Source organism: Paracoccus xiamenensis (genome assembly GCF_011308835.1).
GTDB classification, from domain to species: domain Bacteria; phylum Pseudomonadota; class Alphaproteobacteria; order Rhodobacterales; family Rhodobacteraceae; genus Paracoccus; species Paracoccus xiamenensis.
Map to the genome: position 1 here is coordinate 1 of NZ_JAAOHY010000008.1, position 115,343 is coordinate 115,343.

Below are 115,343 nucleotides of genomic sequence, written 5' to 3' on the forward strand. Positions count from 1 at the left end.
GCTGTAAATCCTCACGCCCTCCCTGCTGACGCAGAAAGGCAATAGGTGGACGACTTTTACGCCGCCCGCAGCAGCACCATGCCGCCGCTAACGTGGACTAATTTCGCACCGCCGTTCTCACATGACGCTCATAAAATATTTGACAATTAACCCGCAGAAGTTCGCATTTGTTTGTAAACCTATCGAAAAGTACAGGGCGCGATTGTGCGGGGCCTGTTCAACCTGCCGATGCAACGAATCAGTTCACGTAATTTCCTCTCGCCAGAGAAAATTCGTCCGATGATCGTTGTGAAATTTCTCAGGAATGCTTGACGCTAGGTCAAGTTGCGGCGGCAAAATCTCAGATAGAGTTTAACCTATTTTATACGCCTCTGTTTAGTTTCTGGTGGCCGCATTGGCATATTGTTTAGTGCTTATGCTGATTTGTTTAGTGTCGTGGTTAACATGTAAAATTTAATGAACTTTTTAGCAATTGCTGCACGTCAGCCTCCCGGCTCATAGTTCTCTTGTAGTTGCCTGGGGAGTGTTTTTGTTGTGCCACCTCATCAAACCGGACGATCGTCAATCAGCAAAGTCGTGCATACGCCCCGCGATGCTCAGCTAGAGATTGCACTGGAATATTCGAACGGATGGCCGAGCGAGCGATACGCAGCCCTGAGCATTGATGGCGTTGCCTTGACCGAACTCGAGTTTCCGTCAACCGGCGACTGGGATCGCACCGAGATACTGCCCGTCACCCTGCAACTTGCCGCCGGCTCTCATGAGGTGATCGTAAGGGGCCAGAACGGTGCCGGCCCGGATATCCATGACATCTATGTCCGCGAAACAGACGCGTCTGTCGGTACGGGCGGACAGGCCGGCGATGGTGCGGTCGACAGCGCAACCCTTGTGGCGACAGCCGTTCTGGTGGCGGCGGCCCTGCCGGTCGAAGCGGAGGCAGATGAAGGCGGCGATGCCGCGCCAACCGATTATGACCTTGACCTGGGAGCCCTTTCCGATGGCAAGGCCGGGTCTGAGGTAGTTGATCGATCCAATCCTGCGCAGTCTGATGCGAAGGTCGGGGCTGCGGTCGACTTGCCGCTTCCTGCGGCGGGCGATCAGCACGATGCCCTGCAGGCTGACAGCAAAGGCCAACAACCTGTCCGTGCCGGGTTTCCGGTGCCTGACGTTCTGGTGACGGCGTCGGAAGGCTCGCGCCTCGCGCCGGTTCCCGAGTTCCCCCAAAGCGCGGATCCGGCAAGCCGGATCGATCAGACACGCGATGCGAACGATCTTCCCGAGGTTTCCGACCCCGACCAGCCTGGAACGGGCGGGCCGGTCGATATTCTTCCCGATACCGTCAGCGACCCGGTCGCCGACGACAACAACGACAGATCTTTGCCAGACGACAGCAATGTCGGCACCAACCCTGGCACGCCGCAGAATGTGAGCGAAACTGATGTGGAGGCGGAGAACAGCGCCTCTGACCCATCAGCAAAGACCAATGCTTCAGGCGCAGCCCCCCGCGCGAACGCCTCTGGCACCCCGCCCTCCATCGTCAATGACGACATCACCACGAGATCACCGGCTCCAGCGGCGGCACCAGTTGCCGCCGCACCGGCAATTAACGAGGACATCATGGCACTTCCCATCGTTTTTCAGGATACCCAGTTCGCGATCATCGGTGCCGACAGCACGCTTCGCAATCCGAGCAATCCCGAGCCGACGGCAGACGGATCGGCCAACTTCGATGCAAACGGGCTGCGCGTCGGCTTTTCGGGCGAGGGCTACCTTGATCTTGGCGGACCCGCCGGTCAGAAATTCAGCGTGGTGATCCCCGCGGCCGATGTTGCCGGGCCGGGCACCTATACGCTGGTGGTGAAATACGCCAATGGCGGCAGCGGTACGAATGCTGCGCGTCCTCTGGCAATCTACAACGGCGGCACGCAGGTCGGCGCCATTGCGAACACGAACACCGGCAGCTTCTCGGTCTGGGAAACGCAGACGATCGATATCGTACTGAGCGAAACCAACGCCGATGGCGACTATGTGCTGACCTTTGAACAGACCGAGTTGCAGGGGCCGAATATCGACGGGGTGGCCCTTGTAGAACAGGGGGGGAATTACAGCTTCCTGGCGCCGGAATTCGCCGCTGCGCAGACGCTTCAGATCGTTGAAGGGCAGACGGTGGTGGATCTGGTCACCGCGACCGATGCCGATGGCCAGCAGGTCGCCTATGCGATCACCGGCGGCGCGGATGCGGCGTTGTTCACGATCAATGACACGACTGGCGAGCTCAGCTTCCTGACGGCGCCCACCTATACCGGCAACGCGGCCGACGACAGCTATGACGTCGAGATCACCGCGACGGACGAGGCTGGCGACAGCACCGTGCAGGCCTTTACGGTCAGCGTATCGGACTATTTCGAGCCCATCTATGTGCAGGCCGAAACGGGGACGATCTCGCGCCCGGATGGCGGCACCCCGGTCAGCAAGATGATGACCCAGACCAACGGCAATGATGAGGGGCCGAGTGCGGTCGACGCGTTCGGGCTGCGTCCGAATTACAGCGGTGAGGGCTATCTGGACTTCGGCAGCACCGGCGAGATGGTCAGCTATGACATCGTTTCGCCGACTGCGGGCACCTATCAGCTGCACATCCGTTATGCTTCTTCGACGGTGCGCAATGCGCAGGTCATGGTTGACGGCGCGGTTGTTGCCACGATTGCGTTTCCGGTGACGGCAGGCGGCACCCAGACCGATCCGTTCAACAACTGGAAAGTGCTGACGACTGAAATCACACTGGCTGCGGGGCAGAACGACGTCGCCCTGTATCTGAATTCCGGCAATGGGCCGAATATCGATGCCCTGGCGATCACGGGAATAGGCGACACGCCTGATTTCGCGCCGCGCTTTGACGTGCCCGGCCAGTTCGCAATGGACGAAAACGAAACTGCGATCGGTTCCGTCGCCGCGTCTGATGTCGTGTCAGACACCACCACCGGCCAGACGCCGGACCCGGTCAGCTATTCCATCACCGGCGGCGCCGATCAGGGGTTGCTGAGCATCGATCCTTCGACCGGTGCGCTCAGCCTGAATGCAGCCGCGGACTATGAAAGCAAAAGCAGCTATGCCGTCGAGGTGACCGCCACAGATGGCGGCGGCAACCAGACGACGCAGGCGGTCACGGTAACCGTGAACGACGTTGATGAAGCGCCAAGCGCGCCTGCCTATACCGGGCCAGACAGTTTTGCTGATGACGTCGCAGCGGGCGCTGTCATCGGTAGCGTGTCGGCTGTCGATCCCGAAGGCGCGGCGGTCACTTATACGCTCAGCGATGCGCGGTTCGAGGTCGCCAATGGCGATATCGTGGTCGCGGCAGGTGCCGTCTTCGACGCGGGAGAGGCGATCGACCTGACCGTGACTGCATCGGATGGCAGCCTGACCTCCTCCAGCAGCTTTGCCCTGAATGTCACCGGCTCAGCCCCCGTCGATCAGCCCCCAAGCGTGCCGGTTTATGATGGTCCGACCACGATTTCGGGAAGCGTTCCGCCGGGCGAGCCGCTTGGCACCGTGACCTCGACAGATCCCGAAGGTCAGACCGTTACCTTCACCGTCAGCGACAGCCGTTTCGAAATCGTTGACGGCCAGTTGTTCCTGGTCAGCGGCGCGGTATTCGATCCCGATGAAACAGTTGACCTGACCATCACCGCGTCGGATGGGACCCTGACATCCTCGGCGCCCCTGTCGCTCACGGTCACGCCGGTCGTGGTTCCGCCGACCGGATCGACCTTGGACCTGGTCTTCACCCCGGGCAATGTGGTCGGCTATTCCGGGTCTCAGGACGGCGGCAACAATTTTGCCGTCACCAATTCCGGCGCCACCCTGGAACTGAATGACAACCACTGGAAGCGCGCCTATCTGGGCACCGATTACACCATCACGGCGGATACCCAGATCGCCGTTGACGTGATGATCGGCCCGAACACGCCCGAGATCGTGGCTGTCGGCTTTGACCTGAATGATAACGGATTGGACACCGGCGGCAGTGTCTATGCTCTGGACGGTACGGATTCGCATAGCCGGATGATCGATCTCAAGGGCACCGGCATACCGCAACCGGACGGTTCGACGCGCTATTTCATCGATCTTGGCGCACATGCCGGCAAGGTGATCGACTCGCTCGTCTTCGTTTCCGACGATGACAGTCCCGTGCGCGGCGGCCTTGGCACGGCCAGCTTCAGCAATGTGCAACTGATCGAGGCTGGTGCCGCAACCGGCAACGAAGCGCCCTATGTCGTGGGCGGGGGCATCACCGATCTGAACATACAGGAGGGCGCCAATATCGAGGTCGACCTGCCATTCGTCGACCCCGAGGGCGAGCCGCTGAGCTACAGCGTTACCATCACCGACGGCACCGGCGCGGATGTCACCGACCAGTTCCCGGATATCAGCTTCAGCGGCAATGTGATGCTGGGCACGCTGCCCGGCCTGCCGGGAAGCTACACCGTTACCGTCACCGCCGATGATGGCGCGGCGACAAATGCGACGGTCAGCGACAGCTTCACCCTGAGCATCAGCAATGTGAATGATGCGCCGACGGTCGCGAGTGTCGCGCTTGAACCCTATGTCTACGAGGCAGGCGAGCAGGTCGAGGCGATCGATATCTCGCTCTTCGCCGAATATTTCTCTGACCCGGATGGCGACACGCTGACGCTGAGCGTCGATCCCGCGACCCTGCCGGACGGGCTCAGCTATGACCCCGTGACGCAGCTCATCACCGGCGCACCGACCGAGGGCGGCATCTTCTCGGTGCAGGTCATCGCGACCGATGCGGGGGGGCTGACCGCGTCGCTGGCGCTTGATTTCGAAATCGACGCGCCGCAGATCGGTGACACCTTCACCATCGAGGCCGAAGACTTCACCGGCCTGCCCGATGCCGTGGGCTTCTATGCCGCCGCGGCGACAAGCGCCTCGGGCAGCCAGCTGATCAAGACCAATGCCAACCAGTCGGCCAGCATCACGACCGATCTGGGTGCGGGCGGCGTTCCGGCCGGATATTACACCGTCTCGGTCACGATCTATGACGAGACCGATGGCACCGCCACCTTCTCGATCGATGTCGGCGGTGTTTCGGTCGCAGACGATGCCAGCTTCGACGATGCAGGGACGTGGCTGAATGGCGACGGGACGACGGGCCGTGGCAATGCCGGACAGGCCGGGAACCGCAAGACGATCACCTTCGACAAGGTTGTTTATGTCGAGGCGGGCACTCTGCTGACCCTGACAGGCCTGGCGGATGAAGAGCATCTGCGCTTTGACAACATCACGCTGACACTTGCCGAGCCGACGGATGTACCGCCTTCCGCGCCGGTTCTGGACAACGCCTCGGTCGCGGAAAACACGCTCGCCGGCGTGATCGGCACGCTGAGCGCCGTTGATCCCGATGGCGGCACGGTCACCTTCTCGACCGATGATGCGCGCTTTGTCATCGAAGGCGATCAGCTGCGTCTGGCCGATAACGTATCGCTTGACCATGAAGCCGCAGATGTCGTCTCGGTCGAGGTGACGGCGACCGACAGCGACGGCAACGCGACCGCAGCGACGCTGCAAATCGCCGTCGAGGACGTGAACGAAGCGCCCGTGCTAGATGCGGCTGCTGCCATCGCGGATGTCACGCTGGCCGAAGGCGAAGGCGGCAATATCGATGTCGCCGGCGGGCTTGGTGCAACCGATCCCGAAGGCGACACGCTGACTTATGTCGCGCAGCTTGTCGGCGGCGAACCGCTGCCTGCGGGTCTGACGCTGGTCGGTGGTGAGCTGATCGTGGACCCGGCGCTTGCACAGGGTTCCTACGCGGTTGAGGTCTTCGCCTCTGACGGCACGCTGGACTCGGATTCCGTCCAGTTCACCGTCAATGTCGGACAGCCGGCCCCCTTCCAGCCCTTCGTGTTGCAGGCCGAGGACGCGGCGATCACCTTGTCCACGAACCCTGACGGGGATGCGACCGAAACAGTGGTGCGCGATCCTGACAACCCGGAAACCGGCGGCTTCCAGGGCTTGCGCCCCGATTTCAACGGCACCGGCTATATCGACTATGGCGACGATCCGGGCGACACGCTGACCTTCACGATCGACGTGCCTGCCGATGGCGACTATGTCATCAACGTCCGCTATGCCTCGCAGAACTTCGGCGGCGGCGAACGCTCGCTGGATATTGCGGTGAATGGCGCTGCGGCGACCACCACGGTCTTCCCGAACACCGGCACCACGCAGAGCGGGCCGACGGAAGGCTTCAACAACTGGGGTATCCTGAGCCTGCCTGTCACGCTGACTGCGGGCAGCAACACCCTGTCCTTCACCATACCGGCAGGCGCTGCCTCCGGTCCCAATATCGACCAGATCGAGGTGACGTCGGCCAGCACTGCGGACACGTCGGCAGACGAGGATGGTATTCCGCTGTTCCTCAGCGGCCCGGATGCGGATCTGACCCCGACGCAGGCGGCCTCCATCAACTTTAACCTGGCGGGGATCGACCTCGATATCGTCAAGACCGAGATCAGCTTTGACGGTGGCGCCACCCGTGTCGTGGTCCTGCCCGATGCGGATGGCGACTTCACGGCCGATGGTTCGGCCCTTGCACCGGGAAGCTATACGGTCACGACCTATGTGACCGACGAAGTCGGGAACGAGGCTTCTGCGACGATGACCATCGTTGTCGCGACGCCTGTCGTGGATGACTTCACCATCCAGGCCGAAGATGCGACGCAAGTTACGGTGGATGATACCGGGCTGCCGACGAACGCAGATTTCACCCGCGTCGTGGATGCGGCCAATCCCGATGCCTTCGGCAACTTCCGCGCCGGTGCCGTCGGTGACGCCTATGTCGATTTCGGCACGAACCCCGGCGATGCGATTGTCGTCAATGTCGATGCACCGGCAGCGGGCAGCTATACCGTCACCATCCGTTATGCGAATGGCGGCGCGGGCAACCGTCCGCTTGACGTGTCGGTCAATGGTGGCGCCGCGGAATCGGTGGATTTCGTGCCGGGACCGCTCGTCGCCGGCGAGGGCTGGGAAAGCTGGGTGACCCAGACGATCCAGCTGGATCTTGTGCAGGGCAGCAACCAGATCCGTCTGGAACTGCCGGCCGGCGCGACAAACGGCCCGAATATCGACGAGCTGAGCTTTGCCTTTGACGGCGGCACGGTCGTTCCGCCCTTCACGGTCACGATCGAGGGCGAGACCTTCGACGTTGAAGACCTTGAGCCCACCGGCGGCGTGACCGATACCGTGTACCGGACCGACGACAACCCCGAGCCGAACGCCAATGCCGGCAATTCCGGTCCCGGGCTGGAATTCGACGCAGACGGGCTTCGTCCGGGCTATGAGGGCGAAGGCTATCTCGACATGGGCGGCGAAGCTGGCGACAGTGCCAACTTCACTGTCGATGTGCCGGACCAGGGCACCTATCAGCTGACCGTGCGTTATGCCAATGGCGGCAATGCTGACCGCCCGATGACGTTGAGCATCAATGGCACGGAACAGACGGTCTCCTTCCCGCAAAGCACTGCTCCGACCGGGGCAGAGGCATGGGCCGACTGGCAAGAGGTTACAATCGACGTTCCGCTGAACGCCGGGGCAAACGTGATCTCGCTGACAAATATCGGCAATGCGGGGCCGAATATCGACAATGTCACGGTCAGCCGGGGCAATCCGACCGGGCCGGTGCGCGATACCGTCTATTTCGAGGAGATCATCAAGATCAACTTCGAACCTGCCCCGTCGCAGACCCAGCAGGGCCTGCCTGCCGGTTACCAGACCCCGGCCGGGTTCGAAGCGGATACCGGTGCGGCTTACGGCGATCGCGGCAATGGCTTTACCTATGGCTGGGTCACCGAAGACAGCGTTGCCGACGGCACCGCAAACGGCACGACGCCTGCGGCGCAGCCAGCCAATGCGCATTGGTACAAGGACATGGTTCCCGGCGCGACGGACGAGCAGAAAACCTACGCCCATTTCGAATATCCGGGCGCAGGTGCCAGCGGTTCACGCGCATGGGAAATGGCGCTGGAAAACGGCACCTATCAGGTCACGCTGAACGTCGGCGATACGGCGGGCGCTTTCGACAGCACATATGCGATCAATGTCGAAGGTCAGAGCGTGATGCCCAACTGGGTGCCCGCCAATCCCATCGACGGATCGACAGATGACGGCGAGGGCTTCCGCTCGACCCGTGTGACGGCCATTGTGCAGGTCACGGACGGCAAGCTGACCATCGACTCGATCGGCGGCGTCAATACCGAAATCCAGTCGCTTGAGGTTGAACGAATCCCGGATCTGACGCCGGATGACAATCGGACAGCGGATCTGGATTATTCCTACTTCGTTGATCCGGTTGCGGCCAATCTGGACGGTCAGACCTCTATCGCGATTGGTGCTGACGGCGAATTGCCGACCGGTATCGACCCGACCTCTCAGCTTGTTGTCGGCATCAACCTTCAGGCACCGGGCAACCGGGGGCCAAACGTTACCTATGTCGACTATGTCAAGCTGGTCGAGACGCTGACCGGCGAGGAAGTCGCGATCAACGTCCAGATCTCTGGTGGTGCGGATTCGGTGACGATCCGTCCGCTGACCACCCTGAAGGAAAACACCAGCTATACGCTGAAGGTCGAGGACGTGCTGGACCTTGGCAGTGTCGACGATCCGACGGCACCGCTGCGCCAGATGCAGGACCTGAGCACAACCTTCGTCACCGGCCTTGCACCCGTGGATGTGCCGCGCGAAGTCGCTTTTGCTACGACCACGCAGCTGAACGGTTTCGCAGACAACGCCTTCGGCTATACCTCGATCGAGTTCGGCCCTGACGGCAAGCTTTATATCGCCACCATCACCGGCGAGATCCATCGCTGGGACGTCAATGCCGATGGCTCCATCGACAAGGCATCGCAGGAAACCCTGTCGCTCGACTATCTGGATGCGGGTGCCCTGGGGCGGCGCGGGATCATCGGCATGGTGTTCGATCCCAACGATCCCAACACGATCTGGATCAGTGACAACGCACCGATCCCGCGTGAATCCAAAGCGTTCGACACGCCGGAATTCTCTGGCCGTGTCAGCAAGATCACCCTTGGCAGCAACGGCGAATTCGAAACTGCAACGGCCGAAACCTTCGCCTTCGGCCTGCCACGCTCTGGCGGTGACCACGTGACCAACAGTCTTGAGTTCCGCGCGAACCCCGACTTTGGGGAACCCGGCGAACCGGAATACCTGCTGTATCTGTCGCAGGGCTCTAACTCGGCCGCGGGCAGCCCGGATAACAACTGGGGTAACCGGCCGGAACGCCTGCTGAACGCTTCAATTCTGGAAATCGACATCACCAAGACCGCCCCGGCGGGAGGTCACGATATCCGGACCGAACCGATTGAGCTGACCGATGTGCCTACCACCTCTTTCCCGGCCAGCGAGTTCAACGCCGACGGCACCTATCCGGGGATGTACAACCCCTATGACGCCGATGCCGTGGTCAAGATTTTCGCGACCGGTGTTCGGAACGCCTATGATCTTCTCTGGCACTCGAACGGCAATCTGTACGTGCCGACAAACGGAACGGCTTCGGGCGGCAAGACGCCTGTGGATCCCAACCAGCCCGGTCTGGACACCACGGTCAGCAACTCTCCGAAACAGCCGGACTTCCTGTTTACTGTCGAGGAGGGGGGCTATTACGGCCACCCTGTGGCGCTGCGCGGCGAATATGTGCTGAATGGCGGCAACCCGACGGCCGGCCAAGACCCGTTCCAGGTCGATGCGAATGATGACACCAACAGCGCCACCGATGGCTATCAGGTCGGTGTGCAGCCTGATCCGAACTGGGATCTGGATGGCGTCTATAACCTGGACTTCAACCGCTCGCCGAACGGTGTCACGGAATACACGGGCAACGCATTCGGGTCCAACCTGAAAGGCGCGGTGATCTTCGCGCAATTCTCGGTCGGCGATAACGTCCGTTACGTCACCGTGGATGCGGATGGGAATATCACCGGCGATGACGTGCTGCGCCGCCCGGATGGCTCGGTCATCGACGACTATATCGATCCGCTCGACATCATCGAGAACCCGGTGACCGGACAGCTGTACCTGATGACGCTGAACCGCGGCACGGGCGCCAGCCAGCTGATCCTGCTGACCCCGGCACCCGGTGGCCCCTCGCAAGACATCACCGCCGACGAAAATGGCGATCTTGCGCTTGTCGCCTTCGATGTCAGCGACCCGGCCGCTGCGATCTTCCAGGTCAACGGCCTTGACGATGACATCACCGCGCTGCGCGTGTCCTTCAACGGCGCGCCGGCAACGACGGTGACGCTGGACAGCAACAACCAGTTCACCATTGATCTGGGCGCACTGTCCGGCAATGTCACCGCCGTTCTGGAAGTGACCGATGATGCGCTGAACTCTGCCAGCGCCAGTGTCGTCTTCGAACCCGGTGAGGAGCCGACCCAGCTGATCTCGCTGGTGACGATCCAGGCCGAGGACAAGACGCCGGGTGACGGGACCAGCGTTGCCGTTCCGACCTCGCCCAATGCCGGGATCGAGATCCGCGACGCCTCCAACCCGGAACCGGGGACGACCGGGCTGGTCAACGGCCTGCGTCCGGGTGCCTTCGGGATCGACGGAAATACCGACAACACCGATGGCACGCCGGGCGGTTACGCCGATTTCGGTTCGACGAATGAGGACTTCCTGTCCTTCACCTTCGACGTCCCGGCGCAGAACGCAGGCGATGCGGTGCTTCAGTTCCGCTATGCCAATGGCGGCACCGCTGACCGTCCGCTTCAGGTCGAGGTCAACGGCAACATCGTCACGGTCGCGGCTTTCGCGCCAACGACTGCGGCGACCACTGATGAAAGCTGGGCGAACTGGCAGATCGTGGAAATCCCGGCGGCGCTTGTTGCTGGCCAGAACACGGTCACACTGCGTTCGGTCAACAACACGGGTCCGAATATCGACCAGCTTGAAATCCTGGTGCCGACCAACCCGACCACGCCGGTCGGCGACGGGATCGAGGACGTCAACGGCGTCACCTATGTGATGTACGAGGCCGAGAATGCCGCGCTGAACGGCCCGGTGATCCTGACCGAGGACCGCACGCAGTCGGGCAACTTCGTCGACTTTGACGGCACGGGCGATCAGACGATCACCTGGACCGTTACGGTGACCGAGGCCGGCGAATACGGGCTGGATATCATCTATGCCCTGTCTTCGGCCAAGCAGCCGCGGCCGATGGCGCTGACGATCAACGGCACGGTGGTCGATACGCTGCCCTTCGCGCCGAATTCGAACGCGGCGGAAACCCAGTGGGGGCCGCAGCAGACCACGGTTTCGCTTGTTGCTGGCGTCAACACCATCACGGTGACGGCACCGGCGGCGAATGGTCCGAATGTCGACTATCTGCGCGTCTCGCAAGCGCCGCTTGTCCCGTTCGAGCCGGTCCCGGCCGATATCGACGGCTCTGGCCGGATCGAGCTGGAGGCGACGGATGGTTCGGCCAATACGGTCAGCGGAAGCGAGGCGGTGTTCTACTTCACCGTCGCCGCCGATGGCGTCTATCAGCTGGATACGGCCAGCAATGCGGGTGCGCCGAACGGTCGGGGGCTGACATGGTTCCTGAACGGCGAGGAAATCGAGGGGACGCCATTCCCCGGTGCCGGTGGTGCCGAGGAATCCATCTTCACGACGCTTCAGGCCGGCACCGTCTATGAGCTGCGCATCGTCTCGGATGCGCCGGGTGCAAACGCGCTTGATTATCTGGATGTCTCGGCGGCCGGCGGCAACGCCAATGCCGATATCGAGGTGGTCAGCAGCGATCCGACCTATTTCGACAACCGCCTGCACTTCTCCTATATCGAGAACCCGGTGCAGTCGGGCGAAACCCGCGACTATAAAGACAGCGGGGTGGTCCGGATCAGCAATAGCGGCACCGAGGATCTGACCATCGACTCGGCGGATCTCAGCGGACCGTTCACCATCACCTCTCCGGCGACGCTGGACGGGCTGACCCTGGCGCCGGGCGCGTTCGTGGATGTCACGATCAACTTCGACCGTGCCGCATATACGCCCCCGACCAGCAATCTGGACGGCACTTCGACCGTGTTCCAGGGCCGGTTGCGGCTGAACACCAATGACGCGGACGATCCCTTCATCGACGTGGATCTGGCCGGCTTCTGGCAGAACGTGCCCGAAGGCGGGATGGAGCCCAATGTCAACGAGGTCTGGCAGGTCTTCGGCTTCGGCAACCGGATCGAAGGGCTGACGCTGTTCGGCGGTGGCGAGAACAGCTCGCTCAGCACCAATGACGTGTTCGCCAAGACCGACGAGACCGAGGTTCTGTCGCCTTACTGGAAACTGGCCGATGGCGTCACCCAGGCGAAGGTCACACAGATCGCGGCCTTCCACGGTCCGGGCGGCGCGACACTGAGCATCCATAACCCCGGCAACAAGGGCCAGCAGGTCACCTTCTGGAACCATGACGGGGCGGATAACCAGCGGCTTCTGCCGAACTCCGGCGGCCCGACCAGCTATGCCACCGAAGACTTCGGCAACGGCAATATTCCGGGCAACTGGGTCGGCAATGGCGTCTTCGGGATCTCGGTCGCGGGTCTGTCCACCGACCCGACGCTGAACCCGACCGGCGGCGTGACCGTTCCGGGCGCGCAGCAGGGCCACACGGTCAAGATGTTCCAGGCGCTGGACGCCGACGGCAACGTGATCCCGAATGTCTATCTGGGGGTCATGGACTACACCGGCATCAACTACGATTATAACGACAACATGTTCGTGATCGAGGGTGTCGAGCCGGTCGGCTTCGGTCAGAGCATCGAGGTCTCGGGTCTGGACGATGCGGCGGCGGATGACCGGCTTGTCTTCACCAATATCGACAACCCGGCAGCCGCGGCGCAGGAGTTCCGCAACGAGACCACCTTCACCCTCAGCAATGACGGCTTCGCGGCCTTGACGATTGAAAGTATCGCGATCAGCGATCCCGCCAATTTCCAGATCGTCGGGACCGTGCCGGGCACCATCCCGGCAGGTGGCAGCGCCACGGTGACGGTGCAGTATACCGGCACCCATCCGGGCAACACCGCCGGGGCGGTGATCCAGAACGCCACGCTGACGGTGACATCGAACGATGTGACCAACCCGCAGACGGTGATCCAGCTTGCCGGCATCGCGCAGGAGTTTTCTGAAAACAACTCTGAACCGACTGTGGCGCAGATCGTCGAGGCCTTCGGCTATGGCACCGACATGGCGCAGTCCGAACTGGCCGGCGGCGGCATTGTCGAGACAATCGGCGACGAAGTGCTGATGCCCTATCTGGAGAAGCTCGATCCGTCGAAGAATGTCGAGGTGATCCAGCTTGCCGCCTTCCTGAACTACAACAACGTCGCGCGGCTGGGGGTGCATTCGCTGCAATCCTCGGACACGACCGAGCTGTTTGCCCAGGACGATCAGCAGGCGCAGACCATCCTGCCCGACGGTCTGGTGCCGGGCACCGGTGACACCGGCGGTGTGGCGCGGGCCACCATTACCGGCAATAACCCGTTCGGGTTGTTTGTCTCGGTTGATGGGCGTCCGACCTATGCCTCCTGGACGGACCCGGAAGCCAACCGGATCGACCCCGATTTCGGCCAGCTTGTCGGGGACGATCAGGGCCACCTGATCCGCTTCTTCCAGGCGCTTGATGCGGACGGCAATGTGATCGAAGGGACCTATATCGCGATCCAGGATTATCCAGGCGCGGGGAACTACGATTACAACGACCACATGTTCGTCATCAAAAACGTCAAGCCGCATCAGCTTACGGCGGCCGAGGACGCGGATGGGGACGGCGTGAACGACGCGCTTCAGACGGATCAGGACGCGGACGGCACGGTCGCCTTCTTCGATCCGAATGACGGCGGCACCACGCCCAATCCGGGCACCAAGGGCGACTATCTGTTCGGCGTCAACTTCGGCGGCGGTGCCATCGCGCTTGATCCGGTGCTGAATGTGGCTCTGGTCGGACAGAACGACTCTCGGGTCACGCTGTCGGGTGCGGTCAATCCGGGTGCTGGGACCGATAATCCCAACAACCCGAACGGTGCGGGTGCCACGGCGGGTTCCGCCTTCAAGACCTATGAAGACGGCACCAACTGGAACGCCGCGATCGAGGTTCCGAATGGCACCTATATCGTGACGCTCTGGACGCAGGAGACCTATTTCAACGCGCCCGGCCAGCGTCAGTTCGACGCCACCGTCAACGGCCAGCAGGTGATCACCAACCTGGATCCCTTCGCCGAGGCAGGTGCAGATACGCCCATCGCCTATGAGGTCGAGGTGACGGTCACCAACGGCACGATCAATATCGGCATGATCGCCGATATCAACAACGCGCCGCTGAATGCCGTTACCATCCACGAAGCCGATGATGGCACCGGTCCGGTCAATCCGGGCGGCGGCTATGTTCTTGGGGTCAATTTCGGTGGCGGAGCCATCGCGCTTGATCCGGTGATCGGAGAGGCGCTTGTCGGCCAGAACGACCCGCGCGTCACCATCTCGGGTTCGGTCAACCCGGCTCAGGGTTCTGACTATGCGACCGACCCGAACGGGGCGAATGCCACGGCCGGTTCCGCCTTCAAGACCTATGAGGACGGATCGAACTGGACCGCCTCGATCGAGATCCCGAACGGGACCTATGTGGTCACGCTCTGGACGCAGGAAACCTATTGGAACAGCGCCGGGCAGCGTCAGTTTGATGCCACCGTCAACGGCCAGCAGGTGATCAGCAATCTCGATCCATTCGCCCAGGCTGGTCCCGACACCCCGATCTCTTTCGACGCCGTGGTGACGGTGACCAATGGCAAGATCGATATCGGCATGGTCGCGGATATCGACAACGCGGCGCTGAATGCGGTGACCATCCACGAATACACCTCGCAGGTGGCCGAGCCGGGTCAGACCCCGGTCAACGGTCTGGCCTTCCAGGTCGGGGATGACGCGATCAGCATCGACGCCTCGGACTATGACGATGGGGGGCAGGGCATCGCTTACAACGATGCGCCTGGTCTGCAGGGCGGCACCACCAACGGCCGCCCCGGCAGCAGCGTCGAACAGACCGCATCGGGCGATATCGGATGGGTCGCGAATGGCGAATGGCTGGAATACACGATCAATGTGGCCGAAGACGGGCTGTATGATGTCAGCTTCCTGTCAGCCTTCGGTGGCAGCCAGACGAACCGCGCAATCGAGGCCAGCTTCCGCAAGGGTGGGCAGGTCTATGAAAGCACGGGCAGTGTGGATGTCGATCCGACCGGCGGCTGGACCACCTTCCAGGAAACCGGTTCGGCTCAGGTCCAGCTTGAGGCCGGGTTGCAGGTGATGCGGGTGACCTTCTCGGGTGGTTCGCAGGATCTGTCTGCGATCAACCTGACGCCGGCGGATGCTGTTCCGGTCGCACAATTTGCGAGTGCGATGGCGGCACCGCTTGCGCGGAGCGCCTCACCGGCTGCAATGGCCAGTGCTGCCTGGGACGACATCAGCGATGACGCGGGGCAAACCCTCTCGGGTGGACCGGATGATCTGGATCAGGACGATGCAATCCTGCCAAGCCAGCTGGGCAACCTGTTCGGTTCTGACCTGATGTCGTGACGCATAAAGGCCGCGCCGGTTTCGGCGCGGCCACCATCTTTGCAGGACGAATGTTGTGAAAGAGTCTCAAGCCACCACTGTCAGCGGTTCGATCGGCGTCTACCGTGGCGCCTTTACCGCTATTTTTGTCATTAGTGCCTTCGTCAACCTGCTGATGCTGACCGGGCCGATCTTCATGTTGCAGGTCTATGACCGCGTTCTGGCCAGCAACAGCGTGCCAACCCTTCTGGCTTTGGCCGGCATTGCCCTTGTTCTTTACTTCGCCAGCGGGCTTCTGGATATTCTGCGCCTTCGTGCACTGACCCGGATCGCCATGCGGGTCTATACAAGGCTGTCCGGCCCTGCCTTCCGCGCGAATATGCGCATGCCGCTGGTGGCGGGTCGCCGCGCCGCTGGCGTCAGCCCCTATCGCGATGTCGAGGCGATCAGGCGGTTCCTTGGCTCTCCGGGTCCGGCGGCCATCTGCGATCTGCCTTTCATGCCGGCCTATTTCCTGATCATCTTCGCCTTCCACCCATGGCTCGGCATGCTGGCTGTGGTGGGCGGCGTCGTCATCGCCTGCCTTGTCGTTGCGAACGAATTCCTTTCGCGGAAGCCGTCAAAGCGGCTTTCGGAAAGCTCTGGCCTGCAATCGACGCTGATTTCGGCGACGCGGCGCAACGCCGATGTCATCACGGCGATGGGCATGGGTGACAGCCTGTCGGCACGCTATTCCGGCGCGGTAGAGCAGCATTTCCAGCGTCAACAGGCCGTGTCGGATCACAGCAACCTGTTTTCATCGGTCATCAAGATGCTGCGCCTGATGCTGCAATCCGCGATGCTTGGCCTTGGCGCATATCTGGTCATCCAGCAGGAAGTAACCGCCGGTGTGATGATCGCCGCCTCGATCATCATGGCCCGGGCGCTGTCGCCGATCGAACAGGCCGTGTCGCACTGGCCCAGCTTTGTCGCCTCTCGCCAGGCCGCCGGGCGCCTGAACGACACCTTCAAAGCATGTGCCGCAGCCGAGGACACGGCCGGGTTGCCGGTGCCCAAGGCAAGCCTAAAGGTCGAAGGTCTTGCGACCTCGGCACCGGGCGAGCAGGATCTTCTGCTGCAAGATGTCAATTTCACCCTGGAGGCTGGGGACGGTCTTGGTGTGATCGGTCCCTCGGGGTCGGGCAAATCCAGCCTCGCCCGCGCGCTTGTCGGCATCTGGCCGTCCCTCGCCGGATCCGTTCGTCTGGATGGTGCGACGCTGGATCAGTGGAGCCAGACCGAAAGGGGCCATTTCATAGGCTATCTGCCGCAGGATGTAGAATTGTTCGAAGGCACTGTGGCCGAAAATATCTGCCGTTTCGCGGCCGAGCCGAGTATCGAAAGCATCCTGCAAGCGGCCGAAGCCGCAAGCATCCACCACATGATTGCCGGCCTGCCCGAAGGCTACCAGACACAGATCGGCGAGGCTGGAACGCTTCTATCCGCCGGTCAGCGCCAGCGTCTCGGTCTGGCGCGCGCGCTTTATGGCAACCCCTTCCTTCTGGTGCTGGATGAGCCGAATTCGAACCTCGATACGGTGGGCGAACGCGCCCTGACCGATGCGATGAAGGCGGCGCGCGCCCGTGGCGGCATCGTGATCGTGATCGCCCACAGGCCAAGCGCATTGGCCGCAGTCAACAAGACCCTGATGATCCAGAACGGCACGCAGGTTCAGTTTGGAAACCGCGATGAGATGCTGCGCAAGGTCGTCCCGGCGCAGCGTACGGCCGCGAATCAAAGGAGCATGATCGATGCGGTATGAAAAGATTGACCGGTCGCTTGGGGCCTCTCTGCGCCGTCAGCTGTTGCTCGGCTTTGCCGTGATCGTCATTCTGATTGGAGGCGGCGGAAGCGTCGCGGCGCTGACCGAAATCAGCGGCGCCGTCGTCGGAATGGGCAAGCTGATCGTCGAAGGTCGTCCGAAAAACGTGCAACATCTGGACGGCGGCACGATCCGCGAGATTTTTGTGCGTGAGGGCGAAACGGTCGAGGCCGGTCAGGTGCTGTTCCGTCTTGACCCGACGGTGGTCGAGGCCAATCTGCAGATGGTGAACAGTCAGATCGACGCGCTGCTCGCGCAGGAAGCGAGGCTGACGGCGGAAATACTCGATCTGGATGTCATCGAATTCCCGGACGAGCTTGCCGAAAGCGATGATCCGCGCCGCGTCGTGCTTGTGCGCGGGCAGAAGGAGCTGAAGGATGCGCGCGCCGATGCCCGCGCAGGTCAGCGCCGTCAGCTGACCGCACAGATCTCTCAGTTGAACGACAAGATCAAGGCACATGAGGCGCAGCGTGTGGCGACGGAACGGGCTGTCGTTCTGGCCGATGAAGAACTCAATAGCAAAAAATCCCTCAACGAACGCGGGCTGACAAGCGCGAATGAGTTGCGGGCAGCGGAACGGCTGAGAAGCGATCTCGACGCCGAAATCGCCACGCTGGATGCGCAGCTTTCCGAAACGCGGGAAGAAATCCTTCGCCGCGAGTTGGAGCGCACGCAGATCGATGAGCGGTTCCGTGAAGAGATCCTGACAATGCTGGACGAGAAGCGCACCGAGCTGGCGCGATTGACGCAAGAAAAGGTGGCAGCCGAAGACAGGATGACGCGGCTGGCCATTACCGCGCCGATTGGCGGGCAGCTGCACGAGCTTGCGATCCACACATTGGGTCAGGTGATCTCACCCGGCGAGCGTTTGGTCACCGTGGTCGCGGGGAATGACCGGCTTGTCGTCGAAACCAGATTGCCGCCGCAGGACGTGGATCAGGTCTATGGCGGGCAGACGGCGCGTCTGCGCTTTCCCGGCCTTGATCAGCGCAAGACACCGCAGCTGATCGGTTCGGTGATCGACGTGTCGCCCGATGCCAGCACGGATGAGCAGACCGGCAGCAGCTACTTCCTCGCCCGGTTGTCCGTCGACGCAGAGGAGCTCGCGCGGATCCAACATTCCGAGCTTCGGCCCGGCATGCCTGTCGAGGTTTTCATCGAGACGCAGCCACGCACGATCCTGTCATATCTGGTCAAGCCGATGGTCGATCAGATTCAGCACGCGTTCCGCGAGGGCTGACCGGACGTCCATCGTTCCGTCGCGAATATTGTGCTGCAAGGGGATAATGGGGCTATTCGGTGCGCCATGGCAGCGTGCCGCTTGGCAGTCGGCGGCCAAGGCGGTCTGCCAGGGTCACCAGCATCCCCACCAGCAGCAGCGACATGACCGAAAGCGCGGCTGCGCCGGTCGAATTGCCCTCGTATTGCATCGAGAAGATCTGCACGCCGACGGTTTCATTTCCCGCCGACCACAGCAGCGCCGACAGCGTCAGCTCGTTGATTGCGGTCATGAAGATCAGCATTCCGCCCGCAATCGCCGAAGGTGCGAGCGCAGGGGCCGCCACGAACGCGATGCGGCGCAGAAGGCCCGCGCTGGCAATGCGCGCCGCCTCGTCCAGCGATGGGTCCGATGCGGCGATGCTGGCCTCGACCGGGCGCAGGGCCATGGGCAGGAACCGGCCCAGATAGGCGATCAGAAGGATCAATCCCGTTCCATAGATCGAAACGCCGATCACCGGCAGCGGTCGCAGATAGACAAGGATGATCGCCAGCGCCAGCACCGTTCCGGGCACCACGAAAGCCGCCTCGGCCAGCAGGCTCAACAATCTGGCGGGGCGATTTTTCGCGGTGATGGCCAACCAGCCCAGCAGGATGCTGATCGCGGCGCAGATCGCGGCAGCCAGCCCGGCGAGCGTAAAGGAGTTGGCAAAGGCGCGTCTGACGGCGGGGTTTGCAAATGCTTCCGTGAAGTTCTTGAGGCTGGCGGTGTCCAGCCCGAACCTGACCCCAAGCGCGGGGACCAGCGAGGTCGTCACAAGCGCGATGATCGGCAGGATTGCCAGCCAGATCAGGGCCAGCCACAGCACAGCCAGGATCGGCCACTTGCCGCGCCCCGGCGCGAACCCGCGAAACACCGCGCCTGCCGGCAGCGGCACCGCCAGCCTGCGCAGCAATATCTGCCGCAGCAGCAGTGCGGCGGCGGCCAGCAGCACCAGCACCAATGCCATCGCGGACACACGCCCGATGACATCCGGCCCAAAGCCGTTCAGCCGTTGATAGATCAGCGTTGTCAGCACCGGAAACCTGCCCGGAATGCCAAGAAGCGCGGGGATGCCGAAATTCCCGATGGCGGCCGCGAAGGCCAGAACCGAACCCGCCGCAGCAGCAGGCAGCGCCAGCGGCAGGACGATCCGCCGCGCGATGCGCGATGGACTGGCACCGGCGATGCGTGCGGCCTCGACCAGATCGGCGGGGATCGAGGACAGGCTTGCGCGGACGGCGATAAAGACAAGCGGCATATGCTCCAGCCCCATCAACCAGGCGATGCCGCTACCGGAATAAAGGGGGTTGGGCGTGCCGGGCGCGGGCGCCAGACCAAGCGGGGTCAATACGGTTGAGCCGCTTCCCATCAGCTCGATCCAGGCCAATGCCATGATCTGCGACGGAATCAGCAGCGGCGAAAGCGCCAGAAAGCTGATCAGCGCGCGGCCGGGCAGACGCATCAGGCCCGTCGCCAGCGCCAGCGCGGTGCCGAGCAAAGCCGACACCGCGACCGAGCCGCTTGCCACGGCCAGCGTATTCCAGAAAGCCCGCTGAAAGGCCCGCCCGGAAAGCGCTTCCCGCATCAGGCCGAAAATCTGACCTTCCTCGCCCGGGGCGAAGGACAGGGCGAACAGCCGGATCAGCGGCCAGACGCCCGTCACGAGGATATAGACAGCAAGAAGAGCGACGATCAGGTGAACGCCGCCCTTGCCGTGGGTTCGCCCCGCCTTATCAGCCACCAAAAAGGTCAGCGAACTGCTCTTTGTTGGTCTGATCGTCGGCGATCAGCTGCGCGGCATCCAACGACAGGATGTTCAGGCCGTTCATCGCCGGATAGCCTTCGGGTGCGGCGACGCCTTCGGTGATCGGGAAATAGCCTTGTTCGACCGACTGGGTCTGCGCCGCTTGCGACAGCTGCCAGTCGATGAAGGCCTTGGCGGCTTCCTCGTTATCGGTGCCCTTGACGATGGCGATGGGCTGGGTGATCGCGCTGACGCCCTGTTCCGGCCAGACGAAATCGACCGGAGAGCCGTCAGCCTTGGCATTCATCGCCATGTATTCGATGATGATGCCATAGGCCTTTTCGCCCCGTGCGACGGCCTCGATCACGGTGCCGTTGCCTTGCCCGGCGACGGCGCCGTTCTCGGCCAGTTCCTCATAAAAGCCCCAGCCGAATTCAGGCTGCTGCGCCATGGTGCCGACGTGGATGACAGCGGCACCGGAATAAAGCGGGCTCGGCATGATCAGCGACGAGGCGACTTCGGGGGCGCGCAGGTCGTTCCATGAGGTCGGCGCGGTCTCGACCATTTCGGTGTTATAGACGATGCCGGTGGTAATCAGCTTGGTGCCGAAGAACGCCTTGTCCGCGTCGATGACATCGGCGGGGATGCCTTCGACCGGCGCGTCGGCATAGGGCAGCAGCCGGTCATCCTGCTTCAGTTGGGTCATGGCGACCGCATCAGCGATCAGCAGCACATCGGCGGGGGTCGATCCTGCCGTAAACTCTGCCTGCAGCTTCGACATCAGCTCGGTCGTGCCGGTGCGGAACACCTCGACCTCGACCTCGGGATAGTCCTTGTTGAAGGCCTCGACCACGGTGGCCATCTGTTCCTGCGGCTGCGAGGTATAGACGGTAAGCGTGCCCGACGGGGCCGCGAATGCCGGTGCGATCATACCGGCAGAGACAAGGCTGAGAGCAGTTGCGATACGCATTTTGTTCTTTCCTGAATTTGATTCCGGCCCTGACTAGCGACCGGGTTTGAAATATTCGTGACAGTTCCATTGCGTGCCGTGCATGAGCGGTTCCCACAGGCGGATTGCAGCATTCTCCATCCGGTGATGGGGGCCGGGTGCCAGACGGTCATGCAGCACGCGATCGGTGCCGGAATGGGCGACGATCAATGTTGGCACGGCAAGATCAATCCCGGCAAAGGCGGCGAATGTCCGCGCCTGAAACGCCTGTGGCGATTCACCGCCGGGCGGGGTTTCGTCCCGGCGCAGGGCGGTGCGGGGCAGGCCTTCCCACGCGCCCCAGTTCCGCTCTGCCAGCCCGTCCAGCACCGTGACGGGAAGCTGCAGGGCTTCGGCGGCGGCTTCTGCGGTCTGGCGCGCGCGCAACAGCGGCGATGAGATGATCTGCGCAAGCGCGGTGCCCCGCAGGAAATCTGCTGCCTGCCGGGCCTGTTCATGGCCGGTCTGGTTCAGCGGCAGATCGGTGCTGCCGATGATGAGTTCCTGGGCGTTCGACTCGGTCTGGCCGTGGCGCAGAAACAGGAACGCACCTGCGGGGATGGTTACCATGTGATGCTCCGATCGGTTGCCCATCGCGTTTCCGGGAAGGCGTCGGGCAGATCCTGCCGTGCCTTGGGCGTCGCAAAGGCCGGTATGACCAGCCGGGCCCTTGTCTGCGTCAACAGTTGCCCCAGCGTCGCGCGATCAGGATGGACATTCCAGCGAAAACGCCTTGCGCGGCCGTCCTGAACCCATGATGCGGCGGGCGAGCCGTGCGACAGATGGCCGGTGAATATGATGGGCACCCCTGCCGCCAGCGCACGCGGCCCCAGTTCCTGCGACAGTCCGCTGCCGCAATTCGCGCCGGCAGCGATCATGATGCCGTCCAGCGGGCCGTCAGGGCGCAGGCTGCGCGCTTCCTGCAACAGCCGGCGAAGCCGCGCCGCGCCCCCTTCCGCCAGCCAACCGGGAAAGCCGGTCAGGGTCTCGGCCACGCCCCGGATCTGGTCGCAGATCGCGACGGACAGCCCCCGGTCAAGGCATGCAAGCGCGATTTCCAGCCCACGGCCAGCGGGTGGCGCTGGCAACAGGCAAGGCCCAGTACCGGCCTTCGCCAGCAGCGCAGTCGTTTGCGCGTGAACATCGTCCTTCTCGACCCCGTAGGAACAATCGAGAACGGCAATCTCTGCCGGCGGCAATGGCCCGACCGGCAGCAGCCCCAGACCTTCGGCATAGTCGCCGCTATAGACCAGTCCCGACGTGCCGCCGACGCGCATCCAGACCGCGCCGGGCGCATGGCCCGCAGGACCGGTTTCGACTTCGACACCGGCGATCTGACCCCGCAGGGGCAGGTCACGCGCAGCGCGCAAGGCGGCGATTTCGCTCAGCGCGCGCGTCGGGGCCGTCGCATATACGGGCGGCCCGCCGATCCGCCCCAGCCAGTCGAGCGCGCCTGTATGATCGGCATGACAATGAGAGATCAGCACCGCATCAACCGGCCCGATCCCGTCCAGATCGGGCCTGCGCCCGGCATCCGGGCCACGACCCATGTCGAGAAGCAGCCGCGCGCCGTCAATTTCCAGCAGAAAGCAGGCGGGCCCCTTCGCGTCGAAGCCGCCCAAGGCCGTCAGGCGCTTCATGCTGGGACGCCGCGCCTTACCTCGGCCGGGGCAGCGATGGGCGTTTCCGGCACCCCGTCGCGCGGCAGCACCCAGCCGCCGCGAAGCGCGATGCGAAGCTTCTCGCCCTGCCGCGCGGGGCCGGGCAGCCGCAGGGGCAGCGCGTCCGCTTCCGGAAGCGCATCCAGCAGGACATCGGCAAGGTAATAGCCGTCTTCGAAGCGGACCGCGCTGATGGTGCCGGCGATTCCTTCCGTCGACGGGCTCAGGTCGCGGGGGTGCAGGCACAGCCAGCCCGGACCATGTGCGACCTGACCCGGCACGGCGATGGTTCTGTCGCCGATGCGGATGCGGCAGGTTCTATCGGCAAGGCGTTCCTGAACGGTGACCGGCAAGGTCCGGCCATTGCCGACGAAGCGGGCGACCATCGGCGTTGCGGGCCGGTCGAACAGATCCATCGGCGTCGCCATCTGTTCGATCCGGCCGCGATCCATGACGCCCACCTGATCGGCGACGGCCATAGCCTCGTTCTGGTCATGGGTCACGAAGACCATGGTGCAGCCGGTCGCGGCATGGATGCGCCGGAACTCGGCCAGCATCGACTGGCGCAGATGGGCGTCCAGATTGGCCAGCGGTTCGTCAAGCAGCAGGATCCGGGGCCGTGCCGCCAGGCTGCGGGCAAGGGCGACGCGCTGCCGCTGCCCGCCGGAAAGCTCGTGAGGTTTGCGGTCGAACATGTCACCCAGGCCGACCATACGCAGCGCATCCAGAACGCGCGCCTCTCGTTCGACCCTCGGCAGGCGATTGAGGCCGAAGCCAATATTGCCCGCCACGCTCATATGCGGCCAAAGCGCGTAGGACTGGAACACCATCCCGAGCGCGCGCTGTTCAGGTTCGACAAAGCGACCCGGCGCGGCGACAACCTGCCCGCCTAGCGCGATCTCGCCCTCATCGGGACGTTCCAGCCCGGCAATCAGGCGCAGCAAGGTTGTCTTCCCGCAGCCCGACGGGCCAAGAAGCGCCAGAAAGCGCCCCGATTCCAGCGTCGTCGAAACATTGTCGACGGCAGGGGTATTGCCGAACCGTCGTGAAACACGCTTGAAACTGATCTCTGCCATGGCGCTGCGATAAGCCGAAATTGCGACGGATTTGTAAAGGCGCCTTTCTGCCGGTCAGTCGCCGATCCTTGCGGCAAGTTCGCGATGGAGGTCGTCATAGGCTTTCGCGACAGTCCCGCATAACGCCGTTGTCGGCAACTGTTTCGCGGTCAACTTAGCCGGTGGCGGAACAGCCATGCCGCCAATGGAAGCGTCACCGCCGCCACCGCCAGCAGCGGGATGAAATCGAATGACACCTCGCGCAGTGTCGCGCCCTCCAGATAGACGCGGCGGACGAGGTCAATCCCGAAGCGCAGCGGATTGGCGTAAGTGGCCCATTGCAGGATCTCGGGCATGTTCTGTACCGGGGTCAACAGACCTGAAAGCAGCATCAGCGGCATGATGACGATGAATGTGTACAGCATCGCCTGCTGCATTGTCAGCGCAATGGCCGAGATCGACAGGCCAAGCCCGACCGCCGCCGTGGTGAACGTGACCAGGCCCAGATACATCAGCCAGACTTGCCCGTTCATCGGGATGCCGAACCAGTATCGGATGATCAGAAAAATGATGGTCGATTGCAGCAACCCGACAAGGATCGACGGCAGTGCCTTGCCGATCAGGATTTGCGTCGGTGTCAGCGGTGTGACCAGAAGCTGATCGAATGTGCCTTGTTCACGCTCCCGCGCCACCGAAAGCGCCGCCAGCATCAGCGTTTGCAGCATGGAAAGCGATGCGATCAGCGCGGGCATCAGGTTCCAGCGGGATTCGAAATTGGGGTTGAACCATGCCCGCCTGACAATGGTCAGCGGCGTGGTCGCCCCCTGATCGGCGTTATATCCCGCAACAATGGACGACACATAGGCAGAGGCCAGCCCCGCCGTCGACGAATTGCGTCCATCCAGAATGACCTGCACCGGCGCCTCGGCACCCCCGGCCAGCTTTGCCGCGAAATCGGGCTGAAATTGCAGCACCAGCAGCGCGTCGCCGCTTTCGATCTGGCCCGCGATCTGACTGGTGTTTTCCAGTGTCGCGATGCGGTGGAAGACTCCTGTGCCCTCCAGCCGGGCGACGATCTCGGTCGAGGCCGCGCTGCGGCTTTGATCCAGCACCGCAAAGGGCGCGTGGGTCAGGTCATAGGTTGCGCCATAGCCGAACAGCAGCGCCTGCATCAGCGCGGGCGCAAACAGCAAGGTGCGGCTTGACGGATCCTTCAGGATCGCCAGCAATTCCTTGCGGATGAGGGCCAGCAGTTGAGAAAGAAACAGCATCGCCTAGTCCAGCTTTTTCGCCAATGTGCGATGCGTGGCCCAGATTAGCAGCGCCGCATAAAGCGACAGGATGACAAGGCCGCGCAGGACCGTCGGCCAATAATTCCCGGCAAGGAACAGGGTCTTGATCACCGACATGAAATGCGTTGCCGGCAGCGCCTGCGAGATGACCTGAACCACCGCCGGAACATTGCGCAGATCGAAGACAAAGCCCGACAGCATCATCGCCGGCATGAAGCTGAGCAGCAGCGCCATCTGACTGGCCGCGAACTGGTTTCGCGTGGTGCCCGAAATCCAAAGCCCCAACCCAAGCGAGACCAGTAGATACAGCATCGAAGACAGGATCACGAGCCAGAGAGACCCGCGCATCGGCACCTCGAACAGATATCTTGCGGCCAGCAGGCACATGATCAGGTCAATCGCGCCGATGATCAGATAGGGCGCCAGTTTCGACAGCACCAGTTCCAGCGGGCGCACCGGGGTTACGAACAGCGATTCCAGCGTCCCGCGCTCCCATTCCCGCGCGATCAGAAGCGAGGTCAGGAAGGCGCCGATCAGCGTCATCACCAGCACGATCAAGCCGGGGACCAGAAACCAGGTGCTGTTGTTCGCCTCGTTGAACCATGTCCGCGCGATCACGGTCACGCCGCTGCCGGTGAAGCGTGTATCCTGCCGGTCGGCAAGGTGCTGCAGCGCATTGGTGATCGCGCCGGTGGCATAACCCTCGATCGTCTGGGCGGTGTTGGAATCGACACCGTTCAGGATCAGTTGCAGCGTGCCGCGCCCCTGCGCCAGATTGGCGGTGAATTCCGCGGGCACGCGCAGAATGGCGTCGGCATCGCCCGCGCGGATCATCGCCTCGGCTTCGGGCATGGAATGCAGCCAGATCGGGCTGAGGTAATCGGTCCCCGCAAGCCCCGCCACGGCGTTCAGCGTGATGGGCGAGCTGTCCTCCAGCACCACAGCAATGCGGGCATCGGTGACGTCGAAGGACAGGCCGTAACCGAACAACAGGATCAGCACCAGGGGCAGCAGAAGGCCCACGACCAGATTGCTGCGGTCGCGCAGCATCTGGCGGGTTTCCTTGCGCGTCAGCGCAACCAACCGAGAGGCAAAGCCCGATCCGCTCATGCCGCCACCTGCCGCGATCTGCTGTTTTCGCGATGCTGTTCCACGACCGCGATAAAGGCGTCATTCATGGTCTGCCCGGCACCGTCGCCGGCGCGCGCACGAACCTGCTTCGGGGTGCCGATGATCAGCATTTCACCGGCATCCTGAATGGCGATACGGTCGCAATATTCGGCCTCTTCCATGAAATGGGTGGTGATGATGATGGTCACGCCGGTGCCGGCAAGCGCGGTGATCGTGCGCCAGAAGGCGCGCCGCGCCAGCGGGTCGATGCCGCTGGTCGGTTCGTCCAGAAACAGGATCTCCGGCTGGTGTAGCAGCCCCGTCGCCATTGCCAGCCGCTGCTTGAAACCGGCCGGCAGCTGGCCGCTTTGCGCCGCAGGGTCAAGGTCGAACTGCGCGACAACCTCGTTTATCCGGGCCTTCAGGGCGCGCCCCCGCAGCCCATAGGCACCCCCGAAGAATTCCAGATTCTTGCGGATCGACAGATTGCCATAAAGCGCGAATTTCTGCGCGACATAGCCGATCCGGGCACGGGCCTGTGCGCGGGCGGTGCGCAGATCGCGGCCCGCGACCTCCAGATGCCCGCTGGTGGCCGGCAGCAAGCCGCAAAGCATGCGGAACGTAGTCGTCTTGCCAGCGCCATTCGGACCCAGAAGCCCGAAGATCTCGCCGCGCGCAACGTCGAAAGAGGTGCTGGCGACGGCGGTGAAATCCCCGAATGTCCGCACCAGATCGCGCACGACAATCACCGGTTTGTCGTCGGTGGCGGGGCGTTGGGTGTTGGCTGCCTCAGGCGCGGGGCCTGCTGGGGCGTCCTTGTCCTGTGCGCGCAACAGCATCATGAAGGCGTCTTCAAGTTCTTCGGTTCGAGCTTCGGTTTCGATCCCGTCCAGCAGTTGGCGCAGATCGGCATCACCTGCGTCCGGCTGCTTGATAAAGCGGACATTGCCCGCCTGCGGCATGGCGTCGATCACCAGATCGCGGGCGTCGATCAGCCGGGCCTGCAATTCACGCGCGGGCACGCCGGGCGGGGGCAGGGCGGTGAAGGTCAGCTCCTTGGCGCGCGCCGTCAGTTCGGCTGGCGAGCCATCGGCCAGAAGCCGCCCCTTATCCATGACAAAGACCTGCGCGCAACGCTCTGCCTCGTCCATATAGGCGGTGCTGACGATCACGCTGAGACCTTCATCATCGACAAGCTGCTGGACGATCTTCCACAGGTCCCGGCGCGACAATGGATCGACCCCGACGCTGGGTTCATCCAGCAGCAGCAGATCAGGTGAACGGACCAAAGTGCAGGCCAGCCCCAGCTTCTGCTTCATACCGCCCGAAAGCTTGCCAGCCGGACGTTCGGTGAAGCGCGCCATATCGGTCATTTCCAGCATGCGCCCGAAACGTTCCTGCCGCTGATCCATCGGCACACCATGCAGATCGGCATAAAGATCCAGATTTTCCTGAACGCTCAGATCCTCATACAAGCCAAAGCGTTGCGGCATATAGCTGATCCTGTCCTGTACCGATTGCGGATCCTGCGCCACGTCGATACCAAGCACCGAAAGCCTGCCCGATTGCGGTTTGAGAAGGCCCGCGAACATCCGCATCAGCGTCGTCTTGCCAGCACCATCCGGGCCGACAAGGGCGGTCAGCTCGCCCTCGCGCACGCGCATCGACAGGCCATCCACCGCCACGACCTCGCCGACATCCGCATCGTCGAATGTCCTGCGCAGATCCTCGGCGGTCACGGTGAATCCGGTCATGCCTCTGCCCCGGTCTCCAGCCGGACCGTCACCGGCTGGCCAAGGCGCAGCACATCGGCCTGATCGGCGACGATCACATGCACCTCATAGACAAGGCTGGTGCGCAACTCTTCTGTCTGCACACTTTTCGGCGTGAACTCCGCAACCGAGGAGATATAGCCGACCTTGCCCGCGACCGGCTGGTCGGGATGGCTGTCGGCAAGAACCTCGGCCTGCATGCCGGGGCTGATCCGGCCCAGATCGGGCTCGCTGACGTAAACGCGCACCCATTTCGGCTGCGTCAGCGCCAGCGAAAAGACCGGCGTGCTGGCGCTGACCATGTCGCCCGGCTCGCGCAGCCGCGAGCGGACAACGGCGTGATCGGGTGCGATCAGCTCGCCTTGCGTGATCTGGTGGCGCAGCAGTTCAAGCTGCGCTTCCGCCGCGCGCAGCTGCGCCTCTGCCCCGGCGATATCTTCGGCGCGAAAGCCTGCCTCGATCAGATCCAGCGCCGCACGCGCCTGCGCGACGGCTGCCGCCGTTGCCGCTGCCTGCGCCTGTGCTTGTTCCAGACTTTGTTGGCTGGCCGCCCCGCTGCGCGACGAACGAAGCTGGGCAATCCGCGCCAGATCCTGCTGGGCCAGTTCATCCGTTGCCTCGGCGGAATCAAGTTGGGCCTGTGCCTGCGCGATCTCTTCGGGCCGGGAACCGTTCTGCAGCTTCAACAGCGCCTGCCGCTGTGCTTCGACCGTTGCCTGCTGGGCGTCGGCCTGCAATTGCAGGCTGCGCGTATCCAGCAGCCCGACGACCTGGCCCTTTTCTACCTGATCGCCTTCTTCCAGCCGCAATTCGCTGATGCGCCCGGTGCCTTCAAACGCAAGCGCGACCTGCCGGATATCGACATTTCCGTAAAGCGTCAGATCGCCACCTTCGGCGCTGCTGCGCTGGCTCCACCAATACCAGCCTCCGGCTACTGCGGCGAGGATGACGATAACGGGGATCAGCTTTTTCATCGCGTAATCTCTTGGCTGAGGGGCGGGGGAGTGATTCTGCGGCTTGACCAGTAATCTAAAAATGATTTAATTTAAATCGTGATTAAAGTCTAGATGGCAGTTCGGGGAAGCGTGATGGCAGCCGAAACTCAGCGCCCGGCACGTAACAGGCGGATCGGCCGGTTGCTTGCGATGGTCGCTGACCTCGACCGATCCGCCGGTATTTGGTGGCGGTCGTGGCATGATGAGCTATGAAGAATACGCCTTGCGCGCCGACGCCGCGACCGGGGCAGGGCGATACCGTCATCCTGTTCGTCCACGGCTATAACAACAGCTATCAGGAGGCCGTCTTCCGGTTGGCGAGCCTGACGGCTGAAGCCGCACAATCGGCCGAGACGGCGGCAGGTCCGCTGCGCAATGTTCGTCAGAAAGGCGCTTTTGTCCTGGACGGCGCTGGCAGGTTGCTGACTGCCGTTGCGCAATGACGCGTATGCGACCACGCTGTCGCGCAAGTTCGTCGGGGCACCCGGGGCCGGGCGCGACCGCATTGAAAAGGACCGTATGGGCAAGATGACCAAAGCAACCCGCGCCGATGGCGAGGCGACCCGCAAGCGCATTCTGGAAGCCGCAGGCGAATTGATCGCCACGAAAGGACTTGCCGGGGCGCCGAGCAAGTTGATCGCGGCGACGGCAGGGGCAGACATGGCCTCTATCAACTATCATTTCGGCAATCGCGACGGGCTGTATCAGGCCGTTCTGGTCGAGGCGCATCGCCGCATCATCGACAGGGCCGATATCGAGCGGATCGCGACTTCGGACGCCCCCGCCAGCGACAAGCTGAAATCACTGATTACGTTCTTCATCGCCAGCGGATCAGGCAGTGATCGCTGGCCGGTGATCGTGTTGTTCAGGGAATTGCTCGCCCCCGGCCCGCATATCAAGGTGCTGCGCGATGTCGAGGTCCTGCCCAAGCTGCTGATGGTCCTGCCCATCCTCAGCGAGATCACCTCGATCCCAGAAAATGACCCGAAGCTCTGGGCCTGCCTTCCATGTATCGGGGCTCCGTGCCTCGCATTGTTGCTGGTCGGTCGAAATACGCCTTTCAGCGAGGTGCTTTTCGACCAGTCACAACAGGCAATTGTGGATCATCTGTACAGCTTTGCCCTGGGCGGGCTGGAAGCGGTCGGCGAAGGATATCGCAAAGGCCAATCACGATCCGAGTGACTGCTGGGTTTTGGTCGGTGACGGGCTTGCAGCGCTGCGCCCTGACAGGTCGAGTCCCTACGTTGCTATTTGGCGCATTAGCTCGATGTGCCGCAATGGGCGTGCGCCCGATTGTCGCAATTATAACGCGATATGTTGACCATCGCTCAACCAAAAATACAATATATAGGCGAAGTGGCCCTTTGGTGGTCGAGGCGATCCAATAACAAATAGGTGGCCAGTATGCACATTTTTGTAGGGCTGACACAGCCCCTGCAGCCATATCGATCGATAAATCGAGGAGTGATTGTCAATGCAAACTGAGCCCGAAGGCATTGCAACAACTGGCCCGGCCCTGACCGGCGCGCATGACATTGCCGTCAACGTTGCATCCTCGATCAACGAATATCTCGACCGTGCGGACTGGCGCGTTAACGCAAATGCCAATCAGGGCTATTCGCTGGGTGGGCTGATCCTGAACGTCTCGGGCAAGGTGGTGGCCAATTACTGGTTGTCGCATGTCTATTCGCCTGAAATCGGGACCGCACACCGAGAAGGCGACCTGCACATCCACGATCTTGATATGCTGGCTGGCTACTGCGCCGGCTGGTCACTGCGCACGCTTTTGATCGAGGGCCTGAACGGCGTGCCGGGCAAGGTCGAATCCGGTCCGCCCAAGCGCCTGTCAAGCGCGGTCGGCCAGATCGTCAACTTTCTTGGCACGCTTCAGAATGAATGGGCCGGTGCGCAGGCGTTTTCGTCGTTCGACACCTATATGGCACCGTTCATACGCAAGGATAACCTCGGCTATGACGAGGTGCGGCAGGCAATCCAGGAATTGATATTCAATCTCAACGTGCCGTCACGCTGGGGTACGCAAACACCATTCACCAACCTGACATTCGACTGGGTCTGCCCAGAAGATCTGCGTGATCAGGTCCCGATTATCGGCGGGCGCGAGATGGATTTCCGCTATGGCGATCTTCAGGTCGAGATGGACATGATCAACCGCGCCTATATCGAGGTGATGATGCGCGGCGATGAAAAGGGGCGGGTCTTCACCTTTCCGATCCCGACCTACAATATCACGCCAGATTTCCCGTGGGAGAGCGAAAACGCCGAGCGCCTGTTCGAAATGACGGCGCGATATGGTCTGCCCTATTTTCAGAATTTCCTGAATTCGGATCTGAAGCCAAATATGGTGCGCTCGATGTGCTGCAGGCTTCAGCTTGACCTGACCGAGCTGCTGAAACGCGGCAACGGGTTGTTTGGCAGCGCAGAACAGACCGGCTCGATTGGCGTCGTTACCGTCAACTGCGCCCGCCTTGGCTATCTGCACAAGGGCGATGCGGGCGCGCTTTTCCGCAGGCTTGACGAATTGCTTGAACTTGGCCGCGACAGCCTTGAGGTCAAGCGGACAGTTATCCAGGAACTGATGGATAACGGCCTGTTTCCCTATACCAAGCGGTATCTCGGTACATTGCGCAATCATTTCTCGACGCTTGGGGTCAATGGCGTCAACGAGATGATCCGTAACTTCACCGATGACGCCCACGACATCACCACCGAATGGGGCCACGCCTTTGCCATGCGGTTTCTTGATCATGTGCGGACGCGCATGACCGAGTTTCAGGAAGAGACAGGCCACCTTTACAATCTGGAGGCCACGCCGGCCGAAGGCACGACCTATCGCTTCGCCAAGGAAGACCGAAAGCGGTTTGCAGATATTCTGCAGGCCGGAACCGATCACGAGCCTTACTACACCAATTCCAGCCAGCTTCCGGTCGGCTTCACCGACGATCCGTTCGAGGCGCTGGAACGGCAGGAAGGGCTTCAGCGCAAATACACCGGCGGTACGGTGCTGCATCTTTACATGGGCACACGCCTGTCCTCGACCGAGGCCTGCCGCAAGCTGGTGCGCCGCGCGCTGGGAAATTTCGGACTGCCATATATCACCATCACGCCGACATTCTCGGTGTGCCCAAAGCACGGATACATCGCGGGGGAGCACGAGTTTTGCCCCCGATGTGACGAAGACCTCATCATGAAAAAGCGGCAGGCTGCCGCGCATTGAAGAAAGGCAAGAACATGTACGACATCAGGCCGACAACAGCGGGTGAAACGGTTGTTCTCAGCGATGAGGAACGCCAGCCCTGCGAGATCTGGACTCGGGTGATGGGCTATCATCGCCCTGTCTCATCCTTCAATCGCGGCAAGAAGGGAGAGTTCCACGAGCGGACCTATTTCAGCGAGAAGCAGGCGCAGCTTGACTGATATCCGCATCGGCGGCCTGGAACGCCTGTCTACCTGCGACTGGCCGGGCGAACTGGTCGCCACCGTCTTTCTTCAGGGCTGCCCATGGGACTGCCCCTATTGCCACAATCCACATCTCATCCCTGTTAAGGCCGATACGGCACTGGATTGGCACGAGGTGCTTGGCTTCCTCCGCTCGCGACGGGGCCTGCTGGATGGCGTTGTATTTTCCGGCGGAGAGCCGACATTGCAGCGCGGCTTGCCCAAAGCGATGAAGGCAGTGCGGGATCTGGGATTCAGGGTCGGCCTGCATAGTGGCGGTCCCTATCCGGCCCGCTTTGCATCGGCGCTGCCGTATTGCGATTGGGTCGGTTTCGATATCAAGGCGCCGTTCGCCCAATATGCCCATGTCACCGCAGCCAAGGGCAGCGGGGACAAGGCGCGTGAAAGCCTGAAGATGCTGCTTGCCAGCGGCGTCGCATATCAGGTGCGCACAACGGTCGATCCGGCATTGCTCGACCATGCGGCGGTGGCGCGGATCGGCGCGGAACTCACGGCCCTCGGTGTCACGCGGCATACCCTGCAGGAATGCCGGCAGGCAGGCACCCGGTTGACGGGCAGATCAGCCAGCCTGCCCAACAATACAATCACGGCAAAGATCGCTTCGGCCGTGTCGAGGCCAGTTTTGAAAGGACATTTCCATGAAGGGTAAAGCCTCATCGGTTGCCCAGCCGATTGCCGGAGCGGATGGCAATCGCGTGGATCTGCAACATGGCCGGACACCCGGCAATCACGAAAACCCCATGGCCGGATCGGCCGGTTGGGCATCGCGTCTGCCAGGTCACCGGGGGCTTGCCCGCATCGCCTGCACGATGGTGCAGCCGCTTCTGACCCGGACAGTTCGCAAGATTGCGCGAAACCACACATCGCTGTTCGCACGGCTCGGCCCATACCGCGAGGCGGATTTTCTGATCGATCCGGTCGAGCTTCCATTTGCGCTGCATCTGCGCCCCGACCCGGACAACCTGACCTTTTGCGCGGTTCCGCGCGATGCGGCACCGCCGGTGACGGCAACTATCCAAGGCCCCTTCATGCTGTTGCTGCAATTGATCGATGCCGATGAAGACGGCGATGCCGCCTTCTTCTCGCGCGCGCTGACAATTACCGGGGATACCGAAGCGGTGGTGCGTCTGCGTAACGCACTTGATGATGTGGACGGCTCGATCGCCGAGGAAACCGCCGGACTGTTCGGCCGCCCGGGTCAAGCGATCCTGAAACGGCTGCGGCGCAGCTATCATACTGAAAATACGGGAATCTGACGAAGATGAGCCTTGCCGAACTGATCTGCCCTGCGGGAACGCCCGCCGCCTTGCGGACCGCTGTCGATGCCGGTGCCGACGCCGTCTATTGCGGCGTTCAGGATGCGACCAACGCACGCAACTTTCCCGGTCTGAACTTCACTGTCGAGGAATTGACCGAAGCCGTTGCCTATGCCCATACCCACGGCACCAAGGTGTTGCTGGCACTTAACACCTATCCGCCCGCTGGCAAGGTGGACCTGTGGCGCCAGGCCGCTGATACCGGGGCGCGGATCGGGGTTGATGCCTTCATCGTCGCGGATATGGGCGTGGCCGATTACATTGCCCGCACCCACCCGCAGGTTCGGCTGCATCTGTCGGTGCAGGCGGCGGCGTCCAGCCCCGAGGCCATCCGCTATTACTGCGAGAATTTCGGCGTGAAACGCGTGGTCCTGCCCCGCATCCTGACGATCCCCGAGATCCGCGAGATCCGCAAGGAAATCCCCTGTGAGATCGAAACCTTCATCTTCGGCAATCATGGCCTGATGGTCGAAGGGCGTTGCAGCCTGACCAACTATCTGACCGGCCAGTCTACCAATATGGACGGGGTCTGCTCGCCCGCGTCCGACGTGGAATATATCCGCGACGAAGCCACCGGCGAAATGTCAAGCTGCCTTGGCGGTTTCACCATTGACCGTTTCGGGCCGCAGGAAATGGCGGGCTATCCGACGATCTGCAAGGGCCGCTATACCGCGCCGCACCGTCCAGAAGGTTACTATGCCTTTGAAGAACCGGTCAGCCTGAATCTCTCGCGTCTGTTGCCTGAACTGATCGGGGCCGGTGTGCATGCCTTCAAGATCGAGGGGCGGCAGCGATCCAAATCCTATGTCCGCAATGTGGTCAGGGCGTTCCGCCAGGCGGTGGACGATATCCGCGCAGGCCGCGAGGCGAATATCGCCGATCTGGTCGCCCTGACAGAGGGCCAAAAGCAAACCATGGGCGCTTTTGAAACGAAGAAATGGCGGTGAGGAAATGACAATGAAACTGACACTTGGGCCGCTCGCCTATCACTGGAACACGGAAGAGCGGCGCGACTTCTACGCTCGGATTGCCGATGAGGCCCCGGTGGATGAGGTCTATCTTGGCGAGGTGATCTGTTCCAAACGCGCCCCCTTTTTCGAGCGGGAGATCCCTGCAACGATGGAGCGGCTGGAGCGTGCCGGCAAGCGGGTCATCCTGTCCTCTCTGGCAGAGGTCATGCTCAAGCGTGAACGCGAGGCGACAGCCGGCCTTGCCGAAATGGACGCGCCGGAAATCGAAATCAATAATGCCGCGGGCCTCTATGCCCGGCAGGGCAGGCCCCACCGGATCGGCCCGTTCATGAATGCCTATAACGAGGCGACGATCGCCTGGATGGCCAGTCAGGGCGCGACGCATATCTGTTTGCCGACCGAATTGCCCGCCGAAGCGGTGGCCGTGGCAGCGCAGGCCGCCCGCAATCTTGGGCTGACGGTAGAGATGCAGGTTTTCGGCAGGGCATCACTGGCGGTTTCCGCCCGCTGCTACCACGCCCGTTCGCACGGACGCACCAAGGATAACTGCCTGTTCATCTGCGAGCAGGACCCCGACGGCATGCCGCTACGCACCCGAGACGACAAGCCCATCCTGCGTATCAACGGCATCCAGACCCAGTCGGAAAGCTACATGGATCTTCTGACGGAAAGTCCCCGCTTGGGCGCCATGGGGGTAAGCCATCTGCGCCTGATGCCGCAGGCAGTGGATATGGTCGGTGTGGCGCGGGCATTCCATGACGTGATCAGCGGCGTTCTGGACACGGCGGAAGCTGAAGACCGCCTTCGCGGGCTTTGCGGCGCCACCTCGTTCAGTAACGGATTCTGGTACGGAACGGCCGGATACCGCCGAATTGCCAGGGCGGCCGAGGCGTGAAGTGCATGATTTATAAGCGCGACGCTTGTCCGAGACGGCTTTTGCGTCCCGCCGTGCACGTGGCGCTTGGCTTGAACCAAAGCCAGAACATGCGGGCCTTCCGCTAAGGATCTGGGGGGCCTTGGTCGATATCATCAGGCGACCGTCACCTCGTCCAGAAAATCCATGTCCAGAGTCACACCGATGCCCGCCCCATTGGCCGGGACCGGCATAATTCCATTCGCGGTTTCAAGCGGTTCGCAGATGATGTCGCGTTCGAAATAACGTGACGAAGACGAGGTGTCGCCTGGGCGCTTGAACTGTTCCAGGGTGGAAAGGTGGATGTTATGCGCGCGGCCGATGCCGGCTTCCAGCATTCCGCCGCACCAGACCGGCACGTCATGGGCCAGGCAGATGTCATGGATGCGCCGCGCGTTCACATGCCCGCCGACCCGACCAACCTTGATGTTGATGACCCGGCCGGCGTCGATGGCAAGCGCCTTGCGGCACAGCTCGGGCGTGCGGATGCATTCGTCAAGGCAGATCGCTGTCCGCATCTGCGACTGCAACCGCGCGTGATCGTGCAGATCATCCCAGGCCAGCGGCTGTTCGACATAATCCAGCGCAAAGTCATCCATGCGACGCAGCAACGGCAGATCGGCCAGCGTATAGGCACAGTTGGCATCGACGGTCAGGTGGATATCGGGAAAGCGGTCGCGCACCGCCTGCAGCAGCCGTAGATCATGGCCCGGCATCACCTTCAGCTTGATCCGGCGATAGCCCTGCTGGACGTGCTGCTCGACATCGCGCAGGGTCTCTGACATCTCCTTGATGCCAAGCGAGACGCCCACGGCGACCTCGTCCCGGATACCGCCAAGCGCGCGCGACAGCGGCAGGCCCTGCGATTTCGCCCACAGATCCCAGAAAGCCATCTCGACGCAGGCCTTTGCCATCTCGTGGCCGCGCCAGTGCCGGGTCGACGCCTCGATTTCCTGCGGAGAGCCGAAGCTGTGGCCCACCATCTGCGGCAGGAAGACGTCACGCATCATCATCATCGAGGAAACGGTGGTCTCGGGCAGATAGTCGGGAAGGGTATCGCTGACGCCCTCGGCATAGCCTTCCAGCCCGTCGCTGCGCAGGATCAGCAGCGGAAACCGCTTGCAGGTCATCACCCCGGAAGAGATGCGGAACGGCTGGCGCAGCTTCAGTTCGACCAGGCGCAATTCGGCGCTGTCGATGCGAAGTTTCGGGCGGATCGGGGGCGGTAAGGCGGCCATGGCTGGGGTCCGGGCATGAAAGAGTGGTCGCCCTTTGGGGCGCGCAGGGTAGATGGTCGGAAAGGGAAGATGCCGCATCCCAAGGATGCGGCGTGAAGCGTTCGTTACTTCCAGCTCATGTCATAGAAGCGCACGAATTCGTCCGGGGTCGGGGTAAAGTTCAGCTCCTCGGACATGACGTAGTTCGATGTATAGGTCCACAGCGGCACCCAATAGGCCTGATCGGCGATCTGGCGCAGCGCGGCGGTATACAGAACCTTGCGCTTGTCGGGGTCGATGGTGGTGTCGGCCTGTTTCAGCGTCGCGGACAGCGCGGGATCCTGCACATCGTCGATATCAGAGCCGTCAAAGAATTTCGACGTGGACGCCGAAACATCCGCGACCGAGCCCGAGCCCCAGGTGACAAAGCCCATCGGGATTTCACCCTTCAACTGCTTGTCGGCAAGCGCGGCATATTTCAGCATTTGCAGATCGACGGTGATGCCGACATTGGCCAGCATCTGCGCCATGGCCTCGGCCGCGGGCTTGTCGCGGTAGAAATACATGGTCGTCCCGAACCCGTCGGGGTAGCCGGCTTCGGCCAGCAGCGCCTTGGCCTTTTCGGGATCGAAGTCATAGACGGTCACATCCTGCTCGCATCCGAATTGCAGTGGATTGCAGATCGAGTTGATGATTTCCGAGGTCGGCGCGAAAAAGGCGTCACGGATCGCCTTGCGGTCGATGGCGTGGTTGATCGCCTGACGCACCCGCAGGTCTTTCAGCGGTGTCTCGGCATCCGAACGGCCTGACACGTCCATCGAAACATAGCCAAAGCGGATCGTCTGCCCCTGTTCGATGGCAAAGCCGCCGCGTGCCGCCAGCTTCTGCGTCAGATCCTCGGGCACCTGCCAGATGAAGTCGATGGTTCCCGACATCATCTCGGCCAGCTGCGTGTTCACGTCGGGAATGCTGCGCACTTCGACGGTCTTGATCTGCGCCTTCTGGCGCGGGCCGCCTTCGTGATAGCCGTCAAAGGCCGTCAGGGTATAGCCGCTGCCAGTGTCGATCTTTTCCACCTTATAGGGGCCGGTGCCGACGGGATTTTGCGAAAAGCCCTGATCGCCCACCTCTTGGTAATACTGATCCGGGAAAATCTGGATCGCACTTTCAAGGAAATCCAGGGCGGCGGGGAAGGGTGCCTTCAGATGGACCCGAACCGTCATCGCATCGATCTTTTCCGCGTTCTTGATCCAGTTGACGGTATTGGGCATGGCCACCGCCACCGTCGGGTCCGAAAAGTGGTTCAGCGTGAACACCACGTCATCTGCGTCGAACGCCTCGCCATTGTGGAAGGTGACGTTCGGCCGCAGCTTGAATTCCAGCGTTAGATCGTCAATCCATTCAAAGCTTTCCGCCAGATTGCCCACCCATTCCCGGGTCTCTGGATCGCGTTCGACCAGCGTGTCCCAGACCGCATAGCCGAAGATCGTGCTTTCGCGGGCCGAGCTGAAATAGACATTGGCGTTGTCCAGATCCTTGGAAAAGGCGATGCGCAGGGTGTCATCGGCCTTGTCGGCCAGCACGAGGCCCGGCGCGCTCAGCGTGGTCGCGCAGGCGAGGGCGGCCAGCAGTGGAAAATGCCGTAGGTTTTTCATGGTTCGCTCCATCGTGAAGACAGGGATGAAAAGGCTCAGGCTTGGGTTCAGGTCCTTCCGGGCAGGTCGCGACCGGTCGAGATATCGGCGAAAATTCCCGCCATGCAGCGCAGCGCGTCCCGGCACAGCGGTGCCAGAACATGTTCGTTCGGCGCGTGTTGCGAGCAGCCGCGATAGGAATGCGGCACCCAGACGGTTGGCAGGCCGAGGGTGTCGGCAAAGCAGTCATTCGGCAGCGATCCGGCAAGGTTCGGCAGCACATGCGGGGCCTGCCCGCTGGTTTGGGTCAGTGAGCGGGCGACGAAGCGCGCCCAAGGGTGGTCCGGGTCAAGGCGGGTGGCGGCGAAGAAATCGTCCTTGCGGCTGATCACCTGCACCGCGCCAAAGCCGTGGCGGTCCAGATGGCGGCGCAGGGCGGGCAGAATATCCTCGGCATTGGTGCCCACGACAAAGCGAAGCTGGCAGGTCGCCCGCGCCTTGCCCGAGATGGCGTTGACCGGCGCATCGGGCACGCCCGAGGTCATCGCCAGGATGGCGAAGCTGTTCCAGCCATAGGCGCGCTCGGTCGGGGTCAGGCTTTCCTCGCCCCAATCCTGATCAATCGTCGGGCCGTCCGTCATCTCGATCGGCAGGCCGTCCAGTGCGGCGCGTACGCCATTGGTCAGGCTGGTCGGGCGCCATTCGGGGATGCGGATCTGCCCGCGTTGGTCGGTGATCGACGCCAGTGCATGGGCGAGGATCATCGCCGGATCGGCCAGCAATCCGCCCCAGTTCCCGGAATGATGCGCGCCCTCGCGCTTCTCGACGACCAAGTCGAAGGTTGCGGCCCCGCGAGAGCCCATGAACATGGTCGCGTGGACCGCCTGCAGGCGCGGCCCGTCCGAGGCGATCAGCACATCGGCTCGCAGTTGGTCCTTCTGCTGCTCGCAAAAGCGCTTCAGTCCCGGAGAGCCGTTCTCCTCCGACATTTCCAGCAGGATCGTGGCGTTAAAGCCCAGGCTTCCCTTGACCGCGATCAATGCCTCAAGCGCGGCGATGTTGATGAGATGCTGGACCTTGTTGTCAGCGCTGCCGCGTCCATACCAGCGGTCGCCCTCTTCGGTCAGGACAAAGGGCTGAAGCCCCTCGCGCCACTGATCGGCCTGACCGTGGATCACATCGCCATGGCCATAGACCAGCACCGTCGGCAGGGCTGCATCCTCGATGCGGCGGGCGACCAGCAAAGGGCCGCCGGTAGGGCCGGGGTTTTCGTGCAGGCTGACCGTGAAACCGGCGGCTTCAAGGCGGGGTGTCATCAGGCGGGCCAGATAGTCCTGCAGTTCTGGCCGGCGGGCGGGAACCTGGCTTTCGGTCGGGCAGGCGATCAATTCGGCCAGTTCGGCCTTCATCCGGCCCTGATCGAAATAGGCCTCGACATTGGCAATGACATCTTCACGCAAGGACATGGGACACCTCGTCTTCGGTGATGGCGTCGCCCCAGGGCGACATGATCTCGGTGCAGCCGGAATTCACCTCGCCCTCGCGCAGCACGCCGGCTGGGCAGGCGAAAGCGAAAGGCCAGGTGGTCCGGCGGGCGGTGATGACCGGGGCAACGTCTTCGACTGCCGCGATCACCTCGGGCGGCAGCTTGTCATCGGCGACGATCACCTCGGCCATGGACATGTCCAGCCGGGGCTGATGGAAGGCGGCCTCGATATCCATGCCCGCGTCCAGCATGAACGAGGACAGCTGCGCCACAGCCGAGACGATCTTGCGCCCGCCCGAGGCACCGACGGCAAAGCGCCGGTCACCATCCTCGCCGATTGCCGGGCAGACATTCATCAGGCATTGCCGCCCCGGGCGCAGCGAATTCGGCCGCCCCTGCACCGGATCGAACCACATGATGCCATTGTTCAGCAGCAGCCCGGTCGAGGGCGAGATCACCTTGGCGCCGAAGATCGACAGCAGCGTCTGCGTCATCGCCACCATGTTCCCCTGCCGGTCCACGACCGAGAAATGGGTGGTGCAACCGGGTGCCGTCGGCACCTCACCATCGTCGCCCATCGTGTTCAGTCGTTGCTGATAGGCCTGGCGCAAGGCACGGGCATAGGCCGCGTAATCTGCCGGACCGGGCGGCGCGCCGATCGGTGCCATCGCCTCGAAGGCCTGGCGCAGCGTCGGGCCGGCGGTCAGCCGCGGGGTGACATGCAGGCTGGCACTGCCGCGCCGGAAAGTCAGCGGGTCGCTGATTTCGGCCCGGTAGCCGGCCAGATCCTCGCGCGACAAAGACCCGCCCTTTGCCTGCACATCCCTTGTCAGCGCCTCGGCCAGGTCGCCGTCATAGAAGGTGCGATAGCCACGTTCGGCCAGTTCCGACAGGGTCGGCACCATGGCCGACATGTCGACAGATTTCGATGACAGGCTGGTCCAGCCCGCGATCATGGGCCATTGCCCGTCTTCCAGAAACCGCGCGGCGGCATCAGGATCGCGCGCCAGTTCGCGGGCCGATCCGGCGATCACCAGCGCTGCATACCAATCGACCGGCAGACCTTCGCGGGCAAACCCGATCGCCGGGTTCAACAGATCCGCCCATGACAGGCTGCCCCAGCGGGCATGGGCCTGCCCGATGCCATCCACCACGCCCGGTACGGCGACCGCCGTCGCGCCGATCACGTTGCGATCCTCGACCACCGCCTCCCATGGGAACAGGTCGGAAGCTTGGCCTGCCCCCGACAGCGGATAGTCCGCCGGGTCAAGAGCGGCGGGAGAGCGCATCCCGTAAGTCACCGCATGGGCGCGGCCTTCGGAGGCGTCCCAGACCATCATCGCGCCACCGCCTGCCGGGCCGGACATCCACGGCTCCAGCACGCCGATGGCGAAGGACACGGCGGTCGCGGCGTCCATGGCATTGCCGCCGGCGGCCAGGACCTCGGCGCCGACCTGCGCCGCGCGGCTGTTCTGGGCGGCGACGACACCACCCTTGTTGCGGATGACCGCCTTGCGGGTGGTCTGCGTGCGGGAAAGGCTTGATGTCACGACAGTTTCCTTGCTGCTTCAGGCGGCGACGGCATTCGGTGCGTCATGCAAGTGACAGGCAACGCAGCCCTGTCCGACCGCTTGCAGGACCGGGCGAGTGCGATCACAGGGGTCGAAACGGCTGGGGCAGCGCGGATGAAAGGCACAGCCCGCAGGCGGGTCGATGGGGTTCGGATATTCGGTCCCAAGGCCGGTATCGGGCACGCCCAGTCCGGGATCGGGGGTCAGGACCGAATCGAGCAGCGCCTGCGAATAGGGGTGACGGGCATGGGCGAACAGGTCTTCCGCCTCGCGTTCCTCGACGATGCGGCCCAGATACATGACCGCCACACGTGTCGCCAGATATTCGACCACCGCAAGGTTGTGGCTGATGAACAGATAGGTCAGCCCGAATTCGCGCTGCAGGTCACCCAGCAGGTTCAGGATCTGGCTTTGTACCGAAACATCCAGCGCCGAGGTCGGTTCGTCGCATATCACGATTTCGGGGCGCATGACCAACGCACGGGCAATCGCCACCCGCTGGCGCTGTCCGCCCGACATCTGGTTCGGATAGGCGTTCAACATCCGCGATGGCAGGCCGACCACGTCCATGATCTCGCGCACCTTCTGACTGCGCGAGGCCTTGTCGCCGATGCCATGCACGTTGAGGGGGGCGGCGATAATATCCGCGATGCTCTTGCGGGGATTGAGCGAGGAATACGGATCCTGAAAAATCGGCTGGATGCGGCGGGACAAGGCTACCCGGTCCTGCGACAGGATATCCTGCCCGTCGATCAGTACCCGTCCTGCGGTGGGTTTTTCCAGACCCAGCAGGATCTTGGCCAGCGTGGACTTGCCGCAACCGGATTCGCCCACCAGCCCGAGAACCGAGCCGCGCTCGACCGACAGCGACACGTCACTGACTGCGGCCAGCGGCTTTTTCGGTGCAAACATTCCCTGCCGGACCTGATAGACCTTCGAGACCCCTTCGAGCGTCAGAATGGGCTGGCTCATGCCGAGATCTCCTCTGCGATGCGGCGGCCTTGCGGATGGATGCAACGCAGGCGGTGGCCGCGGGCCAGTTCGCGCAGCGGGATGTCGCCCGTGCAGGCGGGAATGGCCTCGGGGCAGCGGTCGCGGAAGATGCAACCCGCCTGACGGCCGATCAGGCTGGGCACGATGCCGGGAATGGTGCCGAGGCGCTGACCGCGGGTGATGCGGCCGGGCACGGGGATGCAGTCCAGAAGGCCTCGGGTATAGGGATGGGCCGGGTTGCGGAAAATCTGCTCGGCCGGGCCGGTTTCGACCAGCTCGCCCGCATACATGACCGCGACCTTGTCGGCCACGCGCCCGACCACGCCCAGATCATGGGTAATCAGGATCAGCGCCATGCCAAGCTTTTCGCGCAGATCGACCAGCAGCCGCAGGATCTGCGCCTGGATGGTCACGTCCAACGCAGTGGTCGGCTCATCCGCGATCAGCAGGTCCGGCTCGCAGATCAGAGCCATGGCGATCATCACCCGCTGGCGCAACCCGCCCGAAAGTTGGTGCGGGAACTGGCGCAGCCGGCTTTCGGCGGCGGTGATGCCGACCAGCCGCAGCAAATCGGCGGCCCGCTTCAGCGCATCGCCTTTGCTGATGGGACGGTGCAGGCGCAGCGCCTCGGCCAGTTGGTCACCGATGGTATATGCCGGGTTCAGGCTGGTCATGGGTTCCTGAAAGATCATCGCCATGCGATTGCCACGCAGCGCCCGCATCTGCCGGCGCGAGGCCTTCTGCAGGTCGATGCCGTCAAAGCTCAGCTCGGCGGCGCTGCGACGGATGGCGGATCCAAGCAACCCCATGACCGCCAGCGAGGTCAGCGACTTGCCAGAGCCGCTTTCGCCGACGATGCACAGCGTTTCGCCCGGTGCGACGTCGAAATCGATGCCGCGCACGGCATGAAGGGTGCCGGCCGGAACGGGGATATCCAGCCGCAGATCGCGGACCTTCAGGATGGGTTCGGACATGGGTGTCTGCCTTTCCTCAGTTGCGGCCGGCGGGCGAGGTGATGTCGCGCAGCCCGTCGCCCATCAGGTTGATGGCCAGAACAAGCACGAACAGGATGATGCCCGGGATCATCACCAGCCAGGATTCGAACAGCATCATGTCCTTGCCTTCGGCGATCATCAGGCCCCAGCTTGGCGTCGGTGGCTGCACGCCGAGGCCAAGGAAGGACAGCGCCGCCTCCAGCAGGATCGCATGGGCCATTTCAAGCGTGGCGACGACGATCAGGTTGTTCATCACATTGGGCAGGATTTCCGAAAACAGGATGCGCGGGGTCGAGGTGCCGATCACCTGCGCCGCTGCCACATATTCCCGCCGCGCCACCTGCAAGGTAGACGCGCGCATGACCACGGCATAGCGATCCCAAAGCAAAAGCCCCAGCACCGTGGCGACCACGGTCAGCGAGCCGCCCAGGATGGCGACAACGGCCAACGCCACCAGCACCACCGGCATGGCCAGACGCACATTGATGAGAAAGGTCACCACCGCATCGACGCGCCCGCCGAAATAGCCGGCCGCCACGCCCATGGCCGTGCCGATGACGCCAGAGATCAGCGCCGCGAAAAGGCCGATGAACAGTGAAACCCGCGCACCGTAAAGCAGACGCGCCAGATAGTCGCGGCCCAGCTGGTCGGTGCCCAGAAGGTGATCGCTTTCTCCGCCCATGAAGCTGGGGGGCACCATTCGGTTGACCAGATCCTGCGTGTAGGGGTCGTATTTGCTCAGCAGTGGCGCGAAGATCGCCATCAGCACGATCACGGCCAGCACGGCCACCCCGATCATGAAGCCGCTGTGGCCGAAGATGCGCTTGCGCAGGATCGCGGCGGGCGAAGGCTGCAGGATCTGCTCGGCGGTGGGAAGCTGTTGGGACAGGTTCATGCGGCCCTCATGCGCGGGTCAAGCCAGGCGTTCACGATGTCGGCCAGCAGGGTGAAGACGATGTAGAACATCGAGAAGACAAGGATCAGCGCCTGCACGGTCGGCAGGTCGTTGCGAGAGATGGATTCCCAGGCCAGGAACCCCGCGCCATGCAGCGCAAAGATCGACTCGACCACGATCGAGCCGCCCAGCATGAAGCCCATTTGTACCGCCGCCAGCGACACCACCGGGATGATCGCGTTGCGCAGTGCATGGCGGAACATGACCCGCCCCTCCGATGCCCCCTTGGCGCGGGCGGTGCGGATATAGTCCGAGGACAGCACCTCAAGCATCCCGGCGCGGGTCAGGCGCATGATCGCGGGCATGGCGTAATAGCCCAACACCACGGTCGGCAGGATGAAATGCCGCCAGCTGGTCGAACCCGAGGCCGGCACCAGCCCCAGCTTGATCGAGAAGACAGAGATCAGCACCAGTGCGAACCAGAAGCTGGGCATCGCCTGCCCGGCGACCGACAGGAACAGCGCCAGCTTGTCGATCAGCGAATTGGGGCGCATGGCGGCGACAACGCCCAGCGGGATGGCGACGATCAGCGCAAAGCTGATCGCGGCTAGGCCCAAGCGCATGGTCACGCCCAGCCTGTCGGCGATAAGGTCGGCGACGGGAAGCTTGAAATAATAGCTTTGACCGAAATCGAAGCGCAGCGCGTTCCAGAGCCAGTCGAAATACTGCACCAGCATCGGCCGGTCGAAGCCGTAAAGTTCGCGAATGGCCTGCACGTCCTGCGCATTGGCGCTTTCCCCGGCGATGGCAGTGGCGGGGTCGCCGCTGAGGTAAAGCAGGCTGAAGCTGATGAACGAAACGGTCAGCGCCACGAGAAGCGCCAGTCCGAGCCGCTTGAGGATGAATCCAAGCAAAGTTGGCTCCGTGAATGGGGGCGTCAGGTGTTCGGAAAATGCGCGGCCCGTGCAGGGCCGCGCCTGATGGCAATCAGTTCCACGTCATCGAGGTAAAGCGCAGCACCTCGTCAGCCGTGGGCGTATAGGCGAGATCTTTGGTGAAGACGTAATTGGTGTTGTAGCTGAACATCGGCGCCCAATAGGCTTCTTCAGCCACGCGGGTCAGTGCTTTCGCATAGAACTCCTTGCGTTTCTCGGGATCGGTCGACGTATCGGCCACCCCGAGATCCTGGATGACCTGCTCGTCGCGCGCGTCGTCCAGCTCGCCACCCTTGAAGAACTGGCTGACCATGGCCGAGGCGTCATTGACCGAGAACGAGCCCCAGGTCTGGAAGGCAAAGGGCACCTCGCCCTTCATGTTCAGGTCCCGCAGGGCCGAATATTGCAGCATCTTCAGGTTCACCGTGATGCCCACCTGCGACAGCTGGCTGGCGATGGCCTCGGCATATTGCTGGTCGCGATAACCATAAAGGTCGGTGGTGAAGCCGTCGGGATAACCTGCCTTGGCCAGCAGTTCCTTGGCCTTGGCCGGGTCATAGGGATAGGTCGGCACATTCTGGTCACAGCCGAATTGCGAGGGGTAGCAGGCCGTCCAGATGACCTTGGACTTGCCCTTAAGCAGGTTGTCCACCAGCGCGTCGCGGTCGATCGCATGGTTCACCGCCTGGCGCACCTCTAGCTTGGCGAAGGGCGTGTCGCCCGACCGTCCGGCGGCGTCCATGGCCAGATAGCCGACGCGCATCGTGCTTTCATTGGCGACAGTGAAGCGGTCCATCTTGGTGATCCGCTCCGTCTGGTCCGAGGGAACCTGCCAGATCATGTCCATGCCGCCGTTGAACAGCTCGGCGATCTGGGTGTTCACCTCGGGGATGGTGCGGATGTCGACCTTGCCGATGCTGGGCTTGCCCTTGGGGCTGTCGTGATAGTCGGGGTTGATTTCCAGCGTGAAATGCTTGCCCGGATCGACCGAGGTCACGCGGTAAGGGCCGGTGCCGACCGGATTAAGCCCCATGCCCTGGGGGCCAACCTTTTCATAATAATCCGATGGATAGATCGAAACCGGCCCGGAAAGGAATTCCAGCGCCGCAGGGAAGGGGCCATTGGTGTTGATGCGGACGGTGTAGTCGTCGACCTTTTCGGCCGATTTCATCCAGTTCACGTTGCGCTGCGTCACCGCGCCATTGGCCGGGTCGGCGACGAAATTGACCGTATAGACCACGTCATCGGCGGTGAAATCCGAGCCGTCATGAAACTTCACCCCCTCGCGCAGCTTCAGTTCCAGCGTGTCATCGTCGATCCAGCTCCACTCGGTCGCCAGATTACCCTTGTATTCGCCGGTCTGCGGATCGGCCCAGATCAGCCCGTCCCAAATTGCCCGCTGCATCACCACGCCTTCGCGGGACGAGTTGAAATAGCTGTCGACGTTTTCAAGCTCTTTGGTGAAGGCCACGTTCAGGGTGTCGCTGGCCTTGTCGGCCAGGGCAGGGGTGGCGGTGCAGCCAAGGATAAGGGCGCATGTCTGCACCCATGTGGCTTGAGGTTGCATCAAGATCTCCTCCCGTATGTATCGTATTGCGATACTTTAGATCGTATGTTGATATGTGAGCATGGAACAACCGCCTGCGTCAAGCGTTTGTGACCTAGGGTCAAGCGCTTGAAAAAAGGGTACTCTTTGATGGCCGAACAGGAACGAAACAGCTTGATGATCAACGCGTTGAGCAAATCCTTGGCCCTGCTGCGCGCTTTCGGCGACGGTCATGCAGTGCTGGGAATCACCGAACTCGTGCGGCTCACGGGAATTGAGAAAAGCAGCGTCCAGCGGATCCTGGCGACCCTACATTCAGAGGGCATGCTGATCCGTGACAACAAGACCCGCCGTTATCGCCTGTCGAACAAATGGCTGCACATGGCTTATGCACATTACATTGCCGACCCGCTGTCCTCGCAGGTGATGCCGCGGCTGTTCGATCTGCAGCAGCAGTTGGGGCAGGCCCTGAATCTGGCCGAGATATGCGACACGTCAATCATGTATACGCTGCGGCTTCCCGTGAAGCGGACAAGCTTCGAAGGCACGCTGACAGGGCGCACGCATCCGGCACTGAACACATCCGGCGGACGGGCGATCCTGTCGACCTGGGGGCCAACGCGCTGGCAGCACGCCGCCCAGACCTGGCCGCTGGGGCAATACACCCCGCGCACGACGCAGGATCGCGGCCGCATCGCCGAACTCATCGCCAAGGCGCATGAGGACGGCTATGCCATCTCTGAACAGGAGGTCCTGTTGAACGAGATCGGGATCGGCATCCCGATCAAGTCACCCGGAGGCGAAGCGCGCGCTGCCATCCACTGCTCTGTCTCGCTGTCCAGTTGGACGATTGACCAGGCCCGCGCCGAGCTGGTCCCGGTGCTTCTGGACACGGCCCGGACATTCTTCGTGCCAGAGTATGAAGACATCGACGAAAGCGCAGTGGAATAACCGCCGCCATTTATGCAGGGCCATTCCGGCCCGCGTTTTCACGGGCGAAGTGATGCGATCAACTGGTGGAAGCGGTCGCCCTGAATGATGACATGGGCATTCATGGCCGCACTTGCATGCACCGGATCGCCTGCCTCAATGGCCGCCGCGATCTGCCGGTGTTCGTCCAAAGACCGCATCATTCTGCCGCGAACCTGTAGCTGCCGGCGGCGATAGGGCTGCAGCATCGTCTGCAGCCGAAGCGCCTCGGCCTCCAGGAACGTGTTGCCCGAGGCGGCATAGACGGCCTGATGGAACGACGTGTTCTGGTGGTAATAGGCGTCGCTGTCCCCGGTCTCTGCCGCGCTTTCACAGGCGGCCTGCGCTTCGCGGATGCGGGCAATCTGTTCATCCGTCGCCCGACTGGCGGCCAGCCTTGCACACATCGCCTCCAGTTCCGCCATCACCTCGAAACGTTCGGTCAGGTCCACGACGCTGAGTTCGGTCACGAAGGTGCCGCGCTTTGGTTCGACGCGAACAAGGCCCGATGATTCTAGCGCCTGCAAAGCCTCGCGAATAGGGGTGCGCGAACAGGAAAACTCAGCCGCAAGCGCCTCGGGGTCAAGCTTCTCGCCGGGTGCGAATCGACCATCGACGATATCGTTTTCCAGGGCCTGCCGGATCTGCTGAGCGTTCTGTCGTGCGGGGCGATCCACGGTTTCGTCCTTCAAGTTTTTGCAAAGTCTCTTGAAATTAACATGTATGGTAAGATATCCAACATCTTTTATGTTATATACAACAGACTTTATAAAGTGTATAACGATGATGGGAGGACGCGATATGGCAAGACCGAAACTGAACTTTCTGACCGACCTCGTTCAGGCGATAACAGGCGGGGACAAGCAGAGCCGCGCGACCGTCGCCGTGGACGAAAAAATGGCGCGGCAGGCCTTGTCACGGCCCGCGCCTGAACGCCTGATTGCAGCCTGCGAGGTGCTGATGGGGCGGATCGGCGATGCTGCCCGCGTGGCCGTGGCCGAGCAGGCGCTGGAGGCTTATGGCGAGCTGGATGACGCCCAGAAGGCCGTGTTTTTTGCTCAGCTGCGCGACGGCTTCAACGCCGATCCTGACGCCATTCGCACGGCCTTTTCGACCTATGACGCTGACCCCACTGCGGCGACGCTGGTGCCGCTGTTCAACGCGGTCGAGCCGCCGCGCCAGACCCTGCTGCGCCGGTTGAACACGGCGCCGAATGCCACATTGAAGCTGGTCCATATGCGCGCCGATCTGTTGTCGGCCATGCGCACGGATCCCTCGCTTGCCCCGCTGGATGCGGATTTTGAGCATCTGTTTGCGTCGTGGTTCAATCGCGGTTTCCTGCGGATCGAACGCATCGACTGGTCCACCCCGGCCTCCGTGCTGGAAAAGATCATGGGTTACGAAACCGTTCACCCGATGAAGGGCTGGCAGGATCTGCGCCGCCGGCTTGACCCGGCAGATCGGCGCTTTTACGCCTTCTTCCATCCCGCAACCGGGAACGAGCCGCTGATCTTTGTCGAGGTCGCGTTGACGCGTGACACCCCCGCCGAGATCGCCCCGATCCTGACCGCGCCGCGCCAACCCGAGGTAGAGGATGCGACGACCGCCGTGTTCTATTCCATCAACAACACGTTGCAGGGGCTGAAAGGCGTGTCCTTCGGCAATTTCCTGATCAAGCAGGTGGTGGCGGAACTGGCCTCGGAACTGCCCTCGCTGAAAACCTTCGTGACACTGTCGCCTGCGCCGGGTTTTGCCGCGTGGCTTGCCAGCGGCGACGATCCGCAGGCCGCCGAATTGGCCGCGGAACTGGATCTGGGTGCCTGGCTGACCGACAAGGACGAAGCCGCGCGGCTGAAGCCACAGGTCGACGCGATGGCTGCACGCTATTTCACCCAAGCCCGCACCAAATCCGGCGCGCCGCGCGACCCGGTTGCCCGTTTTCATCTGGGCAATGGCGCGGCCGCATGGCGCGTCAACTGGCCCGGCGATCTGTCCGACGGCGCGATCAACCGCGCCCATGGGCTGATGATCAACTATCTTTACGAACCCGCCCGGATCGAGGCCCAGCACGAGGCTTTTGTCCGCGACGGAACCATCGCGACCGGTGCGCCGCTTGCCGCCGTTCTCAGTAACTGAAGCTGCATAAGGGAGGAGACCAATGCAGACGATCTACGAAAGCTTCATCGCCTCGACCGACGCCAATCCCGGCAAGGCGCTTTTCGAACAGCCCGGCGGTGCCGATGTCAGCTATGCCGAGGCGCGCGAATTGGTGGAACGCCTTGCCGCGGTGCTGACCGATCTGGGCGTTCAGCCCGGCGACCGTGTTGCGGTCCAGACCGACAAGAGCACGCAGACGATCTGCCTTTATCTCGCGACGCTTCAGGTCGGCGGCGTCTATCTGCCGCTGAACAGCGCCTATACCGGGGCCGAAATCGACTACTTCATCGGTGACGCCGGCCCGCGCCTGTTCGTCTGCACGCCCGCCACCCTGGAAGACCACAAGGCGCGCGAAAGCGGCGAATTGCGGATCGAAAGCCTTGGTGCGGCGGGTGATGGCTCGCTGATGGATCTGGCCGAGGGCGCGACCCCGCGCAAGGATCACGTCGCGCGTGAGATGAGCGATCACGCGGCGATCCTCTATACCTCGGGCACGACGGGGCGGTCCAAGGGGGCGGTGCTGACGCATGGCAACCTGGCGTCCAACGCGGCGGCTTTGCTGGAAAGCTGGCGCTATACCGGCGATGACCGACTGATCCACGCGTTGCCGATCTTCCATATCCACGGCCTGTTCGTCGCCGCGAACATGACCATTGCGGCCGGTGCCACGATGATCTGGCTGACCAAGTTCGATGCCGAACAGATCGTCGACCTGATGGGTGATGCGACCGTATTGATGGGCGTGCCGACCTTCTACACGCGCCTGCTGAAATCCGACCGGCTGAGCCGCGATACGGCGTCGAACATGCGGCTGTTCGTCTCGGGCTCTGCGCCCCTTCTGGCCGAGGATCACCGCGCCTTTGAGGAAAAGACCGGCCACCCGATCCTTGAACGCTATGGCATGACCGAAACCGGCATGATCACCACGAATCCCTATGACGGCGCGCGCAAACCGGGTGCGGTGGGCATGGCGCTGCCGGGGGTCGAGGTCCGCATCACCGACCGCGAAACCGGCAAAGCGCTGCCCGATGGCAAGATCGGTGCCATCGAGGTCCGCGGCCCGAACGTCTTCGAGGGCTATTGGAAGATGCCCGAAAAGACCGCCTCCGAATTCCGCGACGACCGTTTCTTCATCACCGGCGATCTGGGTCAGATCGGCGAGGACGGCTATCTGCGCATCGTCGGGCGCGACAAGGATCTGGTGATCTCGGGCGGCTATAACGTCTATCCGAAGGAAATCGAGGGGCTGATCGACGATCTGCCCGGCGTCGTCGAAAGCGCCGTGATCGGCCTGCCCCATCCCGATCTGGGCGAAGGCGTGACGGCGGTGGTCGTGGCCGAGCCCGGTGCCGATCTGGACGAAAAGGGCGTCATCGCCGGCATCGGCGACCAGCTGGCCCGCTTCAAGCAGCCCCGGCGCGTGCTGTTCGTGCCGGAACTGCCCCGCAACGTGATGGGCAAGGTCCAGAAGGCCGAACTGCGCAAGACCTACGCCGACCTTTACAAATAACGCATCGGCGCGCCGCATCAGGGGCAGGAGGAGCCCCGCGGCCGCCCATATGGGAGGAATAAGATGATTATCTACGGAGTCGCCGTTTTGGCGGGCTGTCTTCTGGCGGGCATGATCGTGGGCGATCTGCTTGGCGTGCTGCTGGGGGTCGAGGCGAATGTCGGCGGTGTGGGCTTTGCCATGCTGCTGCTGATCGTGCTGACAGACCGGATGCGCAGGGCAGGGAAGTTCCCCCCGCACAGCGCCGATGGCGTGCTGTTCTGGAGCGCGATGTACATCCCCATCGTCGTGGCCATGGCCTCGACCCAGAACGTCGTTTCGGCCGTCAGCGGCGGGCCGATTGCGCTTCTGGCAGGCGTCGGTGCGACGGTGGCCTGCTGGGCATTGGTGCCCGTGCTGTCCCGGCTTGGCGGGGCGGAAGAACCGTTGCCCCCGATCAGCGAAGAAGCGGAGGTTTGATATGGAACTGATTTCCGAAGTCCTGATCAAGAACGGTCTGCTGTTCGCCTTTCTGGTGGTCGGCGCGGTGATGTGGGCCAGCTACTTCCTTTCGCACAAGTTGACGAATGGCCGGTTCCACGGCTCTGCCGTGGCGATCATCGCCGGGCTTGTGCTGGCCTATATCGGTGGCTTGTTCACGGGCGGTAGCAAGGGCATGGCGGATATCCCGCTGTTTGCGGGCCTCGGCATCATGGGCGGCGCGATGCTGCGCGACTTCGCCATCGTCTCGACCGCTTACGGCGTCGATCTGGGCGAGATCCGCAGGTCCGGCCTGGTCGGTGTCCTGTCGCTGATCCTGGGGATCTTCATCTCCTTCATCGTGGGGGCGGTCATTGCGCTGATGTTTGGTTATACCGATGCCGTCAGCATGACTACGCTGGGCGCGGGTGCCGCGACCTATATCGTAGGACCCGTGACGGGGACGGCGCTTGGAGCATCAAGCGAGATTGTGGCGCTGTCGGTTGCCGCGGGTCTGGTGAAATCGGTGCTGGTGATGATCGGCACGCCTTTCATCGCGCCGCTGATCGGGTTGAACAACCCCAAGGCCGCGATGGCTTACGGCGGGTTGATGGGCACCACCAGCGGCGTCGCCGGCGGGCTTGCCGCGACCGACAAGCGGTTGGTGCCCTACGGTGCGATGACGGCAACCTTCTATACCGGGCTTGGCTGCCTGCTGGGGCCGTCGGTGATCTACTTCCTCATTCGCGGGGTGATGGGCGGCTGAGGCAAAAGAAGGGCAGCGCGAACTCGGCTTTTAGGTGACGCGTTTGATGCGCCGAGAAGCCAGTTTGCGCGTCTACCATTCATTCGAATGTGGCACCGGAGTTCGTCCCGGCATCATGCGCATCGTCACGAAGTCCACGCGAATATATGCCAGTTCCGTTGCGATTTACATGATCTTCCCGGCCGACATGGGTATGCGCAAGGATGAACTATGCTGCGTAACTGTAGCGTTCGGCGCTTTTTTCGTCCGGCACGGCCTAACTTTCGGACGCTCGTCGTCGATGCTTGGGTTGTGCGTCAAGAGGGGCGCGGGTGACAGTTTTCGTGCGTCCGCTTTGTTCGCATGACGCAGGCTGTTCGTCAAAGTCGCTGCGCTGACCTGCCCGCAACCCATGATCTGCGGCGGCGCGCATCCGTGTCCGAAGCGCAGTGACTTTTTTCAGGCAGACAGATAGGCCAGAACGGCCGCGTTTGCCTCGTGCTCGAACTTCGCCAGGATCTTGCCGTCCCGAAAATAGCCGAAGCGAAGCACCGCGAAGGCGAGTTCGATTGCCAGCGCCATTTTCAACGGGCTGACGTGCGCAGGCAGCTTGCTATTCATCAAGGCGATCAGCTTGTCGGTCTTGCGGTCATGTGACTTGCGGTCGCGATCATTGAACGGCCCGCCGAACACCAACGCACTGGCAACAGGGTCTTCGTTGTAGAAGCCCACCACATGCACCAGAAGCTCGCGGACCAACACCTCGACCCGTGCGCCATCCGGCAGCGTCGCGGCCGCGATTGACTGGGCCAGCCGCTCCATCGCGGCGGATGCCATGCCCGCCAGCATCGTCTCGCGGTCGGGGTAATAGCGGTAGATCGCGGCGCGCGGCACGCCCGAGATGTTTTCGATTTCCGGAATGGACAGCGCATCGGTTCCGCGCTCGGCGATGATCCGTTCTGCCGTATCCAGCGCCTGCTTTAACCGGTCATGCGAGCGTGCCTGCCGGGGCGGATCATCCAGCCCGGCAATCACTATATCCGACAAATGTTGATTTTTATCCATATCCGACATATGTTGACTTTAGTGAATCGTAACTGAACGTTCAAGGATGAACCGATGAACACCCAACCCAGCTATCAGAACCAGACCGCCTGGCGCGAGATTCAGGCCCATCTGCCGCCGCGCTATCAACTGACCGAAAACGATCTGCCGACCGAAGAGATCTGGAACTGGCAAGGTCACCAGATCCATCTCGACCGCTACCTTCGCCCGGAATCGCCGGTGCGGGTGATCCTGTTCCACGGGGTCGGCACCAACGGGCGGCAGATGTCAACGATCCTCGGCCACCCGCTGGCGCAATCGGGGATCGAGACGGTCGCCATCGACATGCCGACTTATGGCGTGACCCGCGTGGCACCGGGGAAGGTGGTGACTTATGGCGACTGGGTGCAGGCGGGCACCGATTTCGTCGCGGCGGAACTGGCGCGTGATCCGCGGCCGATCTATCTCTATGGTCTCAGCGCCGGGGGCATGCTGACCTATCACGTCGCATCAAGGTCGAAACGTGTCGCCGGGATCATCGGCATGACCTTTCTGGATCAGCGCATTCCCATGGTCGCGCGCGAAACGGCCTATGCGCCGATTGTCGCGCGGATGTCGGGGCCTGCCATGCTGGCGGGGCGGGCGCCGGGGCTGCGCGGGCTGAAGGTTCCGATGAAGCTGGTCAGCAAGATGCGGACGCTGGTCAATGACAAGGCGGCGCTGCGCGCCTGCCTGAAGGACCGAACCTCGGCCGGCAACCTTGTCAGCCTTGCTTTCCTGCAAAGCTATCTGCAGCCCGATTTCGACATCGAACCCGAGGATTTCGACATCTGTCCGGTTTTGCTGACCCAACCGGCCGAGGACCATTGGACGCCCCTGTCACTGAGCGAACCGTTCCTGGACCGGATCACCAAGGTGCCGGTGAAGACGGTGATGCTGGAAAAGGCGGGCCACTATCCCATCGAAGAACCGGGACTGACCCAGATGCATGACGCGATCCTCGATTTCGTACTGGCGGGCCGCGCGTCGTAATGAGGCCGGGCGGGCAGCCACAAGCGTCGATCTGACCCGTGGCTGCCGCGTCGGCTTGACGTGGCGGCTTTTGATCTCGCGCATCACCCGGACAGTGTGCTGAACACACCGTGAATTGCACCGCGCGACGCGCCTGCTTACTGTCGCGCTATCTGTAGAGGTTTCGACTCATCCGAATGCTGCGCCGCTGGATATGTGCACTGCTTGTTGTCCTGTTCGCTTTCGCGGGCATGATGCAACACGGTCAGAGCGACGGCGCGACCGAGGTCTCGGGCAAGCATGCCGTCGCTTCGATGGCGGATTCCGCCGTCGCGGGTGTGCATCATGACCTGTCGGGTCCAAACCCTCGGCAGGATATGTCCGACGCATGTGTGATCGTGTGCCTTGGCACACCCGCGCCCTGGACCGCTGGCATGCAGATCGTGCAGGTCGAAACAGAGCGGTCACTGAAGTGGCGCCTTGTGGCAGTCACGCACGAAGGCCGCCGCGTCGGCCCCGGCTATCGTCCTCCGAAATCCATCTGAACACTTGCTTTGCCGCACCTTTCCAAGGTGCCGAACACTGTTCACCCCAAAGGGGCATGATGGAAAATATACATGACAAACAGACTGAACCGCCGCGGCTTTCTGGCCGCAACTGCTGCCATGGCAGCGACCCTGGCAATGCCGCGAGGAAGCGTTGCGCGGCCGGCTGCGCTTGGGCTGCAGGCCACGACCCGTACGCTTGATATCGACGGCCGCGCGGCGACCGTTTTCGGGCTGATCAACAGCAACGGAACGACCGGGCTGACGCTGGATCCCGGGCAACGTTTTTCGTTGAACCTGACCAATGATCTGGCAGAGCCAACGATCATTCACTGGCACGGACAGATCCCGCCGAATACTCAGGACGGTGTTCCCGACATGCCCATGCCCCTGCTGCAACCGGGCGAGACCCGCGCCTATGATTTCGAGACCGCGGCAGGCACGCATTGGATGCATAGCCATGTCGCGATTCAAGAAATGCAGCTGTTGGCTGCGCCGCTGATCGTCCGACGGCCAGAGGATCTGCGGGCCGACCGGCAGGAGGTTACCATGTTCCTGCACGACTTTTCTTTCCGCGCGCCTGAAGAGGTACTTTCACAGATCCGGTCGGCCAAGGCTCATGACGAACCGCCAGCGGCAGCGCAGTCGCAGGCCGATGATCCCCATGCAGGCCATGACATGGGCGGCGGCATGGCCATGACCGGACCGCAGGGGATGGCCATGCCGGGGATGGCCGGAATGGAGATGGATCTCAACGACTTCGATTTCGACGCTTATCTGGTGAATGACCGCACGCTGAACGATCCAGAGATCGTGCAGGTCGAAAAGGGCGGTCGTGTGCTGATGCGGGTCGTCAACGGGGCTGCGGCGACGGTGTTCTGGATCGACAGCGGCGAGGTTCCGGCGCGGCTTGTCGCGGTCGACGGTCAGCCGGTGCAAGACTTGCCGGGGACGCGCTTTGGCGTTGCCATGGGTCAGCGGCTGGATATCGCGCTTGATCTGCCCGCTGGTGGTGGCGCCTGGCCGATCCTCGCGCTGCGTGAGGGCGCGCATGAGCGAACCGGCCTGATCCTGGCCACGGCGGGCGCCGAGGTGCCGGTTATCCTTGGCATGGCGGATGAGGCGGCACCGGCATTCGACATCGATCTTGCGCAGGAGGCGGCGCTGCGAGCGGTGTCGCCCCTTGCAGAACGCGCGGCGGATGTCTCGCCGATGGTGATGCTTGGCGGACAGATGCAGCCCTATCGCTGGACCATCAATGACCGTGTCTTCGAGGACCGGATTCCGGTGAGGGCCACAACGGGCCAGCGGGTCGAGATCATGTTTCACAACATGTCGATGATGGGCCACCCGATGCATCTGCACGGCCATCATTTCCAGGTCGTCGCGATCAATGGCCAACGTTTCCCCGGCGCGATGCGCGACACGGTCTATGTGCCGCCGATGTCGATGGTCACGGTGGCGCTGGATGCGGGCGAAGCGGCGGAATGGATGCTGCACTGTCACCACATGCCGCATCTTGCCAGTGGCATGATGACGACTTTCGCGGTGTCGGCATGAGGCCGCGACAGAGCGCCCTGTTTCAGCGGCGCGCGATCCTCAGCCTTGTCACCGCCGCCCCGGCGGTGGTCCTTGCGGCGACGACCGAGGTCGATGTCCGCTGACATTATCGTTCGGCAATCGCAGATCCTTCTGCGGTTGCCACATCCAACAGAAGTAAGAACCGATCCAAGGAGCAATCACATGCTGACACGCCGCCATTTCATTCGGACGACAACCGCACTGTTCGCCGCCTCTGCCGCCAGTCCGATCATGGCATCAAGCTGGCCAGACGCGGCGCAAAAAGCCGCATGGGATGCCGAGGTCGAGGCCGGCGGTCCCAATCCATGGGGCCTGCACCCGCGTTTCCTGCCACAGCGGATCATCGCGAATGATGGGCTGGTGCCCGGCGATATCCACGTCGATGCCGTGGCGCGATATCTTTATCACATCGAAGAGGGCGGCACGGCGATGCGCTACGGCGTCGCCATCGGCAGGGGCGATCTGTACGAACCGGGCACCTATACGATCCAGCGAAAGGTCGAATGGCCGCACTGGACCCCGACCCGGAACATGATCGAGCGTGAGCCCGAGGTTTACGCGCAATTTGAAGATGGCATGGAACCCGGGCCCCAAAACGCGCTGGGGTCACGCGCGCTTTACCTCTATCTCGGTGATCGCGATACCTATCTGCGCATTCACGGCACGCCGTTTCCAACCTCGATCGGCAGCCGCGCCAGTTCCGGCTGCGTGCGTATGGTCATGGCCCATATCAACAGCCTGTATCCCAGCGTTGCGACAGGCTCGACCGCCTATCTGTATTCCGCCGAGGACAGCGTCACTTCGGTCAGCTGAGCCGCAGCGGGCCCAAGACAGACCGCCGGGTGCGTGCCCGGCGGTCTTTCCATGTCAGGCGCTCGGAGCGTTGCAGATCTGGTTACCGTTGGCCGCGCGCAGGGGAACGCGCGTCGTTTCGACCTGACCGGCGTGATAATACCAATAGCAGCCATCCGTTGCATCGAACTCTGCCGAGAACAGGTCCTGGTTCGGCCCTGCAAGGGCGATTACCTCGGGCGGGATAGCATAAGGCGAGGCTTCCTCGACTGCGACGTCGGGCGTCTGGGCTGCGCATCCGGCAAGCACGAACAGCGTCACGGCGATTGCGGCGGTTCTTTTCTGCATTGGGAACTCCTTGGTACGGTTTGGTGTGTTTGGTGATGGGACCCCGGGTTGCGCGCTGCCGTCCGGGCCACGTAGTTTCGTTATAGACCAGAACGGCGCGAAGTTCCTCATCGCTCACTGGCGCAACCTTCCTATCAATGGACACCTCTCAGTCGACCAGATCAGCCTCGTCGCCGGCGGCCTTTGCCAGCGCCATCCGCCGCTTGAGCAGCTTGCCCGCAATCATCGGAACGACAAAGCCAACGATGGCAATGGTCCAAAGCAGGATCGTCAGCCAGGAACTGGCAAGCACGGTATAGTCGCCATCGGCGATGTTGACGGCGCGGCGCATGTTGACCTCCATCTCGTTGCCCAGCAGGGTTCCGAGGATGACCGGCACCAGCGGCACGTCCAGCTTGCGCAGCGCCCAGCCCCCGATCCCGAACAGGATCATCACGGTCAGGTCGAAGGTCGAGCCCGAGATGCCATAGATCCCGACGAAGGAGATCATCGCAACGATCGGCATCAGGATGCGCGGCGGCACCATCAGGACGCGGGTGAACAGACCAACCATCGGGATATTCAGCGCCAGCAGCATGAAGTTGCCGATGAACAGCGCCGCGATCAGGCCCCAGACCACATCCGGGTTCTGCGTGAACAGCAACGGCCCCGGCGTGATGTTCAGCGCCAGCAGCACCGCCAGCAGAACCGCCGTGGTGCCCGAACCCGGCACGCCAAGCGCCAGCATCGGCACCAGCGCGCCGCCAGCGGCCGCGTTGTTGCCCGCCTCGGGCGCGGCCACGCCGCGCGGATCGCCCTTGCCGAAGGTGCCGTCCTTGTCGACCAGTCGCTTTTCCATCGAATAAGAGATGAAAGATCCCAGCGAAGCCCCGGCACCGGGCAGAACGCCGGCGATGAAGCCCAGGATCGAGGTCCGGCCCATGGTCGGAATGCAGGATTTTACCATGCTCCACGGCGGGACGATGCGGCCGACGCGGATCTTTTCTTCGGTCGTGGCATCCTTGGCCGAGCCGCGATGTTCAAGGAAGATGAACACCTCGGATAGTGCAAACAGGCCGACGATGGCGACAAGGAAGTCGATCCCGTCATACAGGTGAACCTCGCCGAAGGTGAAGCGCGGCACACCGGTCTGGGTATCGACGCCGATCATTGCCAGACCAAGGCCAAGCGCGGCGGCAAAGGCTGACTTCGCCTGATTGGTCGAACTGATCCCGCCAAGCGTCGCGAAGGCCAGAACGAACAGCGCGAAATATTCCGCCGGACCGAACAGCAGCGCAACCTTGACCAACTGCGGCGCCAGGAAGGCGAGGCCCCAAGTCGCAAAGAAAGCACCGACGAAAGAGGCGATGCCGGACAGGGCCAGTGCCTCGCCCGCCTGTCCCTTCTTCGCCATCGGATAACCGTCGAGACAGGTCATCATTGCGGGTTCGTCGCCCGGAATATTCAGCAGGATCGACGAAATCCGCCCGCCATACATGGCGCCGTAATAGACCGAGGTCAGCAGGATCAGCGCAGGTGTCGCGCCAAGGCCCAGGGTAAAGGCCAGCGGGATCAGGATGGCGACGCCGTTCGACGGGCCAAGACCCGGCAGTGCGCCCATGATGGTGCCCAGAAAACAGCCCAGCAGTGCCAGCCCGATATTCTGGAAGGTCAGGGCAACGGCGAAGCCGTCACCAAGTGATGCAAGCATTTCCATGGCTCAGGCTCCTAGAAACCAAGAGGACCGCGGGCCAGCGAAAGGCCCAGGACCAGGTGGAAGACGGCATAGATTCCGACGGCGGTGCCGATACCTACCAGCGCCGCCTCGATGGGCTTCGAGCCAAGGCGCCATGCCAGATAGCCGGCGGCGAACATGGTCGCGATGACAAAGCCCAGAACCGGAAGAAGCTGCGCATAGGCGAACATCACCGCGGCGGCGAGACCGATTTCGGCAAGTTGGCCGAATTGGGGCCAGGCCGGTTCGGGGTCGGGCTTGAAAAGGAAGTAAAGAGACGACAGGCCCATGATCATGGCGATGATGATGGGAAAGACCGACGGACCGACCGCATCGCTGATGAACGGGGCCTCGATCAGGGTCGCTTGAAAGGCGAAGAGGACGGCAAGAGCAAGTCCGATCCCGCCAAAGATGCGATCGCTCATTGGGATCTCCTTCTGGCATGCATGGAACAGATCCCGGCGAAGCTGGCCGGGATCTGTCTGCATGGCTGGTGGTGAATTATTGAATCAGGCCGATTTCGCGCGAAAGGTCGGCGATTTCGGTGATCGAGGCCTGGACATAGGTCTGGAATTCGTCGCCGGTCATGCCCAAGGGCGCCAGACCGTTGGTCTCCATGACCTGCTGCCATTCATCGCTGGCATAGAGATCGGCGATGGTCTTGCTCCAGTAGTCATAAGCGTCCTCGCTCATCCCGCCCGGGGCGTAGAACCCGCGCCAGTTTGCGCCGACGGCTTCGATGCCCTGTTCCTTGGCGGTGGGGAACTTTGAAAATTCACCCTCCAGCCGTTCCGGGGACAGCACGGCGATGACCTTGATATCGCCCGAATCGACAAAGCCCTTTGCCTCGGACAGATCGCCCGTATAGGCCTGCAGCGAGCCTGCCAGAAGCTGGGTGATCGCCTCGCCGCCGCCGGCAAAGGCGATGTATTTCACGGTCCGGACATCTTCGATGCCGGCCTTGTCGGCGGTCAGCAGGATCTTCAGGTGGTCCCATCCGCCAACGGCAGAGCCGCCGCCAAAGGAAACGGAACGCGGGTCGGCCTTGATCTGCTCCATCAACTGCGGCAGCGTTTCGATCTCGCTGTCGGCGGCAACGGCGATCACGCCGTAATCGGCGCCAACAGAGCCCAGCCAACGCACCTGATCGGCGGTATTTCCGGGATAGGCATTCTGGGCCAGCCGGGTCGCGGTCGCGGTCGAGGCGGCGACGACCAGGTCGTTGCTGTCCTTGCGCTTGTTGACCACCTCGGCAAAGGCCACGCCACCGCCGCCGCCAGACAGGTTCACGACCTGCATGGTGCCGGGGATAAGTCCCAGATCCTGCGCAACCTTGCCGAATTGCCGGCAGGTGAAATCCCAGCCGCCGCCGGGGTTGGCCGGCGCGATGCATTCGGTTTTCTCGGGTTCGAAGGCCACGGCCGGTGCGATTCCGCCCGCCAGCAGGCCAACGGCCAGCATCGGTACAAGAGTGACTTTTCTGATCATCAGTTTTCCTCCCATCGGAATTTAACGGTCCCCGTGCCCTCTCCGCGCGGGGAACTGGCCGGTGGCTATCAGCCGAAACTGTCGTCAAACTGTCGCATTCAGAGATGCCTGTTGTGCGGGGTGGGTAAGCTACTGTAGTCAAACAACATCCTTTTGAAGATGCCGGAAGGGAGGCCGGTTGATTTGCGTGTGTTGTTGGTCGAGGACGCGGAGGACGTTGCCCAGGCGATTGCGACGACCCTGTCGCGCAGGGGCGATGCGGTCGATCATGCCGCCACGCTGGCCGATGCGCGCGATCTGGTCGCCGTGCAGGATTACGATGTCGCCATCCTGGACATCGAATTGCCCGATGGTCTGGGAACCGAGGTGCTGTCCGAGATCAGAAAGGCCAGCAAGCCGACCCCGGTCCTGATGCTGACCGCGCGAACCCGCATTGATGAACGTGTTTCGGCGCTGGATCGCGGTGCCGATGACTATCTGGTCAAGCCGTTCGATCTGCGCGAACTTGAGGCGCGGGTCCGCGCCCTGATCCGGCGCGGCGCAGGGCATTCGGACGGTGTGATCGAATTTGCCGATCTGGTTTTCGATCCTGCGAGTTGCAGTCTCGACATCGCGGGCGAACCCGTGTCACTGACACGCCGTGAATTCAGCCTGCTGGAGATCATGCTCAGCAATCGCGGCAGGGTGGTGTCGAAGGATCGGATACTCGAGCGGATGTATTCCTTTGAAGACGAACAGGTGGGAACGAACACGGTCGAGCTTCACATGGGACGACTGCGCCGCAAGCTGGAGCGGAGCCGGGTGACAATCCGCACCTTGCGGGGATTGGGCTATCAGCTTGTCGACCAGAGTTGACCGGAAAGAACGCCGGCCCCGCGATTCGTTGTCGCGGCGGTTGGCGCTTGGGTTTGCGCTGATCTTTGCGCTGGGTGGCGTTGCCGTGGCCATCGCGGCCTTCACCTATGCGCGCAGCGCGGCGCGGCAATCCTTTGACCGGCTGTTGCTGGGTGCGGCCAGCCAGATCGCGACCTCGGTTTCGCTTCAGCATGATGGGGTTTCGGTCGACCTGCCGGTTTCCGCATTCGAGCTGCTGGCGCTCGCGCCCGAGGATCGCGTCATCTATGCCGTGTATGGGGCCGAGGGGAACCTGATAACCGGCTATCGGCAGTTGCGGCCACCAGTCGACGGCCGGCAGTTCTTCAGCGGTACATTCGCCGGTGAGCCGATCCGGGTCGTCCGGCTGGAACGCCCGCTGACAGAGCCGGGCTATATCGGCAATGTTCAGGTGCTTGTCGGGCAGACCTTGCAGGCGCGTACTGAACTGGCGACGCAGATCACCCGTGACGCGCTTATCGTGGTCGCATTGGTCGCGGCTGTGATGGCGGCGCTGGCCGTGCTTGCAGTGCGATCGGCCTTGGCGCCGATCAACCGGATCGAAACCGCGTTCAGTCGCAGGACCGCGCAGGATCTGACGCCGATTGATGTCGCGGTGCCGCAAGAGGTCTCGAACCTTGTCGATACGCTCAACCGGTTCATGTCGCGGCTGAACCGGCAGGTAGAGGTCATGCAGAACCTGATCGCCGACGCCTCGCATCAGTTGCGCACGCCGATCGCGGCGCTTCGCGCGCAGGCAGAGCTGGCCGCAGATGAACGGGACCCCGAGGCCCTCCGCCGGATCGCCGCGCGAATCAGGGCGCGTTCGGTCAATCTGGGGAACCTGACGGATCAGCTGCTTAATCACGCGCTCATCATTCATCGCGCGGATGCGGTACCGCTTGAACGTCTGGATCTGCGGGTCGTCGCCATTGCCGCGGTGGAGGAAATCGACCACTCGATCTTTGGCACGCGGGCGCAGCCCGGCCTCGACCTGCCCGAGGACCCGGTCCATTGCGATGGTGACAGGCTGTCGCTGGTCGAGGCTATCAAGAATCTTGCGGGCAATGCATTGCGCCATGGCGTCGAACCGGTGGTCATATCGGTGTCGTCGCAGGCGGGCAGGGCGCGCATCGGCGTACGCGATGCGGGCAGCGGCATCCCCGAGGAAATCTGGTCCGAAGCGGGCACACGCTATGCTCGGTCAAGCGGCGTCTCGGCCGAAAAAGCGGGGCTTGGGCTGGCCATCGTGAATGCGGTTGCCGTCGCCCATCGCGGCGTGCTGGAGTTCCGCCACGCCAAACCCTCGGGTTTCGAAGCCGCCATCGTCCTGCCGCTCACTGGTCGAGGATCACGATGATCGGGCGTGCTCTTGCCGGGATGGTGCTGGCACTTTGTCTGACAGGCGGCGCGACGGCCCAACCGGTGATCGAAGCCTCGGAAAGTTTCGGCGACCCGCAGGCGGCGGCGGTGATGCTGGTCCGGGCAACGACGGATATCGACCTTTTCGACGAGGTGCTGGACGGGTTCGTGACGGCCAACCCAGACATTCGGATCGACTATGAACAATGGGGCTCAAACGACCTGTTCAAACAGTCACAGCAGGATTGCCTGTCAGGCAGGTTCTCGGCGGACATGGTGATCAGTTCGGCGGTCGACCAGCAGGTGAAGCTGGTGAATGACGGCTGCGCGCGGCCATATCGCTCGGCTCAGACGGCGTCTCTGCCGGACGAATTTCAATGGCGCAGCGAATTGTTCGGCATTACCCGTGAACCTGCGGTAATGGTCTATAACCGAGAACTGGTGCCGGAAGCCGAGGCGCCCCGGACCCGGTTTGACCTTGTCGACCTGCTGCGCCCCGAGGACAGCCGTTTCGCCGGAATGGTCGCCACCTACGATATTGAGGAATCGGGCCTGGGTTATCTGTTCGCCTTTGTCGATGCCCAGCAGGCCACCAGCTTCGGCAGTCTGGCCGAAGCCTTTGCCCAGTCGGGCGCGGTCTCGACCTGCTGTTCGACGGAAATCATCGACGGCGTTGCAAGCGGCCGATACCTGCTGGCCTATAACGTGCTTGGCTCTTATGCGTTGGCGCAAGCCGAGCGGTCGCCGAACCTGGCCATCGTGGTGCCGCAGGACTATGCACTGATCCTGTCACGCGGGGCGCTGATCCCCAGACGGGCGCGCAATCCGGCCGCTGCTGGCCGATTCCTCGACTATCTTCTTTCGCCGGCCGGGCGGGCGATCATGGCGCGCAGTCACCTTTATGTCGATGTCACCGACGGCGACGCCAGCGGGCTGGACGTGCCCGCCGCCAATGATTCCATCCTGCGCCCGATCCCGCTGTCACCGGTCCTTCTGGTCGGTCTGGACAAGGAAAAGCGCGCTCATTTCCTGTCATTCTGGCGCGATACATTCGCCGGCGCGACCAGCAGCGATTAGTCGCCGCCTTCGGAATAGACCGGTCGCGGGCGGCCGTTATGGTCGAGGGCAACAAAGGTGAATGTCGCCTCGGTCACGATGCGGCTTTCGTTGGCGTGGCGTTGCCGCCGCCATGCCTCGACATGGATCCGCATCGATGTCCGGCCCACCCCCTCGAGATTAGCGTAAAGCGAAACCTCGTCACCGACCTTGACCGGTTCGTGAAACCGCATCGCCTCGACCGAGACGGTGGCGCTGCGACCGTGCGAGGTCAGGGCGGCCAGATTACCCGCCGCCAGGTCCATCTGGCTCATCAGCCAGCCGCCGAAGATATCCCCGGCGGGGTTGGTGTCGGCCGGCATCGCGACGGTGCGGATTGCCGGCTGACGGTCTGGGTGGTCCGGATGAGATGACATGAGCGACCTGCGAGGCGGAAGTTCGGGTATCCATGTTCGTGCCGCGGTTCAGGTGATCTTCGATCCCGGCAGCCAAACCGATCATGCGTCCATAAAGGGAAACGGTAAAGACGGCATTTTCCAGATCGCGGCTCGGCCTTTTCGGCCTTGTAGCGATGGGCGAGATCCACCGTCATCGGTAATCAGCCGTGCCGTGTTCCGCTTGCGTTAACAGACGACCGTCGCATTGATGCCGACAGGGACTGGCGCCGATCAGCCCGGCCTGTCGATGCCTTCCCCGGGCAGCGTCACGGGCCTGTCAAAGGTGCGATACAGTTGGCCCCAACCCGGGTCGCGAAGATGCTCTGTTAAGCCCGCGCGTGTCACGAGTTCGCGTGCGACGCGGTTGCCTTCGGCCAAGGCCTCGGCCTCGTCAACGGATGTGATGCGGCGGTCTTCCATGATCAGCTTGCCGTTCACCATTACCGTCCTGACGTCGCTGCCGACCCCTTGCGCGATCAACCGATGGACCGGCTGCCAGTCGGGTGTCAGATGTGGTGCACCCATATCCACCACCAGCAGGTCGGCCTTTTTCGCCACTTCCAGCGAGCCGATCTCGTGATCCAGACCAAGCACCTTGGCGGCGTCGATCGTGATCATTTCGAAGGCCTTGCCTGGCGGGAAGAAATATCTATCGTGGCCGCGCAAGACATGCTGGACGGACTGGAAAAGCCGCGCCGTCTGCAAAAGGTCGAAATATCTGTTGGGCGCGGTTCCGTCGGTGGTGACAGCAACCGTGATACCGCGTGCCATCATTTCGATGACCGGCGTATTGCGCCCGGGCGGCGCGTGGGTCACCGGTGTTTGCGTCTCTGCAAGAATATCGATTTCGGCAGGTGAGATGCCCCAGCAGTGCTGTATGTGAATATCCGGCCCCAGAAGGGCATTTTCCGTGTCCTGCGCCGCCAGACGGATATGGCCGGCAAAAGCGTCGGAATGCAGCCTCACGCCATATTTGCGGGCAAGCTCGCGCACGACGCGGGCGTGATGGCGATCCTCTGCCGTCAGCTTTACGGCTTGATCCGGCGTCGAGATGTTCGATGTTTCAATCGAGGGGACGATGGTGAAGGGGGTAAGATAGACCTTGATCCTGCCATCGGCTTGGCCGTCAAGCGTCTGAATTGTTGCCTCGGCGCCGTCCATCATCTCGGTAAGGCTGATGCTGCGACGAACCGGGCTGCCAGTTTCCCATCTTGTGACCTCGCGCGGCCACGGCAAGCCAGCGGGGCCGGTGCAGATGATATTGCGCAAACCCAATTGCGCATAGGCGTGGGCATGGGCGACCGCGAATTCCGGGTCGTCCGAGCGCGGCATTGACGAGATGATGCTGACGCCGGTCGTCACCCCTGCGCGCAGCCGTTCGAGGCCCGAGACCATCCCTTCGGCCGCCCAGAAATCCCGCGTTGTCTGGTGCCAATAGGTTGGTGTCACAATCTTCATCCATAGCGGGCTCGTATCGGCCCCGATGCCACGGATCAGGCAGTGACCGGCATGACCATGCGCGTCGATAAGCCCGGGAAGCAGCAGTTTGCCGCGGCAGTCTATCACCCGATCGCCGGGGGCGGGTTGCAAGGCGCCGGCGGGGTCAACGGCGGTGATCCGGTCGGCCTCGACACGCAGGGACGCGTCTTCAAGTATGCGGCGGGATGCGTCCATCGTGATGATGGTGGCATGAGTGAAAAGCGTAGCCACGACAGAGCCTTTCGTCGGCCAGAAGTGCCGGACGAGATCGGCCGCACGCACTGGAAAATTGGTGGTCAGTTGGAAGTTTCGCGACCGCGCCCCGGCGTGGACGGCGGCCAGAATGCGCGCTGCGCTGATGCCAGCAGGATGTCACGGACCAAATTGGATCGCGGCGATTTCTTTTCCATACGCCTGTGAACCCTCGATCGCGTCGCCGCGAGGTCGAAAACAGGCGTCCCTCCCGCGATTGTCGCGGAAGGGACGTTCGCAGAATTACTGGCCGACCACGGTGAACCAGTGGCGTGCCTTGTTATCGGCACGCAGGTCGATGCTTTCGACCTTGGCCGATGTGGCCCAGGCGATTGGTTGCTGATGAAGCGGGATCAGGAGGATCTCGTCCTTGGCCACTTTCAGCGCTGCCGCTTCCAGCTTCAGCCGCTCGGCCGGATCGGTGGCCTGTGCCGCCTGTTTGACCAGTTCGTCCAGCTCTGGCGCCGACCAGCCGCCATAGTTGGAAACGCCATATGCGCCTTCCTTGGTCGCCAGCACCTGCGACAGCAACGAAAATGCGTCAAGCGTCGGCTCGTTCGCCCAGCTGATGTTGAAGACTTCGGTTTCGCCCTTGGAGCGTTTGGGCGATTGCACGGCGCGCGGCGCCATGTCGATGCTAGGCGCAAAGCCGGCGCGGCTCAGCATGTTGCCGATACCCTGGCACCAGTCTTCTTCGTTGATGCTTTCGTCATTCATGCAGGTATAGGTGAAGGCCAGGCCGGATTTGCCCGCTTCTTCCAGCAGTGCCTTGGCTTTTTCCGCGTCCGCCGGTTCATAGGTGTCCAGCTCGGGGGCATAGCCGGCAATATCCGGCGCGATCAGTGAACCCGACGGCCGGGCCAGCCCGCGCATGATCCGCTGGTTGATAAGATCGCGGTCGATTGCCAGTTCGAAAGCCTGCCGGACCTTGAGGTCATTAAACGGGTTCTCGGCGCCTGATGGCAATGTCTCGCGACGGTTGAAAGCGACGAAAACGGTGCGCAGTTCTGTCAGGCTGATGACCTTTACATTCGGGTCGGCCTTCAGTCGTTCCAGATCCTGAATCGGGGCGGAATCGATGACATCGACCTCGCCCGAAAGCAGCGCCGCGATGCGTGTCGCAGCCGAAGTGATCGGGATATATTCGAGCCGGTCGATATTGTGCTTTTTCTCGTCCCACCATCCATCATTGACCAGCAGCACCGTCATTGCATCCGGCTTGCGGCTTTCCAGCTTGAACGGGCCGGTGCCATTGGTGTGCGTTGTGGCGTAGCCCTCGGCGCCGGAATCGTAGCTTGTCGGCTTTTCGGTGTTGTTGTCCTTCAGCCAGTCCGCATCGAAGACGAAGATGTTGGTAATGTCGTTCAGAAACAGCGAGGAAGGCGTCGTCACGTCGATCTCGACCGTGTGGTCGTCGATCTTCCGGATGTCCTTGAACAGCGGCATGTTGCCCTTCAACGGCGAATCCGGGTCTGCGGCGCGCTTGAACGAGGCGACAACATCGTCTGCGGTCATATCCGCGCCGTCGTGGAACTTCACGCCCTCGCGCAGTTTGAAGCGCCAGAACTTGCCGTCGACCAGCTCCCATTCGGTGGCGAGCGCCGGCTCCAGATTGAAGGTTTTGTCATAGCGCACCAGACCTTCATAGATATGGTTCAGAAAGGCGAGGTTCGACGTTGACGGGATCGAATTGGGATCAAGCGATTAGATATCGGCGCGTGACGCCCATTTTACGGTTTCTGCCTGAAGCGCTGTCGCGCTGATGCTCAGGGCAAGTGCGGTCGCAAGTTTGCTGAATATCGACATGGTCCTCTCCTGTTGGGGGGTGGGATATATGTTGGCCGCGGGCCGGGAAGGCCCGCGACAGGTTCATGCGAAATGACAGGCGACGCGGGCGCCGTCCGCCTTTTCCAGCAGCGCTGGGCGGTCTGCCTTGCAGCGATCGGTCGCAAGGGGGCAGCGGGTGTGGAATGTGCAGCCCGAAGGTGGGTTCAGCGGGCTTGGCACCTCGCCCGAGGCGATCTCGCGGTCGCGCTGCGGGTGGCTGACATTCGGGATCGTCTGCAGCAACAGCCGCGTATAGGGGTGTTTCGGATCGGCAAAGAGGGTTTCGGTTTCAGCCTCTTCGACGATGCGGCCCAGATACATGACGGCGATCCGGTCGGACATGTGGCGCACGACGGACAGGTCATGGCTGATGAAAAGGTAGGTCAGGCCCAGTTCGTCCTGCAAGCGCCGCATGAGGTTCAGGATCTGTGCCTGCACCGACACGTCCAGGGCGGATGTCGGTTCGTCGCAGACCAGAAAGTCAGGCTCCGAAGCGAGCGCGCGGGCGATCGAAATCCGCTGCCGCTGCCCGCCCGAAAACTCATGCGGGAACTTGTCGCCATCCGCCGCATTCAGCCCGACGATCCCCAGCAGCTCGGCCACCCGGTCCAGGACCTCGGCATCCGAATTGCGCAGTTTCAGCTCGCGCAACGGCTCGGCGATGATGTTTTTTACCCGCCAGCGCGGGTTCAGCGACGCATAGGGATCCTGAAAGATCATCTGCGCCGACAGGGGCTGGCCGGATCGTCCGGGCGCAAAGCGGATCTGGCCGCCGCTGGGCGCATAAATGCCGGTCACAAGCCGCGCCACGGTGGATTTGCCGCAGCCGGATTCGCCAACAAGGCTCAGACATCCGCCCATCGGGACGGTGAAGCTGACATCATTCACCGCGTGCAGTGATTTGCGTTTCTGTCTATAGATCACCCGGTTCAGAAACGGGGGCGAGACGTCGAATACGCGGTCGAGTTCGGTGACTTCGAGGGCAGGGGCGTTCATTCGGTGCCTCCATCATGTAGCCAGCAGGCAGCGGCGCCTGTGCCGGTGGGGACAAGGGTGGGGCGGTCGCGGCGGCAACGCGGCCCGGCCATGGGGCAGCGGGGATTGAAGGCGCAGCCTTGCGGAATCGCGTTCAGGCGTGGCATCGCGCCGTCGATCTGGTGCAGGTGTTCGACCCGCGCCCCAAGCGCCGGGATCGAGGCCATCAGCCCTTTCGTATAGGGGTGGGCCGGGTTCTTCAGGACGGTATCGACCAGCCCGATCTCGATCAGGCGGCCTGCATACATCACCGCCACCCGATCGGCGGTTTCGGCGATGACGCCCATGTCATGGGTAACCAGCATCACCGCAGTGCCGTGTTCCTTGCACAGCCGCCGCAGCAGCCCGGTGATCTGCGCCTGGATCGAGACATCCAGCGCGGTCGTCGGCTCATCCGCGATGATCAGACGCGGCTCTGCCGCCAGTGCCAGCGCGATGACCACACGTTGCCGCATCCCGCCGGAAAACTGGTGGGGATAGTGATCCACACGTTCCGCGGGCGCGGGGATGCCCACTTCCTTCAGAAGGCCGATGGCCCGTTCACGCGCGGCGGATCTGCTTTTGTCCGGCATGTGCTGGCGGATGGTTTCCACAAGCTGGCTGCCCACGGTAAAAAGCGGGTTCAACGAGGTCAGCGGATCCTGAAAGATGGCGCCGATTTCGCGGCCCCGGATCTTCTCCATCTCCTGGTCCGACAGGGCGTCGATACGCCGCCCGGCAAGCCGGACCTCGCCCCCGGCAATGCGTCCGGGGTGTTCCAGCAGCCCCTGGATGGCCAGCCCGGTCATGGATTTGCCCGCGCCGGATTCGCCGACCATGCCCAGGATCTCGCCCGGCCGGATCTCCAGCGAGATGTCATTCAGCGCCGTGAGGATCCCGTGACGGTTGGGGAATTCGACCGTCAGGTTGTGAACCTCGAGGCAGGTCTCGGTTGTGTCAAGCATTCCGGGCCTCGCTTATGGGATAGCTGGGGGGGAAGATGTCGGCGACTGGCGGATGGTCCCATGTCCGGGCGGGGTATTGCGCGATCAGCCGGTCGAATTGCGCCTGCGCCTGCGCGCGTGCCGCGACCATGTCGATCCCGGCCAGTTCGCCAAAGCGCATCGAAAGCCGGCCATCCACAAACACTGCTTGCGTCACCTTGCCGGAACCGCCGGTTACGAGCGTGGTGATGGGGTCGATGGTGGGGGCCATGTACAGGTCATCCAGCCCGAAGACCGCAATATCGGCGCGAGATCCCGGCGCAAGCCGGCCCAGATCGTCGCGGCCAAGCGCGCGGGCACCGCCAAGGGTCGCCGCGTCGAACAGATCGCGCGTCGTGATCCGGTCGGGTTCGCCATCGTTCATCCGGCAGGTAATCAGGCCGATCAGCAGGTTCATAAGCATGTCGGGCGGCGTGGTATCGGTGCCCATGGCGATGTTCACGCCCATCGCCCGCAGCTTGGAAAACGAATGCAGACTGCTGCCACCCCGCGCTGATACCAGCGGGCAATGCACGATCGAAACGCCGTGGCTTGCGTAAAGACGCAGATCCTCGTCGGTGGCGTTGGTTGCATGGGGTGCGATCAGCCTGTCGGACAGAAGACCTTCGCGGTCGAGCCAGACCGGGGCGGTGGAACCGTGAAGGGCCTTGACGGTGTCCACCTCCATCTGTCCCTGCGCCATGTGCAGGCGGACCTTTACGTCCAGATTGGCAGCCTCTGACATGGTTTCGCGCAGCAAGGCAGCCGTGCAGGTTTCAACCCGGTCGGGCGCAAGCATGCCCTGCACCAGACCCTCATGGCGTCCCGATTGGCGCGCAATGAAGGCGGCGGCGTCCCGAAGCCCGGCCAGACCGCGCGCCTCGTCGAAATGGGGCCGCATGTCGCCCGGGGCATGGAGCACCATGCCGCCGGCGCGATAGGCGGGTGAAAGATAGACCCGCAGGCCCAATTCACCCGCGGCATCCGCTGCTGCGTCGAATTCGGCCATGGTCTCGGCCCATTCGCGGTAAAACAGCGAGGCGATGGGCGCTGCGGTGGTAATGCCGTTCAGCAGCAGCTGGCCAAAGGCGAAACGTTTCTGAAAGGCCAGCTCCTCGGGCGAATACATCTCGTACGGGCCGGCATCGACATAGGACTGGGGCCAGACCCTGCCTTTCTTCCAGCCGGGGAAATGGTCGATGCCCAGAATGGTCGTGTCGAGATCGGACAGCGCGTCCAGATCCACCAGCCCGGGTGAAATCAGCGCCGCGCCAAAGTCGATCCTGCGGGCAACCTCGCCCCCGAAGCCATGGCCGGTGAAGATAACGGTCGCGCCGTCCAGCACGACCTCGCCCCGGCGCAGCAGGACATGGCCATCGCCGTCATGCGCAAGCACCCAGTCGGCGGTCAACAGCGTCCGGCCGGCGGGACGCTTGCCAAGGGTCAGCTCGGCGAGGGCCTGTTTTGCTGTCGGCGCGCCGGTCATGGCATATCCATGATGCACTGGCCGTTGCGGGCGATGACGCGACCGGCTTTGACGACCAGAGGCGGCGGGCTGGGCTGAACCACGGCGTGGCCGATGGTCTCGCCATTCAACAGGGTGAAATCTGCATTGCAGCCAATGGCAACGCCGTACCCTTCGATCCCCATCAGATCGGCGCCGCCCTGACTGACCAGTTCCAGCATGTGCCGCAGGTCATTATCCGAGCGGACACCGTTCCTCATGCCGATGATGCGGGCGCGGTCCATCATGTCGGGCAGGCCCCATGGCCCCCAGGTGTCGCGGATGCCGTCGCAGCCGGCGCCGACGCGCAAGCCTGCCTCGCGCAGCCGTTTGACCGAAGGCACGGTGGCAGAGGGCGCGCCGGTCGTGGCGATGCCGATATCCAGTTCGGCGATCTCCTCGATCAGTTTGCCCACGCGCAGATGATCATTCATTCCCAGCGCAAAGGCATGGCTGATGACGAATTTGCCCTGCATCCCGTTGGCCCGGACCCGTTCAAAGATCAGTTCCATCGTGAAGGCGCCAAGCTCGCCCGTTTCGTGCAGATGGATGTCGATGGGCACGCCATGTTTCACAGCCAACGCGAACAGCGTATCGAGCTGGCCTTTCGGGTCGCGGTCGATCCCGCAGGGATCGATGCCGCCCAACACCGCGCAGCCCTGCGCCAGGGCCTGATCCAGCAGCTCGGCCGTGCCCGGCGTCACCATCAGCCCGGATTGCGGGAAGGCGACGATTTCAATGTCGATGATGTCGCGCAGCTTGCGCCGGGTTTCTTGCACGCCTTCGACCAGCCGCAAGCCGTGTGTGGGGTCGATGTCGACATGGCTGCGGATATGGCTGGCCCCGTTTGCCGCAAGTCCGATCGCGTGACGCATGGACTGCCGGTGTGGGTCGATGCCGAGCCCCAGACGGTTTTCACGTTCGAAATCGATCCGTTCCCGCAGGACTGCGGCGCGGTTGTTTTCGTGCCAGCCCATGCCCCAGGTGGTCTTGTCCAGGTGTGTGTGGGCGTCGATCAGCCCCGGCCAGAGGATTGCGCCGCGCCCGTCCTCTTCCGCGGTTCCGGGGGCAGGGGGAACGGTGCCGTAGGCGGCGATCTTGCCGTCCGCTATCAGCAGGTCGGTTACGGATTCGCCCAAAGGCCGGATGTTGCGCAGGATCAGATTGCTCACGGTCTTACCTCAGCTTGGGGTTCAGGGCGTCGCGCAGCCAGTCGCCCAGCAGGTTGACAGAAATGACCAGCAGCGACAGTTGCACGACCGGAAAGATCACCATCCACCACAGGCCCGAGAACAGGTATTGATTGCCGATCCGGATCAGCGTCCCCAGCGAGGGCTGGCCTGGCGGCATGCCGATGCCAAGGAATGACAAGGTCGCCTCGGTCAGGATCGCCATGCCGAAGGACAGGGTGGCGGCAACCAGAATGGGGGTCAGCGTATTGGGCAGGATGTGGCGGAACATGATCCGGCGGTTGGGGACATTCAGCAGCTTTGCCGCCATCACATATTCCTTGCCGCGTTCGACAATGGCCTGGGCGCGGACGGTGCGGGCATATTGCACCCATCCCGAAAGCGTGATGGCCAGCACAAGAACCGCCGACGCCCCGATTTCGCGCAGCCCCGGCGGCAGCATCTGACGCACGATTGCCGACACCAGAATGGCGATCAGAATGGTGGGAATGGACAGGACGACATCGCCGATCCGCATCAGCACATTGTCGGCGATCCCGCCGAAATAGCCCGCGATCAGCCCCAATGTCAGGCCGATTGCCAGCGACAACACGACCGAGGCAAAGCCGATCAGCACCGAAATTCGGGTCCCGTACAGCAGCACCGACAGCATGTCGCGGCCCTGGGTGTCGGTGCCCAGAAGATAGGGCCATTCGCCCCCTTCCTGCCACAGCGGCGGCAGTTCCGATTTCCACATATCCAGCTGCGCGGCGTCATAGGGGTTCTGCGGCGCGATCAGGGGCGCCAGAAAGGCCGATCCGATCAGGACAATCAGCATCACCGCCGCGATCCGGGCAGACCAGCTATGTGTGAAAGACCACCACAGATCGCTGGCCCGCAGTCGTGCAAGGCGTGGGGCAGGGGTCGGCACGGGCGTCGAAGTCATGATTTGTCCCCTTAATTCGCGCTGCGCAGGCGGGGGTCGATCACCGCATAGGTGATGTCGACCATCGTGTTTAGGAAGACGAAGATGAAGGCGACGATGCACAGATAGGCGGCCATCACCGGAATATCTATGAAGGTCACCGCCTGGATGAACAGCATGCCCATGCCCGGCCACTGAAACACGGTTTCGGTAATTAGGGCGAAAGCAATGAGCGTGCCGATATTCATCGCCGTCAGCGTGACCACCGGCATCAGGCAGTTGCGCAGGGCGTGACGAAAATAGATCTTGTAGCGGCTGATGCCACGGGCGCGGGCGAATTTCACGTAATCCGACCGCATGACCTCCAGCATCTCTGCGCGGACAAGTCGCATGATGAGCGTGATCTGATAGAGCGACAGCGAAATCGACGGAAGCACCAGCGCCATCAGCCCCGAGCGGGTGAGCAAGCCGGTGGACCACCAGCCAAGATTAACCACATCTCCGCGCCCGAAGGCCGGCAGCCAGCCGAGTGTCACCGAAAAGACAAGGATCAGCAGGATCCCGACCACGAAGCTGGGCAGCGACACGCCGATGATCGATCCGAACTGCAGGACCTCGGAATACCACTTGCCGCGCTTGATGGCTGTCAGGACGCCTAACGGCAGCCCGATCAGCAACGACAGCACGGTCGCGACGATCACAAGTTCCATCGTCGCGGGAAAGCGCTCGGCGATCAGGCCCAGAACGTCCTGCCCGTTGCGATAGGAAATGCCGAACTCACCTTGGGCGGCGTTGCCGACGAAGCGCGCGTATTGAACCAGAAAGCTGTCATTGAGCCCCAGCTTTTCACGCAGCAGTTCACGGTCGGCCTCGGTCGTCTGTTCGGTCGACATCATATCGACCGGATCCCCCGCGAGCCGGAAGATAAGGAAGGCCAGAAAGGCAACCGCCAGCATGACGAAGGCCGCGTTTGCAAGCTTCTTGAGAACGAAGGCAATCATCCGGTCAATCCTGACGAAGCGAGAAGGCGCCAGATCCCGGCAGAATTTCGGTGCCTGGGGGCGGCATTGCTGTCTGGCCCTGTGTCATGTCGCTTCTCCCTGCCTCTGCATGTGTCGAGTAGCATGTAACCACCCTATGTCTGATGCTTCATGTGTCAACTATTTTGTCGACAATTTAGTAGGCGAAACTACCTCAGCATATTTTTGCGGCACTGCTGCCTGTTTGGATGTCGCGCAATTTCTTGCGGGTTGTCAGGCTTTCACGCGCGGATACGCGTAGGCATTGGCTTTTGATGTCAGCAATCTGCTGCCCACCAGCGCCTCGGCCTGCTTCACCGCAACGACCACGCCGTCGATAACCACGACCCCGGTCGCCTTGCTGAGTGATTCGGCCATCTCTGACATGCCTGCGCAGCCCAGAAGCACCGCTTCGGCACCGTCTTCGTCCCGTGCGCGGGTGATTTCGGCAACAAGTAGGCTAAAGGCGCGATTCTGATCGGAATCGATGGACAATACCGGCAGGTCGATGCATCGCACGCGGCGGCAATGCCGGCTGGCGCCATAGCGATGTACCAGGTCTTCGATCGCCGGAACCGATCGCGGCAGGGTCGTCACGACGGAAAACCGCTTGGCAACCACCATGGCCGCCTGCACCCCGGCCTGGCAGATGCCGATCACCGGTCCCGTTGCGACCTCGCGCGCGGCATCTAGCCCCGGATCGTCGAAACAGGCAATGACTGTTGCTTGCGCGCCTTCGGATTCTGCAAGGCGGATCTGCTCCAGCATCGACGGCACCGAGAGCGCCTCATCCGAAAATCCCTCGATACTCACCGGCGACGGCCCGCGTCCGGTCCCAGCGCGAATCACCGTATCGGCTGCGGCGACGCGGCGCGCGGTCAGGGCCGCCATGTCCGTCATGGCCTGCGTCGCATTGGGATTGATGACGAAAACCTGCATGTCAGTTGCCCCCTCCGCTCAGGACATCTGATAGGGCGGGTGCTTTCAGCACAAACTGCTGATCGGACACGATATAATTGTCGGCATGAAGGCGTGCGATGGGTTGGTAGGTATTCGGATCCACATAGCGTCCTGCCGCATCAAGGCAGTCGCGGCGCACATGCATATGGACCACTTCGCCAAGCACCAGCATGCGTTTGGGATATTCGATCAGCCGTTCGACCCTGCATTCCATCGCGCAGGGGCTGGCCGGGATCCATGATGCGTCGATCTGGGTGCATGGGCTGACGGCCTCACCCGCCAATGCCAGTTCGTCCACATCACTTTCGACGCCAAGCCCGCAGACCAGCATGGTCCGCGACAGGGCCATATCGACCATGTTGACCACGAATTCCCCGGTGCGGCGGATGTTGGTGACGGTATCTTTCTCGCGCCCGTCGGCGCGCGGCTGGATTCCCAGCACAACAATGGCCGGATCATGCGAGAAGACGTTGAAAAAGCTCATCGGTGCGCCGTTGTCATCGCCCGCTGCGGCCCGCGTCGTTACCAATGCGATCGGTCGCGGGCCGACGAAATTCGTCAGCAGTCGGTACCGATCCATAGGTTCCATCTGTAGAAAATCGAAATCCATGCGCGGGCCTCATCTGGTAAGCAGCATTTTGCCGCCAGTTGCTGCATACAATATTGTCGACAATAATGACAGCATTTAATCTGGACCAGAGGCAAAAACCGGGTAGTCTGGCGCAAAGATGATGCTGCAGGTTTGATATGGACACGCTTACCGCCGAACAGATCGCCGAGCGGATCTGGCTTTCCATCGCAGAACGGCGTTTGCGCCCCGGAATGCGATTGAAGGAAACCGAACTGGCAGAGGTTTTCGGCACCAGCCGCGCGCGCGTACGGCAGGTGCTGGGGATGCTGGAGCGTGAGGGGTTGGTCACGATAGAGGTGAACAAGGGCGCATTCGTTGCCGAACCCTCGGTCGAGGATGCGCGCGACATTTTCCATATCCGCCGCGCCGTCGAGGGCCGCGTTCTGGAACGCCTGGTCGATCGGTTGGACAAGAAGAAGATCGAAACGATTCGTCGCCATGTCGAAAAGGAACGGATCGCCAACGCCGACAACGACCAGCGTCAGATCATCAAGCTGTCGGGCGGCTTTCATCAGATGCTTGCCGAGATGGCCGAGGCGGAGTTCCTGAGTGTGCTGATGCGGGACCTGATCAGCCGCAGTTCACTGATTACTGCCGCATTTCGCGATTCAGCCAAGTATAATTGCGGACCAGACGAGCACGAAGAGATACTCAACCACTTGCGGGACGGCGATCCTGAAAAGGCGCAAGAGGCGATGCGCCACCATCTGGAGCATGTTGAAAAGGAACTGCGTCTTGCTGCGGGGCGCGATACGCCGCGCAGCCTGAAGGACCTTCTCAGCTAGCCGATCTGCGGCGAGGGGCGGCAGGCTTTGGGGTCTTGCGGTGGGTGGATCGCGAAGCGGCATGCCGCCTCGCGATCTGTGGGATCACTCGCCCAGCGTATCCGGATCGATCTTGTCGTAAAGGTTCTCGCGCAGGATCGCGGCGACAGCCTCGGGGTCGGTGCGGTCGACGTCCTTCAGCAGGCCTTTCCACTTTGCTTCAAGTTCCAGGAACTGTTCAATCAGCGCGGTCGGGTCGTCGATCTGCCGCTCTGACATTTCCTGTTCGGGCAGCTTCTCCATCAGGTCTGTCTGGAACTCGTTCAGCTTGGTGACCAGTTCGGGCGCCGGATCGCTGACGGTCAGCCCCCGCTCGGTCGAGCCTTGAAGCGCGTTCTGCACACCGACGTGATAGGCGACCTGCTGGCGGGCGATCCCGGTTGCCATGTGGTCCATCAGCATCTTGCGCTGATCGGTGCTCAGCCCGGCCCAGAACGGCTTGCTGGCGACATAGGTGGCGCCAACCACGACGCCCATCGGCAATTTGTTGACCGAACGGGCGACCTCCCAGAACTTGTTGCCCTTGTCGAGATTGGTCGGGTCCGACATCGTGCAGTCGATCGAGCCGCGTTCCAGGCCCGAATAGACGTCACCGATGGGGACCGATACCGGCACGGCGCCAAGCGCCTCGACCCAGCTGGCCTGTGCGCCGCCGGCGGTGCGGATCTTCAGGCCGACCGCGCTTTCGGGCGAGGTGATCTCCTTCACGCAGATGAAATGATAGACCGGCGTCGAATAGCCGCCGAGGAAGATCCCGCCGTTCTTCGACCATTCGGCGCGCAGCTGTTCGTTCGTCAGCCCCATTTCGGTCCAGGCGAAGGCGGCCGCGATGTCATCGTCCGACACGAAGGCCGCGTCATTGACCACGTTGCTCAGCGGAAGTTCCGACGGCGTATAGCCCGGATAGACGACGCCCAGATGGGCGACGCCATCGGCAATTCCCTGCATCGTATTCGCGGCTGGCAGCAGCGAGCCGCCCGAATAGACCTCGAACTCGATTGCGCCGTCGGACGCGGTGGCAATATCCGTTGCGAACATCTGATAGGGGAATTCGTTCAGGATATGGGCCGGCGCCATCCAGTTGCTGGCCTGATAGGTTTCCGCGGCAAGCGGCGCGGCCGCCAAAGCCAGTGCGGTCGTGGCAGCGATGTTGATTGCTGTCTTCATGTTCGTTCTCCTCCCTCTCATTGGCACATTCGTGCTTCCTTCGGGTCGGTGGACGCCACCGACCCGCATCCGATGTCAGCCAGACGGCATCGTTGCGATGACGGAATCGCGCTTGCTGACCTTGGCAAACCAGTCCTTCAGCTTTGGATGCGTCGCGCGCCAATCCTTGTCGGGGAACCGGAAGTCGAGATAGCCAAGCACGCTTGCCGCCGCGATTGCCCCGGCATGGAAGGGCCCGGTCAGGTCGTCGAACCAGTAGCCTTCCAGATCGTCCAGCCCGCTATCCACCTTGGCCATCTGGCCGGCATACCAGTCTTCCCAGCGAAGCTCTGCCGGGCGCATCACGTCTTCGTAGCGGCACAGCAGGCAGGCATCCAGAATGGCGTCGCCAAGCGCCTCCAGCGTCAGGATGCGGATGCGCGAGGCGGTGTCGCCGTAAAGCGATGCGCCCGGCGCCCCCATATGGTCTATAAGCTGGCAGATCACCCGGCTGTCGAAGACCGGCGTGTCGTCCTTTGTCAATGCGCAGGGCACCTTGCCGGTCGAATTGTGCCGGACGATGTTCATGTCGCGCTTGACCGGACCCGCTGCCGACGCAAGCAGTTCGATCTGGTCGATGACGCCGCGTTCATGCGCGGCGATCATCACCTTGCGGACATAGGGGGATGCGGGGGAATGAAATAGCCTGATGGTCACGTCTTGTCCTCTTGCTGATCCTTGTCGTCCGCGCGGCGCGCATAGGCGTCCGGCGTCCGGTTGAGTTCGCGAAGCAGGTATTCCTGCGCGAAGATGATGTGCTCGCGCATGATGCTGGCGGCGCGTTCGCCGTCGCCCGCTGCCAGCGCCGCGACGATGCGGTGATGGTCGTCATGCGAGCGGTGGATGATGTCCCAGTGTTCCCACAGCACGATCCGGTCGGAACTGAGCGGCACATTCTGCAGGCGTGCGACAAAGTCCATGATCCAGGGTGAATGCGCGGCCTGCTGGATCAACTGATGAATGCGCACGTTCATGTCGCGATAGGGGGCGTGGCTTTCAGGGCGCAGCGTGCCGCCCTGCAAAAGCCGATCCCCAAGCGCGACAAGGGACTGGAGTTCGGACAGGTCTTCGGCCGAGATGCGGGTGGCGGCCAGCTTGCAGGCCAGTGCCTCGAGTTCAGCGCGGACAAGGACGGAATCGCGGATCTGGGTGGGCGAGAATTCGCGAACGCGATAGCCCCGATTGCTTTCATAGCTCACGAGGCCCGAATGGGTCAGCGCAAGCAATGCCGCCCGCAGGGGTGTCCGCGAAATGCCAAGCTGCTGTGCCAGGCTGACCTGGTGCAACCTTTCGCCGGGCGCGATTTCGCCGCGCAGAATCGCTTCCCGAACGCGCGCTGTCGCGACCTCTGTCGTGGTGGTGCCGTCGTCGCTGTCGCTCATATCTCACCCCATGGTTTGGACACATTATGCGCGGCGATTTGCAACTTATCTAGCAAAAATTGATGAAAGAGGAAAAATAAGTTGCTCGAGCAACTAAAATGGATACATTAATGAAAAGCTGAGGGAGGGAATCATGTTCAGGCGCTGTTTGATTACGGGTGCGGCGGGCGGCATCGGTCGGGCGATCGTGTCGCGTCTTGCGCAGGAAGGCTTTGCAATCACCGCAGCCGACCTGAAACCTGCGCAGGCCGAATCCGCGCTTGATGGCGTGCCGGGCGAAGGCCATCGCGCCATCGCGCTTGACGTGTCCGACGAGGCCGCGGTCAAGGCGGCTTTTGCCGATGATGCCGTAGATTGCGTTGTCGCGGCGGCGGGGATCCTGCTGTTTGCACCCAGCGGTGACCGGCCCGCGCTGACGGATATCTCGCTTTCGGATTGGGAGCTGACGCAGCGGATCAACTCCACCGGCACCTTCCTTCTGTTGCGCGAATATCTGCGGGCGGCGACCAGAAGCCCGGTCGATGACGGGCGGTTTGTCGGCTTTTCCTCGGTCGCGGCGCAGCTTGGCGGCTACCGGTCGAGCGCGGCCTATATCGCCTCGAAGGGCGCGGTCACCAGCCTGATCAAGGCCGGCGCACGAGAGGCCGCGGCACTGGGCATTACCGTCAACGCCGTGGCGCCCGGCCTGATCGACGCGCCGATGTTGCGCCAGTCGCTGTCGCCCGAAAACGACGCCGCCGTGTCCGCGGCGATCCCGCTGGGACGGATCGGGACGCCCGCCGACGTCGCCGGATCGGTCGCGTTCCTGCTGGGCCGGGATGCGGGCTACATCACCGGCTCGGTGATCGACGTCAACGGCGGCTACCGGATGCAATAGCAGCCGCGAAACGAGGGAGGAGAAAGCAGATGGTAAGAATCGTCGCTATGCTGACAATCGCCATGGCGTGGATCGCCGGGCTGGCCGTCGCGCTGATGATGTTCCATGTCGTCGCGGACGTGGTCGGAAAATACTTCTTCAGCGCACCGATCCCCAGCACGGCCGAGATTGTCGCCAACTACTACATGATCGCGACCGTCTTCCTGAGCCTCGCCTATATCGAGGCCAAGAACTCTGCCATCTCGGTCGAACTGATCTACGAAATGGTCGGCCCGCGCTTTCAGGCGTTCATGGTCAAGCTGGGCCAGGTCGTCACGCTGATCTTCTACGCCGGCCTCGGCTGGTTTTCCTGGGACATGGCAAAACGCGCCTTCGACGTGAACGAGACCGTCGACGGCATTTGGCGCGTCGTGATCTGGCCCGCGAAATTCATGTTGCCGCTGGGTTTGGGCATCGCTTGCCTGGTTCTGCTGATCCGCATTTTCAGCCGGGACGATGTGAAACTGGCCGATGACGGCCCCGACGCGCTGATCGACTGAGGAGGCTGTCATGGAACGCATCGAAATCGGATTTGCAGGCATCGCCATCCTTCTGGGGCTGATCGGCTTGCGCGTGCCCATCGGTGCCGCAATGGGCGGCACGGCCTTTGTCGGCATCTGGGCGATGATGGGGTGGAACCCCGCAGTCGGGATCAGCAAGGCCATTCCCTTCACGCTGATCGGCGACTGGAATCTTTCCGCGATCCCGATGTTCCTGCTGATGGGCTTCATCGCGGTCGGCGCGGGCCTGACCAAGGGCCTGTTCGGCGCGGCGCGGGTGTTTCTGTACTGGATCCCCGGCGGGCTTGCGTCATCGACTGTTGTCGCGAGCGCGCTTTTCGCCTCGGCCTCTGGCTCATCCGTTGCATCTGCCGCGGCATTTTCGCGGATCGCGGTGCCGGAAATGCTGGAATCGCGCTATCAGGCCGGGCTTGCCACCGGTTCGGTGGCGGCGGCGGGCACGCTTGGTGCGCTGATCCCGCCGAGCGTGCTGATGATCGTCTATGGCATGTTGCTGGACACCTCGATCAGCAGCCTGTTCATCGCCGGGATCATTCCGGGCATCCTGACGGCGCTGATGTTCATCCTGCTGATCACCGTGCGCTGCATGCTGAACCCGTCGCTGGCCCCGCGCGTCAAGATCGAGGTTTCCTCGGCCGAAAAGCTTGCCCTGATCGCGGATGCCTGGCCGCTTCCGGTCCTGATCCTCGGCGTGGTGGGCGGCATCTTCGCAGGCGTCTTTACCGCCACCGAGGCCGGGGCAGTGGGGGCCTTCCTCGCCTTCGTGCTGGCGCTGATCCGGGGACGGATAAATCGGCACATGCTTGGCCGGGCGCTGCGTGAAACCGCGTCGGGCACGGCCGAGATCTTCATGGTGGTTCTTGGGGCCGCACTGTTTGCCCGTTTCGTGGCGCTGGCGACGCTGCCGAACTTCCTGATCAACTCGTTCGAGGGCTATTCGACGCTGACGGTGCTGCTGATGATCTGCGCCCTCTTCCTGGTGCTGGGCGCGTTTCTGGAAAGCATCTCGATCATGCTGCTTTGCCTGCCGGTCCTCGGGCCGCTGCTGATGGCGCATGACGTGAACCTGATCTGGTTCGGCGTGCTGACCATCAAGCTGCTGGAAATCGGCCTCGTGACCCCGCCGATGGGCATGAACGTCTTCGTCATCAAATCGGCACTGGGCGGAGAGGTTTCCTTGTCCCAGATCTTCAAGGGCGCATCCTGGTTCATCTTCATCGACATGGTGACGCTTGGCCTGCTGATCGCCTTCCCGATCCTGAGCCTTTGGCTGCCCAACCTGATGAGCGGCGGCTGACCATCCACAAAACCAGAACGATTTAGCGGAGGAGAAACGCATGTCGAAATTCATCAAGAACGCCCTGACCACAACGGCGCTGAGCCTTGGTCTTTGCGCAGGCGTCGCGCAGGCCGACACCTATATGGCGACGAACTGGATGGCGCCCAGCCATATCCTGAACGAATTCGCCTATGTGCCCTATGTCGCCGATATCAGCGCCGCGACCGATGGCGCGGTTGAATTCGAGATCTATTCATCCGGCTCGCTGGTTCCGGCGCCGACAACGCTCAGCGCCGTTGGCGACGGCGTGGCGCAGCTGGGCATCGTCGCGGCATCCTATACGCCGTCCGAACTGCCGCTGTCGGGCATGATCAACGACATGGCGTTCACCGCGCGCGATGCCTTCGCCACCGCCTTCGCCCTGACCGAACTGGGGCTGACCAACCAGAAGCTGGTCGAGGAATATGGCAAGCATAACACCGTCTTTCTGGGCGGCTATTCGACCCCGACCTATGTCATGATGTGCATGAAAGACGTGACCGATCTGGCCGGGCTGAACGGCACCAAGGTCCGCACGGCCGGCACGGCGCAGAATGAATGGATCGGCTCTATCAGCGGCGTGCCGGTCGCCGTTCCGATGACCGATGCCTATTCCGGGCTGGAACGCGGTTCGATCGACTGCATGCTGTCGGACCCGACCAACCTTGGCAAAGGCTATATGTTCTGGGAGGTCGTCAAGTCGATCACGACGCTGGAACAGGGCACCTCGCTTGGTGCGACCTATGTCTATAACAAGGATTTCTGGGCCGGGCTGACGCCTGAACAACGCCGCGCCATTCTTGATGCGACGGCAACGGGGCTGGCCCGTTCGCAGGTGAACTATGCCGAGAACGTGGAATCCGGTCTTGCCGGTGCGCAGGAACGCGGCATCACCCTGAACGAGCCGTCCGAGGATCTGGTGGCAGCCCTTGCCGATTTCCGCGCCAAGATGGTCGAGGGCCTGCCCGCCCGCACTGCATCGGAACGCGGGATCGACGACCCCAGCGATGTTCTGGCCGAATATGTCGCGCTGGAAGAAAAGTGGTTCAACCTGCTGCAGGATGTGGACCGCAGCGACACCGAAGCAGTGGCCCAACTGGTCCGCGACGAGCTTTTCTCGAAAATCGACGAAAACAGCTACGGGCTGAACTGATCCTGCAGGATCGAGCTTAGGAGATATGGCGCATGACCGATGCCAAGACAAAAACCGCAATTGTAACCGGGGCCGGCGGCGGCATCGGTCGCGCCATTGCCCGCAGGCTTGCCCATGACGGCTTTGCCGTGATCGTCGCCGATCGGGCGCAAGGCCCGGCGGATGAGACTGTCGCCCTGATCCAGGCGGAGGGCCGTCAGGCCCGCGCCGAAGTGCTGGACATTACCGATGAAGCCGCCACGCAGGCGCTGATCGACGGCGCCGATGATCTGCGCGTTCTGGTCAACAATGCGGGCATCTTCGATGTGAAGGAATTCGACAAGCTGACCGCCGACGATTTCCGCCGCATGTACGAAGTGAACCTGGTCGCCATGGCCACGCTGTGCCAGCAGGCCGCCCGCGTCATGCCCGAGGAAAGCCGGATCGTGAACCTCGCCTCTCGCGCGGCCTTCGGGGCGCGCAACTATGCGCATTACGTCGCCTCCAAGGCGGGGGTGGCGGGGCTGACCAAGGCGCTTTCGCTGGAACTCGCGCCCAAGCAGATCACCGTGAATGCCGTCGCGCCGGGCGTGATCGAGACGGACATGCTGAAGGCGCGCAGCGACTCGCTGGCGGACATGAAGGCGCAGCAGCCGACAGGCAGGCTCGGCTCGCCCGAGGATATCGCCCATGCCGTCGCCTTCTTCGCCCATCCGCAGGCGAGCTTTGTCACCGGGCAGGTCCTGATCGTCGATGGCGGCCGCTCTGTCGGCGGCACGGCCGCATTTTAGGGAGAGCGTGATGACTGGACAGATTTGCGATCTGCGCGGCCGCTCGGCTGTTGTCACCGGGGCCGCGCAGGGGATCGGCCTTGCCATTACGGATGCGCTGCGCGACGCAGGTGCGAAGGTCGTGGCGGTCGATATGCAGGCAGAGGGGCTGGCCCAGCTGACCGCCACCCGCCCGGATGTGGTCGCCGTCACCGGCGATGTCACCGATCCGGGCCTGACGGACATGCTGGATGCGGCGCTGGATGGCGGGCACCCGGATATCCTGATCAACAATGCCGGCGTCGCACGCGGTGCCCATGCGCTGGAAACCAGCGATGAGGATCTGCAACGCTATTTCGACATCAACGTGTTGTCCGTGTTCCGTCTTTCGCGATGGGCCGCCGGGCTGATGGCGAAGGCCGGCGGCGGCGCAATCGTGAACACGGCTTCGATCTTCGGGCAGATCGGCGCGCAGAACAGCGCCGGCTATTCGACCTCGAAGGCGGCGGTGATCGGGATGACGCGGCAGATGGCCAATGATTTCGGCCCCTCCGGCATCCGCATCAACGCGGTGGCACCCGGACTGATCGAGACCCCCCTGACCGCCGAACGCATCCGCACGGAGGTGTGGCGCCGTCAGGTCATGATCGAACAGGCGCCCTTGCGCCGTCCCGGCACCGCCGAAGATGTGGCGAAGGTGGTGCGCTTTCTTGCCTCGGACGAGGCCAGCTTCATCACCGGCCAGATCCTTGCCGTTGATGGTGGTTGGGCCATGGGCCGATATCCCCGTCAGGAACCCATCAATGCGTGAGACGACCCTGCCGGAAAGCTGTGACCTGCTGGTCGTCGGCTCGGGCGCTGCGGGCATGACCGCTGCGATCACCGCCGCGAAACGAGGGCTCAGGCCCGTGATCGTCGAGAAGTCCGAATATTTCGGCGGCTCGACCGCGGTGTCGGGTGGCGCGATCTGGATACCGGCCAACCCGATGATGCTTGCCGCCGGGATGAAGGACGACCCCGCCGCCGCCCGCCGATATATCGCCCATGAATCCGGGAACCGCTTTCGAGGCGATCTTGTCGACGCCTTCCTGAACGAGGGGCCGGAGGCGATCAGCTTCCTGCATGAAAACACCGCGTTGCAGTTCACGCATCGCGCGTTTTCGCCTGACTATCACCCAGAGGAAGATGGCGCGGCTGAAGGTGGCCGGGTGCTGGACGCGCTGGATTATGACGGTCGCGGGCTTGGGGACGATCTTGCCGATCTGCGGCCGCCGATCCCGGAATTTACCATCCTTGGCGGGATGCAGCTGAGCAGGCCGGATATCTACCACTTCCTGCGCATGACCCGATCGGCGAAGTCCGCCATCTTCGCTGCGCGGTCCATCTTGCGTTACGGTTGGGACCGGGCCACGCTTGGCCGCTCTGGCCGGCTGGTGCTTGGTGCGGCCGTCGCCGGGCGGTTGGCGCAGACGGTTTTCGACATGAAGATCCCGCTGCTGTTGCGGCACGAACTGCTGTCACTGGAAGCAGACGACGACGGGCGTGTCACGGGCGCGAAGCTGCAGACGCCGGATGGCAGCAAACGGGTTCAGTCGCGTCATGGCGTGGTGCTGGCAAGCGGCGGGTTTGCGCAGAATGCCGACCGGCGCGCGGAGGTCTTCCCGCATGTCCAGCAGGGATTGCCACATTATTCGATGACGCCGGGCCCGAATACCGGGGGCGGTATCGCCGCCGCCGAAGCGGTTGGCGCGGCTTTCGTCCCGACCAATTCCAATGCCGCTTTCTGGGCGCCGGTGTCGCTTCTGCCGCAGGCGGATGGCGGGGTGCGGCCATTCCCGCACCTGTTCCTTGACCGCGCCAAGCCCGGCGTGATCGCCGTCGGCCATGACGGAAAGCGCTTCGTGAACGAGGCTGTCAGCTATCACGATTTCGTCCAGGGGCTGATCGCCAAGATGCAGGCCGAGGGGCGCAAATCAGCCTGGCTGGTTGCCGATCATCGGGCGCTGCGCCGCTATGGCCTTGGTGCCGTGCCCGCCTTTCCGGGTGCCTACCGCAAGCATCTGGCCAGCGGATACCTCAAGCAGGGGCAGACGCCAGAGGCGTTGGCGGCGTCTTGCGGGATTGATGCAACTGCTTTTGCCCAAACGGTTGCCAGCTTCAACACCGATGCGCAGGCGGGTTCTGACAAGGCCTTCGGCAAGGGGGCGACCAGCTATCAGACCTATCTCGGCGATGCCGAGAACAAGCCAAATCCATGCCTGCGGCCTTTGGAGGGGCGCCTTTACGCGATCGAGATTTATCCCGGCGATATCGGCACTTCGATGGGGTTGGACATTGATGCGAACGGGCGTGTCAGACGCGGCGACGGCAGCGTGATCGCGGGGCTATATGCCTGCGGGAACGACATAAACTCGATCATGGCGGGGGCATATCCGGGGGCGGGCATCACCCTTGGCCCCGCGCTGACATTCGGTTATATCGTCGGTAAGGCCGCGTCTGAGGCGGCGATCAGTCCCGGTTGAGCGGTCCAGTTCGGCTGCTTAGCGCCAGGTGTTTGATGCCGTGTTGCGGCCCAACCCGCTGGGTTGGGCGCAGAATTGTGCCTGCGCCCCGCATGATCTGAAACGGCTTCCTGAAAAATTCTGCGTGCGATGTCGGAAACTGCGCGGCAGGTTCGTCTTCAGGATAGAGCGGCTTGAGGACAACCGAAGAACGCTGCTCGGATCCGCTGCCGATGGGTAGCCAACAGGAACCGTAACGCAAGGAACGCAGATATGCCCAACACCGTCCGACTGCATCGCGTCATCGCGACCAGACCTGAAAAGGTTTACCGTGCCTTCGTCGAAGCCGATGCCATCGCCAGCTGGCTTCCGCCCTTTGGTTTTCTCTGCACCGTCCACGAATTGGACGCCAGGTTAGGCGGAAAACACCGGATGTCATTTCGGAACTTCACGACCGGCCAAAGCCACGCTTTCGGCGGCGAGTATCTGGAACTCATCCCGGGCGAGCGGCTCGTCTACACCGACCGCTTCGATGACCCCAATCTGCCCGGCGAGATGAAGGTAACCGTCACGCTGAAGGCGGTTTCGGTCGGCACGGAAATGTCGATTGAACAGGCGGGCATCCCTGATCTGATCCCGCTGGAGGGCTGCTATCTCGGCTGGCAGGAGAGCCTGCGCAAGCTGGCGAAACTGGTCGAGCCGGAAATCACTCAGTGACGGCCCGCTAGAACAGGGGGATGACCATGTGCGCCGCGGCGGCGAGTTGACCGTTGCACGACATCGCCAACAAGCGTGCTTGGAATTTCACGCCGTTCTTTTCATTCCGCAGCGAATGATGGGTGTCTCGACAAGCGGGTAGGCATCGGTTAGGCCACCGCCCAGAATTTCGGGCAGGCAGAATCAGTTCCACCAACTCGGGAAGATTGCGCTGTCTCGGTGTTCGATGAGCTGGAACCTCAAAAACTTGTTTCGGCGCTATTCCGACGAAATCAAGCGCGGATTCATCCGGCGCGGTCACGGCGTCGATGAGGCTGCCGATCTCACACAGGATGTGTTTCTGCGCTTGATCAAGGCCGAAGTTAAGGCGGATCTGGTCAATCCCGGCGCATATCTGCATCAGATCGCCAGAAACCTGTCCATCGACAGTCGCCGCAGCGCGCAATACGCCCATATTGTCGACAGCCCGTCGGAAGTGGTCGAGGCAATCGCCGACCCAAGCCCGGGGCAGGATGCGAACTTGCTTTATCGCCAGCGGATGCGGACCATCGAAAAGGCGCTTCTGGATTTGCCGGTGACGACCCGGCGCGCCTTTGAGCTTTACCAGCTTGAGGGCATGACCATGAGTCAGACAGCAGAAGCGATCGGTCTGTCGGTCTCGCGGACCTGGACGCTGGTCCAGCGTGCCTACAAGGCGCTGCGCGAAGCTCTGGACGATGCCGATGCGCTCATGCCATCAAGCGGGGCAGAGAAATGAACATGCGTCCGAAATCAGCCAACGACCGCCGGCGCAGGATTTCGGATTGCGATGTCGGAGCATGGGTTTCGTGACCAGTGAAATGACAGACGAGGATCAGCTGTATCACGAGGCATTCGACCTGCTGATGCATCTGCGTGGCGATCCCGGAAACCAGGTTCTGCACGACCGTGCCGACAAGTGGCGGGCACTGGGACCCGCCCATCAGCGGGTTTGGAGCAGGGCCGCCGGTATCGACTTCATGTCGCGCCAGATCGTGCGCGCGCGTCATCCACAGCCTGTCGAAAAGCGGCGATTGTCGCGCCGATCCGTTTTTCTGGGCGGTGCCGCAGCTACACTTGCCGCAGCTTCCGCAGCCATTGCCCTGCCGCCGCTTCTGTTGCGCGCCAGGGCCGACCACCTGACAGCCAGCGGCGAGATGCAAAATCTGCGGCTTGCGGATGGCAGCACTGTCACGCTTGGCCCTGACAGTGCGATCCGCACCAAGTTCGGCGATACCAGCAGGCAGGTCGAGCTGCTGAAGGGCATGGCATATTTCGATGTGGCGCCCGATGCTGCAAAGCCTTTCAGGGTATCCGCTGGTCCGGTTTCGATCAGCGTCCTTGGGACATCTTTTGATCTGAGCATGGATGCCGGCATCGTATCCCTCGCCGTGGATCACGGCGTGGTTGAGGCTGTGTCCCGCGACATGAATGATCCGCAGCGCCTGATGGCAGGCGACTGGATTTCCGTTGAAGAAGGGACCGGGGAAATCAACCGCGGCAAGCGCGATACCAGCTTGGTCGCGTCCTGGCGCCATGGCACCCTTCTGGTCGAGAATGAAACGGTGGCGGCGGTGGTCGACCGCATTGCACGCTGGCAGCGGGCGCATGTCGTGATCGCTGACCCCGCATTAGGAAGTCGGCGGGTCAGCGGGGTCTATAACCTCGATCAACCAGAATCCGCCCTGAAAGCGGTGATCGCGCCTTACGGTGGCAATTTGCGCCGCCTGTCGCCCTGGGCGCTGATCATCTCGCGCCGCTGAAAACTAAAAAACTAAGAAATTTTGCCTGAGGGCAGAAAATCGACCGACCGGCTTCGTCTTAATGGACATAGCCGTCAGCGAATCCGTTGTAGCCAGATCTGAAAATGAATGAATGAAGGAGCCGAGGAGGGCATGAGCCTAACCGGACGACTACGTATTGATTCCCTGATGGGACGGAAGATCGCAATTGCCACGATGGCGGCGACGACATGCTTGACGGGTGTCTCGATGATCGCCACGGCCGCGTACGCCCAGACAAGTCAAGCCTTGACCGTGGATATTCCAGCCGGTCCGCTGCCCGCCGCGCTTGAACGTCTGGGTCAGCAGACCGGTCTGCAGATCAGCTATGTACCAGGCATTGCATCCGGCAAAACGACGGGCGGAGTCAGCGGAACATTCAGTCCCGAAGCGGCCATTCGGCGGCTGCTGGCAGGCACTGGGCTTGGGTATTCGCTGCTTGACGGCATCGTGACGATCCGCGCGACCTCGTCCCGGTCGGTCGTGCCCGGGGCGGTCTCAGCTGATGCGATCTTGCTGGAGCCGATCACTCTGTCGGCGCAAGCAGGAGCGGCTGCCGTATATGAGGCGCCGCGTTCATCGGTCTATATTTCGCAGGAACAGCTTGATCGCGTCGGGCGGTCCTCGGCGACGGACATCCTTCGCGGACAACCGGGCGTTCAGGTTGGTGACGGTCGCAACGGCGGCGGCGTAGATGTGAACATCCGCGGTGTGCAGGGGCAGGGCCGGGTCGCTGTGACCGTCGACGGCTCGCAGCAATCGCTGAACGTCTATCGTGGTTACGCCGGAACCCAGATTCGCAGCTATATCGATCCGGACATGATCAGCGAAGTCACGATCAACAAGGGCACGACGATTGATCCCGGCACTGCGGGCGCGATTGGCGGCAGCGTCAATATGACCACCTTGCGCGCCGAAGATATCCTGCAACCCGGAAAGAAATGGGGCCTCCGGCTGCGGGGCGAACTGCAGAACAACGGTATCGCACCGCCCTACCGTGGCGAACGCCAAGTCAAAAGTAATCGCGAGCTACATGCGATGCCTGGCAGCGATCGCGGCAATATCCTCAACTCGGACAGCAAATCGGGCAGCATTGCCGCGGCATTTGCTGGTGACAACTGGGACTTTGTCGGGGCTTACTCGCGGCGCGAGCAGGGCAACTATGTCGCAGGCACCGAAGGTCGTGACAAGTACCGCAGATTCACCATCGACTATAAAGGCGACCCCTACGAGGAAAACTCTGTCGCCCGGGTTTTCGAGGAAGGTGAAGAGGTCCTCAACTCGTCCTCCGAGACGGAATCCGTTCTGCTGAAGGGCAACTATCAACCGGCGCCGGGCCATAAGATCGAACTGAGCTATCGCTATTTCGATGGACAATATGGCGATGTCATGCCGTCGACGATCTACCGTTTGGGCACGGCAGGGATCATGCAATATCCGCTCAGCTCGGTAGAGATGAACTCTGCCACGCTGCGCTATGAATACGATCCGGCCGGGAACGACCTGATCAACCTTTCGGCAAAGCTGTGGGTGACAGACAGCAAAAGCGATCAGATCAGCCTTGTGAAAGGCCCGGCTTCGTTGAACTTCGACGGTCAGTATGACTGGGCACCTTACCGCAATACGCGCATTGGACTGGATGTCATTAACCGTTCGGAATTTGCGACGGCGGCGGGCGAGTTCACGCTGGATCTGGGCGCAGCATTCCAGCACGAGAATCTCGAGCCGAAGGATTGGGTCGTAATCACGGATGACGACCGCGCGAAGATGAACATCATGCGCGACGCCTATCGTTGGGAGGCGAATGTCAGCGGCCGGCTGGAATATCGTCCGAATGACCGGCTGTCGCTCTGGGGCGGGCTGCAATACAGCAAAGGCCGCACGCAGGACCGCAACGAGACGGCGGTCGAGCGGATGGGTGTGGTCACTTCGACCGGCGAAAAGATGAGCAATCGCAGCAGCGGCTTGGCCCCGTCGATTGGCGTCAAATACAACTTCGCGCCCGACACCTTCGTTTACGCGACCTACAAGGAAGCGATCCGTATTCCGTCACTGTTCGATACGACGATGGGCACGCTGCAAAACACGCCGACCGATGGGTTGAAACCGGAGCGGTCAAAAACCTTCGAGGTTGGCGCCAGCGCGGCAAAAGACAACCTGTTCGGAACCAGCGTTGGCGGCGCCTTCAAGCTGGCCTATTTCGACACCGAGATCGAGAACTACATCACGCGCTACTTCGACGAACTTAACTTCGGGCGAATGCTGATGACCAATGCCGACAGCTTCTCGACCCGAGGGCTGGAGCTGCAGTCAAAGCTCGATAACGGCCGTTTCTTCGCGGATCTGTCGGTGACGCATTATCTGGCCATCGAAACCTGTGATGCGGACTATGCACAGCATCTTCGCGACACGGCATCCAGCTGGCAGCAGACCGCGGACACCCCGAACTGCACCGCCGGCAGCTTCATGGGTTCCTACACGAACACGCAAAACCCGCCGAAAACCGCAGTAAACCTGACGGTGGGGACGCGCCTGCGGGATGAAAGACTGACCCTTGGTGGCCGGATGAGCTATACTTCCGGACCGACGGAAACTCTTGACGAACCCTGGAACACGGCGCGGACCACCGACCAGTTGAAGTACCAGCCCGTCGCGATCTTTGATGCGTTCATGAGCTATGAGTTGCGCGACAGCGCGGTGTTCAATGCATCGGTGTCCAACATCACGGATCGCTACTATCTCGACCCGCTGGCGCAGAGCTACATGCCGGCGCCGGGCCGGACCTTCCGCGCCGCGCTGACCATGAAGTTCTGATATAGGCTCCGGCGCTGGATTTATGATCTGGCGCCGGAGACCTCAGCAGAGATTGAACCTTCTTCCTGAGCTGGAAATACCGCAATGACCCAGATAACGCCCCTGGCGCCGCCGCAGGCGGCCCTTGATCGTTCGGCGATGCTTCGCCAAGAGACACGCACCGCGCACAAGGGTGTGGATGATGCCATTATGGAAAGTGGCGCACTGGATAGCCCGCAGAACTACATGTGTTTTGTGCGGTTCCAGCACCAGTTGATGCTGGATTTGGAGCCGCTGTATCGTCGCGCGGATCTGCAGCAGATCATTCCCGATCTGCCGCAGCGCAGCCGTCTTGCAGCGGTCGAGAGCGACGCCGCCTATCTGGAGATCGATCTGCCAGAAAGCTACGCGAACAGCTTGGACCTGTCCGGGATTTCCATCCCCGAGGCGCTCGGCTGGCTTTACGTCAGCGAAGGATCCAACCTTGGCGCGGCCTTCCTTGCAAAAGCGGTGCTGGCGCATGAAATGACGGGTGACGCCGGGGCTGCCCATCTTGCCGCGCCGCCCGTCGGGCGTGCAGCCCATTGGCGTGGCTTCACGACGGCACTCAATGCCGTGAAACAATCGACGGATGAGGAGCGCAGCACCATTGACGGGGCACGCAACGCGTTCGCCCATGTGCGGGTCTTGATCGGCACCCACCTGCCGGGGTGACGCGCCGCCCGTTTACCCCTCGTTCAGAACGCGAAGCTGCGGGACGGGTGGGGGGCACGGGTCGGCGAGGCTCTATGCAGCGCGCGCCGTTCCATCGGCGCCGCTACCAGTCGCATCACGATCCTGGCAGCGGAGAGCCGTCAGGAGAATCGGTTGACTGTTGGTATATTTAAACCTATCAAGTGGTATATACCAACTGGGTAGGGCAAAACGTGCCACAGTATTTGACCATCGCAGCCGACCTTGAGGCCCGGATCAGTTCCGGCCAGATCCGAGAGGGTGAGCGGCTGAAGTCTGAACGTGATCTTGCCGAGGCGACGGGTGTCAGCCGGATGACCGCGCGGCGCGCGATCCAGGAGTTGGTCGCGAAAGGTGTCGTCGAAGCGCGCGGTGGCAGCGGCCATTATGTCCGGCGCGCGCAGATTCAGCAGCGCCTGACCAGCCTGACCAGCTTTACCGAGGAAATCGAAAGCCAGGGGCGGACCAGTTCCAGTCTTGTCGTGCTCAGCGAAACCGAGGCGGCCGATGAAGAGGTGCGCGCGGCGCTGGGTCTGGCTGAAGCGGCGCAGGTTCACCGGCTGGTTCGCGTGCGCTTGGCGGATGCCGAACCCGTCGCGCTGGAGACGACGTTTCTGAACGCCGCAATGATGCCCGGCCTGATCGACCAGATCGACTTTGCGCAGACCTCGCTTTACCGGCATATCCGCGACGCCTACGGAATCGTTCCCACCAAGGCAGAGCAGAGCCTGAAAGCGACGCTGGCCGATCGCAAGACGGCCACGCTTCTGAAGATCTCGGTGGGCGACCCAATCCTTAATATTCGCCGACTGACCCGCGACGGAAACGGGAATGCCTTCGAATTCGTCCGCTCATCCTATCGCGCGGATCTGTTTGAAATCAAAGCCGAACTTAATCTCAATCCGGAACCGAAGCCATGACCCTTACCGATGAATATTTCGACCAGATTGCGCAACGGCTGAGCGCGGCGCGGCAAACCACCAGCGAGGCGTCGGCGCGTGCCGTTCAGGCCATCGTCGAAGCTGCGCGGAATGACGGGCGGGTCTATGTCTTTGGCACCGGCCATTCGCATGTCATGGCGGAAGAGGTCCATTATCGCGCCGGTGGGTTGGCCGTGACCGTGCCGGTGCTTGCCGGCCCGATCATGGTACATGAAGGCGCGGTTGCCGGGACAGTTTACGAACGCACGACCGGCATCGCCGCGCCGATTCTGGAACGCTATGGCATCGGGTCGAACGACGTGATGATCGTCGTTTCCAACTCTGGCATCAATGCCGCCCCGGTCGAGGCTGCGCGTTTTGGCAAGGCTGCGGGTGCCGTGGTTATCGCCTTGACCTCTATCGCCTATTCGACGGCCGCCGCCGCTGCGGCGGACGGGCGCACGCGGATTGCCGACATCGCGGACATCGTTCTGGACAACGGTTCCCCGCCCGGTGACGCCGTTCTGTCGGTGCCCGGATCAGAGCTGAAGGTCGCACCGGTCTCGACCGTGATCGGTGCCGTGATCCTGAATGCGATCTTCGCCGAAGTCTCGGCCGCACTGGCGCAGGATGGGGATGCGCCCATCTATCGCAGCGCCAACATGCCCGGCGCAAGCGAACACAATGCCCGTCTGGTCAGCAAGTACCGGGCGCGAAATCCACATCTTTGACACGTCCCGCCCGGGAGAGGCGGCCGTAACGGACCAATGGGAGGAATGACATGACGACCTTGAAGACCGCATGCACCGCGCTGGCGCTGATTATGCCCCTGACGGCAGCAGCCGAAGGTGTTGAGCTGACGCTTTGGCATATGGAGCAGCCGCCGCACCGCGTTGCGCGCCTGCAGGAACTGATCGACGCGTTCAATGCCGGCCATGACGGCGTTACCGTCACCCAGGCACCGCAGAACTGGGGCGAGATCTATGCCAAGGCGCCGGCGGCGCTGGCGGCAGGCGTCGGGCCCGACATCATGTTCGTGACGCCGGATTTCGTGCCGATCCTGAAGCAGGTGCGGGACATCCCCTCGGTTCAAGAATTTGTGGCTGAACAGGACGCCAAGCACGACTTCATTGACAGCGCGGTCGAGGCTTACAGCTATCAAGACGGGGTCTGGGCGGTCCCGCTTTACAATATGGCGATGAACCTGTGGTATCGCAAAGGCGACCTTGCTGAAGCCGGGATCGAGGTCCCGAAGACATGGGCCGAACTGCAATCTGCGGCGGAAACCCTGTCGAAAGATGGCGTCTATGGGTTGGGCTTGCCTGCCAACAAGCAGCTTTACACCGACCAGACGGTTTACAGTTTCATGGTGAATGGCGGCGCGACCGAGATCTACAACGCCGATGGCTCTCTGCGCTTTGACAATCCCGAGACCGTCGAAAGCTATACCACTTATACCAATCTGCAGAAACTCTCGCCGCCCGACAGCACCTCCTGGACCTGGGGGGAGGCCGAGGCCTGCTTCATTTCCGAAAGCTGCGGAATGATCCTGCAATTTTCGGTCATCACCGGCTATGACACGCAAGGCGCGGGCGATCCGGCCGATCTGGGCGTCGCACCGATCCCGGCCGCGTCGGCGGATGACGAAAGCAACACCATCGCTTATGCCAATGCCGGGCTGATCCTGTCCGAGGACGAGGCAGAACGTGCTGCCGCGCAGGACTTCCTTGCATTCCTGCTGGAGCCGGAAAACTACGGCCGTTTCCTGAACATGGAACCGGGCCTGTTCATGCCGCTGACGGCGACCGGCGCCGAAGCAGAAAGCTTCTGGACCGAGCCGCTGACCGCGAAATACCGCGAGCAGATCGAACAGATCATCGCGAATTCGCAGAACGGTCAGCTTTTCGGCTTTACCAGCGGGCGCACCTTCCCGTCCATCGCCGCGATCTCGGCCCAGAACCTGATTGCTGAAACCCTTCAGGATATCGTCGTGCGCGGCAACACGCCGGCGGATGCCGTCGCCGCCGGGCAGGCCCTGATGGTCGAAGCCGCAGCAGACTGAGGGCAGGGCAATGCGGGGTTCAACACCTTTGGCCATCGCCTTCGTGGCGCCGGCGCTGCTGCTTCTTGCAGCTATTCTGGGATGGCCTCTGATCTCGGCGGTCGTGCTTAGCCTTCAGAACATCCGTGCCATTGGTACGGGCGGCGAGTTGATCGGCTTTGACAATTATGCCGAGGTCCTGTCGGACGCGACCTTCTGGCGGGCAGGGGGGATCAGCATCGTCTGGGTTCTTGCCAATGCCGTTGTGCAGACGATTCTGGCATTGATCACCGCACTTGCCTTGCAACAGAACTTTCCCGGTGTCCGCATCGCGCGGACCTGGGTCATCCTGACCTGGATCGTGCCCACGGTGGTGACGGTCATCATCTGGCGGTGGCTGTTCTCGTCCTCCGGCGGGATGATCAACCCGCTGCTGATGCAGCTGGGCGTGATCGAACGCCCGATCGGCTTTTTCAACACGCCGACAACGGCGATGGCCACGCTGATCTTCATCAATTCGTGGCGCTGGTTTCCTTTCATCGCGCTGATGATGCTGGCGGGCCTGACCCGTATCCCGTCCGATCTTTACGAGGCAGCGCGCCTTGACGGGGCAAACAGCTGGCGGCGGTTCATTCGCATCACCTGGCCGCTGCTGGCGCCGACGATGGGGGTGCTGCTGGTGATCGGGACGCTCCTGTCATTTAACGTCTTCGACATCATCTGGCTGCTGACCTCTGGCGGCCCCGCAGGCGGCACGCGCACCTTGCCGGTGCTGATCTATGAAACGGCGTTCAAGTCTTACAACCTCAGCGAGGCGGCGACGATCTCGGTGCTGGCGACGGTGTTCCTGATGGGCTTCGCGCTGCTGGCCACCCGCTATATCAGCAAGACAGAGGCCCAGTGATGCGCAGATCGTGGCAAATGAACATCCTGCTGGCGCTGTCGCTGGCCTTCCTGTGCCTGTTGATCCTGCTGCCTTTCTGGTGGGTTGTGTCCAGTTCCTTCAAGGAACCGCAGGAAATCATCTCGCGCTCGCCGACCATGGTGCCGCATTCCTTCACCTTGCAGCATTTCCAGAAACTGCTCAGCAGTTCAGCCTATCCGACCTATATGCTGAACAGCCTGATCGTCTCGACCATCTCGGCGATCATTACGCTGATGCTGGCGGTGCCGGCGGCCTATGCCTTCTTCCGCATGCATTTTCCGGGGCGCGAGGTGATGTATCGCACCATCCTGCTGGCTTATGCTTTCCCCAGCATCGTCGTGCTGATCCCGCTGTTCGGCATGTTCGTCAAACTGGGGCTGGTCGATACGCTGACCGGGCTGGTCATCATCAACGTCACCTTCGCGCTACCCTTTTCCATCTGGATGCTGCGGTCTTTCTTCGCCGGACTGCCGAAGGAAATCGAGGAAGCCGCCGTCATGGACGGGGCCAGCACGCTGGTCATCCTGCGCCGGGTAATGATCCCGTTGATCACGCCGGGCATCGCCTCGGTCGGGATCTTCGCCTTCATCCTGTCATGGACCGAATATGTCTTCACCTCGGTCCTGATCGTGTCGGATGCCAAGCGCACGGTGCCGGTCGGGTTTTCGGGGATCATCGGGCAGTATCAGATCGACTGGGGCATGCTGCTTGCCGGCGCAAGCTTTGCCGTCCTGCCGGTCATCATCCTCTTCTCGCTTGTCGGTCGCTGGTTTGTCGGCGGTCTGACCGAAGGCGCCGTCAAGTAAGGAAACGAAAACATGTCCAACCTTCACATCACCTCGCTCGACAAGGACTATAGCGGGCATCAGGTTCTGCATGGCATCAACCTGAACGTGGATAGTGGCGAGTTCGTCGTCTTCGTCGGACCCTCCGGCTGCGGAAAATCCACGCTGCTGCGCACCATTGCGGGGCTTGAAGACGCAAGCGGCGGCAGCATCAACATCGACGCCCGTGACGTGACGCGCGTCGATCCGGCCGAGCGGGGCATCGCCATGGTGTTCCAGACTTATGCGCTGTACCCGCATATGACGGTTGAGGAGAACATGGCCTTCGGTCTGGAAATGTCCGGCATGTCGAAGGCCGAGCGCAAGCAGACCGTGGCGCAGGTCGCCGAGACGCTGCACCTTTCGGACTATCTGCCGCGCAAGCCGCGCCAGCTGTCCGGCGGGCAGCGTCAGCGGGTCGCTATCGGCCGGGCCATCGTGCGCAACCCGAAAATCTTCCTGTTCGACGAACCGCTGTCCAACCTTGACGCAGAGCTGCGGGTAAAGATGCGGATGGAGATTTCGGCCCTGCATCAGCGGCTTGGCGCGACGATGATCTATGTCACCCATGATCAGGTCGAGGCGATGACGCTGGCCGACAAGATCGTTGTCCTGCGCGATGGCCGGATTGAACAGGTCGGCGCGCCGATGGATCTGTATGCGGATCCTGACAACGCATTTGTTGCGGGCTTCATCGGCTCGCCCAAGATCAACTTCCTGCAGGCTCAGGTGACGGGCCGCAGCGCGGACGGCGGCGCGCTGGTGACAGTGCCGCGCCTTGGGCTGAAGAACCTCGAGGTCAAACCGCGCGGCGGCATGGTCGACATTGGAGCCACGGTCACGCTGGGCCTGCGCCCCGAACATTTCGGTGCGCCGGGTCAGGGACGCGGGCCTGCGGTCACGCTGATTGCGGATGCGGTCGAAAATCTGGGCAGCGTATCCTATGCCCATGCCGGCCCCGATGCCGAGGAGCCGGTGGTGGTCGAGGTCAAGGATCAGGCCACGCTTGCCCCCGGCGGCGCGGTCACCGCCGAGGTGTTGTCCGGGCGCGCCTTTCTGTTTGATGCCGATGGCCGCCGGCTCTGACACGGGGCAACGTCAGGAGGCAGCAGGATGACCAGCTATTTCATCGGCCTTGATGCCGGCTCGTCGCTTTGCAAGGCGGCGGTCTTCGATCTGGACGGCCGCCAGCTGTCCGAGGCCCGGCGGCGCACGCCCCTGTCGCGTCCGCAGCCGGGCTGGGTCGAGGCCGATCCCGACCAGTGCTGGACCGCCGTCTGCGAGGTTCTGCGCGAGGCGGTTGAGGCCAGCGGTGTCGCTGCCGATCAGATCAAGGGGCTGGGACTGTCGGCCGCGATGGTCGGCGCATGGGTGGTGGACGGCGACGGTCGCGCGCTTCGACCCGGCATCAACTGGGAAGATAACCGCAGCCAGTCCATCCTGACAGAAATGTCCCGCGACGAACCCGAGCTGATGTCGCGGATCTATCGCAGTTCCGGCTCGGTCCTTCAGCAAGGCTGCACGCTGCCGGTGCTGGCATGGCTGGATCGGAACGAGCCGGATTTGCTGGACCGTGCGCGCCATGTCTTCGGCTACAAGGATTACCTGCGCATGCGCCTGACCGGTGATGCCGCCACCGACCGGACCGAGGCGTCGGTGGCACCCGGTGACGCGGCGGCGCGCGGGCGCAGCGACGAAATGATCGCCCTGTTCGGGCTGACCGGGCGTCGTGGCCTGCTGCCCCATGTCGCGGAATCGGAAAGCCTCGCAGCCGGGCTGACGGCGCAGGCAGCGGCGGAAACCGGGCTGCCAGAGGGCCTGCCGGTCGCCATTGGCGCAGGCGACGTGCCCGCCATGGTGATCGGGGCAGGCGGCATGAGGACGGGCGAAGTAACCGCCGTTCTGGGCACGACCTGCATGCTGGGAACCTGTGTCGATCGTCCCCTTTTTGCGCCGGCCGATATCGGGCTGCTGTTTTCACTGCCAGAGGGTCGCTGGTTCCGGGCCATGGTCAACGTGGCAGGCACATTGAATCTGGATTGGGCGATCTCGATCCTGGCGTCTGATCTGGCGGGTGATCCGGCGCGCTTCGACGTGGTGACCGAACTGGCCTGGAAATCGCCCGTTGGCGCTAATGGAGTGGTCTATCTGCCCTATCTCAGCGAAAGCGGCATCATCGCCCCGGTCGTCTCCACCGAGGCGCGGGCGCAATTTGCCAATCTCTCGCCGGGTCACACCCGTGCCGACATGTTCCGGGCCGTCTTTGAAGGGGTCGCCTATGCCATGCGTGACCTGCTGGACATGTTGCCGATCAAAGCGAAAAGCCTGCGCCTGACCGGTGGCGGCAGTCAAAGCGGATTCTGGGCGCAGATGATCGCGGATGTGCTGCAGGTCGAGGTGCGCGTGCCGCAGGGGTCCGAGTTCGGCGCACGCGGTGCCGCGCTGCTGGCCGCAACGGCAACCGGCCACTTCGCGAATGTGCGTGCCGCCTCGGCAGCGGTGGACCAGATCGCGGCGACATATGAGCCGCGCGAGTTGGGCCAGCGGCAATATCAGCAAGGATACCGGCGCTATTGCGCGGCCCGCGACCAGTTGCTGGGGCGCAGTGCGCCGAACCGGGCAGGGCCGTGAAAGCGAAGGAAAACCGGGCACATGCCCTTTCGCTGGGGTCATCCGGCTGCGGTTGGCAGAAATCATTCTGACGACCCCAATTATCAATCTAGGACGAAAGGCAGATCAATGAAGGTTTTGATCCACCAAACTCCCGAGCGCGCCGTTCGATGCGTTGCCGACATCCTGGTCAAGCGGTTGGATCTGCAGCCGGACACCGTGCTTGGACTGGCGACGGGCGGCACGATGGAGGCTGTCTATGCGCGCCTCATCAAGGCCTATCGCGGCGGACATGTCAGCTTCGACCGTGCGCGTTCATTCAACCTTGATGAATATATCGGCCTCCCGCCCGATCATCCCTGTTCCTATTGGCGATACATGGAAGATCGGCTGTTCGATCATGTCGATTTCGGCGCTGGCGCAACATGCCTGCCGCGCGGCGACGCGGCTGATCCCGAGGCCGAAGCTGCCGCGTATGAGCGCGCCATCGCGCGTTCCGGCGATATCGGGCTGCAATTGCTGGGACTGGGCGCCAATGGCCATATCGGCTTTAACGAACCCAGCTCCAGCCTGTCGTCACTGACGCGCATCAAGACCCTGACCCGGTCGACCCGCGCGGCGAATGCTCGCTTCTTCGACGATCCCGACGATGTGCCGCGCCTTGCGATCACGATGGGGATCGGCACCATCCTGCGCGCAGAGGAGATCGTCTTGCTGGGCTTTGGCGAGGGCAAGGCCGAGGCCGCCGCGGCGATGATCGAAGGGCCAGTATCGGCAAGCTGCCCGGCTTCCGCGCTTCAGCTGCACGACAAGGTCACGGTCGTTCTGGATCAGGCTGCCGCAAGCCGCCTGAAACTGCGCGAATATTATGAGCTGGTTCATCCCGGTGGCGGTGACGCGGTCATCACCCCGTTCCAACCAGCAGCCTAGAATTGACACTGCCGAGCCAGGTCATACCCAGAACGAGACAGAACATGACGATGACGAGTTTTCACGCTGAACGTATCTTCGATGGTTCGAGCTGGCATAATGATGCCGCCCTGCTTGTGCAGGAGGGGCGCGTGCATGCCATAAGGCCTTCTGCCGATGCACCCGAAGGGCAGCAGCTGGATGGCTGGATCATTCCGGGTCTGGTCGATCTGCAGGTCAATGGGGGCGGCGGGGTTCTGCTGAACAACGATCCGACGCCCGAAGGCATCGCCACGATATGCGCGGCACACCGGTCGCAGGGGACCACCTCGATCATGGCAACGCTGATCACGGATCGGCCAGATGTGACCTCGGCCGCGATTGCGGCGGCAGAAGTCTCGGCCGGTACTCCGGGCCTTCTGGGCCTGCATCTGGAAGGCCCGCATTTGGCACTGTCGCGAAAGGGAACGCATGATCCGGCCTTGGTCCGCGCGATGACGGATGGCGATCTTTCGGTGCTGACGCAGGCGGCGCGCAGGCTTGCGCATCTGATTTGCACGGTGGCCCCGGAATCGGTGACGCCGGATCAGATTGCCGCGCTGTCCAATGCGGGCGCGGTTGTCAGCCTTGGCCACAGCGATTGCGCGCATAATGCCGCGCAAGCCGGCTTCGACGCAGGCGCGAGCATGGTCACCCACCTTTTCAACGCCATGAGCCAGCTTGGCCATCGCCAGCCAGGCCTTGTCGGCGCGGCTTTGGATGATGGGCGTATCTGGTGTGGCCTGATCGCCGACGGTTACCATGTCGATGACGCGGCGCTGCGGATCGCGCTGCGCGCAAAAGCGGGGCCGGCGCGGATGTTCCTTGTCTCGGACGCGATGTCGACGGTCGGAACGGAGCTGCCGGGCTTTACGCTGAACGGACGTCAGATCTATCGCCGGGATGGTCGTTTGACCTTGGCTGACGGCACGCTTGCCGGTGCCGATATCGCGCTGATCGACGCTGTCCGTTATGTCCACAAGCAGCTTGGCTTGCCGCTGGACGAGGCCGTCCGGCTTGCCAGTATCTATCCGGCGCAGGCGGTGGGCGCATCAGATCTGGGGCATCTGCATCCCGGCGCGCGGGCGGATTTCGTTGCGGTTTCAGTGGATATTCGGGCGAAATCTGTCTGGGTCGCCGGGAAAGCCACGGCAACCTGAACATTGCGCTGCTGCTGCGGGGCTTCAGGCCAGTCGGTTCGGAATTCGGCCGGGAGACCGTACATATCGCAATCATATGGCGGGAATAGAATCTATATATTCGCCATATGGCGCCGCGCAATGCGATCCTGCCTGATGGGTTTTGCCGCGTTGCAGGCGGTCAGGGAGGAAAAGAAATGTTCAACAGACGCAATCTGCTTTCACTTGCGGCGGTGTCGGTGCTGGCCATCGGGGCGGGGCTGCCGGCATTCGCGCAGGACATCACCATCAAGTTCAGCCATGTCGTTGCGCCGGACACGCCGAAGGGCAAAGGCGCTGACAAGTTCAAGGAACTGGCCGAGCAATATACCGAAGGCAAGGTAAAGGTCGAAGTTTATCCGAACAGCCAGCTGTACAAGGACAAGGAAGAACTGGAGGCGCTGCAGCTCGGCTCGGTCCAGATGCTGGCGCCGTCGCTGGCGAAGTTCGGGCCCCTTGGTGTGCCGCAGTTCGAATTGTTCGACCTGCCCATGCTGTTCCAGAACCGCGACGAGCTGCGCAAGATAACCGAAGGCGAGGTAGGTCAGTCGCTTTTCGCAATGCTGCAGGACAAGGGCATCATTGGGCTGGCCTATTGGGATAATGGCTTCAAGATCATGACGGCGAACTCGCCCGTCGTCGTGCCCGACGATTTTCTGGGCCTGAAGATGCGCATCCAGTCCTCGAAGATCCTTGAGGAACAGATGAACGCATTGGGTGCTGTGCCGCAGGTCATGGCCTTTTCCGAGGTCTATCAGGGGCTGCAAACCGGCGTTGTGGACGGCACTGAAAACACCCCGTCGAACACCTATACCCAGCGTGTGAACGAGGTACAGAAATACGGAACCGTGTCCAACCACGGCTATATTGGCTATGCCGTCATCGTGAACAAGGACTTCTGGGACGGCCTGCCCGAAGACGTGCGCGGGCAGTTGGATCAGGCGATGGCCGAGGCAACGGAATATGCAAACTCTATCGCCGAGGAGGAAAACAAGGCCGCGCTGGAGGCGATGCGGGCGGCGGGCACGACCGAATTTCACGATCTGACCGACGAAGAGCGTGCCCAATGGGCAGAGGTCCTGCGCCCCGTGCACGACGAAATGGCTGACCGGATCGGCGCCGATCTGATTCAACAGGCCTATGACGCCATCGCGGCCAACTAGGTAAATCTCGCGCAAGAGGCGGCGGTAGCCACCTCTTGCAATGTCGTTCCTGCGTTCAGGCCGGCATCCGCCACATGCGGGGGCCGGACTCGTGAACGGAGCTGCCACGTGCGTCGACCGCGACCGTCACCGGCATGTCCTTCAGCGTGAATTCGTGAATCGCCTCCATGCCCAGATCCTCAAAGGCCAGAACACGCGCCTCGCGGATGGCCTTTGAGACCAGATAGGCGGCACCGCCCACGGCGATCAGGTAGGCCGCCTTGTTGCGGGCGATGGCCTCAACTGTGGCCGGGCCGCGTTCGGCCTTGCCCATCATCACCGCGACGCCCAGCCTTTCCAGCATCATGTCGCTGTAGCGGTCCATCCGCGTCGACGTGGTTGGCCCGGCCGGCCCGACGATTTCATCGCCGACCGGATCGACCGGGCCGACATAATAGATCGCGCGGTCGCGAAAGCTGACGGGCAGTTCTTCGCCCGCAGCCAGCATCTGTTCGATCCGGCGATGGGCAGCGTCGCGACCGGTCAGCAGGTGCCCGGACAGCAGCAAGGTTTCCCCCGGTTGCCAGCTTGCAATCTGGTCGCGGGTAAGGCTGTCGAGATCGACGCGGCGGGCATCTTTCCACGCATCGCCGAAATCAAGCTCTGGCCAATCGGAGAGGTCGGGCGCTTCCAGGCGGGCAGGGCCGCCGCCATCCAGCGAGAAATGCACATGCCGCGTTGCCGCGCAGTTCGGCACCAATGCCACCGGAAGCGAGGCCGCATGCGTCGGGAAGCTGCGCAGCTTCACATCCAGCACTGTCGTCTGCCCGCCCAGCCCCTGCGCGCCGATGCCAAGCGCATTGACGCGGTCGATGATTTCCAGCCGCAGCGCTTCCTCGGGCGTCTGCGGGCCGCGGGCGCGCAGGCCGGTGGCGTCGATCGGTTCATTCAGCGCCTGCTTGGCCATCACCATCGCCTTGTCCACGCTGCCGCCGATGCCGATGCCCAGAATACCGGGCGGGCACCAGCCTGCACCCATCTTCTCGACCGTCTCGACCACCCAATCCGCGACCGAGGCCGAAGGGTTCAGGACCGCGAACCTGGTCTTGTTCTCGGACCCGCCGCCCTTGGCCGAGACATCGAAATCCACCTTGTCGCCGGCCACCATCTCGACATGCAGCATCGCTGGCGCATTGTCGCCGGTATTGCCGCGCCGACCGAAGGGATCGGCCACCACCGAAGCGCGCAGCGGGTTGTCGGAATTGCGGTAAGCGCGGCGCACGGCGTCGTCCACGATGTCCTGCAGGGGGCGGCGCCAGTCCAGCTGCGCCTGAACGCCGATCCGGGCGGTGACGTTGACGACGCCGGTATCCTGACAGATGGGCCGCCGCCCAAGTGCTGCCATGCGCGAATTGACAAGGATCTGCGCCATGGCATCGCGGGCCGCAGCGCTTTGCTCGGTCCGCCAGGCGTTTGCCATGGCACGGATGAAGTCGGCCGGATGATAATAGGAAATGAACTGCAACGCGTCGGCAACGCTGTCGGTGACGTGGTCTTCGGTGATGGCGGGCATGGCTTATCCTTTGCGGATTGGCGATGTTTCGGGTGTGTCTTCGTTGATTGCGACCGCGCCGGTCCATGATCCATTCCGCGCCAGATCGCGCAGGATTTCGTTGGCGAGGTTTCGGATCAGGGACACAGCATTGGTCATCGGGCGTTCGGAGGAATGGGCAAGAAAGACCTGACGGCGCAGCGCGGGGACCATGTCCCAGGCGCGCAACTTGCCCTGTTGCGCCTCGGCGGCGATGGCGTTCTGCGGCAGGATGGAAAAGCCCATTCCTTCGCAGACGAGCGCCTTGATATTGGCATAGGAATCGACGTCGATCACGGCGTTCAATGCACGGCCATTCGCCGCCTGGGCCAGAAGGTCGCGCAATCCGTGGCCCTCGGCTGGAAGGATCAGCGGGGCCGCAATCGCATCCGCGAAATTGATGGCTCCGCCGGGTTCCGGCAGCATCTCATAAGGCGTGGGTTGCGCAGGCCCGAAGAATTGTAATGCCTCCTCCAGCACGGGTTCGGTCGTCACGCCCTGTTCATCGGCGGCGCCGTACAGAACCGCCAGATCGATGCGGGCATCGTGCAGCCATTCCAGAACAAAGCCGCTCATCGCTTCGGCAATGCGCAGGCGGATCTTCGGATAGCGCTGATGCGTGGCGGTAATCAGCGGTACGGCAAGGATCTGGGCGATGGTGCCGGGCAGGCCGATCCGGACATCGCCGCTGGGGTCTTTCAGATTGCCGCGGATCTCCTCCTCGGCGACGACAATCTGATCGAGGATCACGCGGGCATGGTGCAGCAGGGTCGTGCCCGCCTCGGTCGGTTCGACGCCGCGCGGGGTGCGAAACAAAAGCTCTGTCCCCAGATGCGCTTCCATGTTGCGGATATGCAGCGACAATGCGGGCTGCGCGACATTCAGAACGCCCGCCGCGCGGGTGATAGAGCCCTGTTCAACGATGGCCACGAAATAGCGAAGCTGCCTGAGGTCGATCATGTGTTCCGACGCCATACTGATGCGTTATAGAGATCATCCATAACATATATTTGATGTATTCCGAAATGGCGGTCAATCTGCCTGCATATTGATGCAGGAGGGGACGCCATGGCCTATCATCGCCCGGAAGACGAACATCAGGATATCCGCGATGCGGTTCGCGCGCTTTGCGCCGAGTTCCCCGAGGAATATCACCGCAAGATCGACGAGGCCCGTGCCTATCCCGAGGAATTTGTGGATGCGCTGACCCGTGCGGGCTGGATGGCGGCGCTGATCCCCGAGGAATATGGCGGGTCGGGCCTTGGCCTGACAGAGGCGTCCGTCATCATGGAAGAAATCAACCGTGCAGGCGGCAATTCCGGCGCTTGTCACGGACAGATGTACAATATGAACACGCTGGTCCGGCACGGCTCGGAAGAACAGCGCCAGCGCTACCTGCCAAAGATCGCCAAAGGTGAATTGCGCCTGCAAAGCATGGGCGTGACCGAGCCGACGACCGGCACCGACACCACGAAGATCAAGACGACCGCCGTGAAGAAGGGCGACCGCTATGTCATCAACGGCCAGAAGGTCTGGATCAGCCGGGTGCAGCATTCCGACCTGATGATCCTGCTGGCGCGCACGACGCCCCTGGCAGATGTGAAGAAGAAATCCGAGGGCATGTCGATCTTCCTTGTCGATATCAAGGACGCGATGAAGTCGGGGATGGAGGTCAAGCCGATTGCCAACATGGTCAATCACGAGACCAATGAACTGTTCTTCGACAATCTGGAAATCCCTGCCGAAAACCTGATCGGCGAGGAAGGGCAGGGCTTCAAATATATCCTGACCGGGCTGAACGCGGAACGCACGCTGATCGCGGCGGAATGCATCGGCGACGGCTACTGGTTCACCGACAAGGCGACTGCTTACGCGAATGAGCGCGTCGTGTTCGGCCGCCCGATCGGCCAGAACCAGGGCGTTCAATTCCCCATAGCCGAGGCCTTTATCGAGATCGAGGCCGCCAGCCTGATGCGGTGGGAGGCCTGCCGGCTGTATGACGCAGGCAAGCAATCCGGTGCGCAGGCGAACATGGCGAAATACCTTGCCGCCAAGGCCAGTTGGGAGGCCGCGAATGCCTGCATCCAGACCCATGGCGGCTTTGGTTTCGCCAATGAATACGATGTCGAACGCAAGTTCCGCGAAACCCGGCTGTATCAGGTCGCGCCGATCTCGACCAACCTGATCCTGTCATATGTGGCCGAGCATATGCTGGGCCTGCCGAGGTCATTCTGATGTCCGTGCTGCCTCTGGAAGGCCTGACCGTCGTCGCCATCGAACAGGCGGTCGCGGCCCCATTCACCACCTCGCGCCTTGCCGACGCTGGCGCGCGCGTCATCAAGATCGAACGGCCCGAGGGCGATTTCGCCCGTGGCTATGATGATGTGGCCAAGGGGCAGGCCAGCTATTTCGTCTGGCTGAACCGGGGCAAGGAAAGCCATGTGCTGAATCTCGCCTCGCCCGAGGGCAAGGCCGAACTCGCCGCGTTGCTGAACGGGGCCGATGTGCTGGTCCAGAACCTGAAGCCCGGCGCGCTTGCACGGCTGGGTTTCGGGTTCGCGCGACTGGCGGCGGAATGGCCGCGGCTGATTACGTGCTCGATCTCGGGCTATGGCGAGGGCGGGCCTATGGCGGATCGCAAGGCCTATGACCTGCTGATCCAGGCGGAATCCGGGCTGTGCTCGATCACCGGCGGGCCGGAGGAACCGGCGCGCGTCGGCGTCTCGCTGGTCGATATCGCCACCGGCGCCACCGCCCATGCCGCCATTCTGGAGGCGCTGATCCGGCGCGGGATCACGGGGCAGGGGGCGAATATCCAGGTCTCGATGTTCGACGTGATGGCCGATTGGCTGACCGTGCCGCTGCTGAACCACGAAGGCGGCAAGTCGCCCAAGCGCCTCGGTCTCGCGCATCCTTCGATCTCACCTTACAGCGTGTTCACCTGCAAGGACGGTGCGCAGATTCTGATCTCGGTTCAAAGCGACCGCGAGTTCGCCAAGCTGGCCGATATTTTCATCGGCCGCCCCGAATTGGCCCGCGATCCCCGCTTTGCGACCAACGTCGCCCGCGTCGCCAATCGGCCAGAAACCGATGCCGCCGTGGCAGAGGCCTTCGCGCGGATGACAGCGGATGAGGCGACCGAGGCGCTGATCGCGGCCGATGTGGCCTTTGCTGCGGTAAATGACATGGCCGGGCTGTCGCAGCATCCGCATCTGCGTCGGATCAGCGTTGAGACCCCGAACGGCCCGGTCAGCTACCCGGCCCCGGCGACCATCTTCGTCGGCGAGGAACGGCAATATGGCGCAGTGCCGGGTATCGGCGAAAAGGGGGGCGAGGCATGATTGACATCGAACATCTGCGCCAGTGGATCGGGAAAGAGGAAACGCAGTCCGAACTGCTGACCGAGGCGATGACGCAGCGGTTCATGGCAACCTTCGATCAGGGCGGCACGGTCAGCAATGGTGATGCCGCGCCGGTGATGATCCACCTTTGTCTGGCGCCGCCTGCCGCGCCGACCGCGCAACTTGGACCCGATGGCCACCCGGCGCGCGGCGGCTTTCTGCCGCCGGTTCCGCTGCCGCGCCGGATGTGGGCGGGCGGTGCCTTCACCTTCCATGACGTGATCCGCGTGGGCGAGATGGTCTCGCGGCACTCGACGATCCGCGAGGTGACGATGAAAGAGGGACGGACCGGCACGCTTTGCTTTGTGACGGTCGATCATCGCATTGAAAGCGACGGCCGGCTGGTGATCGAGGAGCGGCAGGATATCGTTTACCGTGGCGTGGACGCCCGAGGCGCCGCGAAGGGGACGCCCGAACCCGCCGCGCCGGGCCCGCATCGCGTGGTCGTCACCTCTTCTGCGCCGCTGCTGTTTCGCTATTCCGCGCTGACCTTTAACGGGCACCGCATCCATTACGACAGCCCCTATGTCCGCGAGGAAGAACACTATCCCGGCCTGATCGTCCACGGCCCGATGCAGGCGACGATGCTGATGCAATATGCCGAGCAGCTGCACGGCAGGCCGCCCGCGCGGTTCGACTTCCGCTCGCTTTCGCCGCTGTTCGACATTGCCGATTTCACCCTGAATGCCGAGGAAGATGGTGACGGGCTGCGGCTTTGGACCAGCTATGTGGATGGCCCCGTGGCGATGGAGGCGCGGGCGGCATGGTAGATATATCCGCCATCCGCGCGCCGCTTTTCGTGCCCGCAAACCGCCCGGAACGTTTCGAAAAGGCGGCGGCGTCGGGAACCGACGCGGTCATCCTCGATCTGGAAGATGCCGTTGCCGCCGACGCCAAGGACGCCGCGCGTCAGGCGCTGCGCAAGGACTTCACCGACCTGCCGGTTATTGTGCGGATCAACGCCATCGGCACGCCACCCCATGCGGCAGATCTTCAGGCCATCGCCGCCCTGCGTCCCGCCGCGGTGATCCTGCCCAAGGCCGAGGATGCGGTCAGCGTTCAGCATGTGGCAGAAGCCGCAGGCGTCCCGGTGATCGCGTTGATCGAATCTGCCCATGGTCTTGCCAATTCCCGGCAGATCGCGGCGACGCCGGGGGTCGTTCGCCTTGCCTTTGGCTCGATCGATTTCTGCGCCGATCTCGGCTGCAACCATCTGCGCGACGTGCTGTTGCCGGCGCGGTTTGAACTTGTATTGGCCTCGCGCCTTGCCGGGATCGCGGCACCTATCGACGGGGTGACGGCGCAGCTTGATGACCCCGAAGTCACCCGCGATGATGCAGCCCATGCCCGCGCGCTTGGGATGACCGGAAAACTGTGCATCCACCCCAAACAGATACCCGAGGTGATGCGCGCCTTCGCCCCAAGTGCCGCAGAAATTGACTGGGCACGGCGCGTTGTTGCCTCGGGCGATGGGGCGGTGTCAGTCGATGGGGCCATGGTCGATGAACCTGTCCGCATCCGTGCCCGCGCGATTCTGGCGCAGGTGCGGGAATGAGCCAGCCGCAACTTATCCTGATCCCCGGCCTGTTGAATGACGCGGAACTTTGGCGCGATCAGGTGGCGGATCTGGCCTGCGTCGCCCGGCCCGTGGTTGCCGACATTACCCAAGGCGAGACGCTGGCCGCGCTTGCGCAGGACGTGCTGGCCATTGCCGAGCCGCGCTTTGCCCTTGCCGGCTTCTCGCTGGGCGGCATCGTCGCGCAGGAAATCATGCGCATCGCGCCCGAAAGGGTAGATCATCTGGCGCTGCTGGACACGACCATGCTGCCGGACGCGCCCGAACGCGAGGCGGAACGCCGAAGGCTGGTCGCGCAGGCAGGAAATCGGGGTAAATTCCACGGCTTCGGGGAAAAACTGCTGCAAACCTATCTCGCGCCGGAGAACCTGCAGAATGCCGATATGGCCGAGCGGGTGCGCGGCATGACAGAGCGTCTCGGGCCCGAGGTCTTCATCCGTCAAAGCCTGATCGACCGTCCCGACAGCCGAAGCAGCCTGCGCCAAATCGTCTGCCCGACGCTGGTGCTGTGCGGGTCAGAGGATGTGCTGACGCCACCCGACCTGCACCGTAAGATGGCGGTCGAGATCCCGAATTCGCAGTTGGTGATCGTCCCGGACAGCGGACACCTGACCCCAATCGAGCGACCGGATGCGGTTAGCGGTGCCTTGCGGTTGTTGCTGGCGCGCAAATGACCAAGCCGAAACAGGAAAGCGGCGCGTCAGGATCCAGTGCAGTAAAACATTTCATTTGAGACAGCCTGAAGCCGACGCCGCGGCGGATCTGGCATTGTGAGGTGCCGGTCCTCAGCGCATCTCATCATGGATGGGCGCATCTTCATGGGGTCAGGTCTGTGTACCCTTCCGAAGCGGGCGGACATAGGAAAGCCATTCGCGCAGGGCCGCGGGTTGCACCGGCTTTCGCAGCAAAGAAATGTCCTGCATCTGGGCAAGATCGGCGACCTCGTCGCTGCGGTTCGCGGTGACCAGCAAGGCGCGGATGTCGCCGTATCGCGCGCGCAGCTTGGCGATGGTTTCAATGCCAGTCTTGCCGTGGTCCAACTGATAATCCGCGATGATTGCGTCCGGGGTCTCGCCGATTTCCTCGATCAACTCGACGGCAACATCAAAATCCGAGGCCGGCAAGGGACTGATGCCCCATTGGTCAAGCAGCAGAACCATTGCGTCCAGTACCGCAGGTTCATTCTCGACCACGAGGACGATCATGTCAGAAAAGGGTCGGGCGGCCGTTTCGTCAATCGCGTGATCATGCTGGTCGATCTGGGGCAGGGGGGCTTGGTCAAGCGTCAGGCGGAAAACGGTTCCGCGCCCCTCCCAACTGTCCAATGAAAGTTGATGGTCCAGCAGCATGGCCGCGCGTTTGACGATGGACAGACCCAGACCCATTCCGGCAGTCTGAGCCATTCCGGTGTCAAGACGATGAAATTCCTCGAAAATTGCCTCGCGTTCTGAAACCGGGATGCCGGGGCCGGTGTCCCAGACCTCGATGCGTATCTGTCCATTGGGCAGATGACGCGCGCCGAACAAAACCTTGCCTCGTGCGGTATAAGTAATGGCGTTGACCACAAGGTTCTGGATCACCCGCTGCAGATAGCCGGGATCGCTGAGGACGATGGCACGGGTCGGAACGACGCGGAGCGAAATCCCCTTGCGTGCTGCGGTTTCGCGATAATCGGCGGCTATGCTGGCAAAAAGCGCGCCGAGGTCGATCCGGCTGTGCTGAACATTCGTCGCGCCCTCCAGTCGCGAGATATCCAGCAGCGCGTGCAGGATCGCCTCGACCGAGGAAAAGGCGCTTTCGATGCGCTGCATCAGCATCGCTTCGCGTGCCGGCAATGCGTCGGGCTGGACCGAGGCCATGAACAGCTTGGCCGCATTCAGCGGTTGCAGCAGGTCATGGCTGGCGGCGGCGAGGAAGCGGGTCTTGGCCTGATTGGCCCGCAGTGCCTCATCTCGGGCCGATCTCATCTCCAGCGTGCGCCGGCGGACGCGCGCCTCCAGCGTTTCGTTGGTCTTGGCAAGGGCCGTCTGCGCCCGGCGTTCGCCTGTCACGTCGGAAAAGCTGACCACGAAGCCGCCGTTTGGCATGGCACGCATGGCCAGGGTCAGATGATGACCGCCACGGGTCAAAAGCTCGTCCCGCAGCGGGCGTTGAGATTCCTGATTGTTCACCCATTGCATGATCCGGTCGATCTTCTCGACACGCTGAAACACGCCATGCTTGCGAAGGATTTCGACCAGCTGATGAAAATCGGCGCCGACCTGCATGATCTCGGCGGGCAGCGGCAGCAGATCCAGCAGGCGGATATTCCACGCAAGAAGCAACCGGTTCGCGTCGAAGGTGGCGACGCCTTGGTCGAGGTGATCCAGCGTGGCGCGGACAAGCTGGCTTTGCGCATCGAGCAGCTTGTCGCGTTCCAGCCTTTCGCGACGGACGGTGACGGTGACCTCTGTCTGAAGGATGGCCGTGCCACCGTTCGAGGTTGGCCTTTCCGAGACCTGAATCCAGCGGTCGCCCGTCAGTTCCAGAATGAATCCCACCTGCAATTCCAGATGCCGCGCGCGGCGCTCGGCCAGCCATTCGCCGCGCGACTTGCCCTCGCTGGGAAGAAGCGCTGACGATTGCGAGACAAGACTGAAATAGTCATCCAGAAGCAGGCCGGGCGTGACCTTTTGACGAATGTCCGGGAACAGCCGGGCAAAGCGGCTGTTCGACATGATCAGGCGGTTGTCATGGCCGAACAGCGCAAAGCCTTCGCGCACCGCCTCCAGCGCGTCGGCCAGGTCGGCGCGGGCGCTTTCGGCCTCGTGCCGCGCGCGGTCCAGGCGCGAACGCGACTGGTTCAACTGGTCCATCGCCTGTTCAAGATCATGCGTGCGTGCGCGGACCTTGGCTTCCAGTGCGGCGGCCGTATGGAAGTAGTTATAGGCGGTGTCGGCGCTGGCGGACTCAACCCGTTTCATCAGCGCGGTGACGATCTGGCTGAGCTTTTCCAGCTTGCGTTCCGGGCTGTCGTCGGGGCGCAGCAGCTTTCTATGCATCGCCGTCCTCATCCGCGAAGATCGCGACGCCGGTGAAGGTCTGGTTCACATGCATGGCGCCGTGCTGTTCGCCGTAGGTATTGAACCCGAGAACACGATAGCGCCGCATCAGGTCCGACATTTCCGCGACCCGCTGGGATGAGGTGATCTCGATCTTACGCAGCACGCAATCGAAACCGATCATCGCTTCGGGCCTGCGGCCATCGACGATACGCGCCAGCGATTCTTCCAGATGGTGCAGCAGGTCGTGCCGTTCGGCCATGGTCAGCACCAGCCCCTGATCCACGGCCGAGAAAAAGCGGATCTCGCCGTTCTCCTCGATCTTCTGGATCGCCCTGACGTGATAGTCGCCGCCCGCCTGAACCAGAACCGGGTGGGATGCGAAGTGGAACGGCGAAAGCTGGCTGGTCGAGTTTCCGATCAGGCGCGCATATTCCTCAGCGGCGGGTTCGTCGTTGATGCGCGACACCACGCGCGCCGCAGGATCGGCTTCGGTCACCACCATCCGGGTCGGTCCGGGCGAGAAATTCTCGATACGAAAAACCTGGATCGGCAGGCGAGACCGGACAAGCGTCAGGATCGAGATGTTCTTGTGGAATGCGCCGTCCCAAAGCAGCCGGGTTTCCGAAAATTCCAGCCCGTCGCCGGCCGAGCCGCCGAAATGGGCGATATCGCCTAGACTGGGGCTGACCGCGCTGATGACGCGGTCCTCGTGTCGCGCCAGCCCGTCATTCAGCAGGAAGGCGAAACGGTGGGGCAGGGTGGCGGGGTTGCCCTGTTCCGCCGCGATCAGGTCCAGCACCTTGCCGGCCAACTGGTCGGGCGCCTCTTCCGGGTCGATGCAGGTTGCGCTGACCGAGAAGTTCTCTGCCGAAAAAGCAACCGCTACGACCGAATTGTCGCGCATGCCTGCGGGTGTGATTTCGCCCGCCGTCGTGCAGCCGATGATCAGCGTGTCAGGGAAGGCCTGCGTGGCGGCTGCGGCAAATTCGGGGCGGGCATATTCCGGTGACAGGAACAGGCACAGCAGCGCAAGCTTCCGCCCCCCGATACCGTCGGCGATCTCGCTTATTGCCTGCGTGGGATCCGGCGCGGCGGACCAGCTGCGCAGGATGATCTGGCCGGTGTGACCGCTCATGCGATGCCCTGACCCCTCCCCTGATCGCAGCATTTTCGCGATGTTAGGCCCGGTGATGCGCTGATGGCAAGCCGGGCCTATTCGGGCAGGATCGTATCGAACCTGACGCTTTGGGCCAGCGAAACCGCATGGGTGCGTGAATGGGCATGCATCTTGCGCAGGATCGCGGTCACATGTGCCTTCACCGTCGTTTCGGCAATATCCAGTTCG

95 protein-coding genes (1 of these 95 running past the window's edge) are annotated in these 115,343 nt (G+C 62.5%); 52 read left to right on the forward strand and 43 right to left on the reverse strand.

Going from position 1 to position 115,343, the window contains the following annotated elements:
- Nucleotides 1-675: 675 nt before the first annotated feature.
- From G7044_RS14780 to G7044_RS14790, 3 genes are read left to right on the forward strand one after another with little or no spacing between them, the layout of a single operon-like run.
- Nucleotides 676-15,666: a carbohydrate-binding protein gene (locus G7044_RS14780; protein ID WP_166330227.1), complete on the forward strand. Its 14,991-nt coding sequence runs from the start codon at nucleotides 676-678 to the stop codon at nucleotides 15,664-15,666.
- A 55-nt stretch (nucleotides 15,667-15,721) separates the two neighbouring features.
- Nucleotides 15,722-17,446, forward strand: coding sequence for a type I secretion system permease/ATPase (locus G7044_RS14785; RefSeq protein WP_166330229.1), 1,725 nt, complete (start codon nucleotides 15,722-15,724; stop codon nucleotides 17,444-17,446).
- Nucleotides 17,436-18,746, forward strand: a complete 1,311-nt coding sequence (locus G7044_RS14790; protein WP_166330231.1) for an HlyD family type I secretion periplasmic adaptor subunit — start codon at nucleotides 17,436-17,438, stop codon at nucleotides 18,744-18,746. The genes G7044_RS14785 and G7044_RS14790 overlap by 11 nt, the downstream gene beginning before the upstream one ends.
- A 52-nt stretch (nucleotides 18,747-18,798) precedes the next feature.
- On the opposite strand, the gene G7044_RS14795 is transcribed toward G7044_RS14790, so the two are convergent.
- The 9 genes from G7044_RS14795 to G7044_RS14835 all read right to left on the reverse strand — a co-directional run bounded on the left by G7044_RS14795 (nucleotide 18,799) and on the right by G7044_RS14835 (nucleotide 29,363).
- Entirely contained in the window at nucleotides 18,799-20,508 is a 1,710-nt protein-coding gene (locus G7044_RS14795; protein ID WP_166330233.1) for an ABC transporter permease, read from the reverse strand.
- A complete protein-coding gene (locus G7044_RS14800) occupies nucleotides 20,501-21,481 on the reverse strand; it encodes an ABC transporter substrate-binding protein (RefSeq protein WP_166330235.1) in 981 nt (326 codons plus the stop codon). The genes G7044_RS14795 and G7044_RS14800 overlap by 8 nt, the downstream gene beginning before the upstream one ends.
- 33 nt (nucleotides 21,482-21,514) lie before the next feature.
- Nucleotides 21,515-22,069, reverse strand: coding sequence for a histidine phosphatase family protein (locus tag G7044_RS14805; RefSeq protein WP_207630317.1), 555 nt, complete (start codon nucleotides 22,067-22,069; stop codon nucleotides 21,515-21,517).
- Complete coding sequence (locus G7044_RS14810) at nucleotides 22,063-23,139, reverse strand: MBL fold metallo-hydrolase (protein WP_166330239.1); 1,077 nt, start codon at nucleotides 23,137-23,139, stop codon at nucleotides 22,063-22,065. The genes G7044_RS14805 and G7044_RS14810 overlap by 7 nt, the downstream gene beginning before the upstream one ends.
- On the reverse strand, nucleotides 23,136-24,236 hold the full coding sequence (locus tag G7044_RS14815; RefSeq protein ID WP_166330241.1) for an ABC transporter ATP-binding protein: 1,101 nt from the start codon (nucleotides 24,234-24,236) through the stop codon (nucleotides 23,136-23,138). The genes G7044_RS14810 and G7044_RS14815 overlap by 4 nt, the downstream gene beginning before the upstream one ends.
- A gap of 149 nt (nucleotides 24,237-24,385) precedes the next feature.
- Complete coding sequence (locus G7044_RS14820) at nucleotides 24,386-25,486, reverse strand: ABC transporter permease (protein WP_166330243.1); 1,101 nt, start codon at nucleotides 25,484-25,486, stop codon at nucleotides 24,386-24,388.
- A gap of 3 nt (nucleotides 25,487-25,489) precedes the next feature.
- Nucleotides 25,490-26,617: an ABC transporter permease gene (locus tag G7044_RS14825; protein ID WP_166330245.1), complete on the reverse strand. Its 1,128-nt coding sequence runs from the start codon at nucleotides 26,615-26,617 to the stop codon at nucleotides 25,490-25,492.
- Entirely contained in the window at nucleotides 26,614-28,371 is a 1,758-nt protein-coding gene (locus G7044_RS14830; RefSeq protein WP_166330246.1) for an ATP-binding cassette domain-containing protein, read from the reverse strand. Before G7044_RS14830 ends, G7044_RS14825 begins: the two co-directional genes overlap by 4 nt.
- Nucleotides 28,368-29,363: an HlyD family efflux transporter periplasmic adaptor subunit gene (locus tag G7044_RS14835; protein WP_166330248.1), complete on the reverse strand. Its 996-nt coding sequence runs from the start codon at nucleotides 29,361-29,363 to the stop codon at nucleotides 28,368-28,370. The genes G7044_RS14830 and G7044_RS14835 overlap by 4 nt, the downstream gene beginning before the upstream one ends.
- Nucleotides 29,364-29,593: 230 nt before the next feature.
- Here G7044_RS14835 and G7044_RS14840 point away from each other — a divergent pair, with 230 nt between their 5' ends.
- The 8 genes from G7044_RS14840 to ubiV all read left to right on the forward strand — a co-directional run bounded on the left by G7044_RS14840 (nucleotide 29,594) and on the right by ubiV (nucleotide 36,043).
- Complete coding sequence (locus tag G7044_RS14840) at nucleotides 29,594-29,827, forward strand: alpha/beta hydrolase (protein WP_166330250.1); 234 nt, start codon at nucleotides 29,594-29,596, stop codon at nucleotides 29,825-29,827.
- The gene (locus G7044_RS14845) at nucleotides 29,817-30,566 is read left to right on the forward strand and encodes a TetR/AcrR family transcriptional regulator (protein WP_207630318.1); all 750 of its coding nucleotides are present in this window, start codon (nucleotides 29,817-29,819) and stop codon (nucleotides 30,564-30,566) included. The genes G7044_RS14840 and G7044_RS14845 overlap by 11 nt, the downstream gene beginning before the upstream one ends.
- Nucleotides 30,567-30,858: 292 nt before the next feature.
- Nucleotides 30,859-32,619 (forward strand): ribonucleoside triphosphate reductase, encoded by a 1,761-nt coding sequence (locus tag G7044_RS14850; RefSeq protein WP_166330252.1) that lies wholly within the window; start codon nucleotides 30,859-30,861, stop codon nucleotides 32,617-32,619.
- 14 nt (nucleotides 32,620-32,633) lie between these two features.
- Complete coding sequence (gene nrdD, locus G7044_RS18175; RefSeq protein WP_166330254.1) at nucleotides 32,634-32,819, forward strand: anaerobic ribonucleoside-triphosphate reductase; 186 nt, start codon at nucleotides 32,634-32,636, stop codon at nucleotides 32,817-32,819.
- Nucleotides 32,812-33,510 (forward strand): anaerobic ribonucleoside-triphosphate reductase activating protein, encoded by a 699-nt coding sequence (locus G7044_RS14860; protein ID WP_166330256.1) that lies wholly within the window; start codon nucleotides 32,812-32,814, stop codon nucleotides 33,508-33,510. Before nrdD ends, G7044_RS14860 begins: the two co-directional genes overlap by 8 nt.
- The gene (gene ubiT / locus G7044_RS14865) at nucleotides 33,500-34,117 is read left to right on the forward strand and encodes a ubiquinone anaerobic biosynthesis accessory factor UbiT (protein WP_235931338.1); all 618 of its coding nucleotides are present in this window, start codon (nucleotides 33,500-33,502) and stop codon (nucleotides 34,115-34,117) included. The genes G7044_RS14860 and ubiT overlap by 11 nt, the downstream gene beginning before the upstream one ends.
- 5 nt (nucleotides 34,118-34,122) lie before the next feature.
- Nucleotides 34,123-35,124, forward strand: a complete 1,002-nt coding sequence (ubiU, locus tag G7044_RS14870) for a ubiquinone anaerobic biosynthesis protein UbiU (RefSeq protein ID WP_166330258.1) — start codon at nucleotides 34,123-34,125, stop codon at nucleotides 35,122-35,124.
- A gap of 10 nt (nucleotides 35,125-35,134) precedes the next feature.
- Entirely contained in the window at nucleotides 35,135-36,043 is a 909-nt protein-coding gene (gene ubiV / locus G7044_RS14875; protein WP_235931339.1) for a ubiquinone anaerobic biosynthesis protein UbiV, read from the forward strand.
- A gap of 134 nt (nucleotides 36,044-36,177) precedes the next feature.
- Here the strand turns inward: ubiV and menC are convergent, their stop codons facing one another.
- The 9 genes from menC to G7044_RS14920 all read right to left on the reverse strand — a co-directional run bounded on the left by menC (nucleotide 36,178) and on the right by G7044_RS14920 (nucleotide 47,354).
- Entirely contained in the window at nucleotides 36,178-37,299 is a 1,122-nt protein-coding gene (menC, locus tag G7044_RS14880; protein ID WP_166330262.1) for an o-succinylbenzoate synthase, read from the reverse strand.
- Nucleotides 37,300-37,403: 104 nt separating this feature from the next.
- Nucleotides 37,404-38,933 (reverse strand): ABC transporter substrate-binding protein, encoded by a 1,530-nt coding sequence (locus tag G7044_RS14885; protein ID WP_166330264.1) that lies wholly within the window; start codon nucleotides 38,931-38,933, stop codon nucleotides 37,404-37,406.
- A gap of 47 nt (nucleotides 38,934-38,980) precedes the next feature.
- Nucleotides 38,981-40,378 carry a M20 family metallopeptidase gene (locus tag G7044_RS14890; protein ID WP_166330266.1) on the reverse strand — a complete coding sequence of 466 codons (1,398 nt, stop codon included), beginning with the start codon at nucleotides 40,376-40,378 and terminating at the stop codon, nucleotides 38,981-38,983.
- Nucleotides 40,365-41,948, reverse strand: coding sequence for a gamma-glutamyltransferase (locus G7044_RS14895; protein WP_166330268.1), 1,584 nt, complete (start codon nucleotides 41,946-41,948; stop codon nucleotides 40,365-40,367). The genes G7044_RS14890 and G7044_RS14895 overlap by 14 nt, the downstream gene beginning before the upstream one ends.
- 18 nt (nucleotides 41,949-41,966) lie before the next feature.
- Nucleotides 41,967-42,941, reverse strand: coding sequence for an ABC transporter ATP-binding protein (locus G7044_RS14900; RefSeq protein WP_166330270.1), 975 nt, complete (start codon nucleotides 42,939-42,941; stop codon nucleotides 41,967-41,969).
- Nucleotides 42,938-43,936, reverse strand: a complete 999-nt coding sequence (locus G7044_RS14905) for an ABC transporter ATP-binding protein (RefSeq protein ID WP_166330272.1) — start codon at nucleotides 43,934-43,936, stop codon at nucleotides 42,938-42,940. The genes G7044_RS14900 and G7044_RS14905 overlap by 4 nt, the downstream gene beginning before the upstream one ends.
- Before the next feature lie 16 nt (nucleotides 43,937-43,952).
- The gene (locus G7044_RS14910; protein ID WP_166330273.1) at nucleotides 43,953-44,852 is read right to left on the reverse strand and encodes an ABC transporter permease; all 900 of its coding nucleotides are present in this window, start codon (nucleotides 44,850-44,852) and stop codon (nucleotides 43,953-43,955) included.
- Nucleotides 44,849-45,766, reverse strand: a complete 918-nt coding sequence (locus tag G7044_RS14915; protein WP_166330275.1) for an ABC transporter permease — start codon at nucleotides 45,764-45,766, stop codon at nucleotides 44,849-44,851. The genes G7044_RS14910 and G7044_RS14915 overlap by 4 nt, the downstream gene beginning before the upstream one ends.
- Nucleotides 45,767-45,839: 73 nt before the next feature.
- Nucleotides 45,840-47,354 (reverse strand): ABC transporter substrate-binding protein, encoded by a 1,515-nt coding sequence (locus G7044_RS14920; RefSeq protein WP_166330277.1) that lies wholly within the window; start codon nucleotides 47,352-47,354, stop codon nucleotides 45,840-45,842.
- A 129-nt stretch (nucleotides 47,355-47,483) separates the two neighbouring features.
- Between G7044_RS14920 and G7044_RS14925 the strand changes: the two genes are divergently transcribed.
- Complete coding sequence (locus tag G7044_RS14925; protein WP_166330279.1) at nucleotides 47,484-48,284, forward strand: IclR family transcriptional regulator; 801 nt, start codon at nucleotides 47,484-47,486, stop codon at nucleotides 48,282-48,284.
- 38 nt (nucleotides 48,285-48,322) lie between these two features.
- Here G7044_RS14925 and G7044_RS14930 read toward each other — a convergent pair whose 3' ends face one another.
- Entirely contained in the window at nucleotides 48,323-48,979 is a 657-nt protein-coding gene (locus G7044_RS14930) for a GntR family transcriptional regulator (protein WP_166330281.1), read from the reverse strand.
- A gap of 124 nt (nucleotides 48,980-49,103) precedes the next feature.
- On the opposite strand from G7044_RS14930, the gene G7044_RS14935 reads away from it, so the two are divergent.
- The 4 genes from G7044_RS14935 (at nucleotide 49,104) to madM (ending at nucleotide 53,194) form a co-directional block, all read left to right on the forward strand.
- Nucleotides 49,104-50,438 carry a malonyl-CoA decarboxylase gene (locus G7044_RS14935; RefSeq protein WP_166330283.1) on the forward strand — a complete coding sequence of 445 codons (1,335 nt, stop codon included), beginning with the start codon at nucleotides 49,104-49,106 and terminating at the stop codon, nucleotides 50,436-50,438.
- A 22-nt stretch (nucleotides 50,439-50,460) separates the two neighbouring features.
- Nucleotides 50,461-51,969, forward strand: a complete 1,509-nt coding sequence (locus G7044_RS14940) for a malonate--CoA ligase (RefSeq protein WP_166330285.1) — start codon at nucleotides 50,461-50,463, stop codon at nucleotides 51,967-51,969.
- Nucleotides 51,970-52,032: 63 nt separating this feature from the next.
- On the forward strand, nucleotides 52,033-52,428 hold the full coding sequence (madL, locus tag G7044_RS14945; RefSeq protein ID WP_166330287.1) for a malonate transporter subunit MadL: 396 nt from the start codon (nucleotides 52,033-52,035) through the stop codon (nucleotides 52,426-52,428).
- Between the two features lies 1 nt (nucleotide 52,429).
- Complete coding sequence (gene madM, locus G7044_RS14950; RefSeq protein WP_166330289.1) at nucleotides 52,430-53,194, forward strand: malonate transporter subunit MadM; 765 nt, start codon at nucleotides 52,430-52,432, stop codon at nucleotides 53,192-53,194.
- A gap of 438 nt (nucleotides 53,195-53,632) precedes the next feature.
- Here the strand turns inward: madM and G7044_RS14955 are convergent, their stop codons facing one another.
- Nucleotides 53,633-54,238, reverse strand: coding sequence for a TetR/AcrR family transcriptional regulator (locus G7044_RS14955; RefSeq protein WP_166330291.1), 606 nt, complete (start codon nucleotides 54,236-54,238; stop codon nucleotides 53,633-53,635).
- Nucleotides 54,239-54,292: 54 nt separating this feature from the next.
- Here G7044_RS14955 and G7044_RS14960 point away from each other — a divergent pair, with 54 nt between their 5' ends.
- The 4 genes from G7044_RS14960 (at nucleotide 54,293) to G7044_RS14975 (ending at nucleotide 58,167) form a co-directional block, all read left to right on the forward strand.
- Nucleotides 54,293-55,249: an alpha/beta hydrolase gene (locus G7044_RS14960; protein WP_166330293.1), complete on the forward strand. Its 957-nt coding sequence runs from the start codon at nucleotides 54,293-54,295 to the stop codon at nucleotides 55,247-55,249.
- A 176-nt stretch (nucleotides 55,250-55,425) separates the two neighbouring features.
- Entirely contained in the window at nucleotides 55,426-55,773 is a 348-nt protein-coding gene (locus tag G7044_RS14965; protein WP_268935445.1) for a DUF2946 family protein, read from the forward strand.
- A 72-nt stretch (nucleotides 55,774-55,845) separates the two neighbouring features.
- Nucleotides 55,846-57,333, forward strand: coding sequence for a multicopper oxidase family protein (locus G7044_RS14970; RefSeq protein ID WP_166330297.1), 1,488 nt, complete (start codon nucleotides 55,846-55,848; stop codon nucleotides 57,331-57,333).
- 183 nt (nucleotides 57,334-57,516) lie between these two features.
- Complete coding sequence (locus tag G7044_RS14975; RefSeq protein WP_166330299.1) at nucleotides 57,517-58,167, forward strand: L,D-transpeptidase; 651 nt, start codon at nucleotides 57,517-57,519, stop codon at nucleotides 58,165-58,167.
- A 54-nt stretch (nucleotides 58,168-58,221) separates the two neighbouring features.
- On the opposite strand, the gene G7044_RS14980 is transcribed toward G7044_RS14975, so the two are convergent.
- The 4 genes from G7044_RS14980 to G7044_RS14995 all read right to left on the reverse strand — a co-directional run bounded on the left by G7044_RS14980 (nucleotide 58,222) and on the right by G7044_RS14995 (nucleotide 61,669).
- Nucleotides 58,222-58,494, reverse strand: coding sequence for a hypothetical protein (locus tag G7044_RS14980; RefSeq protein ID WP_166330301.1), 273 nt, complete (start codon nucleotides 58,492-58,494; stop codon nucleotides 58,222-58,224).
- A gap of 148 nt (nucleotides 58,495-58,642) precedes the next feature.
- Nucleotides 58,643-60,190, reverse strand: coding sequence for a tripartite tricarboxylate transporter permease (locus G7044_RS14985; RefSeq protein ID WP_166330303.1), 1,548 nt, complete (start codon nucleotides 60,188-60,190; stop codon nucleotides 58,643-58,645).
- A gap of 11 nt (nucleotides 60,191-60,201) precedes the next feature.
- Nucleotides 60,202-60,633 (reverse strand): tripartite tricarboxylate transporter TctB family protein, encoded by a 432-nt coding sequence (locus G7044_RS14990; protein WP_166330305.1) that lies wholly within the window; start codon nucleotides 60,631-60,633, stop codon nucleotides 60,202-60,204.
- A gap of 76 nt (nucleotides 60,634-60,709) precedes the next feature.
- Nucleotides 60,710-61,669 carry a Bug family tripartite tricarboxylate transporter substrate binding protein gene (locus G7044_RS14995; RefSeq protein ID WP_407947414.1) on the reverse strand — a complete coding sequence of 320 codons (960 nt, stop codon included), beginning with the start codon at nucleotides 61,667-61,669 and terminating at the stop codon, nucleotides 60,710-60,712.
- Between the two features lie 216 nt (nucleotides 61,670-61,885).
- Between G7044_RS14995 and G7044_RS15000 the strand changes: the two genes are divergently transcribed.
- Genes G7044_RS15000 through G7044_RS15010 form a run of 3 tightly spaced genes read left to right on the forward strand, consistent with a single transcriptional unit; the run spans nucleotide 61,886 to nucleotide 65,008 of the window.
- Nucleotides 61,886-62,551 carry a response regulator transcription factor gene (locus tag G7044_RS15000; protein ID WP_328803865.1) on the forward strand — a complete coding sequence of 222 codons (666 nt, stop codon included), beginning with the start codon at nucleotides 61,886-61,888 and terminating at the stop codon, nucleotides 62,549-62,551.
- Complete coding sequence (locus G7044_RS15005; protein WP_207630320.1) at nucleotides 62,535-63,929, forward strand: sensor histidine kinase; 1,395 nt, start codon at nucleotides 62,535-62,537, stop codon at nucleotides 63,927-63,929. Before G7044_RS15000 ends, G7044_RS15005 begins: the two co-directional genes overlap by 17 nt.
- Nucleotides 63,926-65,008, forward strand: coding sequence for an ABC transporter substrate-binding protein (locus G7044_RS15010; RefSeq protein WP_166330311.1), 1,083 nt, complete (start codon nucleotides 63,926-63,928; stop codon nucleotides 65,006-65,008). The genes G7044_RS15005 and G7044_RS15010 overlap by 4 nt, the downstream gene beginning before the upstream one ends.
- Here the strand turns inward: G7044_RS15010 and G7044_RS15015 are convergent.
- Complete coding sequence (locus G7044_RS15015; RefSeq protein WP_166330313.1) at nucleotides 65,005-65,403, reverse strand: acyl-CoA thioesterase; 399 nt, start codon at nucleotides 65,401-65,403, stop codon at nucleotides 65,005-65,007. The two genes, G7044_RS15010 and G7044_RS15015, sit on opposite strands and share 4 nt — an antisense overlap.
- A gap of 252 nt (nucleotides 65,404-65,655) precedes the next feature.
- A complete protein-coding gene (locus tag G7044_RS15020; protein WP_328803866.1) occupies nucleotides 65,656-66,990 on the reverse strand; it encodes an amidohydrolase family protein in 1,335 nt (444 codons plus the stop codon).
- Here G7044_RS15020 and G7044_RS18070 point away from each other — a divergent pair.
- Nucleotides 66,925-67,323, forward strand: coding sequence for a hypothetical protein (locus G7044_RS18070; RefSeq protein WP_235931354.1), 399 nt, complete (start codon nucleotides 66,925-66,927; stop codon nucleotides 67,321-67,323). The two genes, G7044_RS15020 and G7044_RS18070, sit on opposite strands and share 66 nt — an antisense overlap.
- Nucleotides 67,324-67,398: 75 nt before the next feature.
- Here the strand turns inward: G7044_RS18070 and G7044_RS15030 are convergent, their stop codons facing one another.
- From G7044_RS15030 to G7044_RS15070, 9 genes are all read right to left on the reverse strand, one after another.
- Nucleotides 67,399-68,790, reverse strand: a complete 1,392-nt coding sequence (locus tag G7044_RS15030; protein ID WP_207630322.1) for an ABC transporter substrate-binding protein — start codon at nucleotides 68,788-68,790, stop codon at nucleotides 67,399-67,401.
- A gap of 234 nt (nucleotides 68,791-69,024) precedes the next feature.
- The gene (locus G7044_RS15035; RefSeq protein WP_166330317.1) at nucleotides 69,025-69,978 is read right to left on the reverse strand and encodes an ABC transporter ATP-binding protein; all 954 of its coding nucleotides are present in this window, start codon (nucleotides 69,976-69,978) and stop codon (nucleotides 69,025-69,027) included.
- Nucleotides 69,975-70,961 carry an ABC transporter ATP-binding protein gene (locus tag G7044_RS15040; protein ID WP_166330319.1) on the reverse strand — a complete coding sequence of 329 codons (987 nt, stop codon included), beginning with the start codon at nucleotides 70,959-70,961 and terminating at the stop codon, nucleotides 69,975-69,977. The genes G7044_RS15035 and G7044_RS15040 overlap by 4 nt, the downstream gene beginning before the upstream one ends.
- Nucleotides 70,954-72,465: an amidohydrolase family protein gene (locus G7044_RS15045; protein WP_166330321.1), complete on the reverse strand. Its 1,512-nt coding sequence runs from the start codon at nucleotides 72,463-72,465 to the stop codon at nucleotides 70,954-70,956. The genes G7044_RS15040 and G7044_RS15045 overlap by 8 nt, the downstream gene beginning before the upstream one ends.
- Entirely contained in the window at nucleotides 72,462-73,655 is a 1,194-nt protein-coding gene (locus G7044_RS15050) for an amidohydrolase family protein (RefSeq protein WP_166330323.1), read from the reverse strand. The genes G7044_RS15045 and G7044_RS15050 overlap by 4 nt, the downstream gene beginning before the upstream one ends.
- A 4-nt stretch (nucleotides 73,656-73,659) precedes the next feature.
- Nucleotides 73,660-74,598, reverse strand: a complete 939-nt coding sequence (locus G7044_RS15055) for an ABC transporter permease (RefSeq protein WP_166330325.1) — start codon at nucleotides 74,596-74,598, stop codon at nucleotides 73,660-73,662.
- A gap of 11 nt (nucleotides 74,599-74,609) precedes the next feature.
- Nucleotides 74,610-75,578 carry an ABC transporter permease gene (locus tag G7044_RS15060; RefSeq protein ID WP_166330327.1) on the reverse strand — a complete coding sequence of 323 codons (969 nt, stop codon included), beginning with the start codon at nucleotides 75,576-75,578 and terminating at the stop codon, nucleotides 74,610-74,612.
- A 252-nt stretch (nucleotides 75,579-75,830) separates the two neighbouring features.
- Nucleotides 75,831-76,535, reverse strand: a complete 705-nt coding sequence (locus G7044_RS15065; RefSeq protein ID WP_166330329.1) for an aspartate/glutamate racemase family protein — start codon at nucleotides 76,533-76,535, stop codon at nucleotides 75,831-75,833.
- A gap of 1 nt (nucleotide 76,536) precedes the next feature.
- Entirely contained in the window at nucleotides 76,537-77,166 is a 630-nt protein-coding gene (locus G7044_RS15070) for a flavin reductase family protein (protein WP_166330331.1), read from the reverse strand.
- A gap of 137 nt (nucleotides 77,167-77,303) precedes the next feature.
- Here G7044_RS15070 and G7044_RS15075 point away from each other — a divergent pair, with 137 nt between their 5' ends.
- Nucleotides 77,304-77,972, forward strand: coding sequence for a GntR family transcriptional regulator (locus tag G7044_RS15075; protein ID WP_166330333.1), 669 nt, complete (start codon nucleotides 77,304-77,306; stop codon nucleotides 77,970-77,972).
- An 84-nt stretch (nucleotides 77,973-78,056) separates the two neighbouring features.
- Here G7044_RS15075 and G7044_RS15080 read toward each other — a convergent pair whose 3' ends face one another.
- From G7044_RS15080 to G7044_RS15090, 3 genes are all read right to left on the reverse strand, one after another.
- The gene (locus tag G7044_RS15080; RefSeq protein ID WP_166330335.1) at nucleotides 78,057-79,178 is read right to left on the reverse strand and encodes a C4-dicarboxylate TRAP transporter substrate-binding protein; all 1,122 of its coding nucleotides are present in this window, start codon (nucleotides 79,176-79,178) and stop codon (nucleotides 78,057-78,059) included.
- Nucleotides 79,179-79,253: 75 nt separating this feature from the next.
- Nucleotides 79,254-79,874 (reverse strand): glutathione S-transferase family protein, encoded by a 621-nt coding sequence (locus G7044_RS15085; RefSeq protein ID WP_166330337.1) that lies wholly within the window; start codon nucleotides 79,872-79,874, stop codon nucleotides 79,254-79,256.
- Nucleotides 79,871-80,599, reverse strand: coding sequence for a GntR family transcriptional regulator (locus G7044_RS15090; RefSeq protein ID WP_166330339.1), 729 nt, complete (start codon nucleotides 80,597-80,599; stop codon nucleotides 79,871-79,873). The genes G7044_RS15085 and G7044_RS15090 overlap by 4 nt, the downstream gene beginning before the upstream one ends.
- A 133-nt stretch (nucleotides 80,600-80,732) precedes the next feature.
- On the opposite strand from G7044_RS15090, the gene G7044_RS15095 reads away from it, so the two are divergent.
- The 22 genes from G7044_RS15095 (at nucleotide 80,733) to G7044_RS15200 (ending at nucleotide 104,407) form a co-directional block, all read left to right on the forward strand.
- Complete coding sequence (locus G7044_RS15095) at nucleotides 80,733-81,476, forward strand: SDR family NAD(P)-dependent oxidoreductase (RefSeq protein ID WP_166330341.1); 744 nt, start codon at nucleotides 80,733-80,735, stop codon at nucleotides 81,474-81,476.
- Between the two features lie 29 nt (nucleotides 81,477-81,505).
- Nucleotides 81,506-82,015, forward strand: a complete 510-nt coding sequence (locus G7044_RS15100; protein ID WP_166330343.1) for a TRAP transporter small permease subunit — start codon at nucleotides 81,506-81,508, stop codon at nucleotides 82,013-82,015.
- Between the two features lie 10 nt (nucleotides 82,016-82,025).
- The gene (locus tag G7044_RS15105; RefSeq protein WP_166330345.1) at nucleotides 82,026-83,333 is read left to right on the forward strand and encodes a TRAP transporter large permease; all 1,308 of its coding nucleotides are present in this window, start codon (nucleotides 82,026-82,028) and stop codon (nucleotides 83,331-83,333) included.
- 40 nt (nucleotides 83,334-83,373) lie between these two features.
- A complete protein-coding gene (locus G7044_RS15110) occupies nucleotides 83,374-84,507 on the forward strand; it encodes a C4-dicarboxylate TRAP transporter substrate-binding protein (RefSeq protein ID WP_166330347.1) in 1,134 nt (377 codons plus the stop codon).
- A gap of 32 nt (nucleotides 84,508-84,539) precedes the next feature.
- Nucleotides 84,540-85,277: an SDR family NAD(P)-dependent oxidoreductase gene (locus G7044_RS15115; protein WP_166330349.1), complete on the forward strand. Its 738-nt coding sequence runs from the start codon at nucleotides 84,540-84,542 to the stop codon at nucleotides 85,275-85,277.
- A 10-nt stretch (nucleotides 85,278-85,287) separates the two neighbouring features.
- Nucleotides 85,288-86,067, forward strand: a complete 780-nt coding sequence (locus tag G7044_RS15120) for an SDR family NAD(P)-dependent oxidoreductase (protein ID WP_166330351.1) — start codon at nucleotides 85,288-85,290, stop codon at nucleotides 86,065-86,067.
- Nucleotides 86,060-87,778, forward strand: a complete 1,719-nt coding sequence (locus tag G7044_RS15125; RefSeq protein ID WP_166330353.1) for an FAD-dependent oxidoreductase — start codon at nucleotides 86,060-86,062, stop codon at nucleotides 87,776-87,778. Before G7044_RS15120 ends, G7044_RS15125 begins: the two co-directional genes overlap by 8 nt.
- 252 nt (nucleotides 87,779-88,030) lie before the next feature.
- Nucleotides 88,031-88,474, forward strand: coding sequence for an SRPBCC family protein (locus G7044_RS15130; RefSeq protein ID WP_166330354.1), 444 nt, complete (start codon nucleotides 88,031-88,033; stop codon nucleotides 88,472-88,474).
- Between the two features lie 226 nt (nucleotides 88,475-88,700).
- Nucleotides 88,701-89,231, forward strand: a complete 531-nt coding sequence (locus G7044_RS15135) for an RNA polymerase sigma factor (RefSeq protein ID WP_166330356.1) — start codon at nucleotides 88,701-88,703, stop codon at nucleotides 89,229-89,231.
- A gap of 70 nt (nucleotides 89,232-89,301) precedes the next feature.
- Nucleotides 89,302-90,255, forward strand: a complete 954-nt coding sequence (locus G7044_RS18075; protein ID WP_166330358.1) for a FecR family protein — start codon at nucleotides 89,302-89,304, stop codon at nucleotides 90,253-90,255.
- Between the two features lie 132 nt (nucleotides 90,256-90,387).
- On the forward strand, nucleotides 90,388-93,087 hold the full coding sequence (locus tag G7044_RS15145; RefSeq protein WP_166330359.1) for a TonB-dependent receptor: 2,700 nt from the start codon (nucleotides 90,388-90,390) through the stop codon (nucleotides 93,085-93,087).
- An 84-nt stretch (nucleotides 93,088-93,171) separates the two neighbouring features.
- Nucleotides 93,172-93,780 (forward strand): biliverdin-producing heme oxygenase, encoded by a 609-nt coding sequence (locus G7044_RS15150; protein ID WP_166330361.1) that lies wholly within the window; start codon nucleotides 93,172-93,174, stop codon nucleotides 93,778-93,780.
- A 212-nt stretch (nucleotides 93,781-93,992) separates the two neighbouring features.
- Nucleotides 93,993-94,718, forward strand: coding sequence for a GntR family transcriptional regulator (locus tag G7044_RS15155; protein WP_166330363.1), 726 nt, complete (start codon nucleotides 93,993-93,995; stop codon nucleotides 94,716-94,718).
- Nucleotides 94,715-95,449 carry an SIS domain-containing protein gene (locus G7044_RS15160; protein ID WP_166330365.1) on the forward strand — a complete coding sequence of 245 codons (735 nt, stop codon included), beginning with the start codon at nucleotides 94,715-94,717 and terminating at the stop codon, nucleotides 95,447-95,449. Before G7044_RS15155 ends, G7044_RS15160 begins: the two co-directional genes overlap by 4 nt.
- Before the next feature lie 50 nt (nucleotides 95,450-95,499).
- Nucleotides 95,500-96,780, forward strand: coding sequence for an ABC transporter substrate-binding protein (locus tag G7044_RS15165; protein WP_166330367.1), 1,281 nt, complete (start codon nucleotides 95,500-95,502; stop codon nucleotides 96,778-96,780).
- A 10-nt stretch (nucleotides 96,781-96,790) separates the two neighbouring features.
- The gene (locus G7044_RS15170; RefSeq protein ID WP_166330369.1) at nucleotides 96,791-97,663 is read left to right on the forward strand and encodes a carbohydrate ABC transporter permease; all 873 of its coding nucleotides are present in this window, start codon (nucleotides 96,791-96,793) and stop codon (nucleotides 97,661-97,663) included.
- 17 nt (nucleotides 97,664-97,680) lie between these two features.
- A complete protein-coding gene (locus G7044_RS15175) occupies nucleotides 97,681-98,490 on the forward strand; it encodes a carbohydrate ABC transporter permease (protein ID WP_207630323.1) in 810 nt (269 codons plus the stop codon).
- A 12-nt stretch (nucleotides 98,491-98,502) separates the two neighbouring features.
- The gene (locus G7044_RS15180; protein ID WP_166330371.1) at nucleotides 98,503-99,594 is read left to right on the forward strand and encodes an ABC transporter ATP-binding protein; all 1,092 of its coding nucleotides are present in this window, start codon (nucleotides 98,503-98,505) and stop codon (nucleotides 99,592-99,594) included.
- Nucleotides 99,595-99,621: 27 nt separating this feature from the next.
- Nucleotides 99,622-101,139 carry a xylulokinase gene (locus G7044_RS15185; RefSeq protein WP_166330373.1) on the forward strand — a complete coding sequence of 506 codons (1,518 nt, stop codon included), beginning with the start codon at nucleotides 99,622-99,624 and terminating at the stop codon, nucleotides 101,137-101,139.
- Between the two features lie 108 nt (nucleotides 101,140-101,247).
- A complete protein-coding gene (gene nagB, locus G7044_RS15190) occupies nucleotides 101,248-102,048 on the forward strand; it encodes a glucosamine-6-phosphate deaminase (protein ID WP_166330375.1) in 801 nt (266 codons plus the stop codon).
- Nucleotides 102,049-102,098: 50 nt separating this feature from the next.
- On the forward strand, nucleotides 102,099-103,226 hold the full coding sequence (nagA, locus tag G7044_RS15195) for an N-acetylglucosamine-6-phosphate deacetylase (protein WP_235931340.1): 1,128 nt from the start codon (nucleotides 102,099-102,101) through the stop codon (nucleotides 103,224-103,226).
- Nucleotides 103,227-103,402: 176 nt separating this feature from the next.
- Entirely contained in the window at nucleotides 103,403-104,407 is a 1,005-nt protein-coding gene (locus G7044_RS15200) for a TRAP transporter substrate-binding protein (RefSeq protein ID WP_166330378.1), read from the forward strand.
- A 55-nt stretch (nucleotides 104,408-104,462) separates the two neighbouring features.
- Here G7044_RS15200 and G7044_RS15205 read toward each other — a convergent pair whose 3' ends face one another.
- Both G7044_RS15205 and G7044_RS15210 read right to left on the reverse strand, forming a co-directional pair.
- The gene (locus tag G7044_RS15205) at nucleotides 104,463-105,959 is read right to left on the reverse strand and encodes a fumarate hydratase (protein WP_166330380.1); all 1,497 of its coding nucleotides are present in this window, start codon (nucleotides 105,957-105,959) and stop codon (nucleotides 104,463-104,465) included.
- A 3-nt stretch (nucleotides 105,960-105,962) separates the two neighbouring features.
- Nucleotides 105,963-106,937 carry a LysR substrate-binding domain-containing protein gene (locus G7044_RS15210; protein WP_166330382.1) on the reverse strand — a complete coding sequence of 325 codons (975 nt, stop codon included), beginning with the start codon at nucleotides 106,935-106,937 and terminating at the stop codon, nucleotides 105,963-105,965.
- 108 nt (nucleotides 106,938-107,045) lie between these two features.
- Between G7044_RS15210 and G7044_RS15215 the strand changes: the two genes are divergently transcribed.
- The 5 genes from G7044_RS15215 to G7044_RS15235 are packed head-to-tail and all read left to right on the forward strand — an operon-like array spanning nucleotide 107,046 to nucleotide 111,628.
- Nucleotides 107,046-108,212: an acyl-CoA dehydrogenase family protein gene (locus G7044_RS15215; RefSeq protein WP_166330384.1), complete on the forward strand. Its 1,167-nt coding sequence runs from the start codon at nucleotides 107,046-107,048 to the stop codon at nucleotides 108,210-108,212.
- Nucleotides 108,212-109,318 (forward strand): CaiB/BaiF CoA transferase family protein, encoded by a 1,107-nt coding sequence (locus G7044_RS15220; protein WP_166330386.1) that lies wholly within the window; start codon nucleotides 108,212-108,214, stop codon nucleotides 109,316-109,318. Before G7044_RS15215 ends, G7044_RS15220 begins: the two co-directional genes overlap by 1 nt.
- Nucleotides 109,315-110,148, forward strand: a complete 834-nt coding sequence (locus tag G7044_RS15225) for an FAS1-like dehydratase domain-containing protein (protein ID WP_166330388.1) — start codon at nucleotides 109,315-109,317, stop codon at nucleotides 110,146-110,148. Before G7044_RS15220 ends, G7044_RS15225 begins: the two co-directional genes overlap by 4 nt.
- Nucleotides 110,142-110,933 carry an HpcH/HpaI aldolase/citrate lyase family protein gene (locus G7044_RS15230; RefSeq protein WP_166330390.1) on the forward strand — a complete coding sequence of 264 codons (792 nt, stop codon included), beginning with the start codon at nucleotides 110,142-110,144 and terminating at the stop codon, nucleotides 110,931-110,933. The genes G7044_RS15225 and G7044_RS15230 overlap by 7 nt, the downstream gene beginning before the upstream one ends.
- Entirely contained in the window at nucleotides 110,930-111,628 is a 699-nt protein-coding gene (locus tag G7044_RS15235; protein WP_166330391.1) for an alpha/beta fold hydrolase, read from the forward strand. Before G7044_RS15230 ends, G7044_RS15235 begins: the two co-directional genes overlap by 4 nt.
- Nucleotides 111,629-111,778: 150 nt before the next feature.
- Here G7044_RS15235 and G7044_RS15240 read toward each other — a convergent pair whose 3' ends face one another.
- The 3 genes from G7044_RS15240 to G7044_RS15250 form a co-directional block, all read right to left on the reverse strand.
- The gene (locus G7044_RS15240) at nucleotides 111,779-113,995 is read right to left on the reverse strand and encodes a PAS-domain containing protein (protein WP_166330393.1); all 2,217 of its coding nucleotides are present in this window, start codon (nucleotides 113,993-113,995) and stop codon (nucleotides 111,779-111,781) included.
- Nucleotides 113,988-115,133, reverse strand: a complete 1,146-nt coding sequence (locus G7044_RS15245) for an FIST N-terminal domain-containing protein (RefSeq protein ID WP_166330395.1) — start codon at nucleotides 115,131-115,133, stop codon at nucleotides 113,988-113,990. The genes G7044_RS15240 and G7044_RS15245 overlap by 8 nt, the downstream gene beginning before the upstream one ends.
- Nucleotides 115,134-115,210: 77 nt before the next feature.
- A protein-coding gene (locus tag G7044_RS15250) for a LuxR C-terminal-related transcriptional regulator (protein WP_166330397.1) crosses the window boundary here: on the reverse strand, nucleotides 115,211-115,343 show its end. It continues 572 nt past the right edge of the window; only the last 133 of its 705 coding nucleotides appear in the window; its start codon lies off the right edge, out of view; it ends in the stop codon at nucleotides 115,211-115,213.

Coding starts and splice junctions, on each gene's coding strand:
- G7044_RS14790 (WP_166330231.1), top strand. CDS start 17,436: ATGCGGTATGAAAAGATTGACCGGTCGCTTGGGGCCTCTCTGCGCCGT.
- G7044_RS14800 (WP_166330235.1), bottom strand. CDS start 21,481: ATGCGTATCGCAACTGCTCTCAGCCTTGTCTCTGCCGGTATGATCGCA.
- G7044_RS14805 (WP_207630317.1), bottom strand. CDS start 22,069: ATGGTAACCATCCCCGCAGGTGCGTTCCTGTTTCTGCGCCACGGCCAG.
- G7044_RS14810 (WP_166330239.1), bottom strand. CDS start 23,139: ATGAAGCGCCTGACGGCCTTGGGCGGCTTCGACGCGAAGGGGCCCGCC.
- G7044_RS14815 (WP_166330241.1), bottom strand. CDS start 24,236: ATGGCAGAGATCAGTTTCAAGCGTGTTTCACGACGGTTCGGCAATACC.
- G7044_RS14820 (WP_166330243.1), bottom strand. CDS start 25,486: ATGCTGTTTCTTTCTCAACTGCTGGCCCTCATCCGCAAGGAATTGCTG.
- G7044_RS14825 (WP_166330245.1), bottom strand. CDS start 26,617: ATGAGCGGATCGGGCTTTGCCTCTCGGTTGGTTGCGCTGACGCGCAAG.
- G7044_RS14830 (WP_166330246.1), bottom strand. CDS start 28,371: ATGACCGGATTCACCGTGACCGCCGAGGATCTGCGCAGGACATTCGAC.
- G7044_RS14835 (WP_166330248.1), bottom strand. CDS start 29,363: ATGAAAAAGCTGATCCCCGTTATCGTCATCCTCGCCGCAGTAGCCGGA.
- G7044_RS14840 (WP_166330250.1), top strand. CDS start 29,594: ATGAAGAATACGCCTTGCGCGCCGACGCCGCGACCGGGGCAGGGCGAT.
- G7044_RS14850 (WP_166330252.1), top strand. CDS start 30,859: ATGCAAACTGAGCCCGAAGGCATTGCAACAACTGGCCCGGCCCTGACC.
- nrdD (WP_166330254.1), top strand. CDS start 32,634: ATGTACGACATCAGGCCGACAACAGCGGGTGAAACGGTTGTTCTCAGC.
- ubiT (WP_235931338.1), top strand. CDS start 33,500: ATGAAGGGTAAAGCCTCATCGGTTGCCCAGCCGATTGCCGGAGCGGAT.
- ubiU (WP_166330258.1), top strand. CDS start 34,123: ATGAGCCTTGCCGAACTGATCTGCCCTGCGGGAACGCCCGCCGCCTTG.
- ubiV (WP_235931339.1), top strand. CDS start 35,135: ATGAAACTGACACTTGGGCCGCTCGCCTATCACTGGAACACGGAAGAG.
- menC (WP_166330262.1), bottom strand. CDS start 37,299: ATGGCCGCCTTACCGCCCCCGATCCGCCCGAAACTTCGCATCGACAGC.
- G7044_RS14885 (WP_166330264.1), bottom strand. CDS start 38,933: ATGAAAAACCTACGGCATTTTCCACTGCTGGCCGCCCTCGCCTGCGCG.
- G7044_RS14890 (WP_166330266.1), bottom strand. CDS start 40,378: ATGTCCTTGCGTGAAGATGTCATTGCCAATGTCGAGGCCTATTTCGAT.
- G7044_RS14900 (WP_166330270.1), bottom strand. CDS start 42,941: ATGAGCCAGCCCATTCTGACGCTCGAAGGGGTCTCGAAGGTCTATCAG.
- G7044_RS14905 (WP_166330272.1), bottom strand. CDS start 43,936: ATGTCCGAACCCATCCTGAAGGTCCGCGATCTGCGGCTGGATATCCCC.
- G7044_RS14910 (WP_166330273.1), bottom strand. CDS start 44,852: ATGAACCTGTCCCAACAGCTTCCCACCGCCGAGCAGATCCTGCAGCCT.
- G7044_RS14920 (WP_166330277.1), bottom strand. CDS start 47,354: ATGCAACCTCAAGCCACATGGGTGCAGACATGCGCCCTTATCCTTGGC.
- G7044_RS14925 (WP_166330279.1), top strand. CDS start 47,484: ATGGCCGAACAGGAACGAAACAGCTTGATGATCAACGCGTTGAGCAAA.
- G7044_RS14935 (WP_166330283.1), top strand. CDS start 49,104: ATGGCAAGACCGAAACTGAACTTTCTGACCGACCTCGTTCAGGCGATA.
- G7044_RS14940 (WP_166330285.1), top strand. CDS start 50,461: ATGCAGACGATCTACGAAAGCTTCATCGCCTCGACCGACGCCAATCCC.
- madL (WP_166330287.1), top strand. CDS start 52,033: ATGATTATCTACGGAGTCGCCGTTTTGGCGGGCTGTCTTCTGGCGGGC.
- madM (WP_166330289.1), top strand. CDS start 52,430: ATGGAACTGATTTCCGAAGTCCTGATCAAGAACGGTCTGCTGTTCGCC.
- G7044_RS14955 (WP_166330291.1), bottom strand. CDS start 54,238: ATGGATAAAAATCAACATTTGTCGGATATAGTGATTGCCGGGCTGGAT.
- G7044_RS14960 (WP_166330293.1), top strand. CDS start 54,293: ATGAACACCCAACCCAGCTATCAGAACCAGACCGCCTGGCGCGAGATT.
- G7044_RS14965 (WP_268935445.1), top strand. CDS start 55,426: ATGCTGCGCCGCTGGATATGTGCACTGCTTGTTGTCCTGTTCGCTTTC.
- G7044_RS14970 (WP_166330297.1), top strand. CDS start 55,846: ATGACAAACAGACTGAACCGCCGCGGCTTTCTGGCCGCAACTGCTGCC.
- G7044_RS14975 (WP_166330299.1), top strand. CDS start 57,517: ATGCTGACACGCCGCCATTTCATTCGGACGACAACCGCACTGTTCGCC.
- G7044_RS14980 (WP_166330301.1), bottom strand. CDS start 58,494: ATGCAGAAAAGAACCGCCGCAATCGCCGTGACGCTGTTCGTGCTTGCC.
- G7044_RS14985 (WP_166330303.1), bottom strand. CDS start 60,190: ATGGAAATGCTTGCATCACTTGGTGACGGCTTCGCCGTTGCCCTGACC.
- G7044_RS14990 (WP_166330305.1), bottom strand. CDS start 60,633: ATGAGCGATCGCATCTTTGGCGGGATCGGACTTGCTCTTGCCGTCCTC.
- G7044_RS14995 (WP_407947414.1), bottom strand. CDS start 61,669: ATGCTGGCCGTTGGCCTGCTGGCGGGCGGAATCGCACCGGCCGTGGCC.
- G7044_RS15010 (WP_166330311.1), top strand. CDS start 63,926: ATGATCGGGCGTGCTCTTGCCGGGATGGTGCTGGCACTTTGTCTGACA.
- G7044_RS15015 (WP_166330313.1), bottom strand. CDS start 65,403: ATGTCATCTCATCCGGACCACCCAGACCGTCAGCCGGCAATCCGCACC.
- G7044_RS15035 (WP_166330317.1), bottom strand. CDS start 69,978: ATGAACGCCCCTGCCCTCGAAGTCACCGAACTCGACCGCGTATTCGAC.
- G7044_RS15040 (WP_166330319.1), bottom strand. CDS start 70,961: ATGCTTGACACAACCGAGACCTGCCTCGAGGTTCACAACCTGACGGTC.
- G7044_RS15045 (WP_166330321.1), bottom strand. CDS start 72,465: ATGACCGGCGCGCCGACAGCAAAACAGGCCCTCGCCGAGCTGACCCTT.
- G7044_RS15055 (WP_166330325.1), bottom strand. CDS start 74,598: ATGACTTCGACGCCCGTGCCGACCCCTGCCCCACGCCTTGCACGACTG.
- G7044_RS15060 (WP_166330327.1), bottom strand. CDS start 75,578: ATGATTGCCTTCGTTCTCAAGAAGCTTGCAAACGCGGCCTTCGTCATG.
- G7044_RS15065 (WP_166330329.1), bottom strand. CDS start 76,535: ATGCAGGTTTTCGTCATCAATCCCAATGCGACGCAGGCCATGACGGAC.
- G7044_RS15070 (WP_166330331.1), bottom strand. CDS start 77,166: ATGGATTTCGATTTTCTACAGATGGAACCTATGGATCGGTACCGACTG.
- G7044_RS15075 (WP_166330333.1), top strand. CDS start 77,304: ATGGACACGCTTACCGCCGAACAGATCGCCGAGCGGATCTGGCTTTCC.
- G7044_RS15080 (WP_166330335.1), bottom strand. CDS start 79,178: ATGAAGACAGCAATCAACATCGCTGCCACGACCGCACTGGCTTTGGCG.
- G7044_RS15090 (WP_166330339.1), bottom strand. CDS start 80,599: ATGAGCGACAGCGACGACGGCACCACCACGACAGAGGTCGCGACAGCG.
- G7044_RS15095 (WP_166330341.1), top strand. CDS start 80,733: ATGTTCAGGCGCTGTTTGATTACGGGTGCGGCGGGCGGCATCGGTCGG.
- G7044_RS15100 (WP_166330343.1), top strand. CDS start 81,506: ATGGTAAGAATCGTCGCTATGCTGACAATCGCCATGGCGTGGATCGCC.
- G7044_RS15105 (WP_166330345.1), top strand. CDS start 82,026: ATGGAACGCATCGAAATCGGATTTGCAGGCATCGCCATCCTTCTGGGG.
- G7044_RS15110 (WP_166330347.1), top strand. CDS start 83,374: ATGTCGAAATTCATCAAGAACGCCCTGACCACAACGGCGCTGAGCCTT.
- G7044_RS15115 (WP_166330349.1), top strand. CDS start 84,540: ATGACCGATGCCAAGACAAAAACCGCAATTGTAACCGGGGCCGGCGGC.
- G7044_RS15120 (WP_166330351.1), top strand. CDS start 85,288: ATGACTGGACAGATTTGCGATCTGCGCGGCCGCTCGGCTGTTGTCACC.
- G7044_RS15125 (WP_166330353.1), top strand. CDS start 86,060: ATGCGTGAGACGACCCTGCCGGAAAGCTGTGACCTGCTGGTCGTCGGC.
- G7044_RS15130 (WP_166330354.1), top strand. CDS start 88,031: ATGCCCAACACCGTCCGACTGCATCGCGTCATCGCGACCAGACCTGAA.
- G7044_RS15135 (WP_166330356.1), top strand. CDS start 88,701: ATGAGCTGGAACCTCAAAAACTTGTTTCGGCGCTATTCCGACGAAATC.
- G7044_RS15145 (WP_166330359.1), top strand. CDS start 90,388: ATGAGCCTAACCGGACGACTACGTATTGATTCCCTGATGGGACGGAAG.
- G7044_RS15150 (WP_166330361.1), top strand. CDS start 93,172: ATGACCCAGATAACGCCCCTGGCGCCGCCGCAGGCGGCCCTTGATCGT.
- G7044_RS15160 (WP_166330365.1), top strand. CDS start 94,715: ATGACCCTTACCGATGAATATTTCGACCAGATTGCGCAACGGCTGAGC.
- G7044_RS15165 (WP_166330367.1), top strand. CDS start 95,500: ATGACGACCTTGAAGACCGCATGCACCGCGCTGGCGCTGATTATGCCC.
- G7044_RS15170 (WP_166330369.1), top strand. CDS start 96,791: ATGCGGGGTTCAACACCTTTGGCCATCGCCTTCGTGGCGCCGGCGCTG.
- G7044_RS15175 (WP_207630323.1), top strand. CDS start 97,681: ATGAACATCCTGCTGGCGCTGTCGCTGGCCTTCCTGTGCCTGTTGATC.
- G7044_RS15180 (WP_166330371.1), top strand. CDS start 98,503: ATGTCCAACCTTCACATCACCTCGCTCGACAAGGACTATAGCGGGCAT.
- G7044_RS15185 (WP_166330373.1), top strand. CDS start 99,622: ATGACCAGCTATTTCATCGGCCTTGATGCCGGCTCGTCGCTTTGCAAG.
- nagB (WP_166330375.1), top strand. CDS start 101,248: ATGAAGGTTTTGATCCACCAAACTCCCGAGCGCGCCGTTCGATGCGTT.
- nagA (WP_235931340.1), top strand. CDS start 102,099: ATGACGAGTTTTCACGCTGAACGTATCTTCGATGGTTCGAGCTGGCAT.
- G7044_RS15200 (WP_166330378.1), top strand. CDS start 103,403: ATGTTCAACAGACGCAATCTGCTTTCACTTGCGGCGGTGTCGGTGCTG.
- G7044_RS15205 (WP_166330380.1), bottom strand. CDS start 105,959: ATGCCCGCCATCACCGAAGACCACGTCACCGACAGCGTTGCCGACGCG.
- G7044_RS15210 (WP_166330382.1), bottom strand. CDS start 106,937: ATGATCGACCTCAGGCAGCTTCGCTATTTCGTGGCCATCGTTGAACAG.
- G7044_RS15215 (WP_166330384.1), top strand. CDS start 107,046: ATGGCCTATCATCGCCCGGAAGACGAACATCAGGATATCCGCGATGCG.
- G7044_RS15220 (WP_166330386.1), top strand. CDS start 108,212: ATGTCCGTGCTGCCTCTGGAAGGCCTGACCGTCGTCGCCATCGAACAG.
- G7044_RS15225 (WP_166330388.1), top strand. CDS start 109,315: ATGATTGACATCGAACATCTGCGCCAGTGGATCGGGAAAGAGGAAACG.
- G7044_RS15230 (WP_166330390.1), top strand. CDS start 110,142: ATGGTAGATATATCCGCCATCCGCGCGCCGCTTTTCGTGCCCGCAAAC.
- G7044_RS15235 (WP_166330391.1), top strand. CDS start 110,930: ATGAGCCAGCCGCAACTTATCCTGATCCCCGGCCTGTTGAATGACGCG.
- G7044_RS15240 (WP_166330393.1), bottom strand. CDS start 113,995: ATGCATAGAAAGCTGCTGCGCCCCGACGACAGCCCGGAACGCAAGCTG.
- G7044_RS15245 (WP_166330395.1), bottom strand. CDS start 115,133: ATGAGCGGTCACACCGGCCAGATCATCCTGCGCAGCTGGTCCGCCGCG.